The organism is Rahnella sp. BIGb0236 (assembly GCF_004364755.1).
GTDB classification, from domain to species: domain Bacteria; phylum Pseudomonadota; class Gammaproteobacteria; order Enterobacterales; family Enterobacteriaceae; genus Rahnella; species Rahnella victoriana.
Genome location: NZ_SOAO01000004.1, coordinates 1 through 115,343 on the forward strand (window position 1 = coordinate 1; position 115,343 = coordinate 115,343).

Sequence of the window (115,343 nt, forward strand, 5' to 3'; positions counted from 1 at the left end):
TCGACTTGCATGTGTTAGGCCTGCCGCCAGCGTTCAATCTGAGCCATGATCAAACTCTTCAATTAAAAGTTCGATTTGCTTCAACAAGTGAAGCGATGCTCAAAAATTAACTTTCGTAATAATTCAACTAAATGAATTACTGCTTGGTCACTCTTTAAGACTTGATATTTTTTGCCACCGAAGTGGCTGATATCGTCTTGTGAGTGCCCACACAGATTGTCTGATAAATTGTTAAAGAGCATGCCGCGGTTCGCAAGGAATCTTATGCGGCGCGGGAGGCGTATATTACGTTTTCCCGCTGAAGAGTCAAGAGATTATTCATTCGAACATTCTTCTTTTTCTCTTCCTGTCCGGGCGACTTGTCAGTCGTTGTTCCCAGTCAGTGGAGGCGCATTATAGGGAGTTCTCAGAAGGCCGCAACCCCTAATTTCACTTTTTTTATCAACCGTTCACAAAATCATCATTTTTGCCCAAAGTGAGTAAATAGACACCGTTTTCCGCTCAATACACGCCAGTTTTCCGCCAGAGGCTGGAGTAAACTCTGCTTATATAATAAGAGAAAGACATTCAGGAATACCTTACATGCTACTTAATGCGCATCAACAAGCGGCTCAGCGGAACCTTTCTTATCTGCTGGCAGAGAAAATTGCACAACGCGTTTTATCTGGTGAGTACCCGGAAGGCGCCATTCTTCCGGGAGAGAATGAGTTAGGGGAGATTTTTGGGGTCAGCCGGACCGCCGTCCGTGAAGCCGTCAAGACGCTGGCAGCTAAAGGGATGCTCTTACCGCGCCCGCGCATCGGCACACGGGTAATGCCACAATCGAGCTGGAACTTTCTTGATCAGGAATTGCTGACCTGGTGGATGACCCGTGAAAACTTCGATCAGGTGATGGCGCATTTTATTGTGCTGCGCCGGGCGCTCGAACCTCAGGCTTGTGCGTTGGCTGCGCTTTCTGCCAGTAAAGAGCAAAAGCATCAGCTCTCTCTCTATATGTATGAAATGCGCCAGCTGCATAACAACTTTGACCGGGAACGCTGGATAACGGTCGATACCCAGTTTCATCAGCTTATCTATGAAGCGGGGAAAAACCCTTTCCTGACATCGTTCTCGAATTTATTCAGTTCGGTCTATCAGAGTTACTTCCGGGCAATTACCGGTAATGAAGTGATCAAGCTGGAACATCATCAGCGGCTGACCGATGCGATTCTTGCCAGTGATGCGAATGCCGCAATGCTGGAATGCCAGAGCCTGTTACTTGCCGACGAATGATCCCACCGACTGACGCACCACCAGTTCCGGTGTCAGCACCAGAACCTGCGGTTCTGAATCCGGGTCCTGCAGACGATGCAATAAGGCATCCACTGCCAGTTCTCCCAGCGAGTCTTTAGGCTGATGGATAGTAGTCAGCGGCGGCATCATATATTGCGCCAGCTGGATATCGTCATACCCCATCACGGCAACATCATCAGGAACAGACAATCCACGCTGATAAAGTGCCTGATAAACCCCCACGGCCATGGCGTCGTTACCGGCAAACACCGCATGAGGCGGTTCGGGCAGCGCCAGCAACTGTTCCATCGCGGCTAATCCACCCTCGAATTCAAAATCGCCGCTGACTTCATAACCGGGGAAAATCTTCAGACCGGCTTTTTCCATCGCCTGGCGATAACCACTCAGCCGTTCCTGCGCGGTGGTTTTATCAAGAGGCCCGGTGATGCAGGCAATACGCTGATAGCCTTGCCGGATTAAAAATGTCGTCGCCATTTCGCCACCCAGCAACGCGTTATCCTGAATAATATCTATCGCGCCATCAAAGGGTGACCAGTCCATCATCACTATCGGCAGTGACGGATAGCGGCTGATAGCCTCTTTCGAAGGCCGGTGGTTTTCCGTGCACATGATCAGCAGCCCGTCGACCCGTTTCTGTAACAGGGTTTCCAGACTCCGGTTCATGCGTTCCGCATCATTATCGGTGTTGCACAAGATGAGGCTGTATCCGCGCTCATAGCAGCTGCGCTCGACGCCACGGACCACTTCCGAATAGAAAGGGTTGCTGCTGGCCGTCAGTAACATACCAAGCGTGCGGGTCTGGTTCAGTTTCAGGCTGCGGGCTAACGCGGAAGGAGCATAGTTGAGCTGCTCAACGGCGGCATTCACTTTCTCAGCAATGGATTCACTGACAAAACGATTTTTGTTGATGACATGAGAAACGGTGGAGGTTGAAACGCCCGCCAGGCGGGCGACATCTTTCATGGTGGCCAATCAGGCCTCCTGTTGTGCGAGGAAATCGTCTATTTCATTGCGCCACGGAACAGAAGGCTGAGCGCCAGGGCGTGTCACGGCGATCGCCGCCGCTGCATGCGCGAACCGGACTGCGCTGTCCATCGGCTTGCCTTCCAGTAATGCCGTGACGAGTGCGCCGTTGAAGGTGTCCCCGGCCGCAATGGTATCGACGGCTTTCACCCGGAATCCCGCCACCAACTTTCCTTCACCGTTCTGGCTCAGCCAGACACCCTTACTGCCTAATGTAATGATGACCGTTGCGATGCCTTTGTCATGCAGAGCATTAGCGGCACGCGCGGCATCCTCATTATTATCCACTTTAATTCCCGTCAGCTTTTCAGCTTCGGTTTCGTTCGGGGTGATCATATCCACCCGCGCCAGCAATTCATCGGGCAATTCACACGCCGGAGCCGGATTGAGGATCACCTGCGTGTCGTTGTCTTTGGCGATCTTCGCTGCCGCAATCACCGTTTCGAGCGGCGATTCCAGCTGCATTAATAAAGCAGAAGCAGCAATGACCTGCTGTTTATAGCGATCCAGATATTCCGGGGTCACCGCTTTATTCGCCCCCGCATCAATACCAATAACGTTCTCACCTTCCGCATTCACGAAAATCAGTGCGACGCCGGTGGTGGTGTCTTTAATGGCTTCGACAGGGTACGTATCGATATGGTCACTTGCCAGTTGCTTACGCACCCGCTCGCCAATATCGTCATCCCCCACACAGGCAATAAAAGAAATATCAGCACCGCTGCGACCGGCAGCAACCGCCTGGTTCGCACCTTTACCGCCAAAGGCGACGGTGTATTGCTTACCGATAACCGTTTCGCCCGGTTGCGGGAAGTGGTTGATATTCAGAATGTGGTCGGCATTGATACTGCCAAGCACTACCAGTTTGCCTGTCTTCATGTGGAGATCCCTGCGTTAAATAGCGCCTCCGGAAAGAGGCGCGGTGACATCTGGAGAAAGAGGGTATTACGGCTGAGCAACCAGTTTCAAATCAACAGGGATAACAGCGGGTACTTTTTCGCCTTTCAGGACTTTATCTGCCGTCTGAACGCCGATCACGCCGATTTGCTCAGGACGTTGTGCCACGGTCGCGCCCATCTTGCCACTGTTAACCGCTTTGATACCGTCTTCGGTGCCGTCAAAGCCGACGACCAGCACATCCGTTTTACCGGCAGTCTGCAGGGCACGCAATGCGCCGAGCGCCATTTCGTCATTCTGAGCAAATACCGCCTGCACATCCTGATGCGCAGTCAGCAGGTTTTGCATGACGTTCAGACCTTTGGTGCGGTCAAAATCAGCTGGCTGGCTGGCGAGGATCTGGAAGTGGTGTTTTTCAGCCGCCTGGGCGAAACCTTTACCACGTTCGCGGGCAACGGATGTCCCGGCGATACCTTCCAGTTCGATCACTTTGGCATTTTCGCCCAGTTTCTTCGCAATGTAATCGCCGGCCATTTTACCGCCGAAGGCGTTATCGGATGCAACGTGGCTGGCAACCACACCTTTGGTCGCCTGACGGTCAAGGGTGATCACCGGGATCTTCGCCTGGTTTGCCATGGCGACGGCATTGCCGACTGCGTCAGAATCGGTTGGGTTGATCAGCACCAGTTTGGTGCCGCGAACCGTCAGGTCCTGCACGTTTGCCAGCTCTTTGGCCGGGTTGTTCTGAGAATCGAGAACAATCAGGTTATAGCCCAGTTTGTCCGCTTCTTTTTGCGCGCCGTCTTTCATGGAAACGAAGAATGGGTTGTTCAGTGTGGAAACGACCAGCGCAATGGTGTCTTTCGCCAGAACGTTAGCACTGAAAGAAGCGGTGATCGCTGCGGCGGAAACCCAGACAGCCAGTTTTTTCATATTCATGGTCATAAGTCCTGTAGGAGAGTTTATTTGTTGCTTTTGTTATCCACCAGAACCGCCAGCAGAATGACGACTGCTTTTACGATCATCTGGTAGTAGGAAGAAACACCTAATAAGTTCAAACCGTTATTCAGGAAGCCAAGGATCAGTGCACCGATCAGCGTTCCAACAATGCGTCCTTTACCCCCGGACAGGCTGGTTCCCCCTAATACCACTGCGGCAATCGCATCCAGCTCATATCCTGTACCAGCGTTAGGCTGCGCAGAAGACAGGCGCGCCACTTCGATGATACTGGCCAGAGCCGCTAACAAACCACACAGGGAGTAGACGATAATTTTAACTTTATCGACGCTGATACCTGACAGCCGCGTCGCGGATTCGTTACCGCCCAGCGCGTAGATATAACGTCCTAAGCGGGTGTGATGCAGCATGTACCACGCCGCAATAAACACCACCGCCATCAGCCAGACCGGTGTCGGGATGCCCAGTGGGCGGCCGATACCAAACCAGCCAAATACATCGGCCACATCATTAAAACCGGTGCTGATCGGGCTGCCATTGGTGTACACCATCGTGATGCCACGCAGCAGCAACATCATGACCAGCGTGGCGATAAACGCCTGGACTTTGCCTTTGGCCACAATCATGCCGGTCACACCGCCCACGGCAGCGCCCAGCGCCAGTGCGGCACCCACGGCGACAAAGGCGTTCACTTCCAGCCCGACAATTGAGGCAGCGACGGCACCCGTCAGCGCCAGCAGCGAACCGACGGACAAATCGATACCGGAGGTCAGGATCACCAGCGTCATGCCGACCGCCATAATGGCGTTGACCGACGTTTGCTGGAGGATGTTAAACAGGTTATTAACGGTAAAGAAGTTCGGGCTCATGGAAGAGACCACGGCAATCAACACCAGCAGCGCAATCAGAGACTTTTGCTCCAACAACCACTCTTTACTGATCCAGCGCTTTTGGGCTGGCAATGTCTGAGAACTCATATCTGATTACTCCTGCGTCACGCCGTATTGCTTGCCGACAGCGGCTGCCATCAACACTTCCTGCGTAGCCTGTTCTATCGGGAATTCACCGCTTAAATGACCTTCGTGCATCACCAAAACCCGGTCACTCATGCCGATCACTTCCGGCATTTCTGAGGAAACCAAAATGATGCTCAGCCCTTCGCGCTTGAACTGGTTTATAAGCTGGTAAATCTCTTTTTTGGCACCGACGTCAACGCCGCGCGTCGGTTCGTCGAGGATCAGGACTTTCGGCCGCGTCATTAACCCGCGGGCAATCGCCACTTTTTGCTGATTGCCGCCGGAAAGCAGGCCGATGGTCTGCATCATCGACGGCGTTTTAATATTGAACAGGCGGATGAAATCACCGACAGCCTGCTGTTCGTCGGCATGCTTCAGGCGACCGCCGCCGTGGCTGAAATAGCGCAGCGCGGTCAGCGACATATTTTCTTTCACCGACATGCCGAGCACTAACCCATCGCGCTTACGGTCTTCGGAGATATACACAATGCCGTTTGCCAGCCCGTCCTGCGGTGAGTGTGTCACCACTTCGCGGCCATCCAGCGCCACATAACCACTTTTACGCGGCAGTGCGCCGTAGAGTATTTTCATCAGTTCGGTGCGGCCTGCGCCCATCAAACCGGAAATCCCGAGGATTTCGCCACTGTGCAAATCAAAGCTGACGTTATCGACGCCCGGCCCGCTGACATCGCGAACCTGTAAACGCAGCGCGCCACGCTCATGATTAATACGCGGATACTGTTCCTCGAGGCGGCGACCGACCATCATTTCAATCAGCGTGTCTTCTTCCAGCTCGCTGACCGGACGTTCTGCGATGAACTGCCCGTCACGGAACACTGTCACGTCATCGCAGATTTCGAAGATTTCTTTCATACGGTGGGAGATATACACCACTCCGCAACCTGCGGCTTTCAGTTCGCGGATCACGCTAAATAAAGAAGCCGTCTCGGTATCGGTCAGGGCATCCGTCGGTTCATCCATAATGATGACTTTGGATTCGAAGCTCAGAACTTTGGCAATCTCGACCATCTGCTGGTCGCCAATCGATAATTCACCGACCAGACGATCGCTTTTGTAACGCAGATTCAGACGCGCCAGGAGCTTGTCGGCTTCGGCATACATCTTTTTCCAGTTGATGCGGCCAAAACCGTTCACAAACTCACGGCCGAGGAAGATGTTTTCAGCAATCGTCAGTTGAGGGATCAGGTTTAATTCCTGATGGATGATGCCAATCCCGGCTTCCTGAGACGCTTTCGGTCCATTGAACGCCGCTTCCTTACCGAGGAAATGGACTGAACCGGCATCTTTCTGGTAGATGCCGGTCAGCACTTTCATCATGGTGGACTTGCCCGCGCCGTTTTCTCCCACCAGCGCCATCACACGTCCCGGATAGACGCTGAGCGCCGCGCCGGAAAGTGCTTTAACGCCGGGAAAGGCTTTATCAATGCCTGTCAGTTGCAGCAAAGGTTGCATAAAGGCCTCAGAAGGTTACGCCGGCACACAGAATAACGTTCGCGTAAGGCGAACATTCCCCGCTGCGGATCACAGCCCGACTTTTTTCGCTTTGCGCTTTGAATGCCTCATGACTGACGTAATCCAAAGCAATGGTGTTTCCCTGGTGTTGTTCGAGTTGTGTCAATTGGGCGAGCAACGCTTCATGGAGTTGAGGATTTTTAGTGAGGATTTCCTCGGCGAGGATAGCCCGCTCAACCTGCATCTCATGTGTCACTACCTCTAAGACTTGTAAAAAGGTGGGGACTCCCTGGGTCAGAGCCAGATCGATGCGTTGGCAAGCTGCTGGCACCGGAAGACCGGCATCGCCAATAACCAGCTGATCGGTGTGACCTAACCGGGCAATAACATGTGAGATTTCGGCATTTAATAGCGGTGACTTCTTCATTGTGAACTCCTACAGCGAAACGTTTCGCTCACGGAGGAGTTTATAAAGTTAACCGTACATGGCAACGGGGTTGTGATGAAATTGTGATCAACGTCGAAACGTTTCGCTGAATGATTCAGAAACCGCAGAGAAATTTGAGTTAGTCGTTTCAGAAAGGGGAAAGCAGAAATAAAACAGGGCACCCGAAGGTGCCCTGTGACCGGCAGAAATGAGGATCAGATTTCTACCTGCGTGCCGAGTTCGATCACCCTGTTCGGCGGGATTTCAAACTGATCCGGCGCGCGCAGGGCGTTACGGCTGAGCGCCATAAAGAGTTTGCCACGGAAATAGAGATACCACGGGCGTTTGGTCAGGATCAGCGATTCGTGCGACATAAAGAACGACGTTTCCATCATCCGGCACGGCAGGCCTTCCAGACCACAACGGTGGAACACTTCTTCCACATTCGGGGTTTCTTTAAATCCGTAACTGGCGACCACACGCCAGAACGTCGGCGAAAGCTGCTCGATAGTGACGCGCCGGACGTTATGCACATAAGGCGCATCTTCCGTACGTAACGTCAGCAGCACCACGCGCTCATGCAACACTTTGTTGTGTTTGAGGTTATGCAGTAAGGCAAACGGAATAACGTTGATGGCGCGCGACATATACACCGCAGTTCCCGGCACGCGAACCGGCGGGGATTTCTCCAGTGAAGCAATCATCGCTTCCAGGGAATTCCCGTGCTCGTTCATGCGGCGCATAAGGCGGAAACGTTCGCTTTTCCAGGTAGTCATGACGATAAACATGCACAGACCCAGCGTCAGCGGCAACCAGCCGCCGGAGAACAGTTTCGTGGCATTCGCCGCAAACAGCGGAATATCCATAAACAGCAGGCCGATCAGCAAAAGCCCGACCAGGAAAGGTTTCCAGTGCCAGTTCTTGAGCGCAACCGTACACGACAGAATGCTGGTCAGCACCATCGTACCGGTCACGGCAATACCGTAAGCCGCCGCCAGATTGCTTGAATGCTCGAAGCTGGCGATAACGATAACCACCGCAAAATACAGCAGCCAGTTAATCGCCGGGATGTAAATCTGACCGGCTTCCATTTCTGACGTATGGATAATGCGCATTGGCGGTAAATAGCCCAGACGCACAGCCTGACGCGTCAGGGAGAACACACCGGAGATAACAGCCTGAGAGGCGATAATGGTCGCCAGCGTCGCCAGCACAAGAAGCGGAATCAATGCCCAGTCAGGCGCCAGCAGGAAGAACGGGTTCTTAATCGACTCAGGGTCTTTCAGCAGTAACGCACCCTGCCCGAAGTAGTTCAGCACCAGAGAAGGCAGCACGACGGTGAACCAGGCCAGACGGATCGGGAATTTCCCGAAGTGGCCCATATCGGCATATAACGCTTCCACGCCGGTGATCGACAACACCACGGCGCCGAGTGCCAGGAAGGAGAACGACTTGTGCTCAATAAAGAAGTTAACCGCCCACATGGGATTCATGGCGCGCAGCACTTCAGGATTCTGCATGATGCTGTTCACACCGAGAACCGCCAGCGTCAGGAACCACAACAACATCACCGGCGCAAAGAGTTTGCCCACGATGCCGGTGCCGTGTTTCTGAATAATGAAAAGCAGCGTCAGAACAGTAATGGACAGGGGGACGATATAAGGATCGAGTGAAGGAGCTGCGATTTCGAGACCTTCCATCGCGGAAAGGACGGAAATTGCCGGTGTGATGACCACTTCACCATAGAAGAAACTTCCGCCGATCAGGCCAAGAATGACCAGAACCGCAGTGGTACGAGCCGACGTATTCCTGCCCGCCAGAGACATCAGCGTCAGAATACCGCCTTCGCCTGCGTTGTCCGCCCGCATCACGTAAGTGAGGTACTTGAGCGAAACAATGAGGATTAGCATCCAGAAAATCAGAGAAAGAAAACCAAAAACGACGCTGGGTTCAACGTTGAAACCATAGTGACCAGAAAAACACTCTCTTAAGGTATAGAGAGGACTGGTACCAATGTCGCCATAGACCACACCAATGGCGGCCAGGGTTACTGCTGGGAGTGACCGTTTATGTTCAGTGCTCATATTTCGTTTCTTTTTTGCTCGAACATCCGCAAGCGATGCGTGCGCTCAGACTTATGATGCCCACTAAAAGGCGCACAGTATGCACGAATAAATGGGATTGCCTACCCTTAAATGTGCAGCTAAACCGGCGTTCCTATGAACGAGGTCACATTTTTGATCATAGAAAATTTTTAGTAATCAACAAGCTATAACGATAAAAATAAACGTGGCATATCGTTACCAGCCAGTACACTATTCAACAACTAAATGGAAACCGGAAGAGACAGTATGGCGCAATCTCCCCTTCTGGCAGAACGGATCGCCCGTCTTGCTAACGCATTAGAACATGGCCTGTACGAGCGGCAGGATGCCATACGACTTTGCCTGCTGGCAGCCCTTTGTGGCGAAAGCGTTTTTTTGCTCGGCCCGCCGGGTATCGCAAAAAGTCTGATTGCCCGTCGCCTTAAATTTGCTTTCCGCCATGCCCGCGCATTTGAATATCTTATGACGCGCTTTTCCACACCGGAAGAGGTCTTTGGTCCGTTGTCGATTCAGGCCCTGAAAGATGAAGGCCGGTATCTGCGTCTGACCGAAGGTTATCTGCCGGAAGCTGAAATTGTTTTCCTGGATGAAATCTGGAAAGCAGGCCCTGCCATCCTCAATACGTTGCTGACCGCCATCAACGAACGCCGGTTCCGTAATGGCGAGCGCGAAGAAGCGATCCCGATGCGTCTGCTGGTCAGCGCCTCCAACGAATTGCCCGAAGCCGATGGCGGCCTGGAAGCGCTCTACGACCGCATGCTGATCCGTCTGTGGCTGGATAAAGTGCAGGATAAGCAGAATTTCCGCTCCCTGCTGACCAGCCGTAATAATGAAAGCAGCAATCCGGTGTCGGAATCCCTGAGCATCAGCGATGAAGAATACCAGCAATGGCAGCCGGAGATCGACAAAGTCACTCTTCCGGACAGCAGCTTCGAGCTGATTTTCCAGTTGCGCCAGCGTCTTGATGCTCTCGATACCGCGCCTTATGTTTCCGACCGGCGCTGGAAAAAAGCCCTGCGCCTGTTGCAGGCCTGTGCCTTCTTCAGCGGGAGAACCTCTGTCATGCAGGTCGACCTGATCCTGCTGAAAGACTGTTTATGGCATGACCTCAACACGTATAACCTCTTGCATACCCAGATTGAACAGCTGATCACCGAACAGGCTTATCAGCAGCAGACGCTGTTGATGAAAATCCAGCAACTCAATCAGCAATGGATGCAGCATCAGCAACAACAGAGTTCACGTCAGTCGATTAAGCTTGGCAAAAAAGCCGGGATCTTCAGCCGTAAGCCGCAATACAGCCTGCCGGATACCCTGACAGCCAGCAGCCTGACGTTACTCTTACAGACACCTTTGCATCTGCATGAAATCAAAGTCACCCATCTGCTGTTCGAACGTCACATTCTCGAGGAATGGCTTAATAAAGGCGGCGTCCTGAAAGCCAAACTCAATGGCATCGGCTTTGCCCAGACCGTGGATTTGGAAATCGATGATAAACAGCAACTGCTGGCGCTGGATGTCAGTCGTTTGAGCACGCCGCTGACCCTGCCGGGCAATGAACATATCGCCGTTCCCGATGAGATGAAAAATACGCTCAGTGATCTGACGGCGAAACTGGCGCAACAGAGACATGAATTCAGCCAGCAGCAACACTGTCTGTTTGTTCCGGCAGAATGGATGGCCAAAATCGAAGCCAGCCTGCTGCAGGTGGCTGAGCAGTTGCGCCATCAGCAACAGACATTCAGCGGTCACTGATCATGTTCAGCCTGGAATCTTTGGATCTTCTGCTGGCGATCAGCGAAGCCGAACTGATCGAAGAACTGATCGTCGGCTTGCTGGCGGCGCCGGCACTCGCCGTTTTCTTCGAGAAATTCCCCCGTCTGAAGCGCGCACTGACCAAAGATCTTCCGGAGTGGAAATTACGCCTGCGCCAGAGGATCCACGAAACCCCCGTGCCGCCGGATCTGGCGAAAGAATTCTATCTCTATCAGCATTGCCAGCAGATCGACGCCGTGGCTTTTCAGGCCGGTCTGCCTTCCCTTATTGATGAACTGGTGCAACTCAACTCTCCTTTTGTCACAGAAGCCCGCACGCTGCTGGAAAACAATGAAACCTCGCGGACGGCGAAAACCGGTGGCAGCTTTCATACCTTGTTCCTTCAGCGCTGGCGCCTTAACCTGACTTTCCAGACGGTGAACGTTCATCAGCAGTTACTTGAGCAGGAACAGGAGCAGTTGCAGGAAGAATTGCTGCAACGTCTGGAGCTGAGCAGCGAGTTGTCTCCTTTATTAGCCGAGAACGACACGGCCGCAGGCCGTTTGTGGGATATGAGTAAAGGAAAGCGGATGCGGGGCGATATTCAGTCGCTGGCGCGCTTTGGTGCTTTTCTGCAACAGCAGCCCGAGCTGATGCATCTGGCCGAACAACTGGGCCGCAGCCAGACGGTCAAAACCAGTCCGCATGAAGATGCCAAAATGGAAACGCACCGGCTAATGGTGCGTGAACCCGCGACGGTGCCGGAAGAAGTGAATGGCATACACCAGAGCGATGATATTTTGCGCCTGATGCCGACCGAGCTGGTGACGCTGGGGTTGCCTGAGCTGGAATACGAATTTTACCGCCGCCTGCTGGAAAAGCGGCTGATGACCTATCGCCTGCAAGGGGACGTGTGGCGGGAAAAAGTGGTCAAACGGCCGGTGGTTTATCAGCAACAGGAACCGCAACCGCGCGGGCCGTTTGTGGTATGCGTCGATACGTCCGGTTCCATGGGCGGCTTTAACGAACAATGCGCCAAAGCTTTCTGTCTGGCATTGCTGAAAATCGCCCTGGCGGATAACCGGCGCTGTTACATCATGCTGTTCGCCAGTGAAGTGATCCATTATGAGCTGACCTCAAATGGCGGTCTGGATCAGGCATTGCGCTTTCTGGGTCAGCATTTTCGTGGCGGTACCGATCTCGCAGCCTGTCTGAATGCCACACTGGATAAACTCGCGTCTCCGCAGTGGGAAGATGCCGATGCCGTGGTGATCTCGGACTTTATCGCCCAGCGGTTGCCGGATGAGGTACAAAAGAAGGTCAGAGCGCTGCAAAAGGAAAAACACCACCGCTTTCATGCCCTGGCGATGTCACACTATGGCAAACCCGGTATTCTGCGCATCTTCGATCACATCTGGCGCTTTGATACCGGAATTAAAAGCCGTGCTCAGCGACGCTGGCAGAGAAACTAAGCTTAAAGAGACAGGTAACCATGACTGAAATTTATCAGCTCGATGAGCTGGATCGCGGGATCCTCAATGCGTTGATGGAAAATGCCCGTACGCCTTATGCTGAACTGGCAAAAGTCTTCACCGTCAGTCCGGGGACGATCCATGTCCGGGTAGAGAAAATGAAGCAGGCGGGTATCATCACCGGCGCGCATATCACCGTGAATCCAAAACAACTGGGTTATGACGTGTGCTGTTTTATTGGCATCATTTTAAAAAGTGCCAAAGATTATCCGTCAGCGCTGAAAAAGCTCGAAAGCATAGAAGAAGTGGTCGAAGCCTATTACACCACCGGCCATTACAGTATTTTCATTAAGATCATGTGCCGCTCAATAGATTCCCTTCAGCACGTACTTATCAACAAGATCCAGACAATTGATGAGATCCAGTCAACGGAGACCCTGATCTCCCTGCAAAACCCCATCACACGCACCATCCAGCCCTGACGCCTGATTTCTATACCCCTATTATCCACAGGTAGATCCCAGCTGATTCACAGCGTACAATAGCCTCCTTTTCCCGGGTGAGAGCATTATGTCTGACATTACCCTGATCAGTGGCAGTACGCTTGGCAGCGCCGAATATGTAGCAGAACACGTGGCAGAGAAACTGGAAGAAGCCGGTTTTTCCACCCAGATGTTTCATGGCCCGGAGCTGTATGAAGTCCCGCAGGAAGGGATCTGGCTGGTTGTGTGTTCTACACACGGTGCAGGTGAATTGCCCGACAACCTGCAACCTTTTATGGAGCAGCTGGAAGAACAGCAACCTGATCTGTCGAAAGTGCGCTTTGGTGCATTAGGTTTAGGCAGCAGTGAATATGACACCTTTTGTGGCGCGATCAGTTCTCTGGATCAAAAACTGACGTCATTAGGGGCAAAACGGATCGGTGATCGTCTTGAGATCGACGTGACTCAACACGAAATTCCTGAGGATCCCGCAGAGGTTTGGGTGATCAACTGGATTAATTTGATCAAATAAGTGTAAATTTCAGGCGATCAGATGTGGATAACTAAGCTTATAAGCAGGGTAAAACCCGTAGTTATCCCTCTAACAACCCCTGTACGCTTTTCATGCTGTGCATAACTCTCCATTCTGATCCCAGCTTATACTGGCCAGGATCACCGATCATTCACAGCATTCGAGCCTTCTTAGCATCTTGATCTTCATGAACAAAAAAGACTTATGCACAGAGGATCGCGATCCTAATAGAAATATTAATAAGAGATCTTTAAATAAAAAAGATCTTCTTTTAATTAGTGAAGATCCCCGGGGACTTGTGGAAGCTCAAAACTTGAGTAGAATCCCTCCTCCCAACGCCATACAAAGAAAGTTCGCTTGAACGCCGAGGTGCAGTCGCATGTTTTATCCGGATCAATTTGACGTCATCATCATAGGTGGTGGTCATGCAGGTACTGAAGCCGCAATGGCTTCTGCACGCATGGGACGTCAGACCTTATTATTAACCCACAATATCGACACGCTGGGACAGATGTCGTGTAACCCGGCTATTGGCGGGATCGGGAAAGGACATCTGGTAAAAGAAGTGGACGCTCTGGGCGGTCTGATGGCTACAGCTATCGATCATGCGGGCATTCAGTTTAGGATACTAAACGCAAGCAAAGGCCCTGCTGTCAGGGCTACCCGTGCACAGGCTGACCGCGTTCTCTATCGCCAGGCCGTTCGTACCGCACTGGAAAACCAGCCAAACCTGATGATCTTCCAGCAACCGGTAGAAGATCTGATCGTGGAAAACGATCGCGTCGTGGGTGCTGTGACCAAAATGGGGCTGAAATTCCGCGCCAAAGCGGTAGTACTGACCGTGGGCACCTTCCTTGACGGAAAGATCCACATCGGTCTGGAAAACTACAGCGGTGGCCGTGCTGGCGATCCTCCGGCGATCTCCTTGTCTCAGAGACTGCGCGAATTACCTTTACGCGTTAACCGTCTTAAAACCGGGACACCTCCGCGTATCGATGCACGCACCATTGATTTCAGCGTGCTGGCACAACAACACGGTGATAATCCGGCACCGGTATTCTCATTCATGGGCAACGCGTCGCAACATCCGCGCCAGATCCCGTGTTACATGACCTATACCAACGAAAAAACCCATGACGTGATCCGTAATAATCTGGATCGCAGCCCGATGTATGCCGGGATCATCGAAGGGATCGGCCCGCGTTACTGCCCGTCGATCGAAGATAAAGTCATGCGTTTTGCCGATCGTAATTCTCATCAGATCTTCCTTGAACCTGAAGGCCTGACCAGCAACGAAGTTTATCCGAACGGGATTTCAACCAGCCTGCCATTCGATGTACAGATGCAGATCGTCCGCTCAATGCAGGGGATGGAAAATGCGGTGATCGTTCGCCCTGGTTATGCCATCGAATACGATTTCTTCGATCCGCGTGATTTGAAACCTACGCTGGAAAGCAAATTTATCGCCGGTTTGTTCTTTGCAGGACAAATCAACGGCACAACAGGATACGAAGAAGCTGCCGCACAGGGCTTGCTGGCCGGGCTGAATGCCGCCCGTAGCGCCAGCGAAGAAGAGGGCTGGGCGCCACGTCGCGATCAGGCTTATCTCGGCGTACTGGTCGACGACCTGTGTACCCTGGGGACCAAAGAACCGTACCGTATGTTCACCTCGCGTGCCGAATATCGACTGATGCTGCGTGAAGATAACGCCGACTTGCGTCTGACTGAAAAAGGCCGTGAGTTAGGTCTGGTTGACGATGCCCGCTGGGCACGTTTCAACGAAAAGCTGGAAATGATCGAGCAGGAACGTCAGCGTCTGCGTGGCATCTGGGTCAATCCTCACCACGCCCAGGTGGACGAAATCAACGCGCATCTTTCTGCTCCACTTTCCAAAGAAGCCAGTGCGGAAGAGTTACTGCGTCGTCCTGAAATGACTTATGAGCTGATCACCCGCCTTTCACCGTTTGCGCCTGCCGTACCGGATGTGCAGGCGGCAGAACAGGTTGAAATCCAGATCAAATACGAAGGGTATATCGCCCGTCAGCAGGAAGAAATTGAAAAACAACAGCGTAACGAAAACACCGTGTTACCTGTTGATCTCGACTACCGCCAGGTCAATGGCCTGTCAAACGAAGTGATCGCCAAACTCAATGATCACAAGCCGACATCCATTGGTCAGGCATCGCGGATCTCCGGGATTACCCCGGCGGCGATCTCAATTTTGCTGATCTGGCTTAAAAAACAAGGTTTACTGCGCCGCAGCGCATAAACCGCCTGTCTGATGACCGCCCTTTGCTTCCAAAGCGGCGGTCAATTCTTACTTTTCCCGTCTTTCTGAGTGTTTTATCATTTCCCCTCCGGGCTGTTCCCGGAATACCGACTCTGTCTGAGGATTCACTGTGCAAAAGAAACTGGACTCGCTGCTTGCTGCGGCAGGAATAGCGTTACCCGATCAGCAAAAACAGCAACTGATTGGCTATGTTGAACTGCTGCATAAGTGGAACAAGGCTTATAACCTGACGTCTGTGCGTGACCCGATGCAAATGCTGGTGCGTCATATCATGGACAGCATCGTGGTGAATGAGCATTTGCAAGGCAGCCGTTTCATTGATGTCGGTACCGGACCGGGCCTGCCGGGCATTCCTCTTGCCATTGTTCGCCCCGAATCACACTTCACGCTGCTGGACAGCCTGGGGAAGCGGGTACGCTTCCTGCGTCAGGTCCAGCACGAACTGGGTCTGAAAAATATCGAGCCGGTACAAAGCCGTGTGGAGGAGTTTCAGCCGGAGCCACCGTTTGATGGCGTGATCAGCCGTGCCTTTGCCTCAATGCAGGACATGTTGTCCTGGTGTCATCATTTGCCGGAGAAAGGGCAGGGGCGTTTTTATGCCCTGAAGGGTGTGCGTCCTGATGATGAACTGGCTGTGTTGCCGGAAGGTATCACTCTGGAATCCGTGATTAAGTTGCAGGTACCGGAACTTGACGGGGAACGTCATTTGATCATTCTCAGCGCCAACTAAAGTTGAGATTTATCAAATAATATTTAAAAAATGCATGTGTTATCGGGGTTAAAATGAGCAGGCTAATTATATAACTGTGAGAACGTCCTCATCACCGCATTTTTACAGACTGATAGCATTTTGGAGATGTTTTTATTTTAATCCTGACTGTAATAGTCACTTTTGAAATTGAAGCCCCATCAAGCCGCTGATATTCAACTTGTAATGAAAATGTTGTTATTTGTTGGGTTGTTGTGTAAATAAATCGAGTCTATTTTTAAATAAGTTGGATATTCGAACAATATTCCATTAACAATTTGATTTATATAGCTTTTAAAAGGCCTGATTAGCTAAAGACATTCAAACCGCGCTGGGTATATAAAGGGACCCGGGTTAATTATGTGATCCAGTGCACGCTTCCTTGTCGGGTGATGAAATAACCGAATCAAAGTAAAAAGGGCAAATTCAGCTATAGTTTGGTTGTCAAAATAGTGATGAAGAGGAAAATTTAAATAATTGTTCACCTTTTCGCTACTTATCCATTGAATTCGTTCCTGTGCCCCGTATAATTTGCTCGGTTTTTGCTGCTTGACTCAAAACAGTAAAGGCAGTGATATACGGCATTCAGTATACCTCCAGCTAGGTACTCGATACGGAGAGAACAAACGTCATGTCTGTATCCGGTATTTTACACAGTACACATAGTGTGAAGGTTGCCAGAAAGCTGTTGATACTGCAGTTATTGACCTTTGTTCTGCTCAGTGCAGTATTTGGCTTCAAAAGCCTGGAATGGACCACATCGGCTCTTATGGGTGGGTTGGCCGCCTGGGTGCCAAATGTACTGTTCATGCTGTTTGCATGGCGCCATCAGGCGCAAACAACGGTCTCTGGACGGGTTGCCTGGTCCTTTGCAATCGGGGAAGCGCTGAAGGTGCTGGTTACGGTGATCTTAATGGTTATCGCACTTGGCCTGTTTAAGGCGGCTTTTGCTCCGTTGGGGTTGGCCTATTTATCGGTGTTGATGACTCAGATTTTGGCACCGGCCGTCATTAACAGTTACCGTACTTAACTACTAAAGGGTAAGAGGCATCATGTCTGCATCAGGAGAAATCTCTACTCCACAAGAGTATATCGGTCACCATCTGACTCAGCTTCAGATCGGGACGGGATTCTGGTCGATTAACATCGATTCGATGTTTTTCTCCGTGTTCCTCGGAGTACTCTTTCTGGTTATTTTCCATCGCGTAGCCAAAAACGCCACCAGCGGTGTACCGGGTAAACTGCAAACTGCAGTTGAACTGGTCGTTGGTTTCGTCGACAGCAGCGTGCGTGACATGTATCACGGCAAAAGCAAAGTGATTGCACCTCTCGCGCTGACCGTCTTCGTCTGGGTGTTTATGATGAACCTGATGGATTTGCTGCCAATCGATTTGCTGCCATTCATTGGCGAGCACATCTTTGGTCTGCCAGCGTTGCGTGTGGTCCCTACGGCTGACGTGAACATCACGTTGTCCATGGCACTTGGCGTATTCATTCTGATTCTTTTCTATAGCATTAAGATGAAAGGCTTTGGCGGTTTCATTAAAGAACTGACAATGCAGCCATTCAATCATCCGGTTTTCATTCCGATTAACCTGATTCTTGAAGGTGTCAGCCTGCTGTCTAAACCAGTTTCACTGGGTCTGCGACTGTTTGGCAATATGTATGCGGGTGAGTTGATCTTCATCCTTATTGCTGGCCTGTTGCCGTGGTGGTCACAGTGGGTTCTGAATGTGCCTTGGGCCATTTTCCACATCCTGATCATTACGCTACAAGCCTTTATTTTCATGGTTCTGACGATCGTCTATCTCTCGATGGCATCTGAAAAACACTGATTTTCTTTCAACACTACTGCGTTTTAACTGAAACAAACTGGAGACTGTCATGGAAAACCTGAGTATGGATCTGCTGTACATGGCTGCCGCTGTGATGATGGGCCTGGCGGCAATCGGTGCTGCGATCGGTATCGGCATCTTGGGTGGTAAATTCTTGGAAGGTGCTGCACGTCAGCCTGACCTGATCCCTCTGTTGCGTACACAGTTCTTTATCGTTATGGGTCTGGTCGATGCAATCCCAATGATTGCGGTTGGTCTGGGTCTGTACGTGATGTTTGCTGTCGCCTAACACTGAGTTCGCTCAGCGTTAATCGAACTACATCAAATAATTCACTTTGAAAGAGGCATTGTGCTGTGAATCTTAACGCAACAATCCTCGGCCAGGCTATCGCGTTCGTCCTGTTTGTCTGGTTCTGCATGAAGTACGTATGGCCGCCAATTATGGCTGCCATCGAAAAACGTCAGAAAGAAATTTCTGAAGGTTTATCTTCCGCAGAACGTGCCAAAAAAGAGCTGGACTTAGCGCAAGCCGATGCGACCGACCAACTGAAGAAAGCCAAAGCTGAAGCTCAGGTAATCATCGATCAGGCGAACAAGCGTAAAGCTCAAATCGTCGACGAAGCAAAAGCTGAAGCCGAGCAGGAACGTAACAAGATCGTGACGCAAGCCAAGGCAGAGATCGACGCCGAACGCCAACGCGCCCGTGAAGAGTTGCGTAAGCAAGTCGGGATTTTGGCCATTGCTGGCGCCGAGAAGATCATCGAACGTTCCGTGGATGAAGCTGCTAACAGCGACATCGTTGATAAACTGGTCGCTGAACTGTAAGGAGGGAGGGGCTGATGTCTGAATTTGTAACTGTAGCTCGCCCCTACGCCAAAGCAGCTTTTGACTTTGCCGTTGAGCACCAAAGCTTAGACCGCTGGCAGTCCATGTTAGCGTTCACGGCTGAAGTCACGCGCAATGAACAAATTGAAGAACTGCTTTCCGGTGCTAGCGCGCCAGAAACTTTGTCTAACACGTTTATTGCCGTATGTGGTGAACAACTCGACGACGCAGGCCAAAACCTGATTAAGGTAATGGCCGAAAATGGACGTTTACGCGTTCTTCCGGAAGTGCTGGAGCAGTTTATTGAACTGCGCGCCTCTCTCGAGGCTGTTGCTGAGGTTGAAGTAACCTCAGCCAATCCGCTTTCGGAAGAACAGCAGGCAAAAATTGCTGCTGCGATGGAAAAACGTCTGTCTCGCAAAGTTAAGCTGAATTGCAAAATTGACAAGTCTGTTCTTGCCGGTGTCGTAATCCGTGCAGGTGATATGGTGATTGATGGCAGCGTTCGCAGTCGTCTTGAACGCCTGGCAGACGTCTTGCAGTCTTAAGGGGACTGGAGCATGCAACTGAATTCCACCGAAATCAGCGAACTGATCAAGCAGCGCATTGCTCAGTTCAATGTGGTGAGCGAAGCTCACAATGAAGGTACTATCGTTTCCGTCAGTGACGGGATCATCCGCGTGCACGGCTTAGCCGATGTCATGCAAGGCGAAATGATTGCGCTGCCGGGTAACCGCTACGCTATCGCCCTGAACCTGGAGCGCGACTCCGTAGGTGCCGTTGTCATGGGCCCTTACGCTGACCTCGCCGAAGGTATGAAAGTAAAATGTACTGGCCGTATCCTGGAAGTTCCAGTTGGCCGTGGCCTGCTGGGTCGCGTTGTTAACACCCTGGGTGCGCCAATTGACGGTAAAGGTCCGGTAGAGCACGACGGCTTCTCAGCTGTTGAAGCAATCGCACCTGGCGTTATCGAACGTCAATCCGTCGATGAACCTGTGCAGACAGGTTATAAGTCCGTTGATGCCATGATCCCAATCGGTCGTGGTCAGCGTGAACTGGTCATCGGCGACCGTCAAACCGGTAAAACAGCTCTGGCGATCGATGCGATCATCAACCAGCGCGATTCCGGCATCAAATGTATCTATGTGGCTATCGGCCAGAAAGCGTCCACCATTTCTAACGTGGTTCGTAAACTGGAAGAGCACGGCGCACTGGCAAACACCATCGTTGTTGTTGCAACTGCATCAGAATCTGCTGCACTGCAATACCTGGCACCGTACTCCGGTTGCGCAATGGGTGAATACTTCCGTGACCGCGGCGAAGACGCACTGATCGTTTATGATGACCTGTCTAAACAGGCTGTTGCTTACCGTCAGATTTCCCTGCTGCTTCGTCGTCCACCAGGTCGTGAAGCTTACCCAGGCGACGTTTTCTATCTCCACTCCCGTCTGCTGGAACGTGCTGCGCGTGTTAACGCCGAGTATGTTGAAGCATTCACCAAGGGTGAAGTGAAAGGCAAAACCGGTTCCCTGACTGCGCTTCCGATCATCGAAACGCAAGCGGGTGACGTTTCCGCGTTCGTTCCGACCAACGTAATCTCGATTACCGATGGTCAGATCTTCCTGGAATCCAACCTGTTCAACGCCGGTATTCGTCCTGCGGTTAACCCGGGTATTTCGGTATCCCGTGTTGGTGGTGCTGCTCAGACTAAGATCATGAAGAAACTGTCCGGTGGTATTCGTACCGCTCTGGCACAGTATCGTGAGCTGGCTGCGTTCTCGCAGTTCGCTTCTGATCTGGATGAGGCAACCCGTAAACAGCTGAACCACGGTCAGAAAGTGACTGAGCTGCTGAAACAGAAACAATACGCTCCGATGTCAATCGTTGCGCAGTCTCTGATCATCTTCGCAGCAGAACGTGGTTATCTGGAAGACGTTGAGTTGTCTAAAGTCGGTAGCTTCGAAGCGGCACTGTTGGCTTACGCCGACCGTGAGCACGGCGAGCTTCTGCAGCAAATCAACCAAACTGGTGCGTATAACGATGAGATCGAGGGTAAATTCAAAAATATCCTCGATACCTTCAAAGCAACCCAGTCCTGGTAATACCTGGCGGCCTTGCTGCCCTGCCTCTGGCAGATAAGCAGCAGGCCGTTTGGTCATGAGGAGAAGCAGAGATGGCCGGCGGAAAAGAGATACGTAGTAAGATCAGCAGCGTGCAAAACACGCAAAAGATCACTAAAGCGATGGAAATGGTCGCCGCCTCCAAAATGCGTAAAACGCAGGATCGCATGGCGGCCAGCCGTCCTTATGCAGAAACCATCCGTGAAGTGATTGGTCACCTTGCGCTTGGGAATCTGGAATACAAGCACCCGTACCTGGATGAGCGCGAAATTAAGCGCGTCGGGTATCTGGTGGTGTCTACCGACCGTGGTCTTTGTGGTGGTCTGAACATTAACCTGTTCAAAAAACTGCTGTCAGAGATGAAAGGCTGGTCCGAAAAAGGTGTTGAAGTTGATCTCGCCCTGATCGGTTCCAAAGCAGCCTCTTTCTTCGGCTCCGTTGGGGGCAACGTTGTTGCTCAGGTGACTGGCATGGGGGATAACCCTTCTCTGTCAGAACTGATCGGACCGGTGAAAGTGATGTTGCAGGCTTTCGACGAAGGTCGTTTAGACAAGTTATGCGTTGTTAGCAATAAATTCGTCAATACCATGTCTCAGGAACCACGCATCGTTCAGTTGTTGCCTCTGCCACCGGCAGAAGACGGCGAACTGGCGAAAAAATCCTGGGATTACCTGTATGAGCCGGACCCTAAAGCACTGCTGGATACCCTCCTGCGTCGCTATGTGGAATCTCAGGTTTATCAGGGCGTCGTAGAAAACCTGGCCAGCGAACAGGCCGCGCGAATGGTAGCGATGAAAGCCGCAACCGATAACGGCGGCAGCCTGATCAAAGAGCTGCAGTTGGTATACAACAAAGCTCGTCAGGCCAGCATCACTCAGGAACTCACCGAGATCGTCGGGGGAGCCTCCGCGGTTTAAGCTAGGTTTACGAATTACGTAGAGGATTCAAGATGGCTACTGGAAAGATTATCCAGGTAATCGGCGCCGTGGTGGACGTCGAGTTCCCTCAGGATGCAGTACCGAACGTGTACAATGCTCTTGAGGTAGAAAACGGTACCTCCAAACTGGTGCTGGAAGTACAGCAACAGTTAGGCGGCGGCGTTGTTCGTTGTATCGCAATGGGTACCTCAGACGGCCTGCGTCGCGGTCTGAAAGTGAACAACCTGGAACACCCAATCGAAGTACCGGTGGGTGTTGCAACACTGGGCCGTATCATGAACGTATTGGGTGAACCAATCGACATGAAAGGTGCAATCGGCGAAGAAGAACGTCGTGCGATTCACCGTGCTGCGCCTTCTTATGAAGAGCTGGCAAACTCCCAGGAACTGCTGGAAACCGGCATCAAAGTTATGGACCTGATGTGTCCGTTCGCTAAGGGCGGTAAAGTCGGTCTGTTCGGTGGTGCGGGTGTTGGTAAAACTGTAAACATGATGGAGCTGATCCGTAACATCGCGATTGAGCACTCCGGTTATTCTGTGTTTGCAGGCGTGGGTGAGCGTACTCGTGAGGGTAACGACTTCTACCACGAAATGACCGAGTCCAACGTTATCGACAAAGTTTCCCTGGTGTATGGCCAGATGAATGAGCCACCAGGTAACCGTCTGCGCGTTGCACTGACCGGCCTGACCATGGCGGAAAAATTCCGTGATGAAGGTCGTGACGTACTGCTGTTCGTTGACAACATTTACCGTTATACCCTGGCCGGTACCGAAGTGTCCGCACTTCTGGGCCGTATGCCATCGGCGGTAGGTTATCAGCCAACGCTGGCGGAAGAGATGGGCGCTCTGCAAGAACGTATCACCTCAACCAAAAGTGGTTCTATCACCTCCGTACAGGCCGTTTACGTCCCTGCGGATGACTTGACTGACCCATCCCCAGCCACCACCTTCGCTCACTTAGATGCGACCGTGGTACTGAGCCGTCAGATCGCGTCACTGGGTATCTACCCGGCGGTTGACCCACTGGATTCTACCAGCCGTCAGCTGGATCCACTGGTTGTTGGTCAGGAACACTATGATGTGGCTCGTGGCGTGCAGTCTATTCTGCAACGTTACAAGGAACTGAAAGATATCATCGCGATCCTCGGTATGGATGAGCTGTCAGAAGATGACAAGCTGGCTGTATCCCGTGCGCGTAAGATCGAACGTTTCCTTTCCCAGCCATTCTTCGTGGCCGAAGTCTTCACCGGTTCTCCGGGCAAGTTCGTATCGCTGAAAGATACCATTCGTGGTTTCAAAGGCATTATGGACGGCGACTACGATCACCTGCCGGAACAAGCGTTCTACATGGTTGGCACCATTGATGAAGCAGTGGAAAAAGCCAAGAAACTGTAACGCTAGCTTGTTGTGAGAGAGGATGACATGGCTGAAAAAGCTTACCATCTGGATGTTGTCAGTGCCGAAAAACGTATGTTTGAAGGCATGGTACAAAAGATCCAGGTGACGGGTAGCGAAGGCGAACTGGGTATTTTCCCGGGGCATGCTCCGCTGCTCACCGCCATCAAGCCTGGCATGGTGCGCATTGTTAAAGAACACGGTGAAGAAGAGTATATCTATCTTTCCGGTGGCATCCTTGAGGTGCAACCGAATGCAACGACCGTGTTGGCTGATACTGCAATCCGTGGGCAAGACCTCGACGAAGCGCGCGCGCTTGAAGCTAAGCGCAAAGCGGAAGAACACATTAGTGGTTCTCACGGCGACGTTGATTACGCTCAGGCGTCAGCGGAACTGGCTAAGGCGATCGCGAAACTTCGCGTTATCGAACTGACCAGAAAAGCGATGTAACGACATCTGTTTAAAAAGCGACCTTCGGGTCGCTTTTTTTTTGCTTTTAAAAAAGCCGTTTTTCAGTGTTTTTCCCAAGGCTAATTTCTGTTTTTAATGGAATACTTGGGTGATTACCGGACACTTTACCCTCAGATTTTTTGGTGTAGTCTATACCTTGTTCAACCCTTGCAGGCTGCGGCTTGCCGGTGGTTTTAGAAGCGAAATATGTAGTAATCCGTGCAGCGAACGGGTTACTTTTGTCACTCAAATTGGATTTGTCAGGTTACCTATGTCGAACAGCACACTGAGTGTGGTGATCCTTGCCGCGGGCAAGGGAACACGCATGTACTCCAACCTTCCTAAAGTTCTTCACCCCCTGGCGGGCAAGCCAATGGTTCAGCACGTCATTGATGCGGCCACGCAGGTGGGCGCCCGCAACGTGCATCTGGTCTATGGTCACGGTGGTGATTTGCTGAAGAAAAATCTGGCAGGCAGTGATCTGAACTGGGTATTGCAGGCGGAGCAACTGGGTACCGGTCATGCGATGCAGCAGGCGGCACCTTACTTTGCCGATGACGAAGATGTGCTGATGCTGTACGGCGATGTTCCGCTGATTTCCGTCGATACGCTGAATAATTTACTGCAAGCCAAACCGGAAGGTGGCATTGGTTTGCTGACTGTCGTACTCGATGATCCCACCGGTTATGGCCGTATTGTCCGCGACAACGGTATTGTTACCGGCATCATTGAGCAGAAAGACGCCAGCGAAGAACAGCTGAAAATCCGCGAAATTAACACCGGTATTCTGGTGGCCAATGGCGCGTCATTCAAACGCTGGCTGAGCCAGCTGAATAACAACAATGCGCAGGGTGAATATTACATCACCGATATCATTGCGATGGCGCATGCCGAAGGGCATGTCATCGCCACGGTTCATCCGGCGCGTAACAGTGAAGTGGATGGCGTGAATAACCGTCTGCAACTGTCCCGTCTTGAGCGCGTATACCAGAGTGAGCAGGCAGAGCGCCTGTTACTCGAAGGCGTCATGCTGATGGATCCTGCCCGGTTTGATTTGCGTGGTGAACTGGCCCACGGTATCGATGTGCTGATCGACACGAATGTCATTATCGAAGGTCACGTCAAACTGGGTGATCGCGTCAAAATCGGCACCGGCTGTGTTCTGAAAAACTGCGTGATTGGCGATGACTGTGAAGTCAGCCCGTACAGCGTTTTCGAAGATGCCGTGCTGGAAAGCGGCTGCACTGTCGGTCCGTTCGCCCGTCTGCGTCCCGGCGCGGAGCTGGCGGAAGGCGCACATGTCGGCAATTTCGTGGAAATCAAAAAAGCGCGTCTGGGCAAAGGCTCCAAAGCCGGCCATCTTTCCTACCTCGGCGATGCTGAAATCGGGGATAACGTGAACATCGGCGCAGGCACCATCACCTGCAACTATGATGGTGTGAACAAGCATAAAACCATCATCGGTCACGATGTCTTTGTCGGTTCAGATTCACAACTGGTTGCGCCTGTCACCGTGGGTAATAACGTGACGATCGCTGCCGGTACTACGGTCACGCGCGACGTGCCGGACAATGGTTTACTGTTAAGCCGGGTGCCGCAGGTGCATAAACCTGACTGGCAGAAACCGGTAAAGAAAAAATAAGCTGTTCATAATAATCCCCAACTCTCTACAAGGCTCGGGGAACCGCAAGTACACCGGAAAACGGGGCTTGCGGATAAATCAGGTCAGGCATCAAAAAAGGTCCCGAAAGACCTTCAATAGGAATAAAACTGATGTGTGGAATTGTAGGCGCAGTAGCGCAACGCGATATTGCTGAAATTCTGTTAGAAGGTTTACGCCGTCTCGAATACCGCGGGTATGACTCTGCCGGTCTGGCTGTCATCGATGCTGACGGGAAAATGGGGCGCTTGCGTCGTCTGGGTAAAGTCCAGATGCTGGCTGATGCACTGGATCAACATCCTTTGCATGGCGGCACCGGGATTGCTCACACCCGCTGGGCAACACACGGCGAACCTTCTGAAGCGAACGCTCATCCGCATGTATCTGATTACATTGCCGTGGTGCATAACGGCATTATCGAAAACCACGAACCTCTGCGTGAATTACTGATTGAACGCGGCTACCGTTTTGATTCCGAAACGGATACCGAAGTGATCGCGCATCTGGTGCATTGGGAACAACTTCAGGGCGGCACGCTGCTGGAAGTGGTTCAGCGGGTGATCCCGCAACTGCGTGGCGCATACGGCACCGTAGTGATGGACCGGCGTGATCCGTCCGTTCTGGTCGCCGCCCGTTCCGGCAGCCCGCTGGTGATTGGCCGTGGCGTCGGAGAAAACTTCATTGCTTCCGATCAGCTGGCGCTGCTGCCGGTGACCCGTCGCTTCCTGTTCCTGGAAGAAGGCGATGTGGCCGAAGTGAAACGTCGTTCCGTCAGCGTATATGACAAAAATGGTCATGCCGTTGAGCGTGTGGAAATCGAATCCAAAGTGCAGTACGACGCCGGTGATAAAGGCGTTTACCGTCACTACATGCAAAAAGAGATTTACGAACAACCGCTGGCGGTCAAAAACACTCTGGAAGGGCGTTTCAGTCACGGCGAAGTGAACCTGAGCGAGCTGGGTGAAAAAGCTGACGACATTCTCTCCCGTGTTCAGCACGTGCAGATTATCGCCTGCGGCACCTCATACAACTCCGGTATGGTGGCGCGTTACTGGTTCGAGTCGCTGGCGGGGATGCCGTGTGACGTCGAAATCGCCTCAGAATTCCGCTATCGCAAATCCGCCGTGCGTCCGGGCAGCCTGATCATCACGCTGTCTCAGTCTGGCGAAACGGCTGATACGCTGGCAGCACTGCGTCTGTCGAAAGAACTGGGTTATCTCGGATCTCTGGCAGTGTGTAACGTGGCCGGTTCTTCTCTGGTGCGTGAATCCGATCTGGCGCTGATGACCAAAGCCGGTACCGAAATCGGTGTGGCCTCAACCAAAGCGTTCACCACGCAGCTGACCGTTCTGCTGATGCTGGTGGCGCGTATGGGCCGCCTGAAAGGTATGGATCCTCAGGTCGAGCACGACATCGTTCACGCGCTTCAGGCGTTACCTGCGCGTATTGAACAAATGCTGTCGCTGGATAAAACCATCGAAACGCTGGCAGAAGGTTTCTCTGATAAGCATCACGCGCTGTTCCTTGGCCGTGGCGATCAGTACCCGATCGCGATGGAAGGTGCGCTGAAGCTGAAAGAGATTTCGTATATTCATGCGGAAGCCTATGCGGCGGGCGAGCTGAAACATGGCCCGCTGGCGCTGATCGATGCAGATATGCCGGTGATCGTCGTTGCGCCGAACAATGAGCTGCTGGAAAAACTGAAATCGAATATCGAAGAAGTGCGCGCCCGTGGCGGGTTGTTGTACGTCTTTGCCGATCAGGACGCCGGTTTCACCGACAGCGAAGGCATGAAGATTATCCAGTTGCCACACGTTGAAGAGATCGCCGCACCGATTTTCTACACCGTGCCGTTACAGCTGCTGTCTTACTATGTTGCCCTGATTAAAGGGACTGACGTGGATCAGCCGCGTAACCTGGCGAAATCTGTGACCGTCGAATAAAACCGACCGGTTTCAGTCATGGAATGTCTAAGCGCCTCCCGGGGCGCTTTTTTTTCATTACCGGCTTTTTTCTTTGTCAGCCGCGGTCACGATTCTGTGTCACGGACTTCGTAACCCGCGCCGGATAAGGTATAGTTCGCGTTTTTTACGAAGGTGCTTTGCTGAATGCTGAACAACTCCTCCATTCGTCTTAACAAATACATTAGCGAGAGCGGTATCTGCTCGCGCCGCGATGCCGATCGTTACATCGAACAGGGAAATGTTTTTATCAACGGCAGGCGTGCCGCGGTAGGTGCTCAGGTATTTGCCGGCGATGTGGTGAAAGTTAACGGTCAGCTTATCGAGCCGCGTGATGAAGAAGATCTGGTGCTTATCGCGCTGAACAAGCCGGTCGGTATTATCACGACAATGGAAGAAGGTGAACGGGACAACATCCGTGATTTCGTTAACCACAGCAAACGTGTCTTCCCGATTGGCCGTCTGGACAAAGATTCGCAGGGACTGATTTTACTGACCAACCACGGCGATCTGGTCAACAAAATCCTGCGCGCCGGTAACGACCACGAAAAAGAATACGTCGTGACCGTCAACAAACCGATCACTGATGAGTTTATTGCCGGTATGGGCGCGGGTGTGCCGATGCTCGGAACCGTGACCAAAAAATGCAAAGTGAAGAAAGAAGCACCGATGGTGTTTCGTATTACGCTGGTGCAGGGGCTTAACCGCCAGATCCGCCGTATGACCAAGCATTTCGGTTACGAAGTCACGAAGCTTGAGCGCGTGCGTATCATGAACATCAATCTGAAAGGATTGCCGCTGGGCGAATGGCGCGACCTGAACGATGATGAACTGATTGAGTTATTTAAACTGATTGAAAACTCCTCATCAGAAGAAAAACCGACCAAAAAAGCGCCAGCCAAACCTGCTCAGGCGAAAAAAACCGCTGTCACAAAACCGAAAAATACGGAAAAGCCAGACGCTAACGCTGCGTCCCGTAAGCGTTTTGCACAGCCGGGACGGAAGAAGAAAGGGCGATAATCTGACCGTTTTTTGTCTTCAGCCGGTGTCAAAACCGGCATTTCCCTCCTAAAACCCCCGCTTTTTGCCCGTAACGTTCGAATTGTGACCAGTGTCATAAAACTGTCATATTACGTACATTTTACTGTCACTAAACTGTCCTATTTTCCTCCTGTGCCAAACACTTTAATTAACGTCGACATCAGTCGGGAAGTTTAAAACCACCAGGAGTGGAACATGAAATTGATGCGTAACACCGTCGCCGGTCTTGTAGCAGCGACTTTCTCCCTCACAGCAATGTCTGCTTTCGCTGCCACTAACCTGACTGGCGCTGGCGGTACTTTCCCTGCCCCTGTCTACGCGAAATGGGCAGACGCTTATCAGAAAGCCACCGGTACTCAGGTTAACTATCAGGGCATCGGTTCTTCCGGCGGCGTGAAACAAATCATCGCCAAAACGGTGGATTTCGGCGCATCTGATGCACCGATGAAACAAGAAGATCTCGACAAAAATGGCCTGTTCCAGTTCCCTACCGTGATCGGTGGCGTGGTACTGGCGGTGAACATCCCGGGCATCAAATCTGGTCAGCTGACGCTGGATGGCGCGACGCTGGGTGACATCTACCTCGGCAAAATTAAAAAGTGGAACGACGCGGCGATCACTAAGCTGAACCCGGGCGTGACACTGCCAGACACCAATATCGCGGTGGTTCGCCGTGCGGATGGTTCCGGTACTTCCTTCGTGTTCACTAGCTATCTGGCGAAAGTGAACAGCGAGTGGAAAGACAAAATCGGTTCAGGTTCTACGGTTAACTGGCCTACCGGTCTGGGCGGCAAAGGTAACGACGGCGTGGCCGCTTTCGTACAGCGTCTGCCGGGTTCAATCGGTTACGTAGAATATGCCTACGCCAAACAAAACAACCTGGCTTACACCAAACTGGTGGATGCCGATGGTAAAGCGATCAGCCCGACTGAAGAATCCTTCAGTGCAGCCGCCAAAGGCGCTGACTGGAGCAAAACCTTCGCTCAGGACCTGACCAATCAGAAAGGTGATAACGCGTGGCCAATCAGTTCCACCACCTTTATCCTGATTTACAAAGACCAGCAAAATGCAGAGAAAGGCACTGAAGTGCTGAAGTTCTTCGACTGGGCTTACAAAAACGGCAACAAACTGACCACCGATTTGGATTACGCCGCACTGCCTGATTCTGTTGTTGAGCAGATCCGCGCAGCCTGGAAAACCAATATCAAAGACAGCAGCGGTAAAGCACTTTACTAGGATCTGGCCTCGGGTCTGATATAGAGTACAAGTCTTCTGCTTCATTCCCTCTCCGGCCGGGGAGGGAATTAAATCTGAATTAAAAGAGAGTGGTATGGCTGAATACAAGCCGGCTATTAAGGCACCCAGCAAAAACGGTGACATCCTCTTCGGCGCGCTGGTCAAACTGGCTGCGCTGATTGTGCTATTTATGCTGGGCGGTATTATCGTCTCGCTGTTTATCGCGTCGTTACCCAGCATTGAAAAGTTCGGGCTGTCTTTCCTGTGGACGAAAACCTGGGATGCGCCGAACGAGCAATTCGGTGCGCTGGTGCCGATTTACGGCACGGTCGTGACCTCCGTGATTGCCCTGCTGATTGCGGTTCCGGTCAGCTTTGGTATCGCATTATTCCTCACCGAGCTGGCGCCGAACTGGATGAAACGCCCGCTGGGTATCGCGATTGAACTGCTGGCGGCCATCCCCAGTATTGTTTACGGCATGTGGGGTCTGTTCGTTTTCGCCCCGCTGTTTGCGCAGTACTTCCAGACACCGGTGGGCGACGTCCTTTCCGGTATCCCGATTGTCGGCGCACTGTTCGCCGGGCCGGGGTTTGGTATCGGCATTCTGGCAGCAGGCGTCATTCTTGCCATCATGATCATCCCGTACATTGCCTCCGTCATGCGCGACGTGTTCGAGCAAACGCCGGTGATGATGAAAGAATCCGCTTACGGTATTGGCTGCACCACGTGGGAAGTGATCTGGCGCATCGTGCTGCCGTTCACCAAAAACGGCGTGATTGGCGGCGTTATGCTTGGCCTTGGCCGCGCGCTGGGCGAAACCATGGCGGTAACCTTCATCATTGGTAACACCTACCAGCTCGACAGCGTCTCACTGTACGCGCCGGGCAACAGTATCACTTCGGCGCTGGCCAACGAATTCGCCGAAGCGGAAGCCGGTCTGCACACCGCTGCACTGATGGAACTGGGCCTGATCCTGTTCGTCATCACCTTTATTGTTCTGGCGCTGTCAAAAGTCATGATCCTGCGTCTGGCTAAGAAAGAGGGCCGTTAAGATGACGACACTCGAAATGCAAAGTAACGCAGCATTACTGGAATCGCGTCGTAAACGTCAGGCATGGCGTCGTCAGAAAAACCGTCTGGCGCTGATGGTCTCCATGATGACCATGGCGTTTGGCCTGTTCTGGCTGGTGTGGATCCTGTTTACCACCGTTGTTAAAGGCGTTGATGGCATGTCGCTGGCGCTGTTTACGCAAAATACGCCGCCACCGAATACCGCAGGCGGCGGTCTGGCGAACGCCATTGCGGGCAGCGGACTACTGATTTTGTGGGCCACGGTGATTGGTACGCCACTGGGCGTCATGGCGGGGATTTATCTCGCCGAATATGGCCGTAAGTCCTGGCTGGCGGAATTCATTCGTTTCATTAACGACATTCTGCTTTCCGCACCTTCCATCGTTGTTGGCCTGTTTGTGTACACCATTATGGTGGCAAAAATGGGGCACTTCTCTGGCTGGGCGGGCGTGCTGGCGCTGGCGCTGTTACAGATCCCGATTGTTATCCGTACCACGGAAAACATGCTGAAACTGGTGCCGGACAGCCTGCGTGAAGCGGCTTATGCGCTGGGGACGCCAAAATGGAAAATGATTTCGGCCATCACCCTGAAAGCCTCGGTTTCCGGCATCATCACCGGCATCCTGCTGGCCATTGCCCGTATTGCCGGTGAAACCGCACCGCTGCTGTTTACGTCGCTCTCCAACCAGTTCTGGAGCACAGACATGATGCAGCCGATTGCCAACCTGCCGGTCACTATCTTTAAGTTTGCGATGAGCCCGTTTGGCGAATGGCAACAACTGGCCTGGGCGGGCGTGCTGCTGATTACGGTGTGCGTACTGTTGCTCAATATTCTGGCGCGTGTGATTTTCGCCCCGAAAAAGCAATAAGTTGATTCATTATTGATGGCAGACGATATCGCCTGCCGTCACTGTTTACCCGGCGTCGCCACGCGGCGCGCGAATAAGAGAGATGTCTGAGAATGACTGACGCATCCAACAGCAAAATTCAGGTTCGCGATCTGAACTTTTATTACGGCAAATTCCACGCGCTGAAAAATATTTCCCTGGATATCGCTAAGAACGAAGTCACGGCATTCATCGGCCCGTCTGGTTGTGGCAAATCCACGCTGCTGCGTACGTTTAACAAAATGTACCAGCTGTATCCGGAACAGCACGCGGAAGGCGAGATCCTGCTCGATGGCGAAAACATTCTGGTCGATAAGCAGGATATCGCGCTGCTGCGCGCCAAAGTCGGCATGGTCTTCCAGAAACCGACGCCATTCCCGATGTCGATTTACGACAACATCGCCTTCGGTGTCCGTCTGTTTGAAAAACTTTCCCGCACCGATATGGATGAGCGTGTGCAATGGGCGCTGACCAAAGCCGCGTTGTGGAATGAATCCAAAGACAAGCTGCACCAGAGTGGTTACAGCCTGTCTGGCGGTCAGCAACAGCGTCTGTGTATCGCCCGGGGTATTGCGATCCGCCCTGACGTTCTGCTGCTCGATGAACCGTGCTCCGCGCTGGATCCGATCTCTACCGGCCGTATCGAAGAGCTGATCACCGAGCTAAAATCTGATTACACCGTGGTGATCGTGACTCACAACATGCAGCAGGCTGCGCGTTGTTCAGATCGCACTGCGTTTATGTATCTGGGCGAACTGATCGAATACAGCGACACTGACTCGCTGTTCACGTCACCAGCGCGCAAACAGACTGAAGATTACATTACTGGCCGCTACGGTTGAGGTAAGAACAATGGACAACCTGAACTTAAACAAACACATATCCGGCCAGTTCAATGCCGAGCTCGAGCATATCCGTACGCAGGTTCTGGCGATGGGTGGCCTGGTTGAGCAGCAGCTGACAGATGCCATCACCGCCATGCACAATCAGGATGCGGAACTGGCACAGCAGGTCATTCAGGGCGATGACAAAGTGAACATGATGGAAGTGGCGATCGACGAAGCCTGCGTGCGCATTATTGCCAAGCGCCAGCCGACCGCCAGCGACCTGCGTTTAGTCATGGCGATCATCAAAACCATTTCTGAGCTGGAACGTATCGGCGACGTGGCGGATAAAATCTGCCGTACGGCGCTGGAAAAATTCTCGCATCTGCACCAGCCTCTGCTGGTGAGTCTGGAGTCGCTTGGCCGCCACACCGTGCAGATGCTGCATGATGTGCTGGATGCCTTTGCGCGTATGGATCTTGACGAAGCGGTACGTATTTACCGTGAAGACAAGAAAGTGGATCAGGAATATGAAGGCATTGTGCGCCAGCTGATGACCTACATGATGGAAGATCCGCGCACCATTCCCAGCGTGCTGACCGCGTTGTTCTGCGCCCGTTCTATCGAGCGTATCGGCGACCGTTGCCAGAACATTTGCGAATTCATTTTCTACTTCGTCAAAGGCCAGGATTTCCGTCATGTGGGCGGCGATGCGCTGGACAAATTGCTGACCGACGGCAAAGGTGATGCGGATAAAGAATAAAAAGTCTTTGATATTCACCGACAAAAAAGGCCTCTTACGAGGCCTTTTTGCTATCCGCTCTATAACAGCGTCCGGTCAACACCCTTACTTCATGACATAGCGCAGTGCGACCTGTACCGCCAGCTGGCGGTAATGTGCGACCTGTAAATCCACTTCATCCGGATTTTCAAACAACGCGCCAAACGTATACTGGTTGGCGACCTGATGCACACACAGGCTGCTGATCAGCCGGTGCACGTCACGCGCCTGCGCGTCATCCTTAAACAGATGACTTTGCTTACCGCGCGCGAGAATGTCTTCCAGCAGCGTTAAGGCCGTTTTGTTAATTTCACGGATGCTGGTGGACTGACGGATAAAGCGGCCGCGCAGCATGTTTTCCGTCGAGACAATCCGGATAAATTCCGGATGCGAGACGTGGAAATCAAAACTGGCTTCCACCAGTTTGACGATCGCTTCGGCGGGCGGGAATGAAGACAAGTCCAGCTCCAGCTCGTGCTGACGAATACCGCGATAAACGTGCTCCAGAACCAGCATGTACAGGGCTTCTTTGGTCTTATAGTGATAGACCACCATACGTTTCGTGGTGCTGGCATTGGAGGCGATGTTTTCCATGCGCGCGCCCATCAGGCCGGATTCAGCGAATTCAGCCAGCGCGCTGTCGAAAATGCGTTGTTTGAGCCCTATCGGATCATTTTTACGTCCCGGCGCCGGGGAACTTTGGCTGCTCAGCGTCTTATCCTCATCATTAACCTCATTCACGCCACAGAGAGTAACCATTGATTCGCTCAGTTACAATCTGTGCATATCCGTAAGCCTACAACACTTGACGAACGCTCTGCCAGAGTCCACTACTGTTAGTATCGAAACCTGACGAAAAGGACGCTATTTTGCCTGACACCACCCGGTTACGTTCGATTGCGACAGTTTCAGTACCAGGAACCTTGCCCGAAAAACTCACAGCGATAGCCGCTGCGGGATTTGATGGCGTGGAAATATTCGAAGATGATTTGCTTAAAAGTCCGGTCAAACCGACGGCTATCCGTAATCTGGCCGATTCCCTCGGCTTACGTATTTTTCTGCTGCAACCTTTCCGGGATGTCGAAGGGGTGCCCCCTCCGCGGCGGGTTGAGAAACTGGCCCGCGCCCGTCGCCAGTTCGATCTGATGAGTGAACTGGGTTGCGACCATTTGCTGGTGTGCAGTAACACCGATCCCGACAGTTCGCCGGAGCGGGATGTGCAGATTGCCGATCTCGCGGCGCTGGCCGACATGGCGCAGCCCTATGACATCCGTATCGGCTTTGAAGCGCTGGCGTGGGGGAAACACATCAACCGTTACCGGCAGGCGTGGGATCGCGTAAGGGAGGTCAACAGCCCGGCGCTGGGTATCGTGCTCGACAGCTTTCATATTCTGGCGGTGGGCGATAACCTCGACCGGCTGGATGAGGTGCCGCTGGAGAAAATCAGCTTCCTGCAACTGGCTGATGCGCCGTTTAAAGACATGAATGTGCAGCAGTGGAGCCGCAGCTACCGCTGTTATCCGGGGCAGGGCGATTTACCGCTGGTGGATTTCGTCAGCACGCTGAACCGTAAAGGATTCACCGGCCCGTGGTCACTGGAAATCTTCAACGATAAAACCCTGCCGCTGGCGGATGGCCTGCGCTCCCTGACGGAACTGGAAAAGCGGATGCAGGCGTACGAAAAAACCCTTAACCCGTGATCTGATACCCCATCTCCCGCCAGATCCCCGGCAGTTCACGCAGGTCGTGGAACGTCGTGACCAGCGGGTGATCCAGCGGGGGATTGTGCGGATCGGCGCAATAGTAAAAGACCGGGATGCCTGCGGTGATCCCGGCCTGTGCGCCCGCCACGGAATCTTCCACCAGAATGCAGTTTTCCACCGGCACGTTCATGACCTCGGCGGCTTTATACAACACGGCGGGATCGGGCTTCCAGCGCTGCAAATCGTAGCCACTGAATAACTTATCGCCCATAAAGGGCAGCAGCCCGGTCAGTCCGAGGGAATGCTGCATTTTGGTGACCGGGCCGTTAGAGACCACGCACATCGGCACGGTGATCTGTTCCAGTAATTCGCGTGCGCCGTCAATCGGCTCAAGTTTGCTGTCAAACAACCGTGCGACATGCTGGCGGAACACCCCTTCCATGTCTTCTTTCGGCACGTCGATCCCCTGCTCTTTATTGATGATGGCGATAATTTCGTACAGCTTTACGCCCTTGTATTTTTTGTACATTTCATCGAAAGAGACCGTCACACCAAAATGGGCAAACATCTCGACATAGGCTTCGCAACACAACAATTCACTGTCCACCAGCGTACCGTCGCAATCAAAAAAGACACATTTTACCTGTGACATACTTCCTCCGTGTGAGTGGTTCATCTATTGGTGTGCGTTATGGCACTGTACCCGAACGATAGATTTAATCCCATACATCCAGTGCTGGCGCTTTCCGGCTAAAATCCTTAGGATACCCCCCGATTGTTTTTCCCCCATTTTGGAACTCACCAATGAGCACACCACAGAGCAATGCGACTGCGGGTAAAGGTCTGGCCGAACGTCTGTTTAAACTGACGCAGCATGGCACCACCGTCCGCACAGAAACTATCGCCGGTTTAACCACCTTCCTGACCATGGTCTACATCGTCTTCGTGAACCCGCAGATTCTGGGTGTCGCAGGCATGGATAAACAGGCCGTCTTTGTGACTACCTGTCTGATTGCCGCGTTCGGCAGCATTCTGATGGGCGTGATCGCCAACCTGCCGGTCGCTCTGGCACCGGCGATGGGCCTGAATGCGTTCTTTGCGTTTGTGGTGGTCGGCGCGATGGGTGTTTCATGGCAGATCGGGATGGGCGCGATATTCTGGGGTGCCGTGGGTTTGCTGCTGCTGACCATTTTCCGCATCCGCTACTGGATGATTGCCAATATTCCGGTCAGCCTGCGTGTGGGCATCACCGCCGGTATCGGGCTGTTTATCGGCATGATGGGGCTGAAAAACGCCGGCATTATTGTCCCGAACCCTGACACCATCGTCACTATCGGTAACCTGACCTCGCACAATGTGCTGCTGGGCGTGCTCGGCTTCTTCATTATTGCCGTTCTGGCGTCGCGTAACTTCCACGCCTCTGTGCTGGTGTCGATTATTGTCACCACTGTGATTGGCCTGATGATTGGTGACGTGCATTACACCGGTTTCTGGTCGATGCCGCCGAGCATCACCACGGTTGTCGGTCAGGTGGATTTGAAAGGCGCGCTGAACATCGGTCTGGCGGGCGTTATTTTCTCCTTCATGCTGGTGAACCTGTTTGACTCCTCCGGCACGCTGATTGGTGTGACCGATAAAGCCGGTCTGGCTGATGCGCAGGGCAAGTTCCCGCAGATGAAACAGGCGCTGTACGTTGACAGCGTGTCTTCCGTAGCGGGGGCATTTATCGGCACTTCATCGGTGGGCGCGTACATTGAAAGCACCTCCGGCGTTTCCGTGGGCGGTCGTACCGGCCTGACGGCGGTAGTAACCGGTTTGCTGTTCCTGCTGGTGATCTTCATTTCCCCGCTGGCGGGGATGGTGCCGGAATACGCGGCGGCCGGTGCGCTGATTTATGTCGGCGTGCTGATGACTTCCAGTCTGGCGCGAGTTTCCTGGGATGACCTGACCGAAGCGGTTCCGGCGTTCGTGACTGCGGTAATGATGCCGTTCAGCTTCTCGATCACCGAAGGTATCGCGCTGGGTTTCATTTCTTACGTGGTGATGAAACTGGGTACCGGCCGCTGGAAAGAAATCAGCCCGTGCGTGGTGGTGGTTGCCCTGTTGTTTGTGCTGAAAATCGCATTTGTTGACGGGCACTAACCGGTCATCAAAATACCAAAAAAACAGCCCGCATTTGCGGGCTGTTTGCTTTTCTGACGGGCTGAATTACGGGGTGACGCGGCGGGTGTAGTCCGCAAAGGCGGTCAGCTGCCCACGCAGGAAATCGAGCGTGCCCTGGTCGATCACTTCGCCGATTTGGTCATCCACTTTATTCTGGATCACGCCGCCCATAAATTCAGGTTTGTTCATCACCATCGCATCCAGGAACACCAGGATCTGACGCAGATGATACTGACAGCGCGCGCCGCCGACCGGCCCCATGGAACTGGTCTGGATCAGCACCGGTTTACCGGCCAGAGGCTGATCAGGCAGGCGGGAAATCCAGTCAATCGCATTTTTCAGGCCGCCCGGAACGGAGTAGTTATATTCCGGTGTCACGATAATCACGCCGTCTGCCTGACGGATCTGCTCCGCGATAGCCTCGATTTCGGCCGGAAAGCCCTCTTCCTGCTGAATATCCGCATCGTACAAGGGCAATGTACCGATGGAAGGCAGCGCGTCAATGCTGACGCCTTCCGGTGCCACTTTCGGCAAGGTGCGGGCGACCATCCCGTTGTAAGACGCTTTACGCAGACTACCTAACAGTGTGACAAACTTCAGTGGTTGAGCTGACATGAATAACTCCTGTTATGGATGAGATGTTCGTGATTTATTTGGCTGGCGGGAGGCTGACGAACTTCATGAAGTGAGGCGATTCAGATTGCTGGTCGGTGGACAGGGTTTGCGTGCGGGTGAAGCCATTTTCGGGTTCGTAGCGCCAGCACTGCAAACGGATAATCGACGGCGATTGCGCACATGCCCAGGTAATCGACCCTTCAATGTCGCTCATCACCTGCGCCTCCGGTGTGACGGTGGATCGCAAACGGCCTGAGGCCGGATTCAGACTGAGCGTCAGCGGGCCGGGATCGTTCAGGCCGGACATTTTCAGCATGCTCTGGCGGATACACCACAGTTGCAGCGAGGATTCCACCGGATCGGATTGCATGGCAATCCAGGTTTTTTCTACCGCAGAAAGCTGTAACTGTTGTTGCGGATTGACCAGCGCACTGCGGGCATGAATGATTTCGAGATCCAGACCGACTTTCCCTTCACTGCTGATCAAAACCCCAACGGTGCTTCCCGCATACGCAAGGCTGAAATCAGGCAGATCGGGCGATTCAAAACTCGGGCGACCACTGGGTAAAGTGATCACGTTCGGCAGCTCGGCAATGCCGTACAGGTAGAAAATCATTTCTGCCAGCAGGACACGGCCGTTGAGAAAACGTCGTCGCTGTTTTTCGGAAAGGTGTCTCGCGGAAATGACGATATCTCCGGGCAACCGGTGGGTATCCGGTTCGGCATCCGTCAAAGCCCATCTTGCAAAATGGCACGCCATTGTTCACTCCATGATTAATGGTTCGTACATATTCTCTCTGTTGTCAGAAAGAATAACATTAAGAGAAATCATTAAAAACCGCTTAAAACCCGCATCACAGCACACTTTTTTCACTTTTCAGAAAGTTTTTCATAACCATAAAGTGAAAGTAATCACAGTCTTAATCCCTTGTTGAGAAAAAATCTCATCGGCATGATGTTCTGGTTTTTCACTCATATGATCTGCGCACCAGATATATCTACTATAGCAACATAAAGAAACGTCAGAATATGCCGTTACTAGTTAAGCAGCGATCTCGCTGCTTTGCCTGTGAGTACCCTAAAATGTTAAAAACAACGCAATCCCGCTTTATCGCATTGATCAGCTTGTTTTTTATTGTGCTGGTCATCGTTACGCTTATCGTGATCCAGGTGTATATCGCCCCCCAACTGAAACAGACAGAAAGCAATCTGGTTGCCAATCAGGTGGATGATGTGGCGGTCGCGATTAATGACCGTCTGAATAAAGTCGAGTCTCAGGTCCGTACCATCACCCAGACTGTCGCACAAATGGACAGCGACAGTATCGATCGTTTGCTTCCGGCGCTGGTCGATCAGTACGGGGATGCGGCGGTGTTCGGTGGGGGGATCTGGCCGCTGCCCAACCAGCGTGATCCGGCCAAAATTAAATTCAGTACCTTCTTTGCCCGTAATAATAACAATCAGCTGACGGTCAATACGTTCTGGAACAGCGCTGAATCGCCAAACTATTTCGATCAGTCCTGGTATATGGCGGCGTCAAAAGGGGAAAAGGGCCAGTGTGTCTGGGCTCCGGCCTATTTCGATGACGCCAGCACCCAGCCACGCACCAACTGTGCGATGCCGATTTATAAAGGCGACAAACAATGGGGCGTCGCCACCATCGATGTCACGCTGGGGTTCTTTAACCAGCTGGTGACGGAAATGGAGAAAAAGGTTAACGCGAAAATTTATATCGTGGAGAAAGACGGCACCATCGTCGGCACCAGCCATTCCGGTGATGAAAAACTGCCGAAGCTGGCTTCACTGGGCGAAACCTCCCCGCTGGCCATGCAAATCCGTAAAAGTCTGGATCAGATCAACGGTCAGGCCAGTCTGGTGGCGGATTACGATAACGACGGCACGTCGCACACGATGTTTATGAGCAACATTCAGGGGCCATGGTTCATCGCCACGGATATGCCTACCAGCCAGTTGCTGGCGCGCAGTCACAGCATCCTTGCGAGTCTGGGGCTGGTGCAGATCCCGATGGTCTTGCTGCTGCTGATCGTCCTGATTGCGGCAATCAAAATTTTCATGCGTCAGCTGGCGGCACTGAATAAAAACATCGCGCAGCTTTCGGCTGGCGGCGCGGATTTAACCCAGCGTCTGCCGGAAAGCCGCAGTCCCGAGTTCAATCAGATCAACCAGAGCTTCAACAGTTTCCTGTCATTCCTGCAATCCATTCTCCGTCAGGTCGGCGACAGCAGTCTGGCAATCACCTCGGCTTCACGCCAGATTGCCAGCGGTAATCTGGATCTCTCGGCGCGTACCGAGGAACAGGCCAGTTCGATTGTGGAAACGGCGGCGTCAATGGAACAGCTGACCAGCACCGTGAAACAGAACGCCGCCAATGCGGAGGGGGCCAATCAGCTGGCGCGCAATGCCTCGGCTGTGGCCGAGAAAGGCTCGGAAGTGGTGAAACAGGTCGTGGATACCATGGGCTCTATCACCCGTTCTTCGCACAAGATTGTCGATATCATCAGTGTGATCGACGGCATCGCTTTCCAGACCAACATTCTGGCGCTGAATGCGGCGGTTGAAGCGGCCCGTGCAGGCGAGCAGGGGCGCGGTTTCGCCGTGGTGGCCTCCGAAGTGCGCAGTCTGGCGCAGCGTTCGGCCACCTCCGCGCGGGAAATCAAAAAGCTGATTGAGGATTCAGTGGCGGATATCTCCACCGGCAGCGAGCTGGTGGCGACGGCGGGAACGACAATGGATGAAGTCATGGGCGGCGTAAATAACGTGGCGACGCTGATGAACGAGATCATGTCTTCCAGCCAGGAGCAAAGCCTGGGTATCGAGCAGGTCAACGTTGCGATCACTCAGCTGGATAACGCCACCCAGCAGAACGCCGCGCTGGTCGAACAGGTGTCTGCTGCCGCGCAGGCGATGCAGGATCAGACCGTTCAGCTGGAAACCGTGGTCGCCGGATTTAAACTCTGATCATGTCCGACTAAATTTGATTTAATTGAGCGGTAAGTGAGCAATCACTTACCGCTTTTCATTTTGTGGCATGACTCAGTAAAAGGCGTGTTCAGTCATGAAGTTAATCAGGCTGTTGAGCTTGGCGCGCGGCCTGAAATCAGGCAGATACACCAGATGCACCGCCCGGGGCTGCGGAATAAAAGATTCAAGCACCGGGATCAGCTTCCCGCTGGCGATGTCTTGTGCCAGCAATACTTTGGGCTGCAATAACAAACCGGCGCCTTCCAGTGCGGCGGCACGCAACGCATGGCCGTCGTTGGAGACATAGCGGCTGTTCACCGGCCACGCCGACGTGGTGCGTTCTGCATTCGCCAGTTGCCAGCCTTCGCTCTGATTCCAGACGGTATGCACCAGACACGGGTGCGTTTTCAGATCGTCCGGTGAAACGGGCGTGCCGAACTGCTGCAAATACCCCGGAGACGCACAGATCACCATTTCATAAGGCTTCAGTGGCTTTGCGACCAGCCGGTCATCGCCGATCTCACCGATACGGATCGCCGCGTCAAAACCTTCACCGATCAAATCGACCCGGGCGTTACTCAGTATCAGTTCCACGTTCACTTCAGGATGTTTTTGCAGGTAACGGGCCAGCATCGGCGCCACGACACTGGAACCCAGCGATACCGGCGCGCTGACCCGCAGCAGCCCGGTCGGCACGCTTTGCAGGCTTTCCATTGCGCTTTCGGTGAATTTCATCTGATCCAGCACCCGTTTGCCGTTTTCATAAAGCACTTCGCCGGCATCGGTCAGGCTTTGCCTGCGGGTGGTACGCTGCAACAGGCGGGCATTCAGATGCTTTTCCAGTTGCTGAATGTGTTTACCGACCATCACCGCCGAGATCCCCAGTTTTTCTGCCGCAGCACTGAAATTTCCGGTTTCGACTACGCTGACAAAGACTTCGATATTCCGCAGCTTATCCACATTACAAACCCTGAGTTAGAACAGAACGAAGAATATGAGTCTATATCTAACCCTGAGTTTGGTGAAAGATGATCTGACAAACCAACGTTGAGGGATCTGTGATGAAAATTTTAGTGATTGGCGGTACAGGCACATTAGGTCAGGCGGTGATTCGGGAGTTTGGCGCAGACCATGAAATCATCACCGCAGGCAAAAACCGGGGCGATTTTCAGGTCGATATCACTGACGAAAACAGCGTGAAAACGCTTTTCCGCAACACGGGAAATGTCGATGCGATTATCGCCACCACCGGCAGCCTGCACTTTGGCCCGCTGACTGAAATGACGGCAGAACAGTTCAACAGCGGATTACAGGACAAATTACTGGGGCAGGTACGCATTGCGCTGATCGGTCAGTCATTCCTGAATGATGGCGGGTCGATCACGCTGACCAGCGGCATCATTGCGGATGAACCTATCCGTCAGGGAGCAAACGCCACCACAGTGAACGCGGCAGTGGAAGGTTTTGTCCGTGGCGCGGCGATTGAACTGCCCCGGGGGATTCGCATCAACGTGGTCAGCCCGACCGTGGTGGAAGAGTCACTGAAAGCTTACGGCCCGTTCTTCCCCGGCTTTGAGGCAGCATCGGCAGCGCGTGTGGCAAAAGCCTATCGTCGCAGTGTGGAAGGTGCGCAAACCGGGCGCGTTTATAAAGTCTGGTAAGGCGTAATCTGTTTAATCCAATAAAAACCCACATTGCGCAATGTGGGTTTTGTTGGTGGCGAAGGGCTGATTATTTACCGATACAAAAGCTGGAGAAAATCCGCCCCAGCAAATCATCAGACGTAAATTCGCCGGTGATTTCGCTCAGCGATTGCTGTGCCAGGCGCAGTTCTTCTGCCAGCAATTCACCTGCCCATGCACCCAGCAACTGATCTTTGCCCTGAACCAGATGCTGTGCGGCCTGTTCCAGCGCCTGCAGGTGACGGCGACGGGCGAGGAATCCGCCTTCCATATTATGGTTGAAGCCCATCACCTGTTTCAGATGATCGCGCAGCAGATCCACGCCATCGCCCGTGCGGGCAGACAGACGAATAAGTGAGTGACCATTCACTTCCGTTTGTCCCAGGGCTTCGCCGGTGATATCGGCTTTATTCCGCACAACGACAATCGGCAACGTCGCAGGCAGGCGGGCCATAAATTCTGGCCAGATGTCTGCCGGTTCGGTGGCCGCCGTGGTGGTGCCGTCGACCATAAACAGCACTAAATCCGCCTGTTCGATCTCATTCCACGCACGTTCGATACCAATACGCTCCACTTCGTCGCTGGCTTCACGTAACCCGGCGGTGTCGATGATGTGCAACGGCATGCCGTCGAGATGGATGTGTTCGCGTAAAACGTCGCGCGTGGTGCCCGCGATATCGGTGACGATTGCCGCTTCACGGCCTGCCAGCGCGTTCAGCAGGCTCGATTTACCGGCGTTCGGACGACCGGCAATCACCACTTTCATCCCTTCGCGCAGCAGGCTGCCCTGACGTGCTTCCGCACGTACGGCGTCGAGATCGCCCATCACGGTATTCAGTTGCGCTTCGATTTTGCCGTCGGACAGGAAGTCGATTTCCTCATCGGGGAAGTCGATTGCCGCTTCGACGAAGATCCGCAGGTGAGTGAGTGCTTCCACCAGATGATGAATACGGTTCGAGAAAGCGCCCTGTAAGGAGTTAACCGCAGACCGTGCGGCCTGCTCGGAACTGGCGTCGATAAGGTCAGCAATCGCTTCAGCCTGTGCCAGATCGAGTTTGTCGTTAAGGAATGCCCGTTCAGAGAATTCGCCCGGACGCGCAATACGCACGTTTTCCAGCGCGATAATGCGTTTGAGCAGTAAATCCAGGATCACCGGCCCGCCGTGGCCCTGTAACTCAAGCACGTCTTCACCGGTAAAGGAATTCGGGCCGGGGAACCACAGCGCGATGCCCTGATCCAGCGTGCTGCCATCGGCATCCTGAAACGGCAAATAATCGGCATAACGTGGTTTCGGCAGTTTACCTAAGACAGCCTGTGCCACATCACGCGCCGCCCGGCCGGAAATGCGCAAAATGCCCACACCACCGCGGCCGGGTGGAGTTGCCTGGGCAATAATGGTATCTGAGGTGCTCATAGCAATGATCTCTGTTGGTCTTTTTACGGATATGCAAAAGGCGGTCAAATGACCGCCTTTGTCTTTAATCATCAAGTTTAGCGGTCAGGACGAAAGCCGCCCTGACATTCACTTATGACTTTTTCTTGTCGCGGCTGTGCAGGCCACGTTTTTCCAGCCCGCGATAAATCAGCTGCTGCTGGAGAATGGTGACCAGGTTACTGACGATGTAGTACACCACCAGACCGGACGGGAACCACAGGAAGAACACGGTGAAGATGACCGGCATGAAGGTCATGATCTTCTGTTGCATCGGGTCAGTGACGGTGGTCGGCGACATCTTCTGGATGAAGAACATCGTGATACCCATCAGAACCGGCAGAATGTAGTACGGGTCTTGCGCTGACAGGTCATGGATCCACAGGATAAATGGCGCATGGCGCAATTCAATGGAACCAGACAGCATGTAATACAGTGCCAGGAAGATTGGCATCTGAATAACCAGCGGCAGACAACCCCCCAGCGGGTTCACTTTCTCAGACTTATACAGCGCCATCATTTCCTGACTCATGCGCTGTTTGTCATCACCGATACGTTCACGCATGGCGGCCAGTTTCGGCTGCAGCATACGCATTTTCGCCATCGACGTGTACTGTGCGCGGGTCAGTGGGTACATGATACCGCGGACAATAAAGGTGATTACGATGATCGAGAAGCCCCAGTTACCGACAAACCCTTGAATGAATTTCAACAGTTTGAACAGTGGCTGAGAGATGAACCACAACCAACCGTAGTCAACCGTCAGATCCAGGTGAGGCGCGATAGCGGCCATCTTGTCCTGAATTTCCGGGCCAACCCACAGGATAGACGCAACTTGTTGCTGCGCACCTGGTGCAACGGTAAACGGCGTGCCTTTAAAGCCAATCGTTGAGATACCGTTATTGGTGGTCGTGAAGAAGGTATTGGTGTCTTTCGCTGACGGGATCCACGCGGTAGCAAAGTACTGCTGCAACATCGCAACCCAACCGCCCTGCGTGGTGACATTCAGCGCTTCGCTCTTATCGAACGCGTACTTCTGATATTTGTCATCACTTGAGGAGTATGCCGCGCCGCGGAATGTGTGCAGAGCAAAGTTATTGCTGCCGGTATCACGGTGCTTAGGCAATTCGGTGGTTTGTTTCAGCTGGCCAAACATGGTCAGTTCAAGCGGGGCTGCCGTGGTGTTGTTGATGTTGTATTCAACGTTTACCGCGTAAGAGCCACGTTTGATCACGAAGGTTTTGGTGTAAACCGCACCGTTTGCCGCCGTGTAAGTCATCGGAATGCGCAGTTCAGACTGGCCTTCAGCCATCGTGAAGGTATCGGAGCTCGCCTGGAACAGAGGGCGTTCGCCGTTAGCCGGATTGTCTGGACCGTTTTTGCCTGTCAGGCCGCTTTGCGCCTGATAGAGGAAATTAGGAGTGGTTTCCAGTAACTGGAAAGGCTGGTCAGAGCCTAAAGTCGTCGGGTACGCCTTCAGCAGAGCCTGCTCAATGTCGCCACCACGGGTGTTGATCGTTAATGACAGCACATCACTGTTAACTGTAATTAATTTGCCCTGTCCGCTATCAGGAACAGCCTGATTAGCAGCATCACCGTTTGCAGTGTTCGCAGTCTGTTGCGTGGTCTGGTTGGCCGGTTGCGGAGCGTGGTCCGTTTGCCATGCCTGCCAGATCATGAAAGACACGAACAGCAGAGCGATGAGGAAAAGATTGCGTTGCGAATCCATCGTTAGTGTTCTCTGTTATTGTCGGTTTTCGGCGGTACGGGGTCATCACCACCTGGGTTCAAAGGATGGCATTTTAATACGCGTTTCAAAGTCAACCAACTGCCTTTTAACATGCCAAAACGACCAATTGCTTCAATACCGTATTGAGAGCAGGTTGGTCGAAAGCGGCAATGTGGCCCGAGCAACGGACTGATGAATAACTGATAACCACGTATCAGCTTTATCAGGATGCGGGAGCCTGTCGGCAATGTCGACGCCATAATTTCTCCAACGCTTCCGTCAGCGCGCGATTATCTAAATCGGCGACACCCTTCTTGGCGACCACCACAAAATCCATCGACGGCAGCGTGTGCTGATTCAACCGGAAACTTTCGCGGGTTAGGCGTTTAATCCGATTGCGTTCATGTGCGCGTTTGACGTGTTTTTTTGCGACGGTGAGACCGATGCGGGGATGCCCCAGCTCGTTCAGGCGGCCGAGTATCGTGATTTGCGGCGTGCCAGCCCGTTGTGGCTGCTGGAAGACGAAAGTGAAATGACGGGGAGTTAACAAACGTAACTCCCTGGGAAAAGCGAGCTTAACCACTAAATAGGTTAGCTTTTATTACTTAGAAGCTGACAGACGGGTACGGCCTTTCGCACGACGGCGAGCCAGAACCTGACGACCATTTTTGGTGGCCATACGAGCACGGAAGCCGTGGCTACGGTTGCGCTTCAATACGGACGGTTGGAAAGTGCGTTTCATGGCGATTTCTACCTAAACTTAAATTATTACTGATCAGTAAACGCGAAGACATTTCGGCGAAAAAACGACCGGTGCCTTTGTCGCAACATATAAAGAAGCGGGATTGTAATAACTGTACAGTCCTGAGTCAATTTACATTGCCAGAAATGGTTCAAGTGTTTACCAGAATTGCCCGTGGTCACACCGCAATATCCATCTGGTTATGACCATCAGGAACACAGGCTTCACACGTAGGGCTGAGGATTATACGGACTCTGCCATAAATCGCAAGGATCCTCGGCTGATCCTTATCCACAGGCATGAGATCTTTCTCGCAATGTGATGAAATTTAGCTCAGCGGACTCCTATTTTTTCACCAGAGTGATGATTACATCGCCTAATTTAAAAAGGATCGGCTAAGCTTACCCACTTGCCGATCGCTGCCTGTGGATAAAAAGGATCTAAACTGTCAGGAAGGGGAGGATCTCTGTGCCGGATTGCGTTATGATCCGCCATTCCGATCGCGATCCCAGCAGGGAAGTGATCGACACAAACCGTAAAAAGCGGTTCGCACGTGACTTTACGCCACTGACAGGGTGGTGAGAGAAATTTCCCCCATAGCCGGGCGGAACGTGTGCCAAAAATCATGATTTAAAAAATATCCTGATCCTTTTCTTTTTTGATACTTGTTCGAGTGGAGTCCGCCGTGTCACTTTCGCTTTGGCAGCAATGTCTTGCCCGTTTGCAGGATGAACTACCTGCCACAGAATTCAGTATGTGGATACGCCCCCTGCAGGCGGAACTCAACGACAATACGCTGGCGCTGTACGCCCCGAATCGTTTTGTCCTGGATTGGGTTCGTGACAAATACCTAAACAATATTAACGGCTTGCTTAATGATTTCTGCGGCACGGATGCACCGGTGCTGCGATTTGAAGTCGGCAGCAAGCCGGTGATCCAACGCGTCAGCCAGCCTGTCGCGGCCAGTGTCAGTTCACAGGCTGCGCCTGCGATCCCACGTCTGGCGCCTTCCCGTCCAAGCTGGGACAGCTCACCGGTTCAGCCCGAACTGTCTTATCGCTCTAACGTCAACCCGAAACATACCTTTGATAACTTCGTAGAAGGTAAATCCAACCAGCTGGCCCGCGCGGCGGCGCGTCAGGTGGCGGATAATCCGGGTGGCGCATACAACCCGCTCTTCCTTTATGGTGGCACCGGCCTGGGTAAAACCCACTTATTGCATGCGGTCGGTAACGGCATCATGGCGCGCAAAGCCAATGCCAAAGTGGTGTACATGCACTCCGAGCGTTTTGTTCAGGACATGGTCAAAGCCCTGCAAAACAACGCCATTGAAGAGTTCAAACGCTATTACCGTTCTGTCGATGCGTTGCTCATCGATGACATCCAGTTCTTTGCCAATAAAGAGCGTTCACAGGAAGAGTTCTTCCACACCTTTAATGCCCTGCTGGAAGGCAATCAGCAGATCATCCTGACCTCGGATCGTTATCCAAAAGAGATCAACGGTGTAGAAGATCGTCTGAAATCGCGTTTCGGCTGGGGTTTAACGGTGGCGATCGAGCCGCCTGAATTAGAAACCCGCGTAGCGATCCTGATGAAAAAGGCCGACGAGAACGATATCCGTCTGCCGGGCGAAGTGGCCTTCTTTATTGCTAAACGTCTGCGTTCCAATGTGCGTGAGCTTGAAGGCGCACTGAACCGCGTGATCGCCAATGCCAACTTTACCGGCCGTGCGATCACCATCGACTTCGTTCGTGAAGCGTTGCGCGATTTGTTAGCGCTTCAGGAGAAGCTGGTCACTATTGATAATATTCAGAAAACAGTGGCCGAATATTATAAAATCAAGGTCGCTGACCTGCTTTCCAAACGGCGCTCCCGTTCGGTAGCCCGCCCACGCCAGATGGCGATGGCGCTGGCGAAAGAGCTGACCAACCACAGCCTGCCAGAAATCGGCGATGCGTTCGGTGGTCGGGACCATACCACGGTGTTGCACGCCTGCCGTAAAATCGAGCAGTTGCGTGAAGAAAGTCACGACATCAAAGAAGATTTCTCCAACTTAATCAGAACATTATCTTCCTAGCGCTATGAAATTTATTGTTGAACGTGAGCATTTGCTGAAACCACTGCAACAGGTCAGTAGCCCGCTGGGTGGACGACCTACGTTGCCTATTCTGGGTAACCTGTTATTACAGGTGACGGATGGCGCGCTGTCGCTGACCGGGACGGATTTGGAAATGGAGATGGTGGCGAAAGTCGCGCTGTCTCAGCCACATGAAGCGGGTGCCACCACGGTACCGGCGCGTAAATTCTTTGATATCTGCCGTGGATTGCCCGAAGGCGCGGAAATTTCCGTCGCTCTCGACGGCGACCGCATGCTGGTAAAATCAGGCCGCAGCCGTTTCTCGCTGTCGACCCTGCCGGCGACAGATTTCCCTAATCTCGACGACTGGCAAAGCGAGGTAGAATTCACCCTGCCGCAAGCCACGTTGAAACGTCTGATCGAAGCCACGCAGTTCTCGATGGCCCATCAGGACGTGCGTTATTATTTAAACGGCATGCTGTTCGAAACCGAAGGTGAAGAACTGCGTACTGTTGCCACTGACGGCCACCGTCTGGCGGTATGTTCTATGCCGATCGGCCAGTCGCTGCCTTCGCATTCAGTCATCGTGCCGCGTAAAGGCGTGATGGAACTGGTGCGTCTGCTGGATGGCGGTGACACCACATTGCAGCTGCAAATCGGCAGCAACAATATCCGTGCTCACGTCGGCGACTTTATCTTTACGTCCAAACTGGTTGACGGTCGTTTCCCTGATTATCGCCGCGTATTGCCGAAAAATCCGGACAAAACGCTGCAGGCAGGCTGCGATTTGCTGAAACAGGCGTTTGCCCGTGCAGCGATCCTGTCCAATGAAAAATTCCGTGGCGTGCGTTTGTATGTCAGCCATAACCAGCTGAAAATCACCGCGAATAACCCGGAACAGGAAGAAGCAGAAGAAATTCTGGATGTCGGCTACGAAGGCACCGAAATGGAAATCGGCTTTAACGTCAGTTACGTGCTGGATGTGCTCAATGCGCTCAAGTGCGAAGACGTGAATCTGCTGCTGACCGACTCTGTTTCCAGCGTGCAGATCGAAGACGCGGCCAGTCAGTCGGCGGCGTACGTCGTCATGCCGATGAGGCTCTGATCGGGCGATCTTACTTGTCATTTTGCGATTGGGCAGTGCCCGCAATGTCACGTACCTGAGTACGCTCCGCTTGCTGTGCGCTGTCTGCACGCAAACTGGCTGCGACGATGACGCCCTGGAATGGATGTAGATGGCCTTAACGCGCTTACTGATAAAAGATTTCCGCAACATCGAGGCGGCGGATTTAGATCCGTCGCCCGGTTTTAACTTTCTGGTCGGTCCCAATGGCAGCGGTAAAACCAGCGTGCTCGAAGCGGTCTATACGCTGGGGCATGGCCGCGCTTTTCGCAGTTTGCAGGCCGGACGCGTTATCCGTCACGATCAGCCGGAGTTTGTTCTCCATGCGCGTGTGGATGACGGCGGTGATCGTGAGTTGTCGATTGGCCTGAGCAAAAGCCGTCAGGGCGACAGTAAAGTGCGCATTGATGGCAGTGACGGACACAAAGTGTCTGAGCTGGCACAGATGCTGCCGATGCAATTGATCACACCCGAAGGCTTCACCCTGCTTAATGGCGGGCCGAAGTACCGGCGGGCATTTATTGACTGGGGTTGTTTTCATCACGACCCCGGTTTTTTTATCGCCTGGAGCAACCTGCGACGGTTACTCAAGCAGCGCAACGCCGCGCTGCGACAGGTGAGTCGTTATGCGCAAATTCGCGCCTGGGATCAGGAGCTGATCCCGTTAGCCGAGCGCATTAGCGAATGGCGGGCAGCATACAGCGACGCGATCGCGGCTGATATCAGTGCGACCTGCGCGCAATTCCTGCCTGAATTCGCCCTCAGTTTTTCTTTCCAGCGTGGATGGGACAAGGAAACGGAGTACGGCGAGTTGCTGGAGCGTAATTTTGAGCGCGACAGAGCCTTAACTTATACCGCATCAGGCCCGCATAAAGCGGATTTCCGCATTCGTGCCGACGGCACGCCGGTGGAAGATTTACTGTCCCGCGGGCAGTTGAAGTTACTGATGTGCGCGCTGAGACTGGCGCAGGGTGAGTTTCTCACCCGACAGAGCGGGCGGCGTTGCCTGTATCTTCTTGACGATTTTGCCTCTGAGCTGGACGCCGACCGACGTCGGTTGCTGGCCGATCGCCTGAAAGCCACCCAGGCACAGGTTTTTGTCAGTGCGATAAGCGCTGAGCAAGTGACCGACATGATGGGTGAAAAGGGCAAGATGTTCCGCGTGGAACAAGGTAAAATAGCCGTTCTATCACAGGACTAAAAATGAGCGAGAAACGTTGATGTCGAATTCTTATGACTCCTCAAGTATCAAGGTATTAAAAGGGCTGGACGCGGTGCGTAAGCGCCCCGGCATGTATATCGGCGATACCGATGACGGCACTGGTCTGCACCACATGGTATTCGAGGTTGTGGACAACGCTATCGACGAAGCCCTCGCGGGCCACTGTAAAGAGATTCAGGTCACGATCCATGCGGATAACTCTGTGTCCGTACAGGATGATGGTCGTGGCATTCCGACCGGTATTCATGAAGAAGAGGGCGTTTCTGCTGCTCAGGTCATCATGACCGTTCTTCATGCCGGCGGTAAATTTGACGATAACTCGTATAAAGTCTCCGGCGGTCTGCATGGCGTGGGTGTTTCCGTCGTTAACGCCCTGTCAGAAAAACTGGAACTGGTTATCCGCCGCGAAGGCAAAGTGCACACCCAGACTTACGTGCATGGCGAACCTCAGGATCCGCTGAAAGTGATTGGCGATACTGACGTGACCGGTACCACGGTACGTTTCTGGCCAAGCTTCAACACCTTCACCAATCACACTGAATTCGAGTATGACATTCTGGCGAAACGCCTGCGTGAACTGTCATTCCTGAACTCCGGCGTGGCGATCCGCCTGCTGGATAAACGTGATGGTAAAAACGATCACTTCCATTATGAAGGCGGTATCAAAGCTTTCGTGGAATATCTGAACAAAAACAAAACCCCAATCCATCCGACCGTATTCTATTTCTCCACGGTCAAAGATGACATTGGCGTTGAAGTGGCGTTGCAGTGGAACGACGGTTTCCAGGAAAACATTTACTGCTTCACCAACAACATTCCACAGCGCGATGGCGGGACTCACTTAGCCGGTTTCCGTTCGGCAATGACCCGTACCCTGAACGCGTACATGGATAAAGAAGGCTACAGCAAGAAATCTAAAATCAGCGCCACCGGTGACGATGCCCGTGAAGGCCTGATTGCTGTGGTGTCTGTGAAGGTGCCGGATCCTAAGTTCTCTTCTCAGACCAAAGACAAACTGGTGTCTTCTGAAGTGAAAACAGCGGTTGAAACGCTGATGAACGAGAAGCTGGTGGATTACCTGATGGAAAACCCGTCAGACGCCAAAATCGTTGTCGGTAAAATCATCGACGCAGCGCGTGCCCGTGAAGCGGCACGTAAAGCGCGTGAAATGACCCGCCGTAAAGGCGCGCTGGATCTGGCTGGCTTGCCAGGCAAACTGGCGGACTGTCAGGAACGCGACCCGGCACATTCCGAACTGTACTTAGTGGAAGGGGACTCAGCGGGCGGCTCTGCAAAACAAGGCCGTAACCGTAAGAACCAGGCGATTCTGCCGTTGAAAGGTAAAATCCTCAACGTTGAGAAAGCGCGCTTCGACAAAATGCTCTCTTCTCAGGAAGTGGCAACGCTGATTACAGCACTCGGTTGCGGCATTGGCCGTGACGAGTACAACCCGGACAAACTGCGCTATCACAGCATCATCATCATGACCGATGCCGACGTCGATGGTTCACACATCCGTACCCTGTTGCTGACTTTCTTCTACCGTCAGATGCCTGAAATTGTAGAACGTGGTCACGTGTTCATCGCCCAGCCGCCGTTGTACAAAGTGAAAAAAGGCAAGCAGGAACAGTACATTAAAGATGACGAAGCAATGGATCAGTATCAGATTTCCATTGCGATGGACGGGGCAACGTTACACGCCAACGCCCATGCGCCAGCCCTGGCGGGTGAACCGCTGGAGAAACTGGTCGCTGAACATCACAGCGTGCAGAAAATGATTGGCCGCATGGAACGTCGTTATCCGCGTGCGCTGCTGAATAACCTGATCTATCAGCCGACCCTGCCGGGTGCAGATCTGGCTGATCAGGCGAAAGTGCAGGCCTGGATGGAATCGCTGGTGGCGCGTCTCAACGAAAAAGAGCAGCACGGCAGTTCTTACAGCGCGATCGTGCGTGAAAACCGCGAACATCAGCTGTTCGAGCCGGTTCTGCGTATCCGCACCCACGGTGTTGATACCGATTACGATCTGGATGCCGATTTCATCAAAGGCGGCGAATACCGTAAAATCTGTGCGCTGGGCGAACAGCTGCGCGGCCTGATCGAAGAAGATGCCTTCATCGAACGTGGCGAACGCCGTCAGCCCGTCACCAGCTTCGAACAGGCGCTGGAATGGCTGGTGAAAGAGTCCCGTCGTGGTCTGTCGATTCAGCGATACAAAGGTCTGGGTGAAATGAACCCTGAACAGCTGTGGGAAACCACCATGGATCCTGAGCAACGTCGCATGTTACGTGTGACCGTGAAGGATGCCATCGCCGCTGACCAGTTGTTCACGACGCTGATGGGCGATGCGGTTGAACCGCGCCGCGCCTTTATCGAAGAGAACGCCCTGAAAGCCGCCAATATCGATATCTGATAAGGGTCTGAGCTGATAAAGAGTCCGAACCGGGAAACCGTTTCGGACTTTTTTTTCGTCTGACGCGACCCGCATTCCGGCTGGCTTTACAGCGGCTAATCGCGTTAGCATTGAAGCAGGTTATTTAAACTCTGAGGATGCTATGGCTATTGAATTAATTGCAATTGATATGGACGGGACGTTGCTCAATCCGCAACATGAAGTCACTCCTGCCGTTAAAAAAGCGTTGTCAGAAGCACGGGCAAAGGGTGTGCAAATCGTTCTGGCGACCGGCCGTCCTTTTATTGGCGTACAGCGTTATCTGATGGAACTGGATTTACAGCAGGAAGGGTGTTACTGCATCACCAACAACGGTGCGCTGGTGCATAATGCCAAAGATGGCAGCGTGATCGCCGAAATAGCCCTCAGAATTGAAGATTATCACTACTTTGAACAACTGGCCCGTCAGCTCGGTGTTCACTTCCACGCACTGACCAAAACAGACCTGTTTACCGCCAACCGTCATATCAGCAAATACAGCGTGCATGAATCTTTCACCACCGGTATTCCGCTGCAATTCTGCCCTGCTGAAGAAATGGATCCGGCGCTGACCTTCCCGAAAGTGATGATGATTGATGATCCGGAACTGCTGGATCGCGCCATCAGCCAGCTTCCGGCAGAAGCGAAAGAACGCTACACCATCATGAAAAGTTCGCCGTATTTCCTCGAAATCCTGGATAAACGCGTGAATAAAGGCGAAGGCGTGAAAACCCTGACCGAAAAACTGGGTATCGCACGTGAAAGCGTGATGACGCTCGGCGATCAGGAAAACGACATTGCGATGCTTGAATACGCCGGAACGGGTGTGGCGATGGGCAATGCGCTCGACAGCGTCAAAGCCGTCAGCCAGTTCGTGACCAAAACCAACATGGAAGACGGCGTGGCGTTTGCCATTGAGAAATTCGTACTCAACGTCTGAACCTGCCCTGAAGGAGCCTCGCGGCCATGGAAAAACAGCTTACCGCTGATGCCCGCGGGCACCAGCTGACCAACATTAACGTCTGGACGCCGGACAGCCAGTGGCTGGTGTATGACGTCCGTCCGCACGGCGGTTCTTTTACCGGCTCAACCATTGAGCGTGTGAATATTGAAAGCGGTGAGACGGAAGTGCTTTATCAGGCGAAGGATGGCGCGCACGTCGGCGTGGTAACGGTCAGCCTGCAACATCCCGCGCGTTATGTGTTTATTCATGGCCCGGAAAATCCCGATGAAAGCTGGCAGTACGATTTTCATCACCGGCGCGGCGTGATGGTCTCTGAGCCGCAGCGCGCCGGTGCCGTCACGCTGGATGCGATGGATATCACCGCCCCCTTTACCCCCGGTGCGTTGCGGGGTGGCACACATGTGCACGTTTTCAGTCCGGACAGTTCACGCCTGAGTTTTACCTACAACGACCATGTCTTACATGAGCGGGATCCGGCGCTCGACCTGCGCAATGTCGGCGTGGCGATTTCAGGGCATCCGGTCACACCTCCAAAACATCACCCCCGTGAATATGATGGCAGCCATTTCAGCGTCCTGGTCAGCGAAACGACGGCCACGCCGCAGCCCGGCAGTGATGAGATTAACCGGGCTTATGAAGAGGGCTGGATTGGCCGCGAAGGCTATATAAAACCGGATGGCAGCCGTCAGCGCTGGGCGCTGGCCTTTATCGGCGATACCCTTTCTGCTGATGGCGAAAAGCATCCGGAAATCTTCGTAGTGGATTTACCTGAGAACGATGCGGATTACCGACAGGCGGGAGCAAAACCTTTGCAAGGCACGCCGGAAACACTGCCTGCGCCGCCCGACGGCGTGAAACAGCGGCGGCTCACGTTCACTGAAAAGGGCATTGCCCTGCAACCGCGTCACTGGCTGCGGGTTTCACCGGATGACGCCCGGATTGCGTTTCTGATGAAAGATCACAACGATATCGTTCAGTTGTGGACGGTTTCGCCGAACGGCGGCGCGCCGGTACAAATCAGCCATTGTGAGCACGGCATTCAGTCCGCGTTCAGCTGGAGCCCGGACGGACAGTCGCTGGCGCTGGTCTGCGACAACAGCGTGATGCGTCTGGATGTGCAAAGCGGAGAGATGCAGCGGTTAACGCCACGGTCAGATATTGCGCCCTGTGCGGATGCGGTGGTGTATTCGCCAGATGGCAGCAGGGTCGCGTTTATGCGTCAGTGCGGGGAATTCGCTCAGATTTTTGTTACTCACGCTCGGTAGTTCTTTGAGTAAACCGGCCAGGGTTTGAAACGATCCCATAGTGTTGGCCGGCTTTTGTACGTTTATTTTTTATGCGCCGAAGACTTGTGACCGCGATCGGTGGTGGTCATTGGCGGAACATGATCGATATCGACCCCGTTACTCAGCGCAATATTGTGTTCCTCGCTGGCCTTAACGCGATCGCGGGTGGTCACTGTCCCGCTGCGATAGTAATCGTAAGGCAGCAATACCGTATCCAGCAGGGCGCTGAACGGTAAATCGATTAACAGCAGTGGCGTCATCGCCCAACTGGTGTCATCGCTTTTCATCATATTCACATCCGCGCGTGCACCCGAATAATACCCTGTATCGCCCCCGGTATGGGTCATCACGCTGGAACATCCGCTCGTCGCTAAAAAAACACATCCTGTCATCAGCGGCGTTAATGCAAATTTCTTCATGTTAGAACTCATCTTATGCTGTCAGGCTGAGTTTTTAAGTCAAAGGGACTTATACCACTCAGCACAAAAAATTAACAAAGCAAGCTGTAGCTCTGTGGCTGCGATCCCATTAAGTGTAATTACTATTTGAAATCTTGCAGGAATCCGCCTGCTCTCCCTGGTTTTTCACCCTGACCTGTCATGTATTTTGGCTGTCAGCCTATAAACAGCAGCCAAATTTTTTTGTTTTTACCGGCTTGAAAAAATCCCTTTCGTCTCCATTTTTACTGTACGACGCAGGAGGAGGAACGCCGGAAGGGTTCTCCTGTCATCACTGCGACGCTGGCCTGTCCGACTGGAAGGCTATTTAAAAATACTCGCTGAATATCAGGAGAAGTTGGCATGCGTAATTTTGATTTATCCCCGTTATACCGTTCTGCCATTGGTTTTGACCGTTTATTTAATCTCATCGAATCGGGTCAGAATCAGGGCGGCGGCTATCCCCCTTATAATGTCGAGCTGGTTGACGAAAACCATTACCGGATTGCGATCGCGGTAGCCGGTTTCGCCGAATCTGAGCTGGACATTACCGCGCACGACAACATGCTGCTGGTCAAAGGTGCACATGCACCCGGCGACACTGAGCGGACGTATTTATATCAGGGCATTGCGGAACGTAATTTCGAGCGCAAATTCCAGCTGGCTGAGCATATCCAGATAAAAGCGGCCAATTTGTCGAACGGTTTGCTGTATATCGATCTGGAACGTGTCGTTCCTGAATCGTCCAAACCGCGGCGTATCGAAATCCGCTGATTTACCGGCAATAAATCCCTTGCGGCCATCGTTATTGACCGCCAGAAATTGAAAAAGTTTAGGCTCGCCGTCAGGGAGCTGCACCGTCACAGCCAAAAGGGTGGCGGAATTAACCAACTTGCTTCATAGAAGGAGTGACATTATGCGTAACTACGATATTTCCCCATTACTGCGTCAGTGGATTGGATTCGATAAATTAGCCAGTTCAATGCAGGGCGCGGATCAGGCGTTTCCGCCATACAATATTGAAAAATACGACGATAACCATTACCGGATTTCACTGGCGCTGGCGGGTTTCCAGCAAAGCGAACTGAATATTGAAGTCGAAGGGCCGCGTTTGACGGTCAGCGGCGCGCCTGCACAGCCGGAAACCAAAGTGGAATATCTGCATCAGGGGTTAGTGATTAAGCCTTTCACCCTGAGCTTCACGCTGGCAGAACATATGCATGTGTCGGCGGCTGAGTTTACCCATGGCCTGCTGCATATCAATCTGGTGCGGGATGTGCCGGAAGCGTTGCAGCCGCAAAAAATTGCGATTGGTACAGAGAAACCGGCACTGGAAAATCAATCTGAATAAACGTGATCTGTTTATGTTCCCCCGATGAGGGGGAACATAAAGCAGGATGTGATGAGAAGTGTATGATGTTAATCAGTAAGTAAAACGAGAGATAATTATGTTGTTATACTCTTTATAAAATTCGTAAAATAAAAAATAAAGAGCAGACTTAAAATACTCTCGTCCTGTTTTTGTGTCAGGATAGGATATTTCACCGTAATTAGGATCAAAAAACTTTATCCTTTTTTGTCCGGTGGTGAGACTTACTGCGTGTCCGCTACCCCCGCCTCTTATGTTTAACAGGTAACCGAAGTTTGAATCAATATGCTTCATTAAGGTTTCTATTCTTTCCTCGATGTCTTCAATCGGTGATAATTCAACTCTACTGATAAAGTTAATCTTTCCCTGAATCTTTACCAACAAATTAATAGCATCGGCAGTCGTGACGTATTCTATCTGTTTGGGCGTAGTTATCTTTTTTATATTGCTGACTGCTGCTGCACCATTTTGGGCCGCTGCCTGGGATTTTGCCTGTTCAGCGGCAATCTTTCTCGCCAGACTGATCTCACCAAATTGTTCCTGATAATTCATGATGCCCAGTGTGAGCCGATGGCACTCAGGGGAATCAAGATATTGTTTGAATGTGCTCCAGTTACGTCCTTTTACCAGATAGGCCGCAGACAGGCCAAGACACACACCTCGTAAACCATATAATTCTTTATTCATTCCCGGAAGTCGGAAGCTACCAATCCATGCTCCTGCCAGGTTTCTGGGGTTATCGCTTACCCAGCGATTTTTCCGCATATAAGCATTTTGATCAAAAGGAGAGTATTGACCATGAGTTTGAGAGGCAAATAGCGCTAATTTATTTTCTATAGACATGGGTGATTTTTCTAAGAGTTAATTTGTGGATGAATGTCTTACGAAAAAGTAGGGTTTTATATTAAGGTTTTTTCATGAGCGAAATGCTTAATGATAAATTAAGTATTTGTTTAATTACGGGGTTATACAGGGTTTGTTTTAAATAAAGGATGCTTTCTGTAAATAAAAAGGCCAGGGTAATTAAGCTGTTACTCCGGCCTTAAATAATAAACTCTCAACCTTCCGCGTGCGCTTTTTCAACTTCTTCCGCCAGAATCTTCACGCCGCGCTCGATCTGCTCCGCATCAGGCACGTAGTTCATGCGCATGCACTGATGGGTGTGCGGCCACGGATGTTCCAGCCCCGGGAAGAAATAATCGCCCGGTACCATCAGCACCCCGCGCTGTTTCAGCCGCTGATACAGCACTTCGGTAGTGATCGGCAAATCTTTGAACCACAGCCAGAGGAAAATTGCGCCTTCGGGTTTGTGGATCAGGCAACGTTCTTCCGGCAGATAACGGCGCAGCGTGGCGATGGTTTCCTGCACGCGCTGGTAATAGAAAGGTTTGATCACATCTTCGGAAAGGCGCAGCAGATCGCCACGGGCGATCATTTCATTGGCGATGGCCGGGCCGACACTGCCCGGCGACAGGCTGATAATCCCGTTCATATTACTGATCGCTTTGATGATTTTCTCATCGGCAATCACGATACCGCAGCGCGAACCCGGCAGGCCGAGTTTCGACAAACTCATGCACAGAATAATATTCGGATTCCACAACGGCGTGGCCTCGGTGAATACGATACCGGGGAACGGCACGCCGTAAGCGTTATCGATGAGTAACGGAATATCTTTCTGCTGCGCCAGCGCATCAAGGCGGATCAGCTCTTCGTCAGTAATCACGTTACCGGTCGGGTTGGTCGGGCGTGAGACGCAGATCAGGCCGATGTCATCGGTAATGTTCAGATGATCGAAATCGACGTGATACTTGAACTGGCCTTCCGGCAGTAATTCTATGTTTGGCTTAGCCGAAACAAACAGATTTTCGTCCAGACCGGCGTCGGCGTAACCGAGGTATTCCGGTGCGAGCGGGAACAACACTTTGGACATGCTGCCATCAGCGCGACGTCCGGCGAACAGATTGAATAAATAGAAGAAGGCGCTCTGGCTGCCATTGGTCAGCGCGATATTTTGCGCATCAAGTTGCCAGCCCAGTTCTTTCTGCAACATTTCTGCCAGAGCATGACGCAACACGTCTTTGCCCTGCGGGCCGTCATAATTGCACAGTGCTTCGGTCAGCTTGCCTGCGGCCAGCATTTCCGCCAGCAGTGTCTGGAAGTAATCCTGCATCTCAGGAATTTGAGCCGGATTGCCCCCGCCCAGCATCACCGCGCCGGGCGTGCGTAAACCGTCATTCATGTCGCCCATCAGGCGTGTGATGCCTGAAAAACGGGTAAATTTGTCACCGAAAGCAGAAAACGTCATAGAAAGCTTTGTATGTTATCGAAATGTGATGTCCACCATAACGCCTGCCGCAAGGCAGTGCAATCGGACCAGCGGGTTTTGGCGTGGAGAAGTATTAAAAAAGATGAACACGGAAAATCATTCACTGTATTTCTCAAATATCCCTGCGCGGATCCCTTTATGCTTAATGACAGAGTAATAAAAACCGTCTTGTTATATTTGTTTCCCCCTTGGCATAATTATTTTTCGAAACATATAAACAAGGTTGATAAAATGAAAAGAAGCATAATTATAATGAATCTCTTCACGGCAGGCGGAGGAGACCATGCGCTGGGGAAGAAAATAAAAGACATCGCGCGGAGCACCGGGGCTGAGGGGGAATTAATTACGGTGAATGCTAAAACAAGACATATTAATGTTCAGGGAAAGGAGTTATTCAATCCGGGTAAAGAATTGAATTATGATGACCCGATAGTTATTGTAACGCCCCACAGTCTCTTGTCTCCCGATGTATTATCGACAGTGCTGGCTGATTTTTTCTATCAGCTGGACATCATAACGTGCAATACAGTTATTCTGATTGATGAAATGGACGTGAGCCGTGACGTCGGTTCATCCGATCGGGACTATGAGGTCGCCCTGTTGAGCTGGTGTGTGGAAAATATCATTATCCATAGCCTGGGTTTCTCTAAGAAATCGCTGGGTTATTTGCCCATGCCTGAGCGGGAAGTGATCAATATAAAAAAATCATCCAAACAAGACATCATTAAATTGCTGGACAGTTACAATTTATCTTTACCGAAAAGTTGTAGTTTATATTTTGCCTATTTAAGTTCGGATACCGTAGTAGCCTGTTCTCAAATTTTCATTATTAATACGCTGATCGAAGACAGAGAGTTGCAGAATAATTCAGTGTATGTCCTGGTGTGCAGGGAAAAAGAGAACATGGCGCGTTTGTTGAAAAGCCTTAAAGAGTGCTTTGCAGGGACACCTTATGAAGATTTATTTTCTGAATGTCATTACTCAATGATGAAAGACGAAAATAAAATCCAGCGTCACGGCTTTTCCCGCGGTACGGGGAAGAAAAAAATACATATCTTTATTACCCACACGATTCCCGCCACCACATTCAAAAACCTGACCAGTATCAGCAAGTCCGGCATGATGTCGGGCGATCAAAGCCTTTCCGACTATTTGTCACTGAAAAAGCGTTTACCTTATTACGACAAGCAAACCTGGAAAGATCCTCTTATTTACGGATTGAATGCCCGTGCTCATGAACTGGGGGGCGAAGAATTGCTCAACAAATTTCAGTCGATGGTCGCGGGAAGAGAAGGCTATACCCGCAGCATCGTCCTTAAACTTTTGGCACCCGAGGATGTCCCGACAACGGCACTGAAAAACAGCCTTCAGGCGTTTAACCTGGAAATGTATGCAAGAAAAGCAGACAGAAAAATCAGAGAGATATTACTGAAATACCTCTGACTTTTTTCAATACCGACAGGGAGACCGGCCGCAGGCCGTGCCCGGACCGGTCCCTGAAAACCCCTGTCGCTTATTTCTTCAGGACTTCCGGGTTAACGCAGAACTGTTTCACGTCACCCTTGAGTGCTGCGATCAGATTGTCCACGGCACAGGCCGCCATGTCGTAACGGGTTTCATGCGTTGCGGAACCGATATGCGGCAGCGCCACCACGTTTGGCAGGCTCAGCAGCGGAGAATCTTTTGGCAGCGGCTCAGTCTCGAACACGTCCATGCCTGCGCCATAAATCGTACCGGCTTTCAGTGCTTCGATCAGGGCCGGTTCATCAATCACCGGACCACGTCCGGCGCTGACCAGAATGGCGCTGGATTTCATTTTCGCCAGTTGCTCTTTGCCAATCAGATGGAACGTTTGTTCGGTCATTGGCAGCAAGATACAGACGAAATCAGACTCTTTCAGCAGTTCATCCAGCTCGCATTTACGCGCGCCAAACTTCTCTTCCGCTTCTTTATGCTGGCTGCGTGCATTGTACAAAATCGGCATGTCGAAGCCGAAATGCGCGCGTTGTGCCAGCGCCAGACCGATACGTCCCATGCCGACGATGCCCATGGTTTTATGGTGAACATCAGTGCCGAACCAGTCCGCGCCAATGTTATCGTTCCATTCACCGGCTTTCACACGCCCGGCCACATTCACCACCCGACGCGCGGTGGACAGCACCAGCGCCATCACGGTATCGGCGACGGTATCGGTCAGCGCCGTCGGCGTGTGCATCATCGGGATTTCGCGGCGGGTCAGTTCTGCCACGTCAAAGTTATCGTAGCCGACGGAAATGGTCGAAACGGCGCGCAGACGTGGCGCATGGTCAAACAGTTCCTTATCCACTTTTCCGCCCGAACCCAGCAACCCTTCCGCATTTTGCAGCGCATCAAACACCTGAGCGCGGTTTTTATCCGTGATGCCATCAAATTCAGTGATGGTGAAATGCTCTTCGAGACGCTGATGCAGATCTGCGGGTAAATTTTTATATAAAACAATAGACGGCTTCATGACTTACTCCCTTGGGTTAAGGAAACTTCTTTCGGCTGAATGTTGGCCTTTCGCGGTCTCACCAGCAGGGTTAAGCCTGCGGAAACCAGTAACGACACGGCCATGAAAATGAAGGAGGCTGCCGGGCTGCCTGTGTTGCCGTTGAGATAACCGACAAACCAGGAACCAAAAAACGAGCCCAGCGCGCCCAGACTGTTGATCAATGCCATTGCGCCACCGGAGACATTTTTCGGCAGCATTTCAGGAATGATGGCAAAAAACGGCCCGTACGGGGCATACATTGCCGCAGCGGCAATGACCAGTAAACTGTACGAAAGCCAGAAATTGTTTGTGCCAGCGGCCCATGAACCAAAGAATGCCAGCGCGCCGACCAGCAATAACGGCCAGACAAACAACTTACGGTTTTGCATTTTGTCCGATGCCCAGGACACCAGGATCATGGCGATAGTGGCGGCCAGATAAGGGGCGGAAGATAACCAGCCCGCTTCGACCATGCCCATTGATTTTCCGTCGCGCAAAATCGACGGCAGCCAGAGCACGAAGCCATACACGCCAATGCTCCAGAAGAAATATTGCAGGCAAAGCATCACCACATTGCGCGAGCGGAAGGCTTCCCGGTAACCGCCCACCGCCTGAATGTCTTTCTGCTCTTTTTCCAGCTGTGCGGCCAGCGCCTGTTTCTCCTGATCGCTCAGCCAGCCGACCTGTTCCGGCTTATCCTTGACGGTGAACCACCAGATAACGGCCCAGATCACCGCCGGAATGCCTTCGAAGATAAACATCTCGCGCCAGCCAAAAGATTTGATCAGATAGCCGGAAAGCACCGACATCCACAACACCGTCACCGGATTGCCGAGGATCAGAAAGGTATTGGCGCGCGAGCGTTCGGATTTGGTGAACCAGTTACTGATGTACACCAGCATGGCGGGCATCACGGCGGCTTCCACCACGCCGAGCGCAAAGCGGATCGCCGCCAGCATCGGAATGTTCGTCACCACGCCGGTCAGCGAGGCGAATCCGCCCCACAATAACAAACACCAGAAAATCAGTTTCCTGACACTGCGGCGTTCGGCGTAAATCGTGCCGGGGATCTGGAAGAAGAAATACCCTAAGAAAAACAGCGCGCCCAGCAGGGAGGACATGCCTTTGGTGATGTGAAGATCATCATTGATACCGGCCGCCGAAGCGAAACTGAAGTTTGAGCGGTCGACATACGCCAGACTGTAAGTGATGAACACGATCGGCATGATGTACCACCAGCGGCGGGTGGCGATCCTGGACTGGCTCATAACTGTTTCTCCTGATAGTGCATCAGCACGGTCCCGACGGCGCTTACTGACGTAACAGTTCGACGTAATGGCGCGTCACCGCGGTCAGATCATCACCCTCAAGCGGGAATTCGATACCGCGTGGAACATCCTGAGGCAGGCTTTTCAATAAAGGTTCCCAGCTGCCATCGCTGTTATCGAGTGCGACGGCATGCCATTTCCCGGCCCGTTGTTCCGCTGCTTTAACATGCACATACCCTACATGTCGCGCCAGGCGCTCAGCGGCCACTGCCGGATCCTGTCCGACCCACAGCCAGTTGGCCATGTCGAACGTCATGCTCAGTGGCAGATGCAGTGATTCTGCGGCAAACATAAACGCATTAATGCGCGACAGAATGCCGTATTCCGGCGTCTGGTCATTCTCAACCACCAGCTTTACCGGACTGGATGCCAGCAAGACTTTCAGCGGCGTCAGGTCTTCGCCCGGCTCAAATTCGCCAAGGGAAAACTTGATGGTGCGGGCATTCAGCCTGCGCGCCTCTTCGAAATAGTGTGGTGCATCAGGATTAAGCTTGCCACCCGGCGCAAACAGGGCAAAAGGCACGGAGTACACGGCAAATAAACCGTTCTGCTGAATTTTTTCGGCCAGCGCAGGCAGGGAATCCAGATCGGCGGGAGAGAACAATTCACGGCGGATTTCCACACCGTCGGCCTTCGCTTCTGCGATGATCGGCAGGACTTCCGCCTGTCCGCCAAGGGCGTTGACGACGCTGTTTCCGTAAGCGGCGGTGACAATGACGACTTCTCTTTTCATGAACGTTTATCCTGTGAGGGCGCTGCGTAAAATGCGGCGCGGGCGATCATTTCCGAAACCTCATTTTAGTGGAACAAATGACGGGCCGTGCCGTTGTTAACGTTTTGTTTCGTTTTATACACGCTAATTGGAACCGGTTCCATGTGACAGGACAAAAGCACAAAAATATGATCCCGCTCACGAAGAACGGGGAGATAACAGGAAGGAAAAGGCTCAGCGGGCAGCCGTGGAACCGCGCGCCATCAGCTCGCCGGAAAACTCCAGATCGGTGACCGGTTCGGTATTGCCCTGGATCCGCGTCACCAGCTGACGCAGTGCCGCCACGCCCATTTCGTAGGTCGGTTGCCTGAGCGTGGTGATCCCGACGCCCGCCAGATCCGCCCACACCAGTTCGTCGAAACCGGATAAACCGATATCCGGCCCCCAGCGCAGATTCAGCCGCTGCATGGCGCGCGCTACCTGTAACGTCAGCGCACCGTTCACGCACATCACGGCTTTATGCTTATCCGCATGGCGCGCGACAAAATCCTGCAGCAGCGTATCCAGCCCTTCGGTATTGCTCAGCTCGATTTCGCCTTGTTCGGCAATATGTTGCGGGGACTGCTGCATACATTTCAGGAAGGCGTGTAAGCGGTCGAAACGGGTATTGATGGTGGCGGGTTCGCTGATGAACAGCAGGGCTTCAAAACCCTGTTGCAGAAGATGACCGGTCATCATCTGCGTGGCTTCGGCGTTATTCAACCCGATGACGTCACAGGCGAAATTTGCCACTTTGCGGTCAATCAGCACCATCGGTAAGTTGGCCTGTTGCAGCGTGGAAATCGCCGCTTCACGCATGCCGACGGCATTAACTACCATGCCATCGACGCGGTAGCTGCTGAGCAGTTGCAGGTAATGTTTCTCCTGATCCAGCTCGTTGTTGGTGTTACACACCAGCAGGGTCAGCCCTTCCTGACGGCAGGCGGCTTCGACACCGCGCATGACGTCGACAGAATAGGGGTTGGTGATATCAGCGAGGATCAGCCCGATCAGACGCGTCTGGCCGCTTTTCAGGCTGCGGGCCATCTGGCTCGGCTGATAATCCAGCAGGGAGATGGCCCGTCCGATGCGCTCTTTCAGGGCATCGGACAGCAGGTGTTTTTCACCGTTGAGATAGCGTGACACGCTGGTTTTACCGGTTTTCGCGGCGCTGGCGACGTCACGTATCGTGGCGCGGACAGCCGCGCCCGGTTCCTGTTTTTTGCTCACAGCCTTTCTCCCCTCATGCTTGTCCCACGGAGACTAGCACAGAGTGCCGAAAGGCTGCATCCCGTAAGTCAGCGCAATCCTTCTGCCGTTTGTACCACCGGGACCACCTCCACCTTCGGCCTGCTGCTCAGGGTAAACGCCGAAATGATCGTCACGCCAAAGGCAATACCGCCGAGGATCAGATAGGTATCGCTGAAGCTGATACGGTCATACAAATTGCCCGCGAACGCCGAGAGGAAAATCGCGGCCAGTTGTTTGGCAAAGTTAAATCCGATCAGATAAATGGTCGCCGAGAACCGGACATCAAAAATCTGCGTGATGTATTTGAACACGCCGACCAGCAGGAATGGCACTTCCAGCGCGTGCAGCATTTTCAGCAGAATGACTTCAATCGCCGTGGTGGCAAAGGACGAACCGACGATGCGGATCGACATAATGGTGCCCGCCAGCAGCAGCGTATTTTTCGCGCCGATGCGGTTAATGATCCACGGCGAACAGAACATGATCAGCGCGTTACACAGCTCGCCCGCCGTGGTGACATAACCGAACATTTCCGTGCCCTGCTGCGGAGACGCGAAAAAGGTTTTGAAGAATGTCGCGAATTGCTGATCAAACACGTCATACACACAGGCCACGCCGATCACATACAAAATCAGCATCCACAGTTTGCGTTCTTTCAGTAACAAAGCCGCCGTTTTCAGCGAGAATTGCGGCTGATTGGCACCGAGTTTATCCAGAACCTGCGCATTTTTATTTTCCTGCGGACGGGCAATCAGCAGCAAAATCATCAAAATGATCGCCGCGCCGGACCCCATCCAGAACACGATGTCCGGGTTGATATTAAACAGCACGCCCGCCGTTGAGGCGCAAATCCCCCAGCCGAAGCAGCCGAACATCCGCGCCTTGCCGTATTCAAACGAACTGTTACGGCTGACCCTTTCGATATACGCCTCCGTGGCGCCGGAACCGCCCGCAAACACGAACCCGATATACGCGCCGCCGAGAATGGCCCCGAGCACAATATTCAGTTTTAACAACGGCGCGAAGACGTAAATGAAGAACGGCGCAAACAGGAACAGCAGCACCGCGATGACCCACAGAAGATGTTTTTTCAGGCCGAGCTTGTCGGAAATGATGCCGAAAACCGGCTGAAACAGAATGGCAAACAGCGACATGCTGGAGAAGACGATGCCGGTTTCCGTTTTACTCAGACCGATCACGTCAGAAAGCCAGATCGGTAAAAACGGATAACAGGTCGCCATAATGAAGAAATAGAGGAAGAAGTAGCTGCCAAATATCCAGAAGTTAGTATTTTTTTTATAGAAGCAACGATCGGAAGTTTGTGTAGGGTTCATAGTGATTTCCTTGCCGAAACCATGAAAACCGGCACTGTCGCACCGGCGTTTTTTTGTTGTTATCTGATTTCTTCGAAGCCCAGCAGCAGGGCACTTTCCGGATCCAGTACCGGCAGGGTCAGCCCGGCATTGGCCAGCCATTCGCCGCTCAGCACCGGAGATTCATGCAGCCATGCCGGTTGCACCCGCATGGTGTGACCGCTGCCGCCGCCGGCCAGCAATGGCGGTTCATCCAGCACCGTCACGCGATAACGCGCATCAGGTTTCAGCCCCGGCACCCGTAACACACCGGGTAGCGACCAGGTCGGCATCGCCAGCTGACTGACCAGAAATACTGCGCTGTCGGCGTCTGCACTGACCACGCCGTTAATTAGCACCGTCCCGTCATGGGTATCCACGCGGTAAACATCGCCGCTGTGCAATAAAGGGCGTAACTGCTGATGCAGGCGGGTGTATTTGGCGAAACCGGCGCGTTCCGCATCGCCTTCTTTCACCGGATCCAGTTCAATGCCCATGTGGCCGAACAGGGCGGTCAGGCCACGGAATTCGATGCTGTGCTGGCGCGAGGTGGCGTGGCACAACTTGTTGCCGATGTGCGATCCCATCACTTCCGGCGGGAAGAAATAGCTCATGCCGCGCTGAATTTTCTGCCGCTCCAGCGCGTCGTTATTGTCCGACGTCCAGAACCGGTGACTGCGTTTGAGCACCTCGAAATCAATACGGCCGCCGCCGGAGGCGCAGGATTCAAACTCGATCTGCGGGAAGCGTTCGCCCAGCACATCGAGCAAACGGTAAAACTGCTGCGTTTGCGCTGTCAGCGCCGCGCGGCCTTGGTGTCCCGGCTGAACGATTTCGCGGTTCATGTCCCATTTCACATAATCCACATCGTGCTCGCCGAGCAGCCAGCTCATGCGTTCCACCAGATAATCAAACACCTGCGGATTGTTCAGATCGAGCACAAACTGATGACGCCCGCTCGGTTGCTGATAGCCCGGCAATGCCAGCAGCCAGTCCGGGTGCGCGCGGTATAAATCAGAATCCGGGTTAATCATTTCCGGTTCGACCCAGATACCGAATTCCATGCCGAGTTTTTTGACGTGGTCGATCACCGGTTTCAGGCCGTGCGGGTATTTCTTCTCGTCGAGATACCAGTCACCCAGCGCGGCGCGGTCATGGTCGCGACCCCGGAACCAGCCGTCGTCGATAATGAAGCGTTCCACGCCTAACGCGGCAGATTCAGTCGCCATCTGCATGATGTAGCCGGGATCGTGATCGAAATAAATCCCTTCCCAGGTATTGAGATGCACTGGTCGTGGTTTTTCTGTCGGGAAACGCAAAATCTGTTCACGCACAAAGCGGTGGAATTGCTGACTCATGCGGTTCAGGCCGCTGGCGGAATAACTGGCGTACAGCCACGGTGTTTCCAGCGTTTCGCCTTGCTCAAGACGTTGTTCGCCGGGGAAATACAGGGCTTCGGCCTGCACCAGACGGCGGCCATCCACTTTGATGTCGGCGCGCAGGCGGTGGTTGCCGCTCCAGCCCAGATGCAGGCCCCAGACTTCACCCTGTTCCTCACTGAAACCCGGATGACCGATCATCATCGCAGGGAAATATTCGGAAGAGGTTTTGCCACGGCGGTTTTCCTGAATGATGCCGCCGTGATCAAGCTGCGTGCGGTGCGGCTGGAATTCTTTGATCCAGCGGCCATGAAACGCCATCACTTCACCGGCACGCTCCGGCAGCGGCAGCGTGACGGCCAGCCGCGTTACCTGATAGGACCCGGGTTTGAGGTTGGTCAGGCTGTTGCGCGCCTGCAACACGCCGCTGTCGTCGAGGCGCAATTCACTGCGAAATTGCAGCCCGGCAATCGCGTCTTCGGTGGTGATGATGAGCTGATTTCCCTCGTGCTTCACCTGCGTGGTATTGAACACCGGCGACCAGTCCAGCCCGTCGCGATGGCCTTCCACGCCCGGTGTGCCGAAAGAACCGCGCCCGGTATCGGCGCTGACATTCACCGGCGCTTCGACATCAATGCGGCCGTTCGGTACCGCGCGGCTCAGGGAAATCAGGTCATCTGCTGAAAACTGGCTGAGGCGCTTTCCCCAGTAAAGGATTTCGGCGAACGGCGTGCAGCGGACGATCAGGCTGGTGTGCGCGGCGGTTAAATGGACGATCTGGTTTTCCATAGTTTCACGACTCCGTCAGAAGAAACGCGCCTGCAAAAAACGCGATTTGATGGTGTAACTATTGATCCGAAACGTTTCGGATGGGAAATGTGAATCGTCAGATTTGTGATATAGGGTGGAAAAATAACCGGAAGGGGAAATATCAGCGTGGTGGATGTACGGTGACGCCTGCCTGTAATTCCGGCTGCCAGAGCACCTGTAAATCCGTCAGCGGTTCATTGCGGATCAGCGCGAGAGTCATGGTGGCAATTTGCAGCCCGACCGCTTCGCGGGTGCCCTGCCGGACGGCGGTCACGGCGACATCGGGCACGCTGTCGGACGGCAATCCGTCAAAAATAATCAGCGACACGCCGCCGCTGAGCAACAGACCGGCTTCGTGCAACGCCAGCGCCGCGCCTTCGCCGTGCATATTGCAGTCGCAGACTATCGCCGTAGGCGGCACCGGTAAAGCCAGCAACGCCTGCGTGGTCTGATATCCGGCGCGACGGCTGGGGCTGATTTTGTGAATGTAATCCGGAACTTGCGTCAGACCGTTTGCCTGCAATCCGTCGAGATAACCCTGATAACGCTGTCCGATAAAAGACTGCTGATTGTTCTCGCCGAGAAACGCGATGCGCTGATGGCCGAGTGCGGCAAGATGATCGACTGCCATCTGCATACCGGCACGGTTATCGAAATCAAACCAGGCGTAATCCTGCGTCAGACAGCCGCTGCGACCGAGCGCCAGAAACGGGAAATGACGCTGCTGCAAATCCAGCAGGCGCGGATCGTTATCCAGCGTATGCGCCACCAGCATGGCATCGACGCGTTTGCTTTCGATAAGACGCCGCCAGGAAAAGGTGCCTAATTCATCCGGTACCAGCAGTAAATCGATTTCATATTTGGCCAGTTCGCGGGTGATGCAGCCGACCATTTCGATAAACGCAGAGTTGCTTAACGGATGGGAAGTGAAGGGGAAAATGAGGCCAACGGCGTCGATCTTACCCATTTTTAACCGGCGGGCGAGGGTATTCGGGCGGTAACCGCGAAGCCGGGCGGCGGCCTGAACCCGTGCGCGGGTGTCTGCTGAAACGTCATCGTAACCGTTCAGCGCACGGCTGACGGTGGTCACGGAAATACCGAGATCTTTCGCGATAGCTTTCAGAGACATACTGACACCCGTAACGCAGTTGAGAAGACACGTTGCGGGAGAATATCACAAGCCAAACAAAACGGGGCCATGTGGCCCCGCTGTTATCAGGGGTATTGCAGCGTTTCAGATTTTTACTGCAACGGACTCAGCGTGATTTCCACGCGGCGGTTCTGCGCTTTACCGGCTTCCGTGCTGTTGCTGGCGATCGGATTGTCCGGGCCTGCACCGGTGGTATGAACACGGCTGCCTTCAACACCCTGAGTGATCAGTGCGCTGCCCACGCCGTCCGCACGTTGCTGTGACAGTTTCATGTTCAGCGCGCGGGTGCCGGTGCTGTCGGTGTAACCGACCACGTTAACGGCGGTTTTCGGATACTCTTTCAGCACCATCGCCACGCCGGTCAGCGTGTTCGCGCCTGCCGGTTTCAGCGTGCTGCTGTTGGTGTCGAAGGTCACGTTGTTTGGCATGTTCAGCACGATGTTATCGCCCTGACGGGTCACGCTGACGCCGGTGCCTTTCATTTTGTCGCGCAGTTTAGATTCCTGCACATCCATGTAATAGCCCGCACCGCCACCCAGTGCAGCGCCTGCCGCCGCGCCGATCAGCGCGCCTTTGCCGCGATCGTGTTTAGAAGAAGACAGCATACCGACGCCTGCGCCGAGCGCGGCACCAATACCGGCGCCAATGCCGGATTTCCCTGCTTCTGATTCGCCGGTGTAAGGGTTAGTGGTACAGGCAGACAGGCCCATCGTGACGCAAAGTACGCCCGCAACCACAAGTAATCTTTTGCTCATCTTATTTCCTTCAGGATGTTTATTATTCAGAACTTCACCGCTGCATTATGACTGTGCGCTTTCCGACAAGTTGCACAGAAAAAGGTGTCAAAACATAAACAAATGCAACGGGAGGACATCAGTCCTGCGGCGTTCCGGCGCTCTTTATGCGCAATTTCGGGGCGTTAAGCAGTAGGAGAATTCCGGATATCCGTTTTTGTCTTTTTACGGATTTTCAGAACTTATTCAGAAAGGGGACGATACCAGCGCAGAATATACGTGGGCATGTCAGTGCCGGGATGGCGGGTGCTGGCAGTGACTTCAAACTTTTCCTTGCGATAGAACGCCACCGCGCGGTCGTTTTGCTGATACACCTCCAGCAACAGCACCGGATATTCCTCTTTGGCCGCCGCCATCAGGCGCTGCGCGGTGCCGTCACCGTAATGCGAGGCTTCCACAAACAGCGCGCCGATAAACTGCTGATTCAGCACGCTGATAAAGCCACAAACCTGATCATTTTCGTCGCAATCAACCCAGGTTCTGGCTTTGGGCAGAAATTCTTCCCTGACCATTTGCAGGCTTTCAATCCAGTAGGATTCAGCAATAAAAGCATGGGAAAGTAATGAACTGCGCAGCCAGAGCATAAGAATGGCGTCGGTATCGCCGGGCCGCGCAGCGCGGATCATGACGGCTGATTCGCCGGATGGCAGAAGCAATAAGACTGATGATCGTTCACCAGCCCTGCGGCCTGCATAAAGGCATAACAAATCGTCGAGCCGATAAATTTAAACCCTTTCTTCTTCAGCGCTTTCGACATGGCATCGGACACCGAAGTGGTCGCCGGAACGCCTTCCGGGCCGAGCGGAGTATTGATGACCGGCTGATGCCCGACAAAGCTCCAGATGAATTCTGCAAAGTCTTCGCCGCTGGCCTGCATCGCCAGATACGCCTGCGCGTTGCCGATAATGGCTTTGATTTTGCCACGGTGACGGATGATGCCCGCATCGAGCACCAGACGCTCGACATCGTCATCGGTCATCTTCGCGATGCGCACCGGGTCAAAGTGGTGGAAATTCTGGCGATAGCTGTCGCGTTTTCTCAACACGGTGATCCACGACAGACCGGCCTGCTGGCCTTCCAGGCACAACATTTCAAACAGCGTGCGGCCATCTTTGATGGGGACGCCCCATTCCTTATCGTGGTACTCGAGATAAATCGGTTCTTTCGAAACCCAGCTGCATCGGGTGGTCGCCATGGGGTTGTCCTTGTAAACGGCTTAACTGCGCGGGCCTCAGTGTGTGGGTTCTCGGATAACTCTGCAACGTCGCAATTTACACACCCCCGCCTTGACGCTGGTCGGATCTGAACAATATTTAAAGCCAATCATTACGCATTCCTTACGTTTAATCATAGCGTTGAAACGTCCATATTTTAGGGAAATCACATTTATGGCAGGCAGAAAGAGTTCCGTTTTGCGCCTCACGAAAGGCACTTTTGCTGTGGCGTTGTGTCTGGGGTTACAGGCTCCCGCACAGGCTTTTGATCAGCTTTATGTTTTCGGCGACAGCCTGAGTGACACCGGCAATATTGGCCGCTGGACGTTCGACAGCAGTTCGCATCAGCTCTATGACGAAATCCTGGCGGGCAACATCGGCACAACCTTAACCCCTTCCTCAAAAGGCGGCCTGAACTATGCCGAAGGCGGCGGCGTCGCGGTACCGGGGCTGGATTCCGACTACACCACGCAGGCGCAGGTACAAGCTTATCTGGCTTCGACCGGCGGCAAAGCCGATCCAAACGGGCTGTATATTCACTGGATTGGCGGCAATGATCTGGCGGCGGCGGCGCTGAGCCTTAACCCGATCACCGCGGTGGAAATCGCCACCAACAGCGCGACGCAGGCCGCCTCGCAGGTGAATGATTTACTGAAAGCCGGTGCAGGCACGGTCGTCGTGCCGACAGTGCCGAATATCGGCCTGACGCCGGTGCTGATGGAAGGCGTGATCCAGGTCGGATTGTTGCCGGTGCAGCAACAGGCGCTGGAAGCGGCCTACCAGTATCTGAATGCGCAAAATACGCCGGACGCCGATGCGCGCACCGAAGCCATCCATAATGCGCTGGCGGCCGCGGCCACCGAAGGTTCAAACATCCCGCTGATTCAGGAGACCCTCGCCAAAGGGCTGGCGGCGGCATATGACGCCCTGAAAGGCGTTGCGGGCGGCCTGACGGACACTTACAACACCACCGAAGATATCGCGCTGGCCAGAACCGGCGGCAATATTGCGCGTGTGGACATCAACGGATTGTTCAACGAAGTGGTGGCCGATCCGGCGCTGTACGGTTTCGCCAATACCGCCGGTATCGCCTGTCCGGTCGGCACATCCGCCTCGGAATGTACCTCGGATCTGCCGGGCTTCGACGCCAGCAAAGCCTTCCTGTTTTCCGACCATTTCCACCCGACACCTCAGGCGCACGCGCTGATTGCGCAATATATGCAGTCAGTGCTTGATGGCCCGCTGGAAGTTTCCGCGCTGAGTCAGGGCTCGCTGGCGCTGGCGCGGAATACACAAGGGTTGCTCGACAGCCGTTACCAGCAATTGCGCACGCAGGACAACGACGCCGGAACCTTCGGCATGTTCGGGGGATATGCCGGACAAAGTTCGGACAGCAAATTCAATCCGTCACTCGGTCTGGGCGATGGCGATCTGACGTCTAACTCACTGAATATCGGTATGGATTACCAGTTTGCCGATCGCTGGATGATGGGGCTGATGCTTTCCGGTTCTGATGATAAGGATGATCCGAGCGACCATTACAGCTACCGCACGCGCGGCAAAATGGCGACGGTGTTCACCGGCATCAAAATCGCCGAAAACGGCTGGATCAACGGCGATATGCACTACGGTTCGCTTAATTATGATGATATCAAACGCAGCATCACCCTCGGCCCCGCTACCCGCACCGAGCGCGGTGAAACGGACGGTAAACAGATGGGCTGGCGCGTGACCGCAGGCTGGGATTTCCCGGTTTTACCGGTGCTGAAAACCGGGCCGGTGGCGCAGTACAGCTGGGATTACAGCAGCGTGGAAGCCTACAGTGAAAAAGGCAACAACAGCACCTCGATGCGTTTTGGTGATCAGACTTCCCATTCACAAATCGGCGCGCTGGGCTGGCGTCTGAATGCCGAACTGGGCATCGTGAATCCGTATGCGCAGGTGACCTATGACCGTCAGTTTGGCGATAAAACTTACAGCACCACCGGCGCGATCAAATCCACCCGCACCCGCTTCAGCCGTACCACCGGCGAGCAGGACGACGACTGGGTCGATATGACCGCTGGCCTCAACGTGCAGATCACCCACAGCATTTCGGCTTTTGCTGCGATCTCGCAAACCACCGGGCTGGATTCCGGCGAACAAACCTCTTATAACGCCGGGCTGAGCGCACGGTTTTAAAGGCTAAAGGGGCGTTCAGCCCCTTTGTCATCAGATTTTGTCTCCATTCTATTATCCCGTTCTGTATTTTTTGGAATGCAAACTGACTTCAATGACTCCAATCTTAGTCATTCTGGCTGATTATCTTCCGTTCAGCGGGTATACTGTCGCACTCTCTTTAAACCCACTTTCTCGCGTGCGAATCCAACATGCAAAAGTTTGATACCAAGACATTTCAGGGCCTGATCCTGACACTGCAAGATTATTGGGCGCAGCAGGGCTGCACCATTGTTCAACCGCTGGATATGGAAGTCGGCGCAGGCACCTCGCACCCGATGACCAGCCTGCACGCACTCGGCCCTGAGCCTTTTGCGGCAGCCTATGTTCAGCCATCACGTCGTCCGACTGACGGCCGCTACGGCGAGAACCCGAACCGCCTGCAGCACTATTATCAGTTCCAGGTGATGATCAAACCGTCACCGGAAAACATTCAGGAGCTGTACCTCGGCTCTCTGAAAGAGCTGGGCCTCGACCCGCTGATCCACGACATTCGCTTCGTAGAAGATAACTGGGAAAACCCGACGCTCGGCGCCTGGGGTCTCGGCTGGGAAGTGTGGCTGAACGGCATGGAAGTGACGCAGTTCACTTACTTCCAGCAGGTTGGCGGTCTGGAATGTAAACCCGTGACCGGTGAAATCACCTACGGTCTGGAACGTCTGGCGATGTACATTCAGGGCGTGGACAGCGTTTACGATCTGGTGTGGAGCAACGGTCCGCTGGGCAAAACCACCTACGGCGACGTGTTCCATCAGAACGAAGTGGAGCAATCCACCTATAACTTCGAATACGCCGATGTCGATTTCCTGTTCACCTGTTTTGAACAGCACGAGAAAGAAGCGCAAACCCTGCTGGCACTCGAAAATCCACTGGCCTTGCCTGCTTACGAGCGCATCCTGAAAGCGGCCCATTGCTTCAACCTGCTCGACGCGCGTAAAGCGATTTCTGTGACTGAACGTCAGCGCTACATTCTGCGCATCCGTACCCTGACTAAAGCGGTAGCTGAGGCGTATTACGCTTCCCGCGAAGTGCTGGGCTTCCCGATGTGCAAAAAGAACGAGAAGTGAGATAAGTCAATGACTGAAAAAACATTTCTGGTGGAAATCGGCACGGAAGAACTGCCACCGAAGGCTCTGCGCAGCCTTGCTGAATCTTTTGCAGCTAACCTGACTGCGGAGCTGGATGCGGCGAATCTGCCACACGGCGACGTCAAATGGTTTGCCGCACCGCGCCGTCTGGCGCTGAAAGTCTCCGGTCTGCATGAATCCCAGGCTGACCGCGAAGTTGAAAAACGCGGCCCGGCTGTGGCGCAGGCATTTGATGCCGAAGGCAAACCGAGCAAAGCCGCTGAAGGCTGGGCTCGCGGTTGCGGTATCACCGTTGATCAGGCCGACCGTCTGGTCACCGACAAAGGCGAATGGCTGGTTTACCGTGCGCACGTCAAAGGCGAAAGCGCGCAACAACTGCTGCCTGCGATGATCGCCACCTCACTGTCTAAACTGCCAATCCCTAAACTGATGCGCTGGGGCGATTCCGACGTGCAGTTCGTGCGTCCGGTTCACACGGTGACCCTGCTGTTAGGCGATGAGCTGATCCCGGCGAAAATTCTCGGTATCGAGTCTGCGCGCACTGTTCGCGGTCACCGTTTCATGGGCGAGCCTGAATTCACGATTGATAATGCCGATCAGTATCCACAGATTCTGCTGGAACGCGGCAAAGTCATTGCGGATTACGAACAGCGTAAAGCGATTATCAAACAGGATGCCGAGAAAGCCGCGAAAGAGATTGGCGGTATCGCCGATCTGAGCGAAAGCCTGCTGGAAGAAGTCGCGTCTCTGGTCGAATGGCCGGTGGTGCTGACCGCGAAATTCGAAGAGAAATTCCTGGCGGTTCCGGCGGAAGCGCTGGTTTACACCATGAAAGGCGACCAGAAGTATTTCCCGGTGTACGACGCTGCGGGCAAACTTCTGCCGAACTTCATCTTTGTGGCCAACATCGAATCGAAAGATCCGCAGCAAATCATTTCCGGTAACGAGAAAGTGGTGCGTCCGCGTCTGGCCGATGCCGAGTTCTTCTTCAATACCGACCGTAAAAAACGTCTCGAAGATAACCTGCCGCGTCTGGAAACCGTATTGTTCCAGAAGCAGCTGGGGACGCTGCGTGACAAAACCGACCGTATTCAGGCGCTGTCTGGCTGGATCGCTGAGAAAATCGGTGCCAACGTCGAGAACGCCAAACGCGCCGGTCTGCTGTCAAAATGCGACCTGATGACCAACATGGTCTTCGAGTTCACCGACACGCAGGGCGTGATGGGCATGCACTATGCGCGTCACGACGGCGAGCAGGAAGACGTCGCAGTGGCACTGAACGAACAGTATCAGCCACGCTTTGCGGGTGACGAGTTACCGGCTTCGCTGGTGGCGTGTGCGCTGGCAATCGCGGACAAGATGGACACACTGGCCGGTATCTTCGGCATCGGTCAGCATCCGAAAGGCGACAAAGACCCGTTTGCCCTGCGTCGTGCCGCGCTGGGTGTTCTGCGCATTATCGTTGAGAAAAACCTGCCGCTTGATCTGCAAACCCTGACCGAAGAAGCGGTGCGCCTGTACGGTGACAAGCTGACCAACGCCAAGGTTATTGATGAAGTGGTTGATTTCATGCTCGGTCGTTTCCGCGCGTGGTATCAGGAAGAAGGTCACGCGGTCGATACCATTCAGGCTGTGCTGGCACGTCGTCCGACCAAACCGGCAGATTTCGATGCGCGCGTGAAAGCGGTGAGCTACTTCCGTACGCTCGATGAAGCGGCAACGCTGGCAGCGGCCAACAAGCGCGTGTCCAACATCCTGGCGAAATCCACGGACGTTCTGCTGGATCACGTTCACGCTTCCGTACTGAAAGAGCCTGCTGAGCTGAAACTGGCGACGCATCTGGTGGTTCTGCGCGACAAACTGGAACCGCTGTTTGCTGCCGGTCAGTACAAAGAAGCGCTGGTGGAACTGGCTGCGCTGCGCGAAACCGTCGATACCTTCTTCGACACCGTCATGGTAATGGATGAGAACGAAGCGATTCGTATCAACCGCCTGACGCTGCTGTCTAAACTGCGGGAGCTGTTCCTGCAGGTGGCGGATATTTCGCTGCTTCAGTAAATTTAGCTTTTGCGCCCTCCCCTGCGAAGGGGAGGGTTGGGGTGGGGTATTACAGCAACATCAAAAGTTGAGGTATGCGTTGACCCTTGTTTTGTCATTAAAACCCCCTCCCGACCTCCCCCTTCGCAGGGGGAGGAGCAAGGCACCTTATCGGATGCCAATTTCTACGCTTTTTTAAAAAGCGTTCTCCCCCCAATTGTTCTATTCTATAACCCGCATGGAATGCACAGCATCGGCAGGGAACTGGCCGGTAAAAGAACATTGAAATCAGGAGTCAGGACTCATGGCTGTAGGGATCAGAAGCGGTGCATTTTCTCGCTGGCTGGCGCCGTTTATCGCACTGCTGGTGGTGTTTCAGCTCACTGCATGCGGCGATAAAGAACCGGAGCAACGCAAAGCCTTTATCGATTATTTGCAAAATACCGTGATGCGCAGCGGGCAAAATCTGCCGTCGCTGAGTGAAGATCAGAAACAACGTTTTGGTAATTACGCGAATGACTACGGCATCATTCTGTCATTCTCCCGCCAGATGAAAGGTGCCGTTGAAGGCAGCCTGGTGCCAGTGGTCAGCGCGATTGGTCAGGTGCGTACGCCGCAGGATTACATGACTCAGCGCAGCGCGTTGCAACAGGCGGCAAGCACGCTGAGCTTGCTGAATGCGCAGTTGCGTGACTCAAAAGTGAAAGCCGACACCGCGATGGCGGCATTGAAACAACCGGACGATCTGAAAGCCGTTTACGGTCAGGTGTATAACAACGTGGTGACCCAGCCTGCAAACGTGCTGACGCCGCTGGTGCCTGCACTGCAAAGCTTCACGCAGGATATCGCGTCTGTGGGTGATTTCCTGCAACAGCAGGGCACTCAGGTTGCTTTCGCCAACGGCGGCGTGCAGTTCCCGACGCAGCAACAGGCCACGCAGTACAACACCATGATGTCGAATCTGGTGGGTAAACAGCAGACATTGCTTCAGGCGCAAAAAGTGGCGCAGGGCGATTTCGGCAACTAAGCCAGTTAGTGTTGTGATGAACTTAAGCCACGCTCAAATGCGTGGCTTTTTTATGAGTTGAAACCGGATGCAATAATGCGAATATGACGTTGATCACAAAGCAGAACAATAATAAAAAATCATAATTTGTGATTTTATTCACAAACAGGCTATTGCTCTATTAGTTTATTTATGAAATTCATCTTATCCGTGTGATCTCTGTAGGCTTTTAATATTGCCATTGCGGTTTTTATAATGCAGATCACAAATTCATGTTGGTTTGATTAAATCCATTTCAAAGAATATGCTCCTGAATATAAATTCTCATCGATAAAAATAAGGGTTAATCATGTCGTCATTAATGGATTTTTTCGAACATGAAAGTGTTGCGATATATTCATCCGCTGAAAATTGGTCTCAGGCGATAGATTTATCCATGAGAAATCTGCTGGAAAGAAAATGTATTACGCCGGATTATATTCAGGCGATTAAAGACACTACCCGTGAAATTGGGCCCTATTATTTACTCGCACCAGGCATTGCTATGCCACATGCAAGGCCGGAATGCGGCGCGCTGCAGACGGCTCTGAGTTTCACGCTGTTGCGCGAAGGCGTAAGCTTTGATGCTGAAAGCCCGCCAGTCAGGCTGCTTATCGGATTAGCGGCGAAAAATTCTGATTCACATATTGAGGCGATTCAGGCGTTAAGTGAAATGCTTTGCGAAGATGAAGTTATTGATGAATTACTCAATGCAAATAACCCAGAGGAATTAATTAATATCATTCAGCGTTATTAGTTCTATCCTAACACTCAACAGGATTTTAATATGGCTAATAAATCAATGCGCGCCAGAGTGCAAGCTTTTGGCGGGTTTCTCACAGCGATGGTCATCCCCAATATAGGCGCCTTTATTGCCTGGGGTTTTATTACGGCGTTATTTATTCCCACAGGATGGACCCCTAATTCGCATTTCGGGCAACTCGTTAGCCCGATGATCACCTATTTATTGCCTCTGATGATCGGGTCTACGGGCGGGCATCTTATTGGCGGAAAACGCGGTGCCGTGATGGGCGGTATCGGCACCATGGGCGTCATTGTCGGTGCCGATATTCCCATGTTCATCGGGGCGATGGTGATGGGGCCGCTGGGCGGTTATCTCATTAAAGTGGTCGATAAGGCGCTGGAGAAACGTATTCCGGCGGGCTTTGAGATGGTGATCAATAATTTCTCACTCGGCATTCTCGGCATGCTGCTTTGTCTCTTGGCGTATGAAGTGATCGGCCCGGCGGTAATGGAAGCCAATAATTTTGTGAAACAGGGCATTGAGGCGCTGGTGGCGACCGGTTACCTGCCGCTGCTGTCGGTGATTAATGAACCCGCCAAGGTGCTGTTCCTGAATAACGCCATCGACCAGGGTGTTTACTATCCGCTGGGAATGCAGGATACGGCCGTTGCCGGAAAATCCATTTATTTCATGGTGGCCTCTAATCCCGGCCCCGGGCTTGGCATCCTGTTGGCGTTTTCGCTGTTCGGCAAAGGATTAAGTAAAAAGTCTGCCCCCGGCGCGATGATCATTCATTTTCTCGGCGGTATCCACGAGCTGTATTTCCCGTATGTGCTGATGAAGCCGCTGATGATTATTGCCATGATTGCGGGCGGTATGGCCGGTATTTATGTCTTCGAACTGTTTGGGGCGGGGCTGGTGGCGGGGCCAAGTCCCGGGTCTATCTTTGCTTATCTGGCGCTGACACCGCGCGGCGGTTTTATAGGAACCTGTGCGGGCGTGCTGGCGGGAACCGTTGTCTCTTTTGTCGTCGCCTCAGCCATTTTGAAATTCGATAAATCACCTGCGGAAGACAGTTTTGCGGATTCTCAGGCCGCCAGCAAAAAACGCAAAGCCGAAGGCAAAACCGGTATACAGCCTGTGGCAGTCAGTATCCGGCTGATCGCTTTCGTGTGCGATGCGGGCATGGGATCGAGCGCAATGGGCGCCACCACGTTTCGTAAGAAGCTGCAAAAAGCCGGTTATGAAATCGAAGTGAAGCACTACTCCATCGAAAACATTCCGGCCGATGCCGACATTATTGTGACTCATGCAAGCCTTGAAGGCCGTGCGCAACGGGTTACTGACCGTCCACTTATCCTGATTAAAAATTATCTCGGCGATCCGGCACTTGATGTGCTGCTTGCTGACATCACTTCAACACCTCAGCAAGGAGTAACAGCATGAAGACCCAGGTGGCAGCGATTTATGGAAAAAAAGATGTGCGTCTGCGGGAGTTTGAACTGCCGGAAATCACTGATGACGAACTGCTGGTGAATGTGGTGTCTGACAGCATTTGCCTTTCAACTTACAAAGCGGCGCTGCTGGGGGGGGAACACAAACGTGTGCCGGAAAATATTGCCGACCACCCTGCTATCACGGGTCACGAATGCGCGGGTGTGATCGTGCAGGTGGGCAAAAATCTTACTGGACGTTTTGAAGCCGGAAAACGTTTCGTGCTGCAACCGGCAATGGGATTGCCAAGCGGTTATTCTGCCGGTTACAGCTACGAAACCTTTGGCGGTAACGCGACCTATATGATTATCCCGAAACAAGCTATCGACCTCGGCTGCGTTCTGCCGTACGAAGGGCACTATTTCGCCGCCGCCTCGCTGGCTGAGCCGATGTGCTGCATTATCGGCGCGTATCACGCCAGCTATCACACCACGCAATATGTGTATGAACATCAGATGGGCATCAAAGCGGGCGGAAATCTGGCGCTGCTGGCGTGCGCGGGCCCGATGGGCATTGGCGCGATTGATTATGCGATTAACGGCAATGTGCGTCCGTCGCGGGTGGTGGTGGTGGATATCGACGAACAGCGGCTGGCACGCGCAGAGCAGCTTCTGCCGGTGGCTATGGCAGCAGAAAAAGGTATCGAGCTGGTGTATATCAACAGCAAAACGTTGTCTGATCCGGCAGCCGCGTTGCGCGAACTGACTGGCGGCCAAGGATTTGATGATGTCTTTGTTTTCGCGGCCGTGGCTGAAGTTATCGAACTGGGCGACGCGCTGCTGGGCGAGGACGGTTGCCTGAATTTCTTTGCCGGCCCGACCGACAAAAACTTCAGCGTTCCCTTCAATTTCTACAACGTTCACTACGGTTCGACGCACATTGTCGGCACATCTGGCGGTTCGACCGGCGATATGGAAGAGGCGCTGGCGCTGACGGCGGCGGGACGTATTCAGCCTTCCTATATGATCACGCATATCGGCGGCCTGAACGCCGTACCGGAAACCGTGCTCAATCTGCCCGACATTCCCGGAGGTAAGAAACTTATTTATAACGGTATTTCCTTGCCGCTGACCGCTATTGATGACTTTGCTGAATTAGGCAAAACCGATCCGTTGTTTGCCCTGCTGGCAGAACTTGTCATGCCGACACATGGCGTCTGGAATGAGCAGGCTGAGCAGGCATTACTCAACCATTTTAACGTCTTATCGTGTCAGCAGAGGCACCTATGAAAACTCTGGCTTACGATATTTTCAAAACTACCGAATGTGCCGCATTGTCAGTATGGCCACTGCTGGGATGTGGTGATAAAAATCAAATAGATGGCGTCGCGGTAAAAGCCATGCGTCATGCACTCAATCAGATAGCAATGCAGGGACGGATTGTTATTGGTGAGGGTGAAATCGATCAGGCGCCGATGCTTTATATCGGAGAACGTCTGGGGACGGGGGACGGACCGCATGTGGATATTGCTGTCGATCCGATTGAAGGTACCCGGATGGTGGCGATGGGACAAAGCAATGCACTGGCCGTTATCGCTTTTGCGCCACAAAACACCTTGCTGCATGCGCCTGATATGTACATGCGTAAGATGGTGGTGGGTTCGCAGGCCAAAGGCGCCATCGACCTGCGTCTTTCGCTGGTCGAAAACTTATCTCGTATTGCAGAAAAACTGGATAAGCCACTGAGTGCCTTGCGCATGATCACGCTCGACAAACCCCGTCATCACGACGCCATCGCACAGGCGAATGCACTTGGCGTCAAAGTGTATGCCATTCCTGATGGCGACGTGGCGGCCAGTTTGCTGACGTGTCTGCCGGATGCACAGGCTGATGTGATGTATTCGATTGGCGGTGCGCCTGAAGGGGTGATTTCGGCCTGTGCAATCCGGTTATTGGGGGGTGATATGCAGGCAGAGCTTATCGACTTTTGCGAGGCTAAAGGTGACACGCCGGCTAACCGCGAACTGGCTCAGGCTGAGCATCATCGCTGTGAAAAAATGGGTGTGTTAATTAATCACATTTATCCGCTGAATTTACTGGTTAAAAGTGATCAGGTTATTTTCTCGGCGACCGGGATCACTCAGGGTGACCTGGTCTGCGGCATCAGGCAAATCGGCGACCGCCTGCAGAGTCAGACACTTTTGATTAACGGCACCGATGGCACCTGTAATATCATCAATTCTCTCCATTACTGATAACGGCTAAGGGAAGGATGACTGTATTCACTGAAGATCAGGTGCTGGAGATGCTCTCCGGCCAGACGAATCTCAATGATTTTTTGCATGCCGCTAATGCCATTCTACTCAGCGGCATTAAACAGTTCCTTCCCCACCTTTTTATCAATAATGACGAGGATATCCGCGAATTTGCCGTAAAGCCTTTACTCGCTAAATCTGGCCCGCTGGACAGTATTGATGTGTCCCTGAGGCTGATTTATGCGCTGGGAAAAATCAAAAAACCGGTCTATGCAGATATTTTGCTGTTTTCTCAGCTGGACGAGCACCTGAAAGCAGGTGCCGAAATTGTGGAATTTCATGAAGAAACGGCTTATGAATTTATCCAGAATTTGAGCTGTGTGACGGATAACACACTGATGTTCCAGTCTGTCGAGAAAATGAAATTTGCCGGTTTTGAAACCTTCAGTAAGGCACGTTACGGCAATCTGGTGAGGACGGCACTGTCGCTGGCAGTGACGGATTTACTCAAGGAACTGACTTATGAATGTGATGCTGACCATTAACGGACTGACCACTAAGGCTTTTTTCCCCGACAACGATATCGCGCAGTTACACCTTCCTCTTTTACAACGTTTTTCCCTCCAGCAACGCCAGTTAAACCGGCCTTTGGTGGTGTTTCTGGTCGCCCCTCCTGGCACCGGTAAATCGACGCTTTCTGCCTTTTGGCAAAAACTTTCTACTGAAACGCCGGCGCTCGTTCCGTTACAGACCTTGCCCATGGACGGTTTTCATCAGCGTAATGGCTGGCTGGATGCGCATCATCTTCGCCAGCGTAAAGGCGCGCCAGAGACGTTTGATATCATAAAACTGCGCGATGCATTGATGGCGTTACGCGAGCCGGGAAGCTGCTGGCCGGAGTATAGCCGCACATTGCATGAGCCGGTTGAAGACGCGATCCGCGTCACCGCGCCTGTGCTGATCGTTGAGGGAAACTGGCTGCTACTCGAAGATGAGGGCTGGCGGCAACTGGCGGAATATTGCGACCTGAGCGTTTTTATTCATGCCAGTCCGGAGGTTCTGCGTGGCCGGTTAATTGACCGTAAAATTCGCGGTGGACTGACGCCTGAACAGGCCAGTGATTTTTACGCTGCCACGGACGGGCCTAATGTGGCGCGGGTTCTGAAGGGGAGTCGCCGCGCAGATATCGCGCTGCACATGTCGGCCGATGGCGCATATCATTTTGAGTGATGGTTACTGCGGGATTTATAAAAAATGACAATTTTTTTCCTGCAAACGTGGCTGAATTCCTCTACTTTTGAAGGCAACTGTCCGTTTTTCCCCGTATTTCACTTTAAGGATTTTTGATGAAACGTCAGACGATGACTCTGTTGGCTTCCCTGGTGCTGGCGCCGACGCTGGCTTTTGCTGCCGACAGCGCAACCGCAGATTTCACCCCGGCGCAGCAGGAAGCCATTGGTAAAATTGCGGCGGATTACATGTTGCAGCATCCGGAAATTCTGGTGCAGGTCAGTCAGAAACTGCAGGCGCAGCAGGCTGATCAGCAACAACAGCAAACCCTGAGCGCAGTGCTGGCCAATGCCAAAGTGCTGGTGAATGATCCGGCTACCCCGAGCTACGGTCCGAAAGACGCCAAAGTGGCGTTCGTGGAATTCTTCGATTACCAGTGCCTGTATTGCAGCCACATGGCGCCGCTGGTTGAGCAAACCGTGAAAGCGAACCCGAACGTGCGTTTCGTCTTCAAAGAATGGCCAATCTTCGGTGACCGCTGGAAAGCATCCATCACCGCCGCAGAAACCGGCATGGCGATCTGGAAAGAGAAGGGCGCGCAGGCGTATTTCGACTATCACAACAGCATTTACCGCACTGGTCACGATGAAGGCAAGCTGACCGATGCGGATATCGCAGGTGCAGTGAAAGCCGCCAAAGCCACAGCACCAACCGACGCACAGCGTAAAGCCACGCACGAAGCCATCGCCGCAAACGACGAGCTGGCGCGTACATTGGGCTTCAGCGGCACGCCTGGTTTCGTGGTGATGCCAACCAGCGGTGCCACTGCAGAAAACACCACCGTGCTGCCGGGCGCTGTCTCCGCAGAAGAATTGCAGGCAGCCATTGTGAAGGCGCAGGGCGGGAAGTAATTTTTGCTTCAATCCGGCAGCCTGTGCTGTCGGATTTTCTTCTCAGGTATAGTTTGGAAAGCACTTCTCAGTATTGAATGTAACGGCTGAAACTGAGTAAATTTTTACTCACTTCGTGGGTTTTGACGTGGTAACCTTCTTTTCTTCATGGATATTCATCCAATGAAACAATCTCTGATTCTGGGGTCTGCCAGCGGAGTTTACTTAATTTTTACTGATTACATGGATAGCTTGTGATTGTTCAATTCGCTGATTATGCTGCGTTGAAAAAAAACGAGCGCCGTGAAAACCGAAGCGTAAAAGAAGCGACAGGTTTACATAAAGTGATTGATCTTTCAGCCTGGCAAGAGTTTGCCGAGTATGAGAAAGCCAAAGCGCGAGTCCAGGAAGCTGCCGCTAAACTCGACTGGTAACCCGGCCTTGTCTGTCCAGTCATTGGAGTTTTTATGACTGTTCCTGCACAAAAAATTATTCCGATTGAAAAATTAAACCGCTCTACTGAACATGACAGCATTGATGCTTTGCAACGACACCGTTCCCAGGAATTAATTATTGGATTATGTGGTGCCAGTGGCTCCGGTGTTAACACATTAAAAGAAAAGCTGATCGAACAACTTACTGCTGGGTCATACCATGTTGAGCATATCAGGCTCAGTACATTAATGGCGAACACGAAAACCCATGATATCGCGAGTGAATTAATTTCACTGAAAGGCTATGAACATTACGTGCAGCTTCAAGATCTGGGAGATGCCCTGAGAAAAGAGCATGGGGCGATGATTGCCGCTCAAATGGCTATTCGTAATATCAGTTCCCTGCGCAATAAGTTACTAGAACTACGTCAGGCAGAAGGGGCTCATGGAAAAACGACCAGCAAAGTTGCTTATATTATCGATCAATTCAAACACCCTTCAGAAATTGAATTATTGAGAGAGGTATATCGTAATAATTTCTACCTGCTTGGCGTACTTCGAACATTAAAAGAAAGAAGAAGTAACCTTAGACGAGACGGGATCAGCCGGGACGATATAGACAAGCTTGTGGAAAGGGATCGACGCTCACCTCTTAAGTATGGGCAGCAAGTAGAAGAAACATTGCAGTGCTCGGATTATTTTATAAAAAATATCAGTGACATCCGCATAGAAAATGCCGTCCAAAGGTTTGTTAATCTGATACATGGCGCAAAAAATCTTACACCCACACGAGATGAAACGGGTCTGTTTAACGCCAGCACTGCAGCATTACGTTCTGCATGCTTGTCACGACAAGTTGGGGCTGCCATCATGGATGACAACAACAATATTCTGGCAACCGGGTGTAATGACGTTCCAACCGCAGGAGGAGGATTATACTCCTGTGAAAACGTTGATAATGATAAGCGCTGCTTTGCTGATGGAGGCTGTCAAAATGATCAGCACAAAAATCTTGTCAGAAAAGAAATTGATGTTGTACTTCAGAAATTCGATTGTACCCGAACTCAATTTACAACTATTTCTGAAGAGATAATGAAAACGACTAAATTGAAATCGTTAATTGAATACTCAAGAGCAATTCATGCCGAAATGGATGCCATAACCACTATGGCAAGAATCGCTCAAGTGAGCACGGTAGGTAAGACGCTTTATTGTACTACCTATCCTTGCCATAATTGTGCGCGGCATATTATTGCCGCCGGTATTAAGCGTGTAGTGTATATCGAGCCTTACGAAAAAAGTCTGGCAGAAGATCTCCATGGAGATTCTATAAGCCACGGCGAGCCGGCGGGTGATGATATTTCTAAAGTGGTTTTCGATAATTTCGAGGGTACTGCACCAAGGAGATACGCTAAGTTCTTCGGGTACAATCGACCAAGGAAAAATCAGCAAGGCAAATCGATCACTTATGACATCAGAACGTCACATCATGTCGATTCTCAACAGCTTTACAGCTATACCGATTTTGAACTGAAAATAGTCAAAGATGTAACGACCAAAATTGGTAAAGAAATCTCATTACCTCCAGCATGATTTTGCCAATGCATTTGGGCTACAGTTTTTTGTAGCCCAGCTCCCCCATGTAATTTTATTTCAACATCCCCTCTGTAAACTCCCTTTTCCTTTCCTCTGACACGTCTGAATGCTTTTTAAGCGAAATACGCAAGTCCGGCCAAAAATACTTTGTGATGAATATCACGTTTTTATGATAAAGACTCGTTAACAAATAGTGACTTAAGTCACATTTTTTGCGGTGTCACGCTTAAATTATCGTCAGTGTAGCTGGGTTACAACCTGTTTTTGTGATGGTGATCACCAAAATGCAGGGGGTAATGACCGTATACATGTGATCTCCATCACGGGCAGCCGGGTGGCTACGCGAGGCCTATAATCACGTGGTAGAGTCCGCCTCGCAGACAGCAATTCGACGGACGGATTTTTAAAGCAGTGGCACAAAAACCGAAATAACCGTCACCGATAATTAACTGATATCACGCGCTCTATTGTCAGCGCGTATCAATAGGGGTGCGTTTTATGTTTTCACCAGACGTTAAGATCAAAGTTCAAAACTTTGGTCGCTTCCTGAGTAACATGGTAATGCCCAACATCGGCGCGTTTATCGCCTGGGGTATCATTACCGCTCTGTTCATTCCTACCGGCTGGATCCCTAATGAAACATTAGCGAAGCTGGTTGGCCCGATGATCACTTATCTGCTGCCATTGCTCATCGGTTATACCGGTGGTCGTCTGGTCGGTGGTGACCGTGGTGGTGTGGTGGGTGCAATCACGGTAATGGGTGTGATCGTGGGTGCGGATATGCCAATGTTCCTCGGCGCCATGATTGCAGGTCCGCTGGGCGGCTGGTGCATCAAGCGTTTCGACCGCTGGGTTGACGGTAAAATCAAAAGCGGCTTTGAGATGCTGGTTAACAACTTCTCAGCCGGTATTATCGGTATGTTGCTGGCGATCCTGGCCTTCCTGGCGATTGGTCCGCTGGTAGAAGCGCTGTCTAAAGTGCTGGCGGCAGGTGTGCACATCATGGTTATTCATAACCTGTTGCCACTGGCTTCTATCTTTGTTGAACCGGCGAAAATCCTGTTCCTCAACAACGCCATCAACCACGGTATCTTCTCTCCGCTGGGTATCCAGCAGGCGACTGAAACCGGTAAATCAATCTTCTTCCTGATCGAAGCGAACCCGGGTCCGGGTATGGGCGTCCTGATGGCGTACATGTTCTTCGGTCGCGGCAGCGCCAAGCAATCTGCGGGCGGCGCGGCAATCATCCACTTCCTGGGTGGTATCCACGAAATTTATTTCCCATACGTTCTGATGAACCCGCGTCTGTTGCTGGCGGTGATTCTGGGCGGTATGACGGGCGTGTTCACCCTGACCCTGCTGAACGGCGGTCTGGTGTCTCCGGCATCTCCGGGTTCTATCCTGGCAGTCCTGGCGATGACGCCAAAAGGCGCGTATTTCGCTAACATTGCCGCCATCGTGGCAGCCTTTGCGGTCTCCTTCGTGATTTCTGCTTTGCTGCTGAAAACCACTAAAGCGAAAGACGGCGACGATCTGGACGAAGCCACCCGTCGTATGCAGGATATGAAAGCCGAGTCTAAAGGCGGCAAACCTGCTGCTGCGGGCGTAGCGGGCGACCTGTCTACCGTACGTAAAATCATCGTTGCCTGTGACGCCGGTATGGGTTCCAGCGCAATGGGCGCCGGTGTGCTGCGCAAAAAAGTGCAGGATGCGGGGCTGACCAATATCAGCGTGACCAACAGCGCCATCAACAACCTGCCTGATGACGTGGATCTGGTGATTACGCACCGTGACCTGACTGAACGCGCGATGCGTCAGGTGCCACATGCACAGCACATTTCGCTGACTAACTTCCTCGACAGCGGCCTGTACACTGACCTGACGTCACGTCTGGTGGAAGTGAACAAAGCCAGCCAGTACAAAGAGAAAGTGACCACAACGCTGGGTGACAGCATCGTGGCGGACAGCGAAAACGAAAACCTGTTCCGTATCAGCGAAAGCAACATCTTCCTGAACCTGCAGGCGAATACCAAAGAAGAAGCCATCCGTTTTGCCGGTGAACAACTGGTGAAAGGCGGTTATGTTCAGGCAGAATATGTGGACGCGATGCTGGCACGTGAGCAACTGACCTCCACGTATCTGGGCGAATCCATCGCCGTGCCACACGGCACCATTGAAGCGAAAGATCGCGTACTGAAAACCGGTATCGTCTTCTGCCAGTATCCGGCGGGTATCCGCTGGGGCGAGGATGAAGATGACCGCGCACGTCTGGTCGTCGGTATCGCAGCGCGCAATAATGAGCACATCAACGTGATCACCAAACTGACCACCGCGCTGGATGAAGACGGTGTGATCGAACTGCTGGCGAATACCCACAGTGTGGAAGAAGTGCTGAACATTCTTCGCGGTTAACAGTGAACGTTTAATCGAAAAGTAATTACTAAGCGGGTCTTGCGAGACCCGCTTGTTGATTCGGAGCCGGGTGCTCCTCACGATTTGAAGGAATAAATATGAAAGCATTACATTTTGGTGCAGGTAACATTGGTCGCGGTTTTATCGGTAAATTACTTGCTGATGCCGGGATTGAACTGACGTTTGCGGATGTCAGCCCTGCCTTACTGGATGCGCTGAACAGCCGTAAAGGTTATGACGTGCACGTTGTCGGTGAACAGGCCACCGTTGAGCCTGTCAGTAATGTGAATGCCGTGAACAGCGCCGGTCAGGATGCCATCAACCTGATCGCGGAAGTCGATCTGGTGACCACCGCCGTCGGCCCGACCGTACTGGAAAAAATCGCGCCAAACGTGGCTAAAGGTCTGGTGCTGCGTCATCAGCAGGGCAACGAAAAGCCCCTGAATATTATCGCCTGTGAAAACATGGTGCGCGGCACCAGCCAGTTCAAACAGCACGTATTCAATGCGCTGCCGGAAGAAGAAAAAGCCTGGGTTGACGCCCATATCGGCTTTGTCGATTCCGCCGTGGACCGCATTGTGCCTCCTGCCGCCGCAGGCACCACCGATCCGCTGGAAGTGACAGTTGAAACCTTCAGCGAATGGATTGTGGATAAAACCCAGTTCAAAGGCGAATTGCCGGACATCGCTGGCATGGAACTGACCGATAACCTGATGGCGTTCGTCGAGCGCAAACTGTTCACCCTCAATACCGGCCATGCGATCACTGCGTATCTTGGCCAGCAGGCGGGTCACGCGACCATCCGTGATGCCATTCTTGATGAGAAAGTGCGTCTGGTGGTTCGCGGAGCGATGGAAGAAAGCGGTGAAGTGCTGATCCGTCGTTACGGTTTTGACCCGGAAAAACATGCTGCCTACATCGAAAAAATTCTGTCCCGTTTCGAAAACCCTTACCTGCATGACGATGTTGAGCGCGTTGGCCGCCAGCCGCTGCGTAAACTGAGCGCAGGCGATCGTCTGATCAAACCGTTGCTGGGTACGCAGGAATATCGCCTGCCGAACGACAATCTGGTGAGAGGCATTGCCGCCGCCATGCGTTACCGCAGCGAGCAGGATCCGCAAGCGAAAGAACTGGCAGAACTGCTGGAGAAAGTCGGGCCAAAAGCCGCCCTCGCCCAGATTTCAGGTCTGCCGGAAGAAGGCGAAGTTGTGGCGAAAGCCGTCGCTCTCTACGAATCGATGCACTGATACTGCGTTTATTTTGATTTCGCCAACACCAGGCAAAGAAAGCCCTGTCGGGCAGGATGTTTCTGCCCGACATGCGCGCATCATGGATGACGCCAGGGGCGCTGTCAGCATCGGCTCTTTACTGCAAGTAAGCCCTATGGAAAAAGCTCAGGCGTTTGAAAACCGGGTACTTGAAAAGCTCAATGCGGGTAAAACCGTGCGCAGCTTTTTGATGACCGCCGTGGAATTGCTGGCCGAAGCGCTGGATATTCTGGTAGTGCAGGTTTTTCGCAAAGACGATTACGCAGTGAAATATGCTGTCGAACCCTTACTGACCGGAACCGGTCCGCTCGGGGATTTGTCGGTGCGTCTCAAACTGATTTACGCGCTGGGCGTGATCAGCCGTCATGAATACGAAGACGCCGAATTACTGATGGCGCTGCGTGAAGAGCTGAATTACGACGGTGAAGAGTATCGTTTTACTGATGATGAAATTCTCGGCCCGTTCGGTGAACTGCATTGTGTGACGGAACTGCCTCCGGCACCGACATTCCTGAAACCGGGAGAAGCCGACGAATCGCTGATCGCCATGCAACGCCAGCGTTACCAGCAAATCGTCCGCTCCACGATGGTCCTTTCCGTGACCGGGCTGATCGCCCATATCAGTAATCAGCAGCCTTCCCGATTATCCCCGGTGCAAAAATAAATCCCTTAAATCATTGCATGGCGCACTTCGCCGACCAGCAGCCACAGCGCGGTTAACGCCATCATGCCGCCCATGATCGTGTTGAACATCTTCAGTTTCCATTCCACACGTAACGCCTGACGTAACCTGTCACCCATCACCACCCAGACCAGAATGCACGGCAGATTGATCAGCGCGAAGCCGAGACAAATCAGCAGCGTGTGATGCAGCATATTGCCGTCCGGCGGGGTAAACAGAATCGCCACGTTGGTCGCCATCAGCCAGGCTTTCGGGTTCACGGCCTGAAAAAGTGCGCCGCTGAACAGGTTCATCGGCTGCTGCTTTTCGCCTTCTTTCGGCGTGCCGGAACGGTAGATTTTCCACGACAGCCAGAACAGATAGGCGCAACCCAGCACGGCCATCGGCAGACGCACCACATTCATCCAGCTGAGTAAAATCGCCAGCATCGAGGTCATCAGCGCGCACTGCACCACGCAGCCCAGCGTGATGCCAATCATCATGGGCACGCTGCGGCGTAAGCCGAAGTTCACCCCGGACGCCGCCAGCAACAGATTGTTCGGGCCGGGCGTAATGGACATCACGGTGACGTAACTGACAAAAGCGGTATCGATCATTTTAGTTTTCCTGCATCCCCTGTTTTCCAGATAACCAGAGTAAACAGGGAACAGGAAAGGTAACAGAACCAGAAATACGCTATTGTCATGGTTACAGATTGCATAACGAAAAACTGTACCCCTCACTTTTCACGGAACTGACACCATGACTGACACCGCGGATTTCAGCGATACCCGATATAACCAGCTGGCGGAACAACTGGCGGACGCCATCCGTCGCGGCACACTGGCTCCCGGCAGCCGTTTGCCCTCGGTCCGGCGCAGCGCGCAAACCTGGTCAGTCAGCATCAATACCGTGGTGGCGGCTTACCGGCGGCTGGAAGATCGCGGGTTTATTGAGGCGCGTCCGCAGTCAGGATTTTATGTCCGGGCCGCGCTGCCTGCGCTGACTCATCAGCCGCAGGAACAGCCACAGACGCCAGCCGCAGAACCGGCGGACGAAGTGCTGGATCTGATCGACAAAGTGTTCGCCTCGCAAATCGACCCGACATATACCAATCTTTCGCTGGCCTGTCCGCAGTCGAACGACTTTTACCCGACCGGCAAACTGGGACGGATTATGTCGTCTTTGCTGCGCCGTCAGCCGAATCTGATCGGCCAATATGCGCTGCCGCCGGGCAGTCCGGCGTTACGTCAGCAAATCGCCCGCCGTGCGCTGACGCTGGGCATGATTTTAGAACCCGCCGACATCACGATTACTCACGGTTGTATGGAAGCGTTACAGCTGGCGCTGCGCGTCACCACCCAACCGGGCGACAGCGTCGGGCTGGAAACGCCGACTTACTTTTATCTGCTGCCGATGCTGGCGAGCCTCGGTCTGAAAGCGGTGGAAATACCGACCGATCCGCAAACCGGCCTGTCGCTGGATGTGCTGGAAATGCTGCTGAATGAGAAGCGGCTGAATGCGGTGATCGCCATGCCGACGGCGCAAAATCCGCTCGGCTTTACCATGCCGCTGGCGGCGAAAAAACGGCTGGCTCGCCTGATGAACGATCACCAGGTACCGCTGATTGAAGACGGGCTATACGCAGAAATCCAGTTCGGCGCGACGCTGTCTCCGGCGGTAAAAGCCTTTGACCGCGACGGCTGGATCCTGTTTTGCACCAGCTTTACCAAAACGCTGGCGCCTGATTTTCGCATCGGCTGGGTAGAAGGCGGGCGCTTCGCCGATAAGCTGCATAAACTGAAAGCGGTGTCGTCGATGGCGGAATCCGCGTTGCTTTCGCAAACGCTGACAGTGTTTCTGGAATCGGGCGGTTATGACCATCATCTGCGGGCGCTGCGCAAACGCTACGCGTCGCAGGTCGAGCAGGCACGCGCGCTGATCGCCCGGCACTTCCCGCAAGGCACCCGTGCCACACAACCGGCAGGCGGGTTTGTGATTTGGGTGGATTTTCCGCCGGGCGTCGATTGCGTCACGCTGTTCCGCCAGTTGCTGAAAGATAAAATCTGCATGACGCCGGGGCAACTGTACTCACCCAGCGGCCGCTACAGCAACGGCCTGCGGTTGTCGTGCTGTTATGTTTTCGATACCCGCTATATTTCCGCGATGATACGTATCGGCGAGCGCGCGTGTGAGATGTGTGGTTTGCCGCCGGGGCTGGCAGAAACGCAGGAGCAAGCTGAAGAATCGCGCACTTCCTGATACACTGACGGTTATTATTCCCAATTTACAATCGTGCCCGCTGCGGCATGAACGGATCTGAAATCATGAAAGAAGTCGAAAAAGCCGAAATCAAGCGTCTCAGCGACATGCTGGATGCACTGAATCACAAAGATGCGACCGTTATTCAGGCAGGTAATGCTGAACTGATCGACAAGCACGAAGAAGAGAAAGAAAAGCTGGCTGCCGAGATCGCGCGTCTGAAAGATGTGCGTGTGAAAAAACTCAGCACCGAAGCGCAGAAGCTGGAAAAGCTGTTCAGCCGTGAAATCACCAAGAAAGAACAGGCTGATATGGGCACGCTGAAAAAAACCGTTCGTGGCATCGTGGTGGTTCACCCGATGACCGCACTGGGCCGCGAAATGGGCCTGAAAGTCGTGACCGGCTACGCGAAAAAAGAATTCTGATGAAATACTCCCTCCCATACGAAGGGGAGGAGCAAAACCAAAATCAGTTCAGGTTTTATTGCAGCTGAGCGCGAAACACGATTAGCTCCCTCCCCTGCGAAGGGGAGGGTTGGGGTGGGGTATTAAACCAAAATCAAAGAGTTGAAGTGTGCTTTGACTCGGGTTTTGTCTTTAAAACCCCCTCCCAGCCTCCCCCTTCGCAGGGGGAGGAGCGAAGAAACCCCTCCCGCTACACCCGATCTGTTTCTTACTTCCCAAACAATCTCCGGCCAAAATCCTCGATCTTGCGATTTACCAGCCGCATCTGCATGGTTTTACTCCAGCTCGCTGAAATTCCCGCTGCAGACATCAGACGGCGATATTGTTCCTCATCAAACGGCATGTTAAACGCGATAGAAATCGCTTCGGCCACCGATACGTCACTGTTACGCGTCAGCAACTCCAGCGGCCGGTCGCCACTGACATTCCCCGGACTCACCACCCGATATAACCACCCGCAGCGCCCGCTTTGTTGTAACAGCGGTGACAGATTCTGACAGTCGAGAAAATGGTTGAGCTTGTAACAGGGCGCACGCGGCTGTGTGACCTGAATCAGGGCGTCGCCCCAGCGGAAGATATCGCCGATAAACACGTTATCTTCGGTCATGCCGAGCGTTGAAAGGTTTTCGCCAAACGCTGGCGGATGGAAACGGTCTTCTTCTTCGGGAAACTGCTGACGCAGCCAGGCGTAATGCTCGCGGGGGAAATGACACAGCGCGCGGTCAGCGCCGCCGTGATAAGCCTTCTCGGCCTGCTGATCGCCTTCCAGCCCGCAAGGCGTTAAGGCGACGCCGCCATCAACCTGACGTTTGGCAATCGCACTGGGTGAAAAATCGGGATACTGCTCGATAGTACCGATGTACACGTCGGGATAATGCATACGCTCTCCGCTGCTGAAATGTCACTGATACCAGCATAACCTGCATTGGACAGCGGGAGTAGAAGGAATCCCTGCGCACAGAGGGTGTGCGCAGGCTTCTCAGCAAATCAGAACGTTTCCCAGTTATCCTGACTGGTTTTGCCTTGTACCGGCGGGGCGAGAGTCGGGCGGCGCAGGGCGGCGGAGGCTGGCGCATTCAGCGTGTTGCCGTTGTCGGCCAGACGGAATACCGAGACCGCCTGCGTCAGCGTCGCGGCCTGATCTTCCAGAGAATCGGCGGCAGCAGAGGATTGCTCGACCAGCGCGGCGTTTTGCTGCGTGGTGCTGTCCATTTCGACAATCGCCTGTGAAATCTGGCTGATGCCACGGCTTTGCTCGTCGGATGCAGACGCGATTTCCCCCATGATATCGCGCACATGCGAGACGGACTTCACGATGTCCTGCATGGTACGGCCAGTGTTTTCCACCAGCTTCGCGCCGGTGTTAACGCGCTCCACCGACTCGGCAATCAGCCCTTCGATCTCTTTTGCGGCCTGCGCACTGCGCTGGGCCAGTGTCCGCACTTCAGAAGCGACGACGGAGAATCCGCGTCCCTGTTCTCCGGCACGCGCGGCTTCCACCGCGGCGTTCAGCGCCAGAATGTTGGTCTGGAAGGCGATGCCGTTGATGACCGAGGTAATTTCGGCGATACGTTTTGAACTGCCGGAAATCTGCTGCATGGTATCGACCACCTCGCCGACCTGCTTGCCGCCGAGCGTGGCGGTGCCGGACGCTTCGCTGGCCAGTTTGCTGGCGTGATGAGCGTTATCGGCATTCTGTTTCACCGTCGCGCTTAACTCTTCCATGCTGGCGGCGGTTTCTTCAACGGCCGCAGCCTGCTGTTCGGTGCGTGAGGAGAGGTCAGTATTCCCGGCGGCGATTTCGGCTGCCGCGTGGGAAACCTGCGAAACGCCGGAGCGGATTTCATAAATCATGGTACTGAGATTCTGACTCATCGCGGAAACCGCATTCATCAGCATACCCAGCTCATCGCGACGGGTGGTCGGATGCGCAACGGTCAGATCGCCTTGTGCAATCGCCTCCGCCGTTTTCAGCGTATCACGCAGTGGCTGGGCAATCTGGCGGGTGATACGCCAGGCAATAATGATCCCCACCAGCATCACGATCAGCGTAATCACCATCATGATCATCTGCGCATTGCTGATGTCTTTATGGGTGTTAGCCAGTTCGTTTTGGAAGATTTTCGCCACCAGCGTGTTCATCTCTGTGGCTTTCACCGACAGCAGTTGCGAGTTCTTCTGCTCATCTTCATAGGCGGGCATATAAGCGACAACGTGGCTTTTATAGGTCGCGAGCGCCGACATCAGCGGAGCCAGCGTCGCCTGCTGGTTCGGCAGTAACAGGGCATTCAGTTTTTGAGCGTTGGCCTGTGTGTCGTCAATGGACTTCAGCAGTTTGGCTTCGGATTCTTTGTTGATGCTCAGCAACAGGCCACGCACGTTGTAACGCACGCTGATCAGCTTCTGAATCACTTCGGCCAGTGACAGGCGAATGGAAGGCTCAGCATCTTCCACGCGCAACTGATCCTGCAAACGCGTTACCACGGCTTCGGTTTCGGAAAGATTCCAGCTGGCCCGCACTGCATCTTTGCGATCGACCGCTTTTTTAAATGCGGCCTGCGCCTGCTGATATTCATGAATTTTTACCGGCACCTGATCAAGATTCGCCTGACTGGCGGCATCCCATTCCAGTTTGTCTTTGGATTGAGCGATCAGCTGCGACAGTTCGGTAATTTTGTCCTGATTCTGTTTGAGATACGCCGGGTCATAATTAAGCTGATACAGCGTCCGGCTGAGACGGGCATCGTTGAGTAACGCATTCATCTGATTACTGAAATCGACTTTTTCAGCACGCTGGCTGATGTCGTTAAATTTAATCATTCCCGCCGCAGTGATGATGGCGGCGATGATCAGCACCAGTCCGAAACCCAGACCCAGTTTGGTACCGACCTTAAGATTATTCATCCACTGCGAAAGACCCGATCCGTTGCTCATAATCATTCTCCGTCAAACATCCCTTTTAAATAGACATGCGGTTTTGTGACGCCTTTGTGAACAATCTATCGGTAGGCTGTTTCATAAACTTTATAGGATGTGTGGCGTATTTTTGATTAATGCGAGCGGGGTCTGAAAATGATGAAAATCGGGAGGATAATTCTCTGTATAACAGTGATCAGGCGAACAAATTCAGGACATAAAAAAGGCGGGTCACCGACCCGCCATACGCGAAAACATCTTGCCCGTTACGGGCGGCAGCGCGAAATTACTTCGCTTCAGCCAGACGTTTTGCTGCTTCGTCCCAGTTTACAACGGCCCAGAAGGCTTTGATGTAGTCAGGGCGTTTGTTCTGATATTTCAGGTAGTAAGCGTGTTCCCACACATCCAGACCCAGCAGCGGGTAACCGGAAGCACCAGAAATCGCTTCGCCCATCAGCGGGCTGTCCTGGTTAGCGGTAGAAACAACGGCCAGTTTGCCATCTTTCAGTACCAGCCATGCCCAGCCTGAACCGAAACGGGTTGCAGCTGCTTTCTCAAACGCTTCTTTGAAAGCGTCAACGCTGCCGAAATCGCGTTCAATCGCAGATTTCAGTTCGCCCTGCAGGGTGGTGCCGGTTTTCAGGCCTTTCCAGAACAGGCTGTGGTTAGCGTGGCCGCCTGCGTTGTTACGCAGAACAACTTTCTTGTCTGCAGGAACCTGATCCAGTTTGGTGATCAGTTCTTCAACCGGCAGTGCAGCCAGTTCCGGCAGGCTTTCCAGCGCAGCGTTCGCGTTGTTCACGTAAGTCTGGTGGTGTTTAGTGTGATGGATTTCCATCGTTTCTTTGTCGAAATGCGGTTCGAGTGCGTCGTATGCGTAAGGCAGTGATGGCAGTGAATAACTCATGTTCATCGTCTCCATAGTGTAGGGCGGCACTTTCATTGTGAGCACCGCGTAATCAGTCGGATCATTATAGTTAATTAAATGATATTGAAAATGATTATCTATGCTCCACGCTTTCTGCCATGCCCTGTAAGCCTCTGTTATACGGGGCTTAGAACCAGATAATCACAAACAATCCTAAATTGTCTAAAGGCACGCGGTGCTTAGCCGGTCAGCGCAACCGCTGCGGATGCGTATACACCGTTGCCCGTCCCGGTTTGCTGAAACCGACCAGCGTCAGGTTACATTTTTCGGCAACGTCTACCGCGAGCGTGGTGGCGGCGGAGACGGCGAACAAAATTTCGATGCCGCACATCGCGGCTTTCTGCACCATTTCATAGCTGGCGCGGCTCGAGACCAGCGCGGCGCCGGCTTTCCAGTCGTGTTGTTTTGCCCGCACACCCAGCATTTTATCCAGCGCCACGTGACGGCCCACGTCTTCGCAGCCGCCAGTCAGTTCACCTTCCGGCGTGATCCACGCGGCGGCGTGCGTGCAGCCGGTGAGCTGGCCGATTTCCTGCACGGATTTCAGCTGATGCAGTGCCTTATCCAGATTCGCCAGTTCAAAAATCTGGGTGAACGGCAGCGGCGCGAGCGGGCGGAACAGATCACCTAACTGCTCGATACCGCAGACGCCGCAACCGGTGCGGCCAGCCATGGCGCGGCGGCGCTCTTTCAGCCCGGCGAAACGGCGGCTCGACAGCTCGATATTAACTTCAATCCCGTTACAGTTTGGTGTCACTTCCATCCCGTAAATATCACTGGCGGATTCAATAATCCCTTCTGACAGCGAAAAGCCCAGCGCAAAGGCTTGCAGATCCTTCGGGGACGCCATCATTACCACATGCGAAATCCCGTTATAGACCAGCGCAACGGGGACTTCCTGAGCAATCCAGTCATCTTCAGGCTCATTGAGATGAGCGCGCTGCATCACCGGTTTTTGGCTCGCTCCGATGATCTGAGTCACTTTTTTGTCATCTTTTTCGCCCAGTTCTTTTACTTGATGGACATCCATTGGCAATAACCTTATAAACATTCCGGCTACATAAGCCGTACAAACTGTCAGGACTTTAGGCCTTAATTTTACCGCTTCCGGGTTTGTTCGTGAAAGCGGCAATTTGAAAAGCAATGTGTTAACAAATGATGGGAAGGAGTCTTTCATGCAAGTCAGCAGAAGACAATTATTCAAAATATGTGCTGGCGGTATGGCCGGCACCACAGCGGCATTATTAGGATTCACTCCGACAATGGCGCTGGCGGAAACCCGCCAATACAAACTGCTTCGCTCCCGTGAAACCCGCAACAACTGCACGTACTGTTCCGTCGGGTGCGGCATGCTGATTTACAGCCAGGGCGACGGCGCGAAAAACGTCACTGAAAATATCTTCCACGTAGAGGGTGACGCCGATCATCCGGTCAGTCGTGGCTCGTTGTGCCCGAAAGGCGCAGGCGTGCTGGATTACATCCACAGTGAAGGCCGTCTGAGATATCCGGAATACCGCGCGCCCGGCTCTGACAAATGGCAGCGTATCTCCTGGGATGAGGCGATTTCCCGTATCGCCCGCCTGATGAAAGATGACCGCGACGCCAATTTCGTCGAGAAAAATGAAAACAACGTCACCGTAAACCGCTGGCTGACCACCGGCATGCTGTGCTCGTCGGCGGCCAGCAACGAAACCGGTCTGCTGGATCAGAAATTTACCCGCGCACTGGGCATGGTGGCGATCGACTGTCAGGCGCGGCTGTGTCACGGCCCGACCGTGGCGGCACTGGCCCCGACCTTTGGTCGCGGCGCGATGACCAACAACTGGGTCGATATTAAAAACGCCAACGTCATTTTAATTATGGGCGGAAATGCGGCAGAAGCGCATCCGGTCGGATTCAAATGGGTGATTGAGGCCAAAACCAAAAATAACGCCAAAGTCATCGTCGTCGATCCGCGCTTTAACCGCAGCGCCGCCGTGGCCGATATCTATGCGCCCATCCGCGCCGGTTCGGACACCGCCTTCCTGCTCGGCATGATCAACTATCTGATCACCCACAATAAAATTCAGACTGAATACGTCCGGGAATACACCAACGCCAGCCTGCTGGTGCGTGAAGACTACGAATTTAATGACGGATTGTTCAGCGGTTTCGATGCGGCGAAAAAATCCTACAACAAAGAAAGCTGGCACTATCAGCTCGATGAAAAAGGCTTCGCGAAACAGGATAAAACCTTACAGGACCCGCGCTGTGTGTGGAATCTGCTGAAAGAGCATGTTTCCCGTTACACGCCGGAACTGGTTGAGCGCCTGTGCGGCACCTCGAAAGAAGATTTTCTGCTGATAAGCTCGATTCTGGCGGAAACCTGCGCGCGCGATAAAACCTCGACCATCCTCTATGCGCTGGGCTGGACGCACCACACCGGCGGCGCGCAAATCATCCGCTGTGCGGCGATGATCCAGTTGCTGCTCGGCAACATCGGGATGCCGGGCGGCGGCGTCAATGCACTGCGCGGTCACTCCAATATTCAGGGTTACACCGACCTCGGTTTGCTGTCGCTGAACCTGCCGGGCTATATGCCGTTGCCATCGGAAAAACAGACGAATTTCGCCGATTATCTGCAACAGATCACGCCGGCACCGCTGGTGGACGGGCAGGTCAATTTCTGGAAAAACACGCCGAATTTCTTCGTCAGTATGATGAAAAGCTTCTGGGGCGATCACGCCACGGCGGAAAACGACTGGGGCTTTGACTGGCTGCCAAAATGGGATAAAAGCTACGACGTGCTGCAACAGGCCGAGCTGATGACCGAAGGCAAACTGAACGGGTATATCGTGCAGGGCTTCAACCCGCTGGCGGCTTTCCCGGACAAAAACAAATCCTCGCGCGCGCTTTCGAAACTCAAATACATGGTGGTGATCGACCCGCTGGTGACCGAATCCTCGAACTTCTGGCAGAACCACGGCGCGATGAACGACGTGCAGACCGCCGATATTCAGACCGAAGTGTTCCGCCTGCCGTCTTCCTGTTTTGCGGAAGAAAATGGTTCGATTGTGAACTCCGGCCGCTGGCTGCAATGGCACTTCCAGGCGTCTGAGCCGCCGGGTGAGGCGCTGCACGACGGCAAAATCATCGCCCGTCTGTTTATGAAACTGCGCGAGCTGTATCAGCAGGAAGGCGGTGCCAATCCGCTGCCGGTAATGAATATGGCGTGGGATTATCAGGATCCGCTCGACCCGCTGCCGGAAGAAATTGCCCGCGAAGCCAACGGTAAAGCCCTGGCCGACATTCATGACGATCAGGGCAATCTGCTGGCGAAAAAAGGTCAGCAGTTGTCGACCTTTGCCCATCTGAAAAACGACGGCACCACCGCCAGTTTCTGCTGGATTTACGCCGGTAGCTGGACCGAAGCCGGTAACCAGATGGCGCGCCGCGATAACGCCGATCCGTCCGGTCTGGGCTGTACGTCCGGCTGGGCATGGTGCTGGCCGCTCAACCGCCGCATTCTGTATAACCGCGCCTCCGCCGACCCGCAGGGTCAGCCGTGGGATCCAAAACGCGAAATCATCCGCTGGGATGGCGCGAAATGGATTGGTTTTGATGTCCCGGATTACAGCGCTGCTGCACCGGGTTCCGGCGTCGGACCGTTCATCATGCAACAGGAAGGCGTCGGGCGTTTATTCGCGACCGACAAAATGGCGGACGGCCCGTTCCCTGAGCATTACGAACCGATCGAATCGCCGATTGGCACCAACCCGCTGCATCCGGCGGTGATTTCCAATCCGGTCGCCCGTATTTTTGCCAGCGACGTGCCAAATATGGGCACTGCCAAAGATTTCCCGTATGTGGCGACCACCTATTCGATCACCGAATTGTTCCGCCACTGGACCAAACATGCGTTGCTGAATGCCATCGCGCAGCCTGAACAGTTTATCGAGATCGGCGAAGGTCTGGCCGCCTCGAAGGGTATTGCGCAGGGCGATGAGGTGAAAATCTCTTCGAAGCGCGGATTCATCGTGGCGAAAGCCGTGGTGACCAAACGCATCCGGCCGCTGACCATCGACGGTAAGCACGTCGACACCATTGGCATCCCGTGCCACTGGGGTTTTGAAGGCGCGACGCGTAAGGGCTATTTAGCCAACACGCTGACGCCGTCAGTCGGTGACGCTAACTCGCAGACGCCGGAATTCAAGGCGTTCCTGGTTAACGTGGAAAAGGTCTAACGGAGGCGAATTATGGCAATGCAATCTCAGGACATACTTCGTAAGTCCGCAACCAACGGGTTCACGCCTGCACCGCGTGCCCGTGACCATCAGCAGGAAGTGGCGAAACTGATCGACGTTACCACCTGCATCGGCTGTAAAGGCTGTCAGGTCGCCTGTTCCGAATGGAACGACCTGCGCGATGAAGTGGGTATCAATAGCGGCGTGTACGACAACCCGATGGATCTCAGCGCGAAATCCTGGACGGTGATGCGTTTCTCGGAAGTGGAACAAAACGGCAAGCTGGAGTGGCTGATCCGCAAAGACGGCTGCATGCACTGCGCCGATCCGGGCTGCCTGAAAGCCTGTCCGGCGGAAGGCGCGATTTTGCAGTACGCCAACGGCATCGTCGATTTCCAGTCAGAACATTGCATCGGCTGCGGTTACTGCATCGCCGGTTGCCCGTTCAACGTTCCGCGCATCAACAAACAGGATAACCGTGCCTACAAATGCACGCTGTGCGTTGACCGCGTGAGCGTCGGCCAGGAACCGGCTTGTGTGAAAACCTGCCCGACCGGCGCGATCCATTTCGGTACTAAAACTGCCATGCAGGACCTCGCCGCAGAACGCGTCAGCGAACTGAAAGGCCGCGGGTTTGAGCACGCCGGTTTGTACGATCCGCAGGGCGTCGGCGGTACACACGTGATGTACGTGCTGCATCACGCTGACAACCCTGAGCTGTATCACGGCCTGCCGAAAGATCCGGCCATCAGCGCCGCAGTCACTTTGTGGAAAGGTGTCTGGAAACCGCTGGCCGCAGTCGGCTTCGCCGTCACCTTTGCGGCGGCAGCCTTCCATTTCCTTGGTGTCGGGCCGAACTATGTGAAAGAGGAAGAGCACGCAGAAGAAGGCGAAAAACATGACGATGAGGAGAAACGGCCATGAAAAAAGAGAAGTTAATCCAGCGCTATAACCTGGCAGAACGCCTCAATCACTGGATTGTTGCCTTTTGCTTTGTGACGCTGGCGCTCAGCGGCATCGGCTTTTTCTTCCCGTCGTTTAACTGGCTGATGAACGTGTACGGTACGCCGCAACTGGCGCGTATCCTGCACCCGTTCTTTGGCGTGGTGATGTTTGTTTCTTTCCTCGGCATGTTCTTCCGTTACTGGAAGCACAATTTGCCGGAAAAAGACGACATCGTGTGGGCGAAAAATATCGGCAAAGTGCTGACCAACCATGAAGTCGGCGACACCGGACGCTATAACTTCGGCCAGAAATGCGTGTTCTGGGCGGCGATCAGTTGCCTTATGTTGCTGATGGCCAGCGGCGTCATTATCTGGCGTCCGTGGTTTGCGGATTTCTTCCCCATCCCGCTGATTCGTCTGGCGCTGCTGGTGCATTCACTGGCCGGTATCGGGCTGATTCTGGTGATCATCATGCACGTCTACGCGGCGACCTGGGCGAAAGGGTCGATCGCGGCGATGACCGGCGGCAAAGTCCCGGCGTCATGGGCGAAATATCACCATCCGCGCTGGTACCGTCAGGTGCGTGAGGAAGAGCAGAAAAAAGAACACGACGAGAGGAAAGCCGGATGAGTATCCAGATGGTTCCACAGGACGAACTGGCAGACGGTAAAACCACGGCGGGAAACATCCCGCCGGTATTGTTCGCCAACCTGAAAACGCTCTATCAGCGCCGTGCCGATCGTCTGCGCGCGCTGGCAGAAGACAGCCCGCTCGACGGGTATCTCAACTTCGCTGCGGCGATTTGTGATGCCCAGCAGCGCGTGCTGAAAGAATTTCCGCTCAGTATCGATCTGAGTCAGGAATTAGAGAAAGCCGCCGGTAAACCACCGCTCGACTGCCGTCTGTTTCCGCGCACGGCGCACTGGCTGACCTTGCTGGATGCGCTGATCGCCGTGCTGAAACCGGAAGCGTCGGAACCGGTGCGCGCCGTACTGGAACGCCTTGAACATTCTCCGGGGCTGCAACGGGAAATGATGGCGACGCAGTTGCTGAATCAGGATTTCAAACACGTTCCTGCCGACAAAGCGCCCTTTATCTGGGCCGCGTTGTCGCTGTACTGGGCGCAGATGGCGGCGCAACTGCGTGGCGTCGGGCGGGCGGATTACGGCGAAAATCGCCAGTTCTGTCCGGTGTGCGGCAGCGTGCCTGTTTCTGCGGTGATTTCGTTGGGTGCCCAAAGCGGCCTGCGCTATCTGCACTGCAATCTGTGCGAAAGCGAATGGCATGTGGTGCGCGCCAAATGCAGCAACTGCGATGAAATGGAACATCTGAATCTGTGGTCGATCGATGACGAGCAGGCGACAGTGAAAGCCGAAGCCTGTGACGATTGCGGCGCTTACCTGAAAGTGATTTATCAGGAAAAAGACCCGCAGGCAGAGGCCGTGGCAGACGATCTCGCCACGCTGTTGCTGGATGACCGGATGGAAGACAAAGGTTTTTCCGGCAGCGGCATCAACCCGTTCCTGTTTCCCGCGGAATAATCTGTAAATCTGGCAGCCTGCGTCGCTTCATGGCGAAGAAGGCGCAGGGCTGCTAGCTTTAAAACAGGTTCCGGCGAAAACGAGGAGGGTCTGATGAAGTTGATCGGCAGTTATACCAGCCCGTATGTGCGAAAGATTTCGGTGATGTTGCTGGAAAAGGGCATCCCGTTTGATTTCATCAACGACACGCCCCACGAACCGGACTGCAAAATTACCCGGTTCAATCCTCTCGGAAAAGTCCCCGCGCTGGTCACCGACGACGGCGAAGTTTTCTATGATTCCCCGATCATTGTGCAGTTCATCGAGCTGATGAATGTCGCGCCGACGCTTTTGCCGTGGCAGCCGCTGGACGCCCTGCGCGTGAAGCAAATCGAAGCTCTGGCCGATGGCGTCACCGATGCCGCTGTGGCGCTGGTGATGGAAGGGCGGCGCGATGCCGACAAGCGTAACGAAGCCTGGATTTTGCGTCAGCGGGAAAAACTGCTGCGCGGGCTGGATGCGCTGGAAAGCCATGCCGCAAAGCGCACGTTGCTTAACGGCGAAAGCCTGAATGTGGCTGATATCGCCGTCGCCTGCTGTCTGGGCTACCTCAACTTCCGGCGTATCGCGCCGGGCTGGTGTGTCGGGCATCCTGAGCTGATCAAACTGGTCGAGCGCCTGTTCCAGCGCGAGAGTTTTGCGCGCACCACACCACCGGGGAGTGGTAACGTCAGCGTTGCAGCAAAAAAGGTGTGAAGCTGCTCGAAGAGTTCTCTTTACATCCCGCCTGAGAGACACCCACCGCCTACGCTTTATGCAGCGTTCTGCTAAAACCTGCTGCATAAAGGAGTTCCATCATGGCTTATGATAAAAATCCTCATGCCGTCAAACCGGAAGAATACGGTTTCCCGCTCAAACTCAAAAAACAATACGACAATTTCATTGGCGGTGAATGGGTCGCGCCGGTGAAAAATGAATATTACGACAACCTGACGCCGGTAACCGGCGAAGTGCTGTGCAAAGTTGCCAGCTCCGGCACCGAAGACGTCGATCTGGCGCTGGATGCCGCCCATAAAGCCAAAGACGAATGGGGCAAAATGCCGGTGCAGCAGCGGGCAAATCTGTTGCTGAAAGTCGCCGATCGCATGGAACAAAACATCGAACTGCTGGCAAATGCTGAAACCTGGGATAACGGTAAACCGATCCGCGAAACCAGCGGCGCTGACGTGCCGTTAGCCATCGACCACTTCCGTTATTTCGCCTCCTGCGTGCGTGCTCAGGAAGGCGGGATCAGCGAAATCGACAGCGAAACTGTCGCCTATCATTTCCACGAACCGCTGGGCGTGGTGGCGCAAATCATCCCGTGGAACTTCCCGCTGCTGATGGCCTGCTGGAAAATGGCACCGGCGCTGGCGGCAGGTAACTGCATCGTGCTCAAACCGGCCAAACTGACGCCGCTTTCCGTCCTGCTGCTGATGGAGCTGGTGCAGGATATCCTGCCTGCCGGGGTCATCAACGTGGTCAACGGCGCGGGCGGGGAAATCGGCGAATATCTGGCGACGTCCAAACGCATCGCGAAAGTGGCGTTTACCGGTTCGACGGAAGTCGGCCAGCAAATTGCCGGTTATGCCGCACAAAACCTGATCCCGGCGACGCTGGAACTGGGCGGCAAATCGCCGAATATCTTCTTCGCGGATGTGATGGATAAAGAGGACGAATTCTTCGACAAAGCGCTGGAAGGCTTTGCGCTGTTCGCCTTCAATCAGGGCGAAGTCTGTACCTGTCCGAGCCGCGCGCTGGTGCAGGAGTCGATCTACGAACGCTTTATGGAACGCGCCATCAAACGCGTCGAAGCCATCAAAACCGGTAACCCGCTGGATATCGAAACCCAGATGGGCGCGCAGGTATCTGCCGGACAGATGAAAACCATTCTGGATTACATCGAAATCGGGAAGCAAGAGGGCGCGGAAGTGCTGACCGGCGGCGCGAAGAAAAAACTCGAAGGCTCGCTGAACGAGGGTTATTACCTGCAACCGACAATTTTGCTGGGTAAAAACAACATGCGTGTTTTCCAGGAAGAAATTTTCGGACCGGTGCTGGCGGTAACCACCTTCAAAGACATGGATGAGGCGCTGCAAATCGCCAACGATACGGCGTACGGATTAGGGGCGGGCGTCTGGAGCCGTGACGGCAACGTGGCGTATCACATGGGGCGTAACATTCAGGCAGGCCGTGTCTGGACCAACTGCTACCACGCCTATCCGGCGCACGCGGCATTCGGTGGCTACAAACAGTCCGGTATCGGGCGTGAAACCCACAAGATGATGCTGGATCACTATCAGCAAACCAAGTGCCTGCTGGTGAGTTATTCGAGTAAACCGATGGGGCTTTTCTGATTCTGAGTTGCCATTAATACCCCACCCCAGCCCTCCCCTTCGCAGGGGAGGGAGCAGGTCGGTGCTTTTACTCCTCCCCCTGCGAAGGGGGAGGCGGGGAGGGGGTTTTGCAGACGACTCAGATCGAATCACACCACGCTGTTCGGCGGCAGAACCACCTGACGGCTGCGCAGGAACACCGCGACCAGCGCCAGCCAGGCGAGGCCGCTTAACAGGTTGAACATGTTGAACATCCCCGCGCCGCCTTCGACGTAAGCCACTTTTGCCAGCTCAATGCCCAGCGTGAAGATCAACATACTGATGACGCCCATCGCGGCGGAGACTGTGCCTTTGCTCATGTCGCTGGAGAACAGCGTCAGGCGGTACAAACCGGCATTCGCCACACCAATCCCGAAGGCATACAGGCTCAGACCGGCAGTCATCCACAAATACGCATGGGCGGAAACCAGCGTGGCCGCCGCGGCGATCAGCAGACCGGCCACCATCGGGCCTGCACCCAGCTTAATCAGGTATTCGACGGTGCGTTTGCCGGACAGGCGCGCCAGCGTCACGTTACCGATGATCAGCGCGCCGAAAATCGGCACCTGCAACAGGCCGTAATCGTAGGCCGCTAAGCCTTCGCCACTGATTAAAATCACCGGCGACTGCGCAATCCATGTCAGCAGCGGCAGGCTGGCAAAACCAATCGCCAGTGCGCCGCACAGGAACTGGCGGTTTTTCAGCACGTGTTTGTAATCGCGCAGCAGACTCGGCATGGAGAAGGGTTCGCCCAGACGGGAAGCGGTCTCCGGCATCGATTTCCACAAGCCCCACAACGCAATCGCGGCGAGCACGGCGAAAATCACAAACATCGACTGCCACGGCGCAACGTGGATCAGCGCCGCACCGGCCAGCGGACCGAGCAGTGGCGCAATCAGGGCGACGTTGGCCATCATGGCGGTGATTTTGATACACACCGATTCCTCGAAGGATTCCTGTATCGCGGCATAGCCGACGGCGCCAATAAAGCACAGGCTGATGCCCTGCAGGAAACGCATCACCATAAACTGCTCGATGTTTTGTGCGAACAAAATCGCCAGACAGGTGATGATGAAAAAGCTGACGCCCGCCAGCATCACCGGACGACGCCCGCGCCGGTCGGACAGCGGTCCGAGCAGCCATTGCAGGAACATGCCGCCTGCCAGATACGCGGTCATGGATGTCGGCACCCATTCTTCCCCGGCATTAAAATTAGCCACGACGGCCAGCATGCCGGGTTGGATCATATCGTTGCCGATATAGGTCGCAAACTCGAACAGCACCAGGCACAGAGGGAACAAAAGCGCCTGCCGCCCCAGAAGGGACGCAGTATTTGGAGAATTATGCATTTTTAGTTATTCACAGACGTAAGGCTAATCGGTTGAAAATTAGCAGAAAATAAGAGACTGTCCGGGCGGGTTTCGCAGGCGAGGCAGTAATGCTGGCTATTTTGCCGATTATTTGAGCGCAACGCAATCTTCCGATTCACCTTCAGCACAATCTGAGATCGGCACTTTTACCTTGTTTGCCGTTCAAAAGCTGGCTAGGCTGCAAACACCCCATCGATAAGAAGGAAATTGCCGGGAATGAGCCAAAAAATCAGCTGGATTGACAACCTGCGCGCGCTCGCCTGCATGATGGTGGTGATGATCCACGCCAGCACGTCGCTGGTGGTCAATTTCGCTGCGGTGCATACGGCTGAATGGACGGTGGCAAACCTGCTTAATTCCGCGTCACGGGTCTGTGTGCCGCTGTTCTTTATGATTTCCGGTGCGTTGTTCTTTGGCGAAAAGAGCGCGCAAAAACGGCATTTCCTGCGCGTCACGTTATGCCTGCTGTTCTACAGCGCTGTCTCGCTTCTCTATATCCTCACGATGACAAAAATCGGATTTTGGCCATCTTTGCGTCTGATGCTGGAAAAACCGGTGTTTTATCATCTTTGGTTCTTCTACGCGATCATCGTGATTTACCTGCTTTCCCCGCTGATTAACGTTAAGGCCGTCCCGGGAAAATACGTACTGATCGCGGGAATGTTGCTCGGTGTGCTGGCGAATCCGCAGCTTCCTGAGGTGACATGGCAGAAAATCCACCTTCTGCCACTGGATTTGTACATCAGCGGCGATACCTTCTACTACGTCCTTTATGCCCTGATGGGGCGCGCCATCAGCCAGCTTAATACCGGGAGAACGGCGGTCACGCTGGCGGCTGGCGGCCTGTTTATCCTCAGCACCCTGGCGATTGCCACGGGCACCTACCGGCAGATGCAGATTAACCAGAATTTCGCCGATACCTTCTACGTCTACAGCGGCCCGCTGGTGTTTATCTCCGCCATATCGCTGTTTCTGGCGTTCAAAAATGCGCTGACACAGCGCATCCTGCCGGGATTTGCGCTGATCTCACGTCATTCACTGGCGATCTACGGATTTCATGCGTTAATCATCATCGGCCTGCGCAGCCAGCATCTCGACTTCCCGCAATTCCCGCTGCTGAACATCATCTGGCTGTTTATCTGCGGACTGGGCTGCGGTTTATTACTGGCAATGGCGCTGGGGAAAATAGACCGAAGGAACTGGGTGAGCTGAAAGCAAGATTGATTATTTATACGCGTCATGAATAATCGCGCATTATATTATCAATATAATATTCTTATTTTATTCATCCGTCCTGCCACGATTAATCTATTTTATTATCTTTGTCATTTTGTTCCGGATATTATTTCGCTTCCTTTTTTCAGGCGAACTATCATGACATTCTGGCTGCCCTTTGAAATAAACGGTGTAATTTATGCGCTTGATCACCTCCGGGCGTCGACCATCATTGCTGTCAGGCCAGCCAGTGACAATTTCCCTGCCCGTCAGTTACGTATTTTTGTTGTCTACACGGATCATTGTTTCACAGCGCATCAGGCTGAGTCAGAATTGTGGGTTTATCCGCAGGCTCCCGGAAAACATCAGCGATATTTTTGCCCGGAACGTTATTCTTATTCGTTTCGCTTACCGGAGCTTATAAGGAAACTGATCAATGAAAATGCTTTATTAGGGCGAACGTTACATCAGCATTATGAAACATTTTATTATCTGGAAGAACATTACATGGGTGTGGATTATTGTTTGTTTTTCGAAATAACAAAAAATAAACATCCGGCAAACGATATACGATTAAAAGTGATGACCAGTTACCCGAGAGAGAAATGGGCTGGCCCGGTTGGCGTAAATGGAAGATTCAGTTTTTGGCATATTTTTGATGCGAGGATGAAAGGCATTAAATTGCCAACAAGGCGCAGATAACAAAAAAGCGACACTGGGTCGCTTTTTTGTTTTTTTACAGCTTCAGGCGGAGGTCTTTAGATTTTCATCTTATCGCGGCACGGCCAGCGGCCTTTAGAGGCAGACACCGACGTACTGTTTAGCGTAGCTATTCAGTCCCACAAACCGTCAGTGGGTAAAATTTTACTCATTTGTTGCTCAACTTGCAATCTGCCTTGTGCCTAACGCCACCGCTCCTGCGCCCGTCTGAACTGCCTTGCTGACGAGAATCCGGCGGCGAGTGCGGCTTTTTCGATCCCCGCGCCTTGTTGCAGGCGTTGTTGTGCGACGGCGATGCGCAGTTGTTCGTGGTAATCGCGCACGCTGATCCCCAGATGCTGGCGGAACAAACGGGTGAGGTGGCGGCCGCTGATGTGCGCTTTGGCGGCGACATCTTCCACCTGCCAGGCGGATTCCGGTTCGGCGGCCATCAGGTTTTGCGCGCGGTGCACGGCAGGGTGCAGGTGATTGCGGTAACGCAGCCACGGAGAAAGCTGCGGGTCATCACCGCCACGGCGGAAATACACCACCATTTCGCGGGCGACATCCAGCGCGGCCTGCGCGCCCAGATGTGTGGCGATCAGATGCAGCGCCAGATCGATACCGGCACTGATACCGGCGCTGGTCAGCACCGAACGGTCTTCGACAAATATCCGGTTATCTTTTACCTGCGCGGCGGGTACCTGCTGGCGTAAACGGTCGATCACGTCGTGGTGCGTGGTGCACTGATAGCCATCGAGCAGCCCGGCTTTTCCGGCCAGCAGGCTGCCGGAACAGATGCAGACTAACGTTAAACTCCCCGCCTCAATGGCGCTTTTCTGCTGACGCAGCCAGTCGCAGGCGGTCAGCGCCACCGGCGAGGTAAAGTTTTCGGCGGATTCGGCGACGCCGGGCATGATCAGAATACTGCCTGCGGGCAGACCTTGCGGGAGTGGCTGCAAATGGCTGACCGTCAGGCCTGTCGACATCATCACTTCCGGCTGCGGCCCGATGTAGTGCAGCCGGAACTGACCGCTCAGGCGCAGCGCTTCAGCCGGACCGGTCAGATCCAGCGACATCACGCCGGGGAGCGTCACAAAGTAGACATTTCGCTGCATCGTGTTTCATCCGTCCGCAGGGGAAAACGCTATCTTCACACAGCGCGGTCGAGTTCCGCCAGCGCACCGCTCACGTCGGTCACGGTGGCAAAGCGGTCGGCGAGCACCAGTTCGGTACGCAATTTGATCTCCTGCGCGCTCAGTGTGACGCCGCTGGCGTGGGTCATCGGGAAGGTCAGTGTCGCTTCGGTCACGAAAGTCACTGTGTAGCCCAGGTCGGAGGCCACGCGTGCCGTGGTTTCGCAGCACTGTTCGGTGCGTGTTCCGGCGATGATCAGATGCGTGATGCCTTTTTCACGCAGCCAGCCGTCGAGGCCGGATTCTGTCAGGGCGTTATGCACGTGTTTATGCACGACATGTTGCGGCTGATGGGTGAGGAAAGACATCGGTGTCACCAGGCCGGAATCCAGCGAAAACACGCCATCCGGATTGACGTGAAATACGTCGATGACCGGCACGTTGCGGGTCTGACAGCCGTCGATCAGGCGGGTTAACGCGTCGCTGAACGCCGGTAAATCTTCCTGCTGCCAGAAGTCTTTATGTTCGAAGGAACGCTGAACGTCGATATTTAACAGGGCGCTGTGTGTCATTTCCGGACTCCATCTGTTGAGTGTGAAGTCAGTGTGCGCCTGAATTAAGATGAGATGAATGCCAAAAACGGACAGGATACTGACCGGGGCGGACGACCTGCGCCATCCGCCATCGGTTCTGTTTTTTGATCAAAGTTTCTGATCGGCGCGCCAGTGGTGATAATCGATATGATCGGCCTGGAAATTGGTGGCTTCGGCATTGCCGGTCAGGCGGTAAGCCAGCTGGAATGCGAAATCAAACGCCAGCCCCAGCCCTTTGCCGCTGAGCAAATTGCCGTCTTCCACAAAGGACTGATTGACGTAAACGCCGTCTTTCACGTCTTTGTATAAATCGCCGGAGCAGACATAGCGGCGGCCTTTCAGCAGGCCATTTCCGCCCAGCACGCGGGCGGCAGCGGAGCACAGCGGGCAAATCAGTTTACCGGCCTCGTCGTGACGGCGGACAAACTCTGCCACTTCTTTGCTGGCCGCCAGCGCCACGGATCCTTCCGGTCCGCCGGGCATCACCACGGCATCGAATAAACGGTCGCCCTGCGCAGACAGCAATTCGTTGGCCTGCATCTGAATGCCGTGATAGGTGCGCAGCGTCTGACTTTTCTGGCAGGCCAGCGTGGTGACCTGAATCTCCAGCCGCTCGAGAATATCGAGCACAATCACCGCTTCGCCTTCTTCAAATCCGTCGGCCAGCAGCAGGGCGACCTGTTTCTTCGCGTTGTCCTTTACCATAATGCAAAAGTCCTCTGAGGATAAAAATCAGAGGACATCATAAAATGAAACGTTGTTTTGATATTGTGAGTGGCGTTGCAGAGTGAACTAGAAAACCAGCTGCACTTTCGACGCTTTGGATTTATCCATCGCGTAGTCCAGTGCTTCCACCAGACTTTCCTGCGGGAATTCCGCCGACAGCAACGGCATCGGATCAACGGTTTTATTCGCCAGCCATTCCACTGCCGTGTTGAATTCTTCAGTGAAGCGGAAGCTGCCGACCCAGTTAATTTCTTTGGCAATCAGCATCATCAGCGGGAATTCATTCACCACCGGCCCCATACCGACCTGCACCAGCGTGCCGCGCGCACGGGTCACTTCCAGACAGCGGCGGATGGAAGACGGATGGCCGGAGGCGTCAAAGGCCACATCGAAAAAGCCTTTCTCCGCCTGATATTCGCTGAAATCACCCTGTGCGGCATCCAGCGCTTTGCTTGCGCCTACCGCCAGTGCCAGCGTGCGGCAACGTTCGCTCGGGTCTGTCACCACGATTTGCGCTGCGCCTTTGGCTTTCGCCGCCAGCACGATCAGGCAGCCAATCGGGCCGACGCCGGAAACAAACACGGTTTTGCCATGAATATCACCCGCCTGATTCACTGCATGAATGGCGACAGCCAGCGGCTCGGCGAACACCATCAGACGGTCGCTGACCTGATTGTCGTAAGGAATGCACTGGTCGCTGTCGACAATTTTATATTGTGTGAACGCGCCGTTGATGTGCGGAAAGTACATCGCGCTGCCGAAGAATTTCATGGTGGTGCACTGGTTTTCGTCGCCGGACAGGCAATATTTGCAGGCCTTGCATGGCTTACTCGGATTCAGCGCCACTTTCTGACCGGGCTGCAAACGCGGGTTGTCGGATTTCTCCACTACACCCACCACTTCATGGCCCAGCACCATTGCCTCGCGCACTTTGAAATCACCGACGGCACCGTGTTCGTAATAATGCAGATCGGAACCACAGATGCCGCCACGGGTGATTTTCACCAGCGTGCCCTGGCCGGTGTAGTCGAGGGTCTGGTTGATCACTGAAACGTCTTTTTTCCCGGTCACGACACAAGATTGCGTGCTGATAGTCATGGAATTCTCGCTCTTTAAAGGGCCTGATTGCGCCCAGTAAAGAGGGTTTACCCGCCGGAAAATGTGACCGTCGTCACTTTGTGCCGTGTTACGAAAACCTGTTACCCATAACTTGAACGCACTCAACCTTTCCCGGCGGAGTTATCACGGTTTCGCGCCGGAATGCTGAGGATCAGATGCGTGATCACACCGCCCGCCAGCCCCCAAAATGCTGAGCCGACGCCCAGCAGCGTGACGCCGGACGCGGTGATCAGAAATGTAATGATCGCCGCATCGCGCTGTTTTTCGTTTTCCAGAGCGCGGTACAGGCTGCCCGCAATGGTGCCGAGTAACGCCAGCCCGGCGATGGTGTGGATCAGCGCCTCCGGCAGCGCGGTAAAGACCATGCCGATCGAGCCACCAAACACGCCCGCGATCAGATAGAAAATGCCTGCCGCGACGGCAGCCATATAGCGTTTTTTCGGATCAGGATGAATATCTTCACCCATGCAGATCGCGGCGGTAATGGCGGCGATACAGACGGTAAAACCGCCGAACGGCGCTAAAACTAACGCCGTCAGCGCGGTCCAGGAAATCAGCGGGGAAACGGGCAGGTGATAGCCGTGGGCTTTCAGCGTGGCGATCCCCGGCGCATTTTGCGAGGCCATGGTGACGACAAAAAACGGAATGCCGATGCCGATCATCGACGAAAGCGTGAAATGCGGCATCACAAACGCCGGTGCCGCGAAGGTCAGTGTCTGGCCGTGCAGCGCAATATCGCCCTGTAAACCGGCGACAATCAGGCCGGCGGCCAGCGCGAGCACCACCGCATAGCGCGGCAGGGCGCGTTTCGCCAGCAGATACACCAGACACATGCTGCCCGCGAGGGCGAAATGACTTTGCAGCGAGGTAAACGCGTTCAGCCCGAAACGCAGCAGAATGCCGCCGAGCATGGCGGCCGAAAGTGCCTGCGGAATGTAATGCATCAGCCGGGCGAACAGGCCGGTCACGCCGCACAGCAGAATCAGCCCGGTGGCAAACACAAACACACCAATGGCGTCATTCAGCGAGGTGCCGGGCAGGCTGGTGACCAGCAACGCCGCGCCGGGCGTGGACCAGGCGGTCACTACCGGCGTGCGGTAATACAGCGAAAGACCGATGCTGGTGACGCCCATGCCCAGCCCCAGCATACTCAGCCAGCCGCCAATCTGTGCGACGCTGGCAC

General features: G+C 53.4%; 102 protein-coding genes, 1 rRNA gene and 2 pseudogenes (1 of these 105 running past the window's edge). 63 read left to right on the top strand and 42 right to left on the bottom strand.

All coding sequences use genetic code 11. The features are described 5' to 3' along the window. Window positions 1-65: ribosomal RNA gene (locus EDF78_RS09710) — 16S ribosomal RNA — on the bottom strand; the annotation flags it as partial. A gap of 517 nt (window positions 66-582) precedes the next feature. Between EDF78_RS09710 and EDF78_RS09715 the strand changes: the two genes are divergently transcribed. Further along, window positions 583-1,272 (top strand): FadR/GntR family transcriptional regulator, encoded by a 690-nt coding sequence (locus EDF78_RS09715; protein WP_133822999.1) that lies wholly within the window; start codon window positions 583-585, stop codon window positions 1,270-1,272. On the opposite strand, the gene rbsR is transcribed toward EDF78_RS09715, so the two are convergent. From rbsR to kup, 7 genes are all read right to left on the bottom strand, one after another. Next, entirely contained in the window at window positions 1,255-2,265 is a 1,011-nt protein-coding gene (gene rbsR, locus EDF78_RS09720) for a ribose operon transcriptional repressor RbsR (RefSeq protein ID WP_133823000.1), read from the bottom strand. The genes EDF78_RS09715 and rbsR overlap by 18 nt on opposite strands. Next, complete coding sequence (gene rbsK / locus EDF78_RS09725; RefSeq protein ID WP_133823001.1) at window positions 2,266-3,195, bottom strand: ribokinase; 930 nt, start codon at window positions 3,193-3,195, stop codon at window positions 2,266-2,268. Window positions 3,196-3,261: 66 nt separating this feature from the next. After that, window positions 3,262-4,152, bottom strand: coding sequence for a ribose ABC transporter substrate-binding protein RbsB (gene rbsB / locus EDF78_RS09730; protein WP_095924063.1), 891 nt, complete (start codon window positions 4,150-4,152; stop codon window positions 3,262-3,264). A gap of 23 nt (window positions 4,153-4,175) precedes the next feature. Next, window positions 4,176-5,147: a ribose ABC transporter permease gene (rbsC, locus tag EDF78_RS09735; protein ID WP_133823002.1), complete on the bottom strand. Its 972-nt coding sequence runs from the start codon at window positions 5,145-5,147 to the stop codon at window positions 4,176-4,178. Window positions 5,148-5,153: 6 nt separating this feature from the next. Further along, window positions 5,154-6,659 carry a ribose ABC transporter ATP-binding protein RbsA gene (gene rbsA / locus EDF78_RS09740; RefSeq protein ID WP_119825604.1) on the bottom strand — a complete coding sequence of 502 codons (1,506 nt, stop codon included), beginning with the start codon at window positions 6,657-6,659 and terminating at the stop codon, window positions 5,154-5,156. Window positions 6,660-6,666: 7 nt separating this feature from the next. Continuing rightward, window positions 6,667-7,086 carry a D-ribose pyranase gene (gene rbsD / locus EDF78_RS09745; RefSeq protein ID WP_095924061.1) on the bottom strand — a complete coding sequence of 140 codons (420 nt, stop codon included), beginning with the start codon at window positions 7,084-7,086 and terminating at the stop codon, window positions 6,667-6,669. A 215-nt stretch (window positions 7,087-7,301) separates the two neighbouring features. Further along, on the bottom strand, window positions 7,302-9,170 hold the full coding sequence (kup, locus tag EDF78_RS09750; RefSeq protein WP_095924060.1) for a low affinity potassium transporter Kup: 1,869 nt from the start codon (window positions 9,168-9,170) through the stop codon (window positions 7,302-7,304). A gap of 267 nt (window positions 9,171-9,437) precedes the next feature. Here kup and ravA point away from each other — a divergent pair, with 267 nt between their 5' ends. The 23 genes from ravA (at window position 9,438) to phoU (ending at window position 33,475) form a co-directional block, all read left to right on the top strand. Then, a complete protein-coding gene (ravA, locus tag EDF78_RS09755) occupies window positions 9,438-10,946 on the top strand; it encodes an ATPase RavA (RefSeq protein WP_131693741.1) in 1,509 nt (502 codons plus the stop codon). Window positions 10,947-10,948: 2 nt separating this feature from the next. Continuing rightward, window positions 10,949-12,418 (top strand): ATPase RavA stimulator ViaA, encoded by a 1,470-nt coding sequence (gene viaA / locus EDF78_RS09760; protein WP_131693742.1) that lies wholly within the window; start codon window positions 10,949-10,951, stop codon window positions 12,416-12,418. A gap of 20 nt (window positions 12,419-12,438) precedes the next feature. Next, window positions 12,439-12,900: a transcriptional regulator AsnC gene (gene asnC, locus EDF78_RS09765; RefSeq protein ID WP_095924057.1), complete on the top strand. Its 462-nt coding sequence runs from the start codon at window positions 12,439-12,441 to the stop codon at window positions 12,898-12,900. An 88-nt stretch (window positions 12,901-12,988) separates the two neighbouring features. Beyond that, window positions 12,989-13,432, top strand: a complete 444-nt coding sequence (gene mioC / locus EDF78_RS09770; protein ID WP_119825599.1) for an FMN-binding protein MioC — start codon at window positions 12,989-12,991, stop codon at window positions 13,430-13,432. A 379-nt stretch (window positions 13,433-13,811) separates the two neighbouring features. Next, on the top strand, window positions 13,812-15,701 hold the full coding sequence (gene mnmG, locus EDF78_RS09780; protein ID WP_095924055.1) for a tRNA uridine-5-carboxymethylaminomethyl(34) synthesis enzyme MnmG: 1,890 nt from the start codon (window positions 13,812-13,814) through the stop codon (window positions 15,699-15,701). A gap of 130 nt (window positions 15,702-15,831) precedes the next feature. Further along, on the top strand, window positions 15,832-16,452 hold the full coding sequence (gene rsmG / locus EDF78_RS09785) for a 16S rRNA (guanine(527)-N(7))-methyltransferase RsmG (protein WP_095924054.1): 621 nt from the start codon (window positions 15,832-15,834) through the stop codon (window positions 16,450-16,452). A gap of 649 nt (window positions 16,453-17,101) precedes the next feature. Next, window positions 17,102-17,500 carry a F0F1 ATP synthase subunit I gene (gene atpI / locus EDF78_RS09790; protein WP_095924053.1) on the top strand — a complete coding sequence of 133 codons (399 nt, stop codon included), beginning with the start codon at window positions 17,102-17,104 and terminating at the stop codon, window positions 17,498-17,500. A 22-nt stretch (window positions 17,501-17,522) separates the two neighbouring features. After that, window positions 17,523-18,305 carry a F0F1 ATP synthase subunit A gene (atpB, locus tag EDF78_RS09795; protein ID WP_095924052.1) on the top strand — a complete coding sequence of 261 codons (783 nt, stop codon included), beginning with the start codon at window positions 17,523-17,525 and terminating at the stop codon, window positions 18,303-18,305. 49 nt (window positions 18,306-18,354) lie between these two features. Then, the gene (atpE, locus tag EDF78_RS09800; RefSeq protein ID WP_004093904.1) at window positions 18,355-18,594 is read left to right on the top strand and encodes a F0F1 ATP synthase subunit C; all 240 of its coding nucleotides are present in this window, start codon (window positions 18,355-18,357) and stop codon (window positions 18,592-18,594) included. A 65-nt stretch (window positions 18,595-18,659) separates the two neighbouring features. Continuing rightward, on the top strand, window positions 18,660-19,130 hold the full coding sequence (atpF, locus tag EDF78_RS09805) for a F0F1 ATP synthase subunit B (RefSeq protein WP_095924051.1): 471 nt from the start codon (window positions 18,660-18,662) through the stop codon (window positions 19,128-19,130). 14 nt (window positions 19,131-19,144) lie between these two features. Then, the gene (gene atpH, locus EDF78_RS09810; protein WP_095924050.1) at window positions 19,145-19,678 is read left to right on the top strand and encodes a F0F1 ATP synthase subunit delta; all 534 of its coding nucleotides are present in this window, start codon (window positions 19,145-19,147) and stop codon (window positions 19,676-19,678) included. A 12-nt stretch (window positions 19,679-19,690) separates the two neighbouring features. After that, entirely contained in the window at window positions 19,691-21,232 is a 1,542-nt protein-coding gene (gene atpA / locus EDF78_RS09815) for a F0F1 ATP synthase subunit alpha (protein ID WP_013577682.1), read from the top strand. 71 nt (window positions 21,233-21,303) lie between these two features. Continuing rightward, the gene (atpG, locus tag EDF78_RS09820) at window positions 21,304-22,167 is read left to right on the top strand and encodes a F0F1 ATP synthase subunit gamma (protein WP_013577683.1); all 864 of its coding nucleotides are present in this window, start codon (window positions 21,304-21,306) and stop codon (window positions 22,165-22,167) included. Window positions 22,168-22,199: 32 nt separating this feature from the next. After that, window positions 22,200-23,582 carry a F0F1 ATP synthase subunit beta gene (atpD, locus tag EDF78_RS09825; protein ID WP_095924049.1) on the top strand — a complete coding sequence of 461 codons (1,383 nt, stop codon included), beginning with the start codon at window positions 22,200-22,202 and terminating at the stop codon, window positions 23,580-23,582. A gap of 27 nt (window positions 23,583-23,609) precedes the next feature. After that, window positions 23,610-24,032, top strand: a complete 423-nt coding sequence (locus EDF78_RS09830; RefSeq protein ID WP_095924048.1) for a F0F1 ATP synthase subunit epsilon — start codon at window positions 23,610-23,612, stop codon at window positions 24,030-24,032. 271 nt (window positions 24,033-24,303) lie between these two features. Next, window positions 24,304-25,674 carry a bifunctional UDP-N-acetylglucosamine diphosphorylase/glucosamine-1-phosphate N-acetyltransferase GlmU gene (glmU, locus tag EDF78_RS09835; protein ID WP_133823003.1) on the top strand — a complete coding sequence of 457 codons (1,371 nt, stop codon included), beginning with the start codon at window positions 24,304-24,306 and terminating at the stop codon, window positions 25,672-25,674. Between the two features lie 131 nt (window positions 25,675-25,805). After that, the gene (gene glmS / locus EDF78_RS09840) at window positions 25,806-27,635 is read left to right on the top strand and encodes a glutamine--fructose-6-phosphate transaminase (isomerizing) (RefSeq protein ID WP_133823004.1); all 1,830 of its coding nucleotides are present in this window, start codon (window positions 25,806-25,808) and stop codon (window positions 27,633-27,635) included. Window positions 27,636-27,800: 165 nt separating this feature from the next. Then, window positions 27,801-28,673, top strand: a complete 873-nt coding sequence (gene rluF, locus EDF78_RS09845) for a 23S rRNA pseudouridine(2604) synthase RluF (protein ID WP_133823005.1) — start codon at window positions 27,801-27,803, stop codon at window positions 28,671-28,673. A gap of 216 nt (window positions 28,674-28,889) precedes the next feature. Then, window positions 28,890-29,930 (top strand): phosphate ABC transporter substrate-binding protein PstS, encoded by a 1,041-nt coding sequence (pstS, locus tag EDF78_RS09850; protein ID WP_095924044.1) that lies wholly within the window; start codon window positions 28,890-28,892, stop codon window positions 29,928-29,930. Between the two features lie 94 nt (window positions 29,931-30,024). Next, complete coding sequence (gene pstC / locus EDF78_RS09855; RefSeq protein ID WP_095924043.1) at window positions 30,025-30,981, top strand: phosphate ABC transporter permease PstC; 957 nt, start codon at window positions 30,025-30,027, stop codon at window positions 30,979-30,981. Between the two features lies 1 nt (window position 30,982). After that, window positions 30,983-31,870 carry a phosphate ABC transporter permease PstA gene (gene pstA, locus EDF78_RS09860; RefSeq protein ID WP_119825590.1) on the top strand — a complete coding sequence of 296 codons (888 nt, stop codon included), beginning with the start codon at window positions 30,983-30,985 and terminating at the stop codon, window positions 31,868-31,870. A gap of 92 nt (window positions 31,871-31,962) precedes the next feature. After that, window positions 31,963-32,730: a phosphate ABC transporter ATP-binding protein PstB gene (gene pstB, locus EDF78_RS09865; protein WP_013577692.1), complete on the top strand. Its 768-nt coding sequence runs from the start codon at window positions 31,963-31,965 to the stop codon at window positions 32,728-32,730. A gap of 10 nt (window positions 32,731-32,740) precedes the next feature. Continuing rightward, the gene (gene phoU / locus EDF78_RS09870; protein WP_095924041.1) at window positions 32,741-33,475 is read left to right on the top strand and encodes a phosphate signaling complex protein PhoU; all 735 of its coding nucleotides are present in this window, start codon (window positions 32,741-32,743) and stop codon (window positions 33,473-33,475) included. Window positions 33,476-33,559: 84 nt separating this feature from the next. Here the strand turns inward: phoU and EDF78_RS09875 are convergent, their stop codons facing one another. Beyond that, window positions 33,560-34,252, bottom strand: a complete 693-nt coding sequence (locus tag EDF78_RS09875; protein WP_095924040.1) for a TetR family transcriptional regulator — start codon at window positions 34,250-34,252, stop codon at window positions 33,560-33,562. Window positions 34,253-34,362: 110 nt separating this feature from the next. Here EDF78_RS09875 and EDF78_RS09880 point away from each other — a divergent pair. After that, window positions 34,363-35,175 (top strand): annotated as a pseudogene (locus EDF78_RS09880) (sugar phosphate isomerase/epimerase); the annotation flags it as partial. Between the two features lie 7 nt (window positions 35,176-35,182). On the opposite strand, the gene yieH reads toward EDF78_RS09880, so the two are convergent. After that, the gene (yieH, locus tag EDF78_RS09885) at window positions 35,183-35,848 is read right to left on the bottom strand and encodes a 6-phosphogluconate phosphatase (RefSeq protein WP_095924038.1); all 666 of its coding nucleotides are present in this window, start codon (window positions 35,846-35,848) and stop codon (window positions 35,183-35,185) included. 152 nt (window positions 35,849-36,000) lie between these two features. Here yieH and EDF78_RS09890 point away from each other — a divergent pair, with 152 nt between their 5' ends. Then, on the top strand, window positions 36,001-37,338 hold the full coding sequence (locus EDF78_RS09890; protein ID WP_095924037.1) for an NCS2 family permease: 1,338 nt from the start codon (window positions 36,001-36,003) through the stop codon (window positions 37,336-37,338). A gap of 66 nt (window positions 37,339-37,404) precedes the next feature. Here EDF78_RS09890 and EDF78_RS09895 read toward each other — a convergent pair whose 3' ends face one another. Then, window positions 37,405-37,974, bottom strand: a complete 570-nt coding sequence (locus EDF78_RS09895; protein WP_133823006.1) for an NADPH-dependent FMN reductase — start codon at window positions 37,972-37,974, stop codon at window positions 37,405-37,407. Window positions 37,975-38,008: 34 nt separating this feature from the next. Further along, a complete protein-coding gene (locus tag EDF78_RS09900; RefSeq protein ID WP_133823007.1) occupies window positions 38,009-38,734 on the bottom strand; it encodes a hypothetical protein in 726 nt (241 codons plus the stop codon). Window positions 38,735-39,057: 323 nt separating this feature from the next. Between EDF78_RS09900 and EDF78_RS09905 the strand changes: the two genes are divergently transcribed. Continuing rightward, window positions 39,058-40,953 carry a methyl-accepting chemotaxis protein gene (locus tag EDF78_RS09905; RefSeq protein WP_133823008.1) on the top strand — a complete coding sequence of 632 codons (1,896 nt, stop codon included), beginning with the start codon at window positions 39,058-39,060 and terminating at the stop codon, window positions 40,951-40,953. A 75-nt stretch (window positions 40,954-41,028) separates the two neighbouring features. On the opposite strand, the gene EDF78_RS09910 is transcribed toward EDF78_RS09905, so the two are convergent. Continuing rightward, entirely contained in the window at window positions 41,029-41,916 is an 888-nt protein-coding gene (locus EDF78_RS09910) for a LysR family transcriptional regulator (protein WP_133823009.1), read from the bottom strand. Between the two features lie 101 nt (window positions 41,917-42,017). Here EDF78_RS09910 and EDF78_RS09915 point away from each other — a divergent pair, with 101 nt between their 5' ends. Beyond that, the gene (locus tag EDF78_RS09915) at window positions 42,018-42,617 is read left to right on the top strand and encodes a short chain dehydrogenase (protein ID WP_133823010.1); all 600 of its coding nucleotides are present in this window, start codon (window positions 42,018-42,020) and stop codon (window positions 42,615-42,617) included. A gap of 70 nt (window positions 42,618-42,687) precedes the next feature. Here the strand turns inward: EDF78_RS09915 and mnmE are convergent, their stop codons facing one another. From mnmE to rpmH, 5 genes are all read right to left on the bottom strand, one after another. Beyond that, window positions 42,688-44,052, bottom strand: coding sequence for a tRNA uridine-5-carboxymethylaminomethyl(34) synthesis GTPase MnmE (gene mnmE, locus EDF78_RS09920; protein ID WP_119825582.1), 1,365 nt, complete (start codon window positions 44,050-44,052; stop codon window positions 42,688-42,690). A gap of 112 nt (window positions 44,053-44,164) precedes the next feature. Continuing rightward, window positions 44,165-45,799: a membrane protein insertase YidC gene (gene yidC, locus EDF78_RS09925; protein WP_119825580.1), complete on the bottom strand. Its 1,635-nt coding sequence runs from the start codon at window positions 45,797-45,799 to the stop codon at window positions 44,165-44,167. Between the two features lie 2 nt (window positions 45,800-45,801). After that, window positions 45,802-46,059 carry a membrane protein insertion efficiency factor YidD gene (yidD, locus tag EDF78_RS09930; RefSeq protein ID WP_095924029.1) on the bottom strand — a complete coding sequence of 86 codons (258 nt, stop codon included), beginning with the start codon at window positions 46,057-46,059 and terminating at the stop codon, window positions 45,802-45,804. Next, window positions 46,023-46,382 (bottom strand): ribonuclease P protein component, encoded by a 360-nt coding sequence (gene rnpA / locus EDF78_RS09935; protein WP_071823635.1) that lies wholly within the window; start codon window positions 46,380-46,382, stop codon window positions 46,023-46,025. Before rnpA ends, yidD begins: the two co-directional genes overlap by 37 nt. An 18-nt stretch (window positions 46,383-46,400) precedes the next feature. Then, window positions 46,401-46,541, bottom strand: a complete 141-nt coding sequence (gene rpmH / locus EDF78_RS09940) for a 50S ribosomal protein L34 (protein WP_009637487.1) — start codon at window positions 46,539-46,541, stop codon at window positions 46,401-46,403. Window positions 46,542-47,226: 685 nt separating this feature from the next. Here rpmH and dnaA point away from each other — a divergent pair. The 6 genes from dnaA to EDF78_RS09975 all read left to right on the top strand — a co-directional run bounded on the left by dnaA (window position 47,227) and on the right by EDF78_RS09975 (window position 55,623). Further along, a complete protein-coding gene (gene dnaA, locus EDF78_RS09950; protein WP_119825578.1) occupies window positions 47,227-48,618 on the top strand; it encodes a chromosomal replication initiator protein DnaA in 1,392 nt (463 codons plus the stop codon). Window positions 48,619-48,622: 4 nt separating this feature from the next. After that, a complete protein-coding gene (gene dnaN / locus EDF78_RS09955; protein ID WP_013573353.1) occupies window positions 48,623-49,723 on the top strand; it encodes a DNA polymerase III subunit beta in 1,101 nt (366 codons plus the stop codon). A gap of 130 nt (window positions 49,724-49,853) precedes the next feature. Further along, entirely contained in the window at window positions 49,854-50,942 is a 1,089-nt protein-coding gene (recF, locus tag EDF78_RS09960) for a DNA replication/repair protein RecF (RefSeq protein ID WP_112287222.1), read from the top strand. Between the two features lie 19 nt (window positions 50,943-50,961). After that, a complete protein-coding gene (gene gyrB / locus EDF78_RS09965) occupies window positions 50,962-53,376 on the top strand; it encodes a DNA topoisomerase (ATP-hydrolyzing) subunit B (RefSeq protein ID WP_095924027.1) in 2,415 nt (804 codons plus the stop codon). A gap of 142 nt (window positions 53,377-53,518) precedes the next feature. Next, window positions 53,519-54,334: a sugar-phosphatase gene (gene yidA / locus EDF78_RS09970; RefSeq protein WP_095924026.1), complete on the top strand. Its 816-nt coding sequence runs from the start codon at window positions 53,519-53,521 to the stop codon at window positions 54,332-54,334. 26 nt (window positions 54,335-54,360) lie between these two features. Then, window positions 54,361-55,623 carry a DUF3748 domain-containing protein gene (locus EDF78_RS09975; protein WP_133823012.1) on the top strand — a complete coding sequence of 421 codons (1,263 nt, stop codon included), beginning with the start codon at window positions 54,361-54,363 and terminating at the stop codon, window positions 55,621-55,623. A 62-nt stretch (window positions 55,624-55,685) separates the two neighbouring features. Here EDF78_RS09975 and EDF78_RS09980 read toward each other — a convergent pair whose 3' ends face one another. Beyond that, window positions 55,686-56,063, bottom strand: a complete 378-nt coding sequence (locus tag EDF78_RS09980; protein ID WP_119825574.1) for a YceK/YidQ family lipoprotein — start codon at window positions 56,061-56,063, stop codon at window positions 55,686-55,688. Window positions 56,064-56,444: 381 nt separating this feature from the next. On the opposite strand from EDF78_RS09980, the gene ibpA reads away from it, so the two are divergent. Next, complete coding sequence (gene ibpA / locus EDF78_RS09985) at window positions 56,445-56,855, top strand: small heat shock chaperone IbpA (protein ID WP_013573359.1); 411 nt, start codon at window positions 56,445-56,447, stop codon at window positions 56,853-56,855. A gap of 142 nt (window positions 56,856-56,997) precedes the next feature. Then, on the top strand, window positions 56,998-57,432 hold the full coding sequence (ibpB, locus tag EDF78_RS09990) for a small heat shock chaperone IbpB (RefSeq protein WP_119825572.1): 435 nt from the start codon (window positions 56,998-57,000) through the stop codon (window positions 57,430-57,432). Window positions 57,433-57,504: 72 nt separating this feature from the next. On the opposite strand, the gene EDF78_RS09995 is transcribed toward ibpB, so the two are convergent. Continuing rightward, complete coding sequence (locus EDF78_RS09995) at window positions 57,505-58,293, bottom strand: YopT-type cysteine protease domain-containing protein (RefSeq protein ID WP_133823013.1); 789 nt, start codon at window positions 58,291-58,293, stop codon at window positions 57,505-57,507. A gap of 214 nt (window positions 58,294-58,507) precedes the next feature. Continuing rightward, a complete protein-coding gene (locus tag EDF78_RS10000) occupies window positions 58,508-59,758 on the bottom strand; it encodes a valine--pyruvate transaminase (RefSeq protein ID WP_133823014.1) in 1,251 nt (416 codons plus the stop codon). Window positions 59,759-60,031: 273 nt separating this feature from the next. On the opposite strand from EDF78_RS10000, the gene EDF78_RS10005 reads away from it, so the two are divergent. Continuing rightward, a complete protein-coding gene (locus EDF78_RS10005; protein ID WP_243839441.1) occupies window positions 60,032-61,222 on the top strand; it encodes a hypothetical protein in 1,191 nt (396 codons plus the stop codon). A 70-nt stretch (window positions 61,223-61,292) separates the two neighbouring features. Here EDF78_RS10005 and ghrB read toward each other — a convergent pair whose 3' ends face one another. From ghrB to EDF78_RS10055, 10 genes are all read right to left on the bottom strand, one after another. Beyond that, window positions 61,293-62,270, bottom strand: coding sequence for a glyoxylate/hydroxypyruvate reductase GhrB (gene ghrB, locus EDF78_RS10010; protein ID WP_133823016.1), 978 nt, complete (start codon window positions 62,268-62,270; stop codon window positions 61,293-61,295). Next, window positions 62,267-63,559, bottom strand: a complete 1,293-nt coding sequence (locus tag EDF78_RS10015; RefSeq protein ID WP_095924019.1) for an MFS transporter — start codon at window positions 63,557-63,559, stop codon at window positions 62,267-62,269. The genes ghrB and EDF78_RS10015 overlap by 4 nt, the downstream gene beginning before the upstream one ends. A gap of 43 nt (window positions 63,560-63,602) precedes the next feature. Further along, on the bottom strand, window positions 63,603-64,352 hold the full coding sequence (locus EDF78_RS10020; protein ID WP_095924018.1) for a sugar phosphate isomerase/epimerase: 750 nt from the start codon (window positions 64,350-64,352) through the stop codon (window positions 63,603-63,605). Between the two features lie 213 nt (window positions 64,353-64,565). Next, complete coding sequence (locus EDF78_RS10025) at window positions 64,566-65,600, bottom strand: LacI family DNA-binding transcriptional regulator (protein WP_119825564.1); 1,035 nt, start codon at window positions 65,598-65,600, stop codon at window positions 64,566-64,568. Window positions 65,601-65,668: 68 nt separating this feature from the next. After that, window positions 65,669-66,955: an MFS transporter gene (locus tag EDF78_RS10030; RefSeq protein WP_133823017.1), complete on the bottom strand. Its 1,287-nt coding sequence runs from the start codon at window positions 66,953-66,955 to the stop codon at window positions 65,669-65,671. Window positions 66,956-67,014: 59 nt separating this feature from the next. Next, complete coding sequence (locus EDF78_RS10035) at window positions 67,015-69,141, bottom strand: alpha-galactosidase (protein ID WP_133823018.1); 2,127 nt, start codon at window positions 69,139-69,141, stop codon at window positions 67,015-67,017. Window positions 69,142-69,283: 142 nt separating this feature from the next. Then, window positions 69,284-70,291, bottom strand: coding sequence for a substrate-binding domain-containing protein (locus EDF78_RS10040; protein ID WP_095924014.1), 1,008 nt, complete (start codon window positions 70,289-70,291; stop codon window positions 69,284-69,286). Between the two features lie 113 nt (window positions 70,292-70,404). Continuing rightward, entirely contained in the window at window positions 70,405-71,067 is a 663-nt protein-coding gene (locus EDF78_RS10045) for an OmpA family lipoprotein (RefSeq protein WP_133823019.1), read from the bottom strand. A 221-nt stretch (window positions 71,068-71,288) separates the two neighbouring features. Beyond that, the gene (locus EDF78_RS10050) at window positions 71,289-71,732 is read right to left on the bottom strand and encodes an N-acetyltransferase (protein WP_095924012.1); all 444 of its coding nucleotides are present in this window, start codon (window positions 71,730-71,732) and stop codon (window positions 71,289-71,291) included. After that, the gene (locus tag EDF78_RS10055) at window positions 71,729-72,301 is read right to left on the bottom strand and encodes a DNA-3-methyladenine glycosylase I (RefSeq protein ID WP_133823020.1); all 573 of its coding nucleotides are present in this window, start codon (window positions 72,299-72,301) and stop codon (window positions 71,729-71,731) included. Before EDF78_RS10055 ends, EDF78_RS10050 begins: the two co-directional genes overlap by 4 nt. Before the next feature lie 193 nt (window positions 72,302-72,494). Here EDF78_RS10055 and EDF78_RS10060 point away from each other — a divergent pair, with 193 nt between their 5' ends. From EDF78_RS10060 to EDF78_RS10135, 16 genes are all read left to right on the top strand, one after another. Beyond that, window positions 72,495-74,501 (top strand): autotransporter domain-containing protein, encoded by a 2,007-nt coding sequence (locus tag EDF78_RS10060; RefSeq protein WP_133823021.1) that lies wholly within the window; start codon window positions 72,495-72,497, stop codon window positions 74,499-74,501. Window positions 74,502-74,689: 188 nt separating this feature from the next. Beyond that, window positions 74,690-75,604, top strand: coding sequence for a glycine--tRNA ligase subunit alpha (glyQ, locus tag EDF78_RS10065; RefSeq protein ID WP_133823022.1), 915 nt, complete (start codon window positions 74,690-74,692; stop codon window positions 75,602-75,604). A 9-nt stretch (window positions 75,605-75,613) separates the two neighbouring features. After that, window positions 75,614-77,683, top strand: coding sequence for a glycine--tRNA ligase subunit beta (gene glyS, locus EDF78_RS10070; protein WP_133823023.1), 2,070 nt, complete (start codon window positions 75,614-75,616; stop codon window positions 77,681-77,683). A gap of 283 nt (window positions 77,684-77,966) precedes the next feature. Continuing rightward, on the top strand, window positions 77,967-78,689 hold the full coding sequence (locus EDF78_RS10075) for a DUF3053 domain-containing protein (RefSeq protein ID WP_095924007.1): 723 nt from the start codon (window positions 77,967-77,969) through the stop codon (window positions 78,687-78,689). Window positions 78,690-79,017: 328 nt separating this feature from the next. Next, the gene (gene cmtB, locus EDF78_RS10080; RefSeq protein WP_133823024.1) at window positions 79,018-79,464 is read left to right on the top strand and encodes a PTS mannitol transporter subunit IIA; all 447 of its coding nucleotides are present in this window, start codon (window positions 79,018-79,020) and stop codon (window positions 79,462-79,464) included. A 30-nt stretch (window positions 79,465-79,494) separates the two neighbouring features. Further along, window positions 79,495-80,898 (top strand): PTS mannitol transporter subunit IICB, encoded by a 1,404-nt coding sequence (locus EDF78_RS10085; protein ID WP_095924005.1) that lies wholly within the window; start codon window positions 79,495-79,497, stop codon window positions 80,896-80,898. After that, window positions 80,895-82,175, top strand: a complete 1,281-nt coding sequence (locus tag EDF78_RS10090; RefSeq protein WP_133823025.1) for a zinc-binding dehydrogenase — start codon at window positions 80,895-80,897, stop codon at window positions 82,173-82,175. Before EDF78_RS10085 ends, EDF78_RS10090 begins: the two co-directional genes overlap by 4 nt. Continuing rightward, on the top strand, window positions 82,172-83,140 hold the full coding sequence (glpX, locus tag EDF78_RS10095) for a class II fructose-bisphosphatase (protein WP_095924003.1): 969 nt from the start codon (window positions 82,172-82,174) through the stop codon (window positions 83,138-83,140). Before EDF78_RS10090 ends, glpX begins: the two co-directional genes overlap by 4 nt. 17 nt (window positions 83,141-83,157) lie before the next feature. Continuing rightward, window positions 83,158-83,685: an MltR family transcriptional regulator gene (locus EDF78_RS10100; protein WP_133823026.1), complete on the top strand. Its 528-nt coding sequence runs from the start codon at window positions 83,158-83,160 to the stop codon at window positions 83,683-83,685. Beyond that, window positions 83,663-84,370 carry a nucleoside/nucleotide kinase family protein gene (locus EDF78_RS10105; protein WP_133823027.1) on the top strand — a complete coding sequence of 236 codons (708 nt, stop codon included), beginning with the start codon at window positions 83,663-83,665 and terminating at the stop codon, window positions 84,368-84,370. The genes EDF78_RS10100 and EDF78_RS10105 overlap by 23 nt, the downstream gene beginning before the upstream one ends. 116 nt (window positions 84,371-84,486) lie before the next feature. Beyond that, window positions 84,487-85,281, top strand: a complete 795-nt coding sequence (locus EDF78_RS10110; protein WP_095924000.1) for a DsbA family protein — start codon at window positions 84,487-84,489, stop codon at window positions 85,279-85,281. A 233-nt stretch (window positions 85,282-85,514) separates the two neighbouring features. Beyond that, the gene (locus tag EDF78_RS10115; RefSeq protein ID WP_014333307.1) at window positions 85,515-85,694 is read left to right on the top strand and encodes a hypothetical protein; all 180 of its coding nucleotides are present in this window, start codon (window positions 85,515-85,517) and stop codon (window positions 85,692-85,694) included. A gap of 33 nt (window positions 85,695-85,727) precedes the next feature. Next, window positions 85,728-87,287, top strand: a complete 1,560-nt coding sequence (locus EDF78_RS10120) for an anti-phage dCTP deaminase (protein WP_133823028.1) — start codon at window positions 85,728-85,730, stop codon at window positions 87,285-87,287. Between the two features lie 501 nt (window positions 87,288-87,788). After that, window positions 87,789-89,702, top strand: coding sequence for a PTS mannitol transporter subunit IICBA (locus EDF78_RS10125; RefSeq protein WP_095923998.1), 1,914 nt, complete (start codon window positions 87,789-87,791; stop codon window positions 89,700-89,702). A 98-nt stretch (window positions 89,703-89,800) separates the two neighbouring features. Then, window positions 89,801-90,949 carry a mannitol-1-phosphate 5-dehydrogenase gene (locus EDF78_RS10130; protein ID WP_095923997.1) on the top strand — a complete coding sequence of 383 codons (1,149 nt, stop codon included), beginning with the start codon at window positions 89,801-89,803 and terminating at the stop codon, window positions 90,947-90,949. A 136-nt stretch (window positions 90,950-91,085) separates the two neighbouring features. Continuing rightward, entirely contained in the window at window positions 91,086-91,634 is a 549-nt protein-coding gene (locus tag EDF78_RS10135) for an MltR family transcriptional regulator (protein WP_014411435.1), read from the top strand. 5 nt (window positions 91,635-91,639) lie between these two features. On the opposite strand, the gene EDF78_RS10140 is transcribed toward EDF78_RS10135, so the two are convergent. Continuing rightward, on the bottom strand, window positions 91,640-92,248 hold the full coding sequence (locus EDF78_RS10140; RefSeq protein WP_133823029.1) for a LysE family translocator: 609 nt from the start codon (window positions 92,246-92,248) through the stop codon (window positions 91,640-91,642). Window positions 92,249-92,393: 145 nt separating this feature from the next. Between EDF78_RS10140 and EDF78_RS10145 the strand changes: the two genes are divergently transcribed. Both EDF78_RS10145 and EDF78_RS10150 read left to right on the top strand, forming a co-directional pair. Continuing rightward, window positions 92,394-93,893, top strand: a complete 1,500-nt coding sequence (locus EDF78_RS10145) for a PLP-dependent aminotransferase family protein (protein WP_133823030.1) — start codon at window positions 92,394-92,396, stop codon at window positions 93,891-93,893. Between the two features lie 65 nt (window positions 93,894-93,958). After that, window positions 93,959-94,318, top strand: a complete 360-nt coding sequence (locus EDF78_RS10150; protein ID WP_133823031.1) for a YibL family ribosome-associated protein — start codon at window positions 93,959-93,961, stop codon at window positions 94,316-94,318. Between the two features lie 247 nt (window positions 94,319-94,565). Here the strand turns inward: EDF78_RS10150 and yiiM are convergent, their stop codons facing one another. The 4 genes from yiiM to fdhD form a co-directional block, all read right to left on the bottom strand. Continuing rightward, window positions 94,566-95,237 carry a 6-hydroxyaminopurine reductase gene (gene yiiM, locus EDF78_RS10155; RefSeq protein ID WP_095923992.1) on the bottom strand — a complete coding sequence of 224 codons (672 nt, stop codon included), beginning with the start codon at window positions 95,235-95,237 and terminating at the stop codon, window positions 94,566-94,568. A gap of 107 nt (window positions 95,238-95,344) precedes the next feature. Continuing rightward, window positions 95,345-97,291: a methyl-accepting chemotaxis protein gene (locus EDF78_RS10160; RefSeq protein WP_119825548.1), complete on the bottom strand. Its 1,947-nt coding sequence runs from the start codon at window positions 97,289-97,291 to the stop codon at window positions 95,345-95,347. A gap of 268 nt (window positions 97,292-97,559) precedes the next feature. Then, window positions 97,560-98,180: a superoxide dismutase [Mn] gene (sodA, locus tag EDF78_RS10165; protein ID WP_014333320.1), complete on the bottom strand. Its 621-nt coding sequence runs from the start codon at window positions 98,178-98,180 to the stop codon at window positions 97,560-97,562. Window positions 98,181-98,388: 208 nt separating this feature from the next. Next, window positions 98,389-99,231, bottom strand: a complete 843-nt coding sequence (gene fdhD, locus EDF78_RS10170; RefSeq protein ID WP_133823032.1) for a formate dehydrogenase accessory sulfurtransferase FdhD — start codon at window positions 99,229-99,231, stop codon at window positions 98,389-98,391. A 145-nt stretch (window positions 99,232-99,376) separates the two neighbouring features. Here fdhD and fdnG point away from each other — a divergent pair, with 145 nt between their 5' ends. The 6 genes from fdnG to EDF78_RS10200 all read left to right on the top strand — a co-directional run bounded on the left by fdnG (window position 99,377) and on the right by EDF78_RS10200 (window position 107,284). Further along, the gene (gene fdnG / locus EDF78_RS10175) at window positions 99,377-102,424 is read left to right on the top strand and encodes a formate dehydrogenase-N subunit alpha (protein WP_119825542.1); all 3,048 of its coding nucleotides are present in this window, start codon (window positions 99,377-99,379) and stop codon (window positions 102,422-102,424) included. Window positions 102,425-102,436: 12 nt separating this feature from the next. Beyond that, the gene (gene fdxH, locus EDF78_RS10180; protein WP_095923988.1) at window positions 102,437-103,348 is read left to right on the top strand and encodes a formate dehydrogenase subunit beta; all 912 of its coding nucleotides are present in this window, start codon (window positions 102,437-102,439) and stop codon (window positions 103,346-103,348) included. Beyond that, a complete protein-coding gene (gene fdoI / locus EDF78_RS10185; RefSeq protein ID WP_119825538.1) occupies window positions 103,345-103,998 on the top strand; it encodes a formate dehydrogenase cytochrome b556 subunit in 654 nt (217 codons plus the stop codon). The genes fdxH and fdoI overlap by 4 nt, the downstream gene beginning before the upstream one ends. Further along, window positions 103,995-104,909, top strand: coding sequence for a formate dehydrogenase accessory protein FdhE (fdhE, locus tag EDF78_RS10190; protein WP_095923986.1), 915 nt, complete (start codon window positions 103,995-103,997; stop codon window positions 104,907-104,909). The genes fdoI and fdhE overlap by 4 nt, the downstream gene beginning before the upstream one ends. A 93-nt stretch (window positions 104,910-105,002) precedes the next feature. Next, the gene (locus EDF78_RS10195; protein WP_095923985.1) at window positions 105,003-105,644 is read left to right on the top strand and encodes a glutathione S-transferase; all 642 of its coding nucleotides are present in this window, start codon (window positions 105,003-105,005) and stop codon (window positions 105,642-105,644) included. Between the two features lie 101 nt (window positions 105,645-105,745). After that, window positions 105,746-107,284 (top strand): aldehyde dehydrogenase family protein, encoded by a 1,539-nt coding sequence (locus tag EDF78_RS10200; RefSeq protein ID WP_095923984.1) that lies wholly within the window; start codon window positions 105,746-105,748, stop codon window positions 107,282-107,284. Window positions 107,285-107,412: 128 nt separating this feature from the next. Here EDF78_RS10200 and EDF78_RS10205 read toward each other — a convergent pair whose 3' ends face one another. After that, window positions 107,413-108,651, bottom strand: a complete 1,239-nt coding sequence (locus tag EDF78_RS10205; RefSeq protein ID WP_095923983.1) for an MFS transporter — start codon at window positions 108,649-108,651, stop codon at window positions 107,413-107,415. 237 nt (window positions 108,652-108,888) lie between these two features. Here EDF78_RS10205 and EDF78_RS10210 point away from each other — a divergent pair, with 237 nt between their 5' ends. Next, window positions 108,889-109,884 (top strand): acyltransferase, encoded by a 996-nt coding sequence (locus tag EDF78_RS10210; RefSeq protein ID WP_133823033.1) that lies wholly within the window; start codon window positions 108,889-108,891, stop codon window positions 109,882-109,884. A 162-nt stretch (window positions 109,885-110,046) separates the two neighbouring features. Further along, window positions 110,047-110,589, top strand: a complete 543-nt coding sequence (locus tag EDF78_RS10215; protein ID WP_133823034.1) for a hypothetical protein — start codon at window positions 110,047-110,049, stop codon at window positions 110,587-110,589. Window positions 110,590-110,789: 200 nt separating this feature from the next. On the opposite strand, the gene EDF78_RS10220 is transcribed toward EDF78_RS10215, so the two are convergent. The 5 genes and pseudogenes from EDF78_RS10220 to EDF78_RS10240 form a co-directional block, all read right to left on the bottom strand. Next, window positions 110,790-111,704: a helix-turn-helix domain-containing protein gene (locus EDF78_RS10220; protein ID WP_095923981.1), complete on the bottom strand. Its 915-nt coding sequence runs from the start codon at window positions 111,702-111,704 to the stop codon at window positions 110,790-110,792. A gap of 47 nt (window positions 111,705-111,751) precedes the next feature. Further along, a pseudogene (locus EDF78_RS10225) lies at window positions 111,752-112,294 on the bottom strand (isochorismatase family protein); the annotation flags it as partial. A 129-nt stretch (window positions 112,295-112,423) separates the two neighbouring features. Beyond that, window positions 112,424-113,020 (bottom strand): DJ-1/PfpI family protein, encoded by a 597-nt coding sequence (locus tag EDF78_RS10230; RefSeq protein WP_095923979.1) that lies wholly within the window; start codon window positions 113,018-113,020, stop codon window positions 112,424-112,426. Window positions 113,021-113,107: 87 nt separating this feature from the next. Then, window positions 113,108-114,139 carry an L-idonate 5-dehydrogenase gene (gene idnD, locus EDF78_RS10235; protein ID WP_133823035.1) on the bottom strand — a complete coding sequence of 344 codons (1,032 nt, stop codon included), beginning with the start codon at window positions 114,137-114,139 and terminating at the stop codon, window positions 113,108-113,110. A gap of 122 nt (window positions 114,140-114,261) precedes the next feature. After that, a protein-coding gene (locus EDF78_RS10240) for a benzoate/H(+) symporter BenE family transporter (RefSeq protein ID WP_133823036.1) crosses the window boundary here: on the bottom strand, window positions 114,262-115,343 show its 3' portion. 121 nt of this gene lie beyond the right edge of the window; only the last 1,082 of its 1,203 coding nucleotides appear in the window; the start codon falls outside the window, past its right edge — the gene reads right to left on this strand; it ends in the stop codon at window positions 114,262-114,264.

Excerpts from the sequence above, each read along its gene's own strand:
- yieH (WP_095924038.1), bottom strand. The coding sequence starts at position 35,848 with ATGTCACAGGTAAAATGTGTCTTTTTTGATTGCGACGGTACGCTGGTG.
- kup (WP_095924060.1), bottom strand. The coding sequence starts at position 9,170 with ATGAGCACTGAACATAAACGGTCACTCCCAGCAGTAACCCTGGCCGCC.
- EDF78_RS10100 (WP_133823026.1), top strand. The coding sequence starts at position 83,158 with ATGACTGTATTCACTGAAGATCAGGTGCTGGAGATGCTCTCCGGCCAG.
- EDF78_RS10210 (WP_133823033.1), top strand. The coding sequence starts at position 108,889 with ATGAGCCAAAAAATCAGCTGGATTGACAACCTGCGCGCGCTCGCCTGC.
- mioC (WP_119825599.1), top strand. The coding sequence starts at position 12,989 with ATGTCTGACATTACCCTGATCAGTGGCAGTACGCTTGGCAGCGCCGAA.
- EDF78_RS10015 (WP_095924019.1), bottom strand. The coding sequence starts at position 63,559 with ATGAGCCAGTCCAGGATCGCCACCCGCCGCTGGTGGTACATCATGCCG.
- glmS (WP_133823004.1), top strand. The coding sequence starts at position 25,806 with ATGTGTGGAATTGTAGGCGCAGTAGCGCAACGCGATATTGCTGAAATT.
- EDF78_RS09980 (WP_119825574.1), bottom strand. The coding sequence starts at position 56,063 with ATGAAGAAATTTGCATTAACGCCGCTGATGACAGGATGTGTTTTTTTA.
- EDF78_RS09715 (WP_133822999.1), top strand. The coding sequence starts at position 583 with ATGCTACTTAATGCGCATCAACAAGCGGCTCAGCGGAACCTTTCTTAT.
- EDF78_RS10050 (WP_095924012.1), bottom strand. The coding sequence starts at position 71,732 with ATGATCCGCGCTGCGCGGCCCGGCGATACCGACGCCATTCTTATGCTC.
- EDF78_RS10055 (WP_133823020.1), bottom strand. The coding sequence starts at position 72,301 with ATGGCGACCACCCGATGCAGCTGGGTTTCGAAAGAACCGATTTATCTC.
- pstS (WP_095924044.1), top strand. The coding sequence starts at position 28,890 with ATGAAATTGATGCGTAACACCGTCGCCGGTCTTGTAGCAGCGACTTTC.
- fdxH (WP_095923988.1), top strand. The coding sequence starts at position 102,437 with ATGGCAATGCAATCTCAGGACATACTTCGTAAGTCCGCAACCAACGGG.
- EDF78_RS10130 (WP_095923997.1), top strand. The coding sequence starts at position 89,801 with ATGAAAGCATTACATTTTGGTGCAGGTAACATTGGTCGCGGTTTTATC.
- dnaN (WP_013573353.1), top strand. The coding sequence starts at position 48,623 with ATGAAATTTATTGTTGAACGTGAGCATTTGCTGAAACCACTGCAACAG.
- EDF78_RS09890 (WP_095924037.1), top strand. The coding sequence starts at position 36,001 with ATGAGCACACCACAGAGCAATGCGACTGCGGGTAAAGGTCTGGCCGAA.
- EDF78_RS10125 (WP_095923998.1), top strand. The coding sequence starts at position 87,789 with ATGTTTTCACCAGACGTTAAGATCAAAGTTCAAAACTTTGGTCGCTTC.
- EDF78_RS10005 (WP_243839441.1), top strand. The coding sequence starts at position 60,032 with ATGAATCTCTTCACGGCAGGCGGAGGAGACCATGCGCTGGGGAAGAAA.
- rbsB (WP_095924063.1), bottom strand. The coding sequence starts at position 4,152 with ATGAATATGAAAAAACTGGCTGTCTGGGTTTCCGCCGCAGCGATCACC.
- EDF78_RS10045 (WP_133823019.1), bottom strand. The coding sequence starts at position 71,067 with ATGAGCAAAAGATTACTTGTGGTTGCGGGCGTACTTTGCGTCACGATG.
- EDF78_RS10030 (WP_133823017.1), bottom strand. The coding sequence starts at position 66,955 with ATGAACCCTACACAAACTTCCGATCGTTGCTTCTATAAAAAAAATACT.
- EDF78_RS09995 (WP_133823013.1), bottom strand. The coding sequence starts at position 58,293 with ATGTCTATAGAAAATAAATTAGCGCTATTTGCCTCTCAAACTCATGGT.
- EDF78_RS10200 (WP_095923984.1), top strand. The coding sequence starts at position 105,746 with ATGGCTTATGATAAAAATCCTCATGCCGTCAAACCGGAAGAATACGGT.
- pstC (WP_095924043.1), top strand. The coding sequence starts at position 30,025 with ATGGCTGAATACAAGCCGGCTATTAAGGCACCCAGCAAAAACGGTGAC.
- EDF78_RS09900 (WP_133823007.1), bottom strand. The coding sequence starts at position 38,734 with ATGGCGTGCCATTTTGCAAGATGGGCTTTGACGGATGCCGAACCGGAT.
- viaA (WP_131693742.1), top strand. The coding sequence starts at position 10,949 with ATGTTCAGCCTGGAATCTTTGGATCTTCTGCTGGCGATCAGCGAAGCC.
- atpA (WP_013577682.1), top strand. The coding sequence starts at position 19,691 with ATGCAACTGAATTCCACCGAAATCAGCGAACTGATCAAGCAGCGCATT.
- rpmH (WP_009637487.1), bottom strand. The coding sequence starts at position 46,541 with ATGAAACGCACTTTCCAACCGTCCGTATTGAAGCGCAACCGTAGCCAC.
- EDF78_RS10230 (WP_095923979.1), bottom strand. The coding sequence starts at position 113,020 with ATGGTAAAGGACAACGCGAAGAAACAGGTCGCCCTGCTGCTGGCCGAC.
- mnmG (WP_095924055.1), top strand. The coding sequence starts at position 13,812 with ATGTTTTATCCGGATCAATTTGACGTCATCATCATAGGTGGTGGTCAT.
- EDF78_RS10135 (WP_014411435.1), top strand. The coding sequence starts at position 91,086 with ATGGAAAAAGCTCAGGCGTTTGAAAACCGGGTACTTGAAAAGCTCAAT.
- cmtB (WP_133823024.1), top strand. The coding sequence starts at position 79,018 with ATGTCGTCATTAATGGATTTTTTCGAACATGAAAGTGTTGCGATATAT.
- glyS (WP_133823023.1), top strand. The coding sequence starts at position 75,614 with ATGACTGAAAAAACATTTCTGGTGGAAATCGGCACGGAAGAACTGCCA.
- EDF78_RS10090 (WP_133823025.1), top strand. The coding sequence starts at position 80,895 with ATGAAGACCCAGGTGGCAGCGATTTATGGAAAAAAAGATGTGCGTCTG.
- rbsA (WP_119825604.1), bottom strand. The coding sequence starts at position 6,659 with ATGCAACCTTTGCTGCAACTGACAGGCATTGATAAAGCCTTTCCCGGC.
- fdhE (WP_095923986.1), top strand. The coding sequence starts at position 103,995 with ATGAGTATCCAGATGGTTCCACAGGACGAACTGGCAGACGGTAAAACC.
- EDF78_RS09915 (WP_133823010.1), top strand. The coding sequence starts at position 42,018 with ATGAAAATTTTAGTGATTGGCGGTACAGGCACATTAGGTCAGGCGGTG.
- EDF78_RS10205 (WP_095923983.1), bottom strand. The coding sequence starts at position 108,651 with ATGCATAATTCTCCAAATACTGCGTCCCTTCTGGGGCGGCAGGCGCTT.
- EDF78_RS10220 (WP_095923981.1), bottom strand. The coding sequence starts at position 111,704 with ATGCAGCGAAATGTCTACTTTGTGACGCTCCCCGGCGTGATGTCGCTG.
- EDF78_RS10075 (WP_095924007.1), top strand. The coding sequence starts at position 77,967 with ATGGCTGTAGGGATCAGAAGCGGTGCATTTTCTCGCTGGCTGGCGCCG.
- fdoI (WP_119825538.1), top strand. The coding sequence starts at position 103,345 with ATGAAAAAAGAGAAGTTAATCCAGCGCTATAACCTGGCAGAACGCCTC.
- EDF78_RS10160 (WP_119825548.1), bottom strand. The coding sequence starts at position 97,291 with ATGAGCAACGGATCGGGTCTTTCGCAGTGGATGAATAATCTTAAGGTC.
- yiiM (WP_095923992.1), bottom strand. The coding sequence starts at position 95,237 with ATGCATTATCCCGACGTGTACATCGGTACTATCGAGCAGTATCCCGAT.
- EDF78_RS10035 (WP_133823018.1), bottom strand. The coding sequence starts at position 69,141 with ATGGAAAACCAGATCGTCCATTTAACCGCCGCGCACACCAGCCTGATC.
- recF (WP_112287222.1), top strand. The coding sequence starts at position 49,854 with ATGGCCTTAACGCGCTTACTGATAAAAGATTTCCGCAACATCGAGGCG.
- ghrB (WP_133823016.1), bottom strand. The coding sequence starts at position 62,270 with ATGAAGCCGTCTATTGTTTTATATAAAAATTTACCCGCAGATCTGCAT.
- EDF78_RS09905 (WP_133823008.1), top strand. The coding sequence starts at position 39,058 with ATGTTAAAAACAACGCAATCCCGCTTTATCGCATTGATCAGCTTGTTT.
- ibpB (WP_119825572.1), top strand. The coding sequence starts at position 56,998 with ATGCGTAACTACGATATTTCCCCATTACTGCGTCAGTGGATTGGATTC.
- atpE (WP_004093904.1), top strand. The coding sequence starts at position 18,355 with ATGGAAAACCTGAGTATGGATCTGCTGTACATGGCTGCCGCTGTGATG.
- asnC (WP_095924057.1), top strand. The coding sequence starts at position 12,439 with ATGACTGAAATTTATCAGCTCGATGAGCTGGATCGCGGGATCCTCAAT.
- ibpA (WP_013573359.1), top strand. The coding sequence starts at position 56,445 with ATGCGTAATTTTGATTTATCCCCGTTATACCGTTCTGCCATTGGTTTT.
- yidC (WP_119825580.1), bottom strand. The coding sequence starts at position 45,799 with ATGGATTCGCAACGCAATCTTTTCCTCATCGCTCTGCTGTTCGTGTCT.
- EDF78_RS10040 (WP_095924014.1), bottom strand. The coding sequence starts at position 70,291 with ATGTCTCTGAAAGCTATCGCGAAAGATCTCGGTATTTCCGTGACCACC.
- glyQ (WP_133823022.1), top strand. The coding sequence starts at position 74,690 with ATGCAAAAGTTTGATACCAAGACATTTCAGGGCCTGATCCTGACACTG.
- yidD (WP_095924029.1), bottom strand. The coding sequence starts at position 46,059 with ATGGCGTCGACATTGCCGACAGGCTCCCGCATCCTGATAAAGCTGATA.
- glpX (WP_095924003.1), top strand. The coding sequence starts at position 82,172 with ATGAAAACTCTGGCTTACGATATTTTCAAAACTACCGAATGTGCCGCA.
- EDF78_RS10150 (WP_133823031.1), top strand. The coding sequence starts at position 93,959 with ATGAAAGAAGTCGAAAAAGCCGAAATCAAGCGTCTCAGCGACATGCTG.
- EDF78_RS10215 (WP_133823034.1), top strand. The coding sequence starts at position 110,047 with ATGACATTCTGGCTGCCCTTTGAAATAAACGGTGTAATTTATGCGCTT.
- phoU (WP_095924041.1), top strand. The coding sequence starts at position 32,741 with ATGGACAACCTGAACTTAAACAAACACATATCCGGCCAGTTCAATGCC.
- EDF78_RS10140 (WP_133823029.1), bottom strand. The coding sequence starts at position 92,248 with ATGATCGATACCGCTTTTGTCAGTTACGTCACCGTGATGTCCATTACG.
- rbsC (WP_133823002.1), bottom strand. The coding sequence starts at position 5,147 with ATGAGTTCTCAGACATTGCCAGCCCAAAAGCGCTGGATCAGTAAAGAG.
- EDF78_RS10060 (WP_133823021.1), top strand. The coding sequence starts at position 72,495 with ATGGCAGGCAGAAAGAGTTCCGTTTTGCGCCTCACGAAAGGCACTTTT.
- EDF78_RS10120 (WP_133823028.1), top strand. The coding sequence starts at position 85,728 with ATGACTGTTCCTGCACAAAAAATTATTCCGATTGAAAAATTAAACCGC.
- glmU (WP_133823003.1), top strand. The coding sequence starts at position 24,304 with ATGTCGAACAGCACACTGAGTGTGGTGATCCTTGCCGCGGGCAAGGGA.
- EDF78_RS10110 (WP_095924000.1), top strand. The coding sequence starts at position 84,487 with ATGAAACGTCAGACGATGACTCTGTTGGCTTCCCTGGTGCTGGCGCCG.
- EDF78_RS10085 (WP_095924005.1), top strand. The coding sequence starts at position 79,495 with ATGGCTAATAAATCAATGCGCGCCAGAGTGCAAGCTTTTGGCGGGTTT.
- EDF78_RS09975 (WP_133823012.1), top strand. The coding sequence starts at position 54,361 with ATGGAAAAACAGCTTACCGCTGATGCCCGCGGGCACCAGCTGACCAAC.
- EDF78_RS10195 (WP_095923985.1), top strand. The coding sequence starts at position 105,003 with ATGAAGTTGATCGGCAGTTATACCAGCCCGTATGTGCGAAAGATTTCG.
- ravA (WP_131693741.1), top strand. The coding sequence starts at position 9,438 with ATGGCGCAATCTCCCCTTCTGGCAGAACGGATCGCCCGTCTTGCTAAC.
- EDF78_RS10105 (WP_133823027.1), top strand. The coding sequence starts at position 83,663 with ATGAATGTGATGCTGACCATTAACGGACTGACCACTAAGGCTTTTTTC.
- idnD (WP_133823035.1), bottom strand. The coding sequence starts at position 114,139 with ATGACTATCAGCACGCAATCTTGTGTCGTGACCGGGAAAAAAGACGTT.
- fdnG (WP_119825542.1), top strand. The coding sequence starts at position 99,377 with ATGCAAGTCAGCAGAAGACAATTATTCAAAATATGTGCTGGCGGTATG.
- EDF78_RS09875 (WP_095924040.1), bottom strand. The coding sequence starts at position 34,252 with ATGGTTACTCTCTGTGGCGTGAATGAGGTTAATGATGAGGATAAGACG.
- EDF78_RS09895 (WP_133823006.1), bottom strand. The coding sequence starts at position 37,974 with ATGTCAGCTCAACCACTGAAGTTTGTCACACTGTTAGGTAGTCTGCGT.
- fdhD (WP_133823032.1), bottom strand. The coding sequence starts at position 99,231 with ATGGATGTCCATCAAGTAAAAGAACTGGGCGAAAAAGATGACAAAAAA.
- rluF (WP_133823005.1), top strand. The coding sequence starts at position 27,801 with ATGCTGAACAACTCCTCCATTCGTCTTAACAAATACATTAGCGAGAGC.
- pstB (WP_013577692.1), top strand. The coding sequence starts at position 31,963 with ATGACTGACGCATCCAACAGCAAAATTCAGGTTCGCGATCTGAACTTT.
- mnmE (WP_119825582.1), bottom strand. The coding sequence starts at position 44,052 with ATGAGCACCTCAGATACCATTATTGCCCAGGCAACTCCACCCGGCCGC.
- pstA (WP_119825590.1), top strand. The coding sequence starts at position 30,983 with ATGACGACACTCGAAATGCAAAGTAACGCAGCATTACTGGAATCGCGT.
- rbsK (WP_133823001.1), bottom strand. The coding sequence starts at position 3,195 with ATGAAGACAGGCAAACTGGTAGTGCTTGGCAGTATCAATGCCGACCAC.
- atpB (WP_095924052.1), top strand. The coding sequence starts at position 17,523 with ATGTCTGCATCAGGAGAAATCTCTACTCCACAAGAGTATATCGGTCAC.
- EDF78_RS09830 (WP_095924048.1), top strand. The coding sequence starts at position 23,610 with ATGGCTGAAAAAGCTTACCATCTGGATGTTGTCAGTGCCGAAAAACGT.
- EDF78_RS10145 (WP_133823030.1), top strand. The coding sequence starts at position 92,394 with ATGACTGACACCGCGGATTTCAGCGATACCCGATATAACCAGCTGGCG.
- atpI (WP_095924053.1), top strand. The coding sequence starts at position 17,102 with ATGTCTGTATCCGGTATTTTACACAGTACACATAGTGTGAAGGTTGCC.
- EDF78_RS10000 (WP_133823014.1), bottom strand. The coding sequence starts at position 59,758 with ATGACGTTTTCTGCTTTCGGTGACAAATTTACCCGTTTTTCAGGCATC.
- rbsD (WP_095924061.1), bottom strand. The coding sequence starts at position 7,086 with ATGAAGAAGTCACCGCTATTAAATGCCGAAATCTCACATGTTATTGCC.
- atpG (WP_013577683.1), top strand. The coding sequence starts at position 21,304 with ATGGCCGGCGGAAAAGAGATACGTAGTAAGATCAGCAGCGTGCAAAAC.
- gyrB (WP_095924027.1), top strand. The coding sequence starts at position 50,962 with ATGTCGAATTCTTATGACTCCTCAAGTATCAAGGTATTAAAAGGGCTG.
- EDF78_RS10020 (WP_095924018.1), bottom strand. The coding sequence starts at position 64,352 with ATGAAAAGAGAAGTCGTCATTGTCACCGCCGCTTACGGAAACAGCGTC.
- atpH (WP_095924050.1), top strand. The coding sequence starts at position 19,145 with ATGTCTGAATTTGTAACTGTAGCTCGCCCCTACGCCAAAGCAGCTTTT.
- atpD (WP_095924049.1), top strand. The coding sequence starts at position 22,200 with ATGGCTACTGGAAAGATTATCCAGGTAATCGGCGCCGTGGTGGACGTC.
- sodA (WP_014333320.1), bottom strand. The coding sequence starts at position 98,180 with ATGAGTTATTCACTGCCATCACTGCCTTACGCATACGACGCACTCGAA.
- yidA (WP_095924026.1), top strand. The coding sequence starts at position 53,519 with ATGGCTATTGAATTAATTGCAATTGATATGGACGGGACGTTGCTCAAT.